The organism is Vandammella animalimorsus, from assembly GCF_002288875.1.
Taxonomy (GTDB): domain Bacteria; phylum Pseudomonadota; class Gammaproteobacteria; order Burkholderiales; family Burkholderiaceae_C; genus Lampropedia; species Lampropedia animalimorsus.
The window spans coordinates 106,678-221,187 of sequence record NZ_NTBH01000006.1; the positions used below are offsets into that span (position 1 = coordinate 106,678).

General features: G+C 65.6%; 91 protein-coding genes and 1 tRNA gene (1 of these 92 only partly in view). 45 read left to right on the forward strand and 47 right to left on the reverse strand.

All coding sequences use genetic code 11. The features are described from left to right. Window positions 1-70 carry the final stretch of a Com family DNA-binding transcriptional regulator gene (locus CLI93_RS09980; protein ID WP_095995818.1) on the forward strand. It extends 146 nt beyond the left edge of the window, so 70 of the gene's 216 nt are visible here — the last part of the coding sequence; the start codon falls outside the window, past its left edge; it ends in the stop codon at window positions 68-70. Beyond that, a complete protein-coding gene (locus CLI93_RS09985) occupies window positions 36-872 on the forward strand; it encodes a DNA adenine methylase (protein ID WP_095995808.1) in 837 nt (278 codons plus the stop codon). The genes CLI93_RS09980 and CLI93_RS09985 overlap by 35 nt, the downstream gene beginning before the upstream one ends. Here the strand turns inward: CLI93_RS09985 and CLI93_RS09990 are convergent. Both CLI93_RS09990 and coaBC read right to left on the reverse strand, forming a co-directional pair. Continuing rightward, the gene (locus CLI93_RS09990) at window positions 862-2,373 is read right to left on the reverse strand and encodes an MFS transporter (protein ID WP_172425545.1); all 1,512 of its coding nucleotides are present in this window, start codon (window positions 2,371-2,373) and stop codon (window positions 862-864) included. The genes CLI93_RS09985 and CLI93_RS09990 overlap by 11 nt on opposite strands. A gap of 160 nt (window positions 2,374-2,533) precedes the next feature. After that, complete coding sequence (coaBC, locus tag CLI93_RS09995; RefSeq protein WP_095542357.1) at window positions 2,534-3,808, reverse strand: bifunctional phosphopantothenoylcysteine decarboxylase/phosphopantothenate--cysteine ligase CoaBC; 1,275 nt, start codon at window positions 3,806-3,808, stop codon at window positions 2,534-2,536. Window positions 3,809-3,905: 97 nt separating this feature from the next. On the opposite strand from coaBC, the gene dnaQ reads away from it, so the two are divergent. After that, window positions 3,906-4,628 carry a DNA polymerase III subunit epsilon gene (dnaQ, locus tag CLI93_RS10000; RefSeq protein WP_095542425.1) on the forward strand — a complete coding sequence of 241 codons (723 nt, stop codon included), beginning with the start codon at window positions 3,906-3,908 and terminating at the stop codon, window positions 4,626-4,628. A 30-nt stretch (window positions 4,629-4,658) separates the two neighbouring features. On the opposite strand, the gene ppsR is transcribed toward dnaQ, so the two are convergent. Beyond that, window positions 4,659-5,483, reverse strand: a complete 825-nt coding sequence (gene ppsR, locus CLI93_RS10005; RefSeq protein ID WP_095538448.1) for a posphoenolpyruvate synthetase regulatory kinase/phosphorylase PpsR — start codon at window positions 5,481-5,483, stop codon at window positions 4,659-4,661. 160 nt (window positions 5,484-5,643) lie between these two features. Then, window positions 5,644-7,320 (reverse strand): long-chain-fatty-acid--CoA ligase, encoded by a 1,677-nt coding sequence (locus CLI93_RS10010; protein ID WP_095542358.1) that lies wholly within the window; start codon window positions 7,318-7,320, stop codon window positions 5,644-5,646. A 174-nt stretch (window positions 7,321-7,494) separates the two neighbouring features. Here CLI93_RS10010 and CLI93_RS10015 point away from each other — a divergent pair, with 174 nt between their 5' ends. Next, window positions 7,495-8,016: a phosphatidylglycerophosphatase A family protein gene (locus tag CLI93_RS10015; protein ID WP_172424266.1), complete on the forward strand. Its 522-nt coding sequence runs from the start codon at window positions 7,495-7,497 to the stop codon at window positions 8,014-8,016. A 27-nt stretch (window positions 8,017-8,043) separates the two neighbouring features. Further along, window positions 8,044-8,532, forward strand: coding sequence for a CinA family protein (locus tag CLI93_RS10020; RefSeq protein WP_095542360.1), 489 nt, complete (start codon window positions 8,044-8,046; stop codon window positions 8,530-8,532). 280 nt (window positions 8,533-8,812) lie between these two features. Here the strand turns inward: CLI93_RS10020 and CLI93_RS10025 are convergent, their stop codons facing one another. From CLI93_RS10025 to hisB, 10 genes are all read right to left on the reverse strand, one after another. Then, a complete protein-coding gene (locus tag CLI93_RS10025) occupies window positions 8,813-9,910 on the reverse strand; it encodes an NAD(P)-dependent alcohol dehydrogenase (RefSeq protein WP_095542361.1) in 1,098 nt (365 codons plus the stop codon). Window positions 9,911-10,072: 162 nt separating this feature from the next. After that, window positions 10,073-10,615, reverse strand: coding sequence for an NAD(P)H-dependent oxidoreductase (locus CLI93_RS10030; RefSeq protein ID WP_095542362.1), 543 nt, complete (start codon window positions 10,613-10,615; stop codon window positions 10,073-10,075). Window positions 10,616-10,684: 69 nt separating this feature from the next. After that, a complete protein-coding gene (locus tag CLI93_RS10035; RefSeq protein ID WP_095542363.1) occupies window positions 10,685-11,053 on the reverse strand; it encodes a phosphoribosyl-ATP diphosphatase in 369 nt (122 codons plus the stop codon). A 6-nt stretch (window positions 11,054-11,059) separates the two neighbouring features. Continuing rightward, window positions 11,060-11,515 (reverse strand): phosphoribosyl-AMP cyclohydrolase, encoded by a 456-nt coding sequence (gene hisI, locus CLI93_RS10040; protein WP_095542364.1) that lies wholly within the window; start codon window positions 11,513-11,515, stop codon window positions 11,060-11,062. Continuing rightward, window positions 11,512-11,862: an avidin-fold protein gene (locus tag CLI93_RS10045; RefSeq protein ID WP_095542365.1), complete on the reverse strand. Its 351-nt coding sequence runs from the start codon at window positions 11,860-11,862 to the stop codon at window positions 11,512-11,514. Before CLI93_RS10045 ends, hisI begins: the two co-directional genes overlap by 4 nt. Window positions 11,863-12,128: 266 nt before the next feature. Next, window positions 12,129-12,929, reverse strand: coding sequence for an imidazole glycerol phosphate synthase subunit HisF (hisF, locus tag CLI93_RS10050; protein ID WP_095538440.1), 801 nt, complete (start codon window positions 12,927-12,929; stop codon window positions 12,129-12,131). A gap of 43 nt (window positions 12,930-12,972) precedes the next feature. Then, window positions 12,973-13,734 (reverse strand): 1-(5-phosphoribosyl)-5-[(5-phosphoribosylamino)methylideneamino]imidazole-4-carboxamide isomerase, encoded by a 762-nt coding sequence (gene hisA / locus CLI93_RS10055; RefSeq protein WP_095542366.1) that lies wholly within the window; start codon window positions 13,732-13,734, stop codon window positions 12,973-12,975. Window positions 13,735-13,812: 78 nt separating this feature from the next. Then, window positions 13,813-14,478 carry an imidazole glycerol phosphate synthase subunit HisH gene (gene hisH, locus CLI93_RS10060; RefSeq protein WP_095542367.1) on the reverse strand — a complete coding sequence of 222 codons (666 nt, stop codon included), beginning with the start codon at window positions 14,476-14,478 and terminating at the stop codon, window positions 13,813-13,815. A gap of 75 nt (window positions 14,479-14,553) precedes the next feature. Continuing rightward, window positions 14,554-16,170: a hypothetical protein gene (locus CLI93_RS10065; protein ID WP_095542368.1), complete on the reverse strand. Its 1,617-nt coding sequence runs from the start codon at window positions 16,168-16,170 to the stop codon at window positions 14,554-14,556. Window positions 16,171-16,233: 63 nt separating this feature from the next. After that, window positions 16,234-16,866 (reverse strand): imidazoleglycerol-phosphate dehydratase HisB, encoded by a 633-nt coding sequence (gene hisB / locus CLI93_RS10070; protein ID WP_095542369.1) that lies wholly within the window; start codon window positions 16,864-16,866, stop codon window positions 16,234-16,236. Window positions 16,867-17,347: 481 nt separating this feature from the next. On the opposite strand from hisB, the gene CLI93_RS10075 reads away from it, so the two are divergent. From CLI93_RS10075 to CLI93_RS10090, 4 genes are all read left to right on the forward strand, one after another. After that, a complete protein-coding gene (locus tag CLI93_RS10075) occupies window positions 17,348-19,117 on the forward strand; it encodes a hypothetical protein (RefSeq protein WP_095542370.1) in 1,770 nt (589 codons plus the stop codon). A 71-nt stretch (window positions 19,118-19,188) separates the two neighbouring features. Then, on the forward strand, window positions 19,189-20,988 hold the full coding sequence (locus CLI93_RS10080) for a hypothetical protein (protein ID WP_095542371.1): 1,800 nt from the start codon (window positions 19,189-19,191) through the stop codon (window positions 20,986-20,988). Window positions 20,989-21,064: 76 nt separating this feature from the next. Beyond that, window positions 21,065-22,357, forward strand: coding sequence for a phospholipase A (locus tag CLI93_RS10085; RefSeq protein ID WP_095542372.1), 1,293 nt, complete (start codon window positions 21,065-21,067; stop codon window positions 22,355-22,357). A gap of 219 nt (window positions 22,358-22,576) precedes the next feature. Further along, window positions 22,577-24,457: a hypothetical protein gene (locus tag CLI93_RS10090; protein ID WP_095542373.1), complete on the forward strand. Its 1,881-nt coding sequence runs from the start codon at window positions 22,577-22,579 to the stop codon at window positions 24,455-24,457. A 115-nt stretch (window positions 24,458-24,572) separates the two neighbouring features. On the opposite strand, the gene glmS is transcribed toward CLI93_RS10090, so the two are convergent. Further along, window positions 24,573-26,468: a glutamine--fructose-6-phosphate transaminase (isomerizing) gene (glmS, locus tag CLI93_RS10095; protein ID WP_095542374.1), complete on the reverse strand. Its 1,896-nt coding sequence runs from the start codon at window positions 26,466-26,468 to the stop codon at window positions 24,573-24,575. Window positions 26,469-26,491: 23 nt separating this feature from the next. Between glmS and CLI93_RS15160 the strand changes: the two genes are divergently transcribed. Then, a complete protein-coding gene (locus tag CLI93_RS15160; RefSeq protein ID WP_172424267.1) occupies window positions 26,492-26,650 on the forward strand; it encodes a hypothetical protein in 159 nt (52 codons plus the stop codon). Further along, window positions 26,647-27,240, forward strand: coding sequence for an Lrp/AsnC family transcriptional regulator (locus tag CLI93_RS10100; protein ID WP_238945803.1), 594 nt, complete (start codon window positions 26,647-26,649; stop codon window positions 27,238-27,240). The genes CLI93_RS15160 and CLI93_RS10100 overlap by 4 nt, the downstream gene beginning before the upstream one ends. Here the strand turns inward: CLI93_RS10100 and CLI93_RS10105 are convergent. Continuing rightward, the gene (locus CLI93_RS10105; protein ID WP_095542375.1) at window positions 27,221-27,952 is read right to left on the reverse strand and encodes a helix-turn-helix domain-containing protein; all 732 of its coding nucleotides are present in this window, start codon (window positions 27,950-27,952) and stop codon (window positions 27,221-27,223) included. The two genes, CLI93_RS10100 and CLI93_RS10105, sit on opposite strands and share 20 nt — an antisense overlap. A gap of 210 nt (window positions 27,953-28,162) precedes the next feature. Here CLI93_RS10105 and CLI93_RS10110 point away from each other — a divergent pair, with 210 nt between their 5' ends. The 5 genes from CLI93_RS10110 (at window position 28,163) to creD (ending at window position 34,299) form a co-directional block, all read left to right on the forward strand. Next, complete coding sequence (locus CLI93_RS10110) at window positions 28,163-29,038, forward strand: hypothetical protein (protein ID WP_095542376.1); 876 nt, start codon at window positions 28,163-28,165, stop codon at window positions 29,036-29,038. A 65-nt stretch (window positions 29,039-29,103) separates the two neighbouring features. Then, window positions 29,104-31,107: an MFS transporter gene (locus tag CLI93_RS10115; RefSeq protein WP_095542377.1), complete on the forward strand. Its 2,004-nt coding sequence runs from the start codon at window positions 29,104-29,106 to the stop codon at window positions 31,105-31,107. A 65-nt stretch (window positions 31,108-31,172) separates the two neighbouring features. After that, a complete protein-coding gene (rlmB, locus tag CLI93_RS10120; RefSeq protein WP_095542378.1) occupies window positions 31,173-31,916 on the forward strand; it encodes a 23S rRNA (guanosine(2251)-2'-O)-methyltransferase RlmB in 744 nt (247 codons plus the stop codon). A 293-nt stretch (window positions 31,917-32,209) separates the two neighbouring features. Beyond that, window positions 32,210-32,710 carry a thiol peroxidase gene (gene tpx, locus CLI93_RS10125; protein WP_095542379.1) on the forward strand — a complete coding sequence of 167 codons (501 nt, stop codon included), beginning with the start codon at window positions 32,210-32,212 and terminating at the stop codon, window positions 32,708-32,710. Window positions 32,711-32,895: 185 nt separating this feature from the next. Further along, window positions 32,896-34,299, forward strand: a complete 1,404-nt coding sequence (creD, locus tag CLI93_RS10130) for a cell envelope integrity protein CreD (protein WP_095542380.1) — start codon at window positions 32,896-32,898, stop codon at window positions 34,297-34,299. 157 nt (window positions 34,300-34,456) lie between these two features. Here creD and CLI93_RS14905 read toward each other — a convergent pair whose 3' ends face one another. Continuing rightward, entirely contained in the window at window positions 34,457-35,011 is a 555-nt protein-coding gene (locus tag CLI93_RS14905) for a hypothetical protein (protein ID WP_143326391.1), read from the reverse strand. Window positions 35,012-35,259: 248 nt separating this feature from the next. Here CLI93_RS14905 and CLI93_RS10135 point away from each other — a divergent pair, with 248 nt between their 5' ends. The 3 genes from CLI93_RS10135 (at window position 35,260) to CLI93_RS10145 (ending at window position 40,214) form a co-directional block, all read left to right on the forward strand. Then, window positions 35,260-36,348 (forward strand): PLP-dependent cysteine synthase family protein, encoded by a 1,089-nt coding sequence (locus CLI93_RS10135; protein ID WP_095542381.1) that lies wholly within the window; start codon window positions 35,260-35,262, stop codon window positions 36,346-36,348. Window positions 36,349-36,402: 54 nt separating this feature from the next. Continuing rightward, a complete protein-coding gene (locus tag CLI93_RS10140) occupies window positions 36,403-37,566 on the forward strand; it encodes an iron-containing alcohol dehydrogenase (protein ID WP_095542382.1) in 1,164 nt (387 codons plus the stop codon). A gap of 212 nt (window positions 37,567-37,778) precedes the next feature. Then, a complete protein-coding gene (locus tag CLI93_RS10145; protein ID WP_172424268.1) occupies window positions 37,779-40,214 on the forward strand; it encodes a TonB-dependent siderophore receptor in 2,436 nt (811 codons plus the stop codon). On the opposite strand, the gene CLI93_RS15420 is transcribed toward CLI93_RS10145, so the two are convergent. From CLI93_RS15420 to CLI93_RS15600, 4 genes are read right to left on the reverse strand one after another with little or no spacing between them, the layout of a single operon-like run. After that, window positions 40,202-40,489, reverse strand: coding sequence for a hypothetical protein (locus tag CLI93_RS15420; protein ID WP_238945804.1), 288 nt, complete (start codon window positions 40,487-40,489; stop codon window positions 40,202-40,204). The genes CLI93_RS10145 and CLI93_RS15420 overlap by 13 nt on opposite strands. After that, window positions 40,486-40,824, reverse strand: a complete 339-nt coding sequence (locus CLI93_RS10155) for a BrnA antitoxin family protein (RefSeq protein WP_095542384.1) — start codon at window positions 40,822-40,824, stop codon at window positions 40,486-40,488. The genes CLI93_RS15420 and CLI93_RS10155 overlap by 4 nt, the downstream gene beginning before the upstream one ends. Beyond that, window positions 40,784-41,068: a BrnT family toxin gene (locus CLI93_RS10160; protein WP_095542385.1), complete on the reverse strand. Its 285-nt coding sequence runs from the start codon at window positions 41,066-41,068 to the stop codon at window positions 40,784-40,786. The genes CLI93_RS10155 and CLI93_RS10160 overlap by 41 nt, the downstream gene beginning before the upstream one ends. Further along, window positions 40,998-41,333, reverse strand: a complete 336-nt coding sequence (locus CLI93_RS15600) for a BrnT family toxin (RefSeq protein ID WP_095542386.1) — start codon at window positions 41,331-41,333, stop codon at window positions 40,998-41,000. Before CLI93_RS15600 ends, CLI93_RS10160 begins: the two co-directional genes overlap by 71 nt. Before the next feature lie 63 nt (window positions 41,334-41,396). On the opposite strand from CLI93_RS15600, the gene CLI93_RS10170 reads away from it, so the two are divergent. Further along, on the forward strand, window positions 41,397-42,779 hold the full coding sequence (locus CLI93_RS10170; protein ID WP_238945805.1) for a PepSY-associated TM helix domain-containing protein: 1,383 nt from the start codon (window positions 41,397-41,399) through the stop codon (window positions 42,777-42,779). Window positions 42,780-42,929: 150 nt separating this feature from the next. Here the strand turns inward: CLI93_RS10170 and CLI93_RS10175 are convergent, their stop codons facing one another. Next, the gene (locus tag CLI93_RS10175) at window positions 42,930-44,855 is read right to left on the reverse strand and encodes a reverse transcriptase family protein (protein WP_238945806.1); all 1,926 of its coding nucleotides are present in this window, start codon (window positions 44,853-44,855) and stop codon (window positions 42,930-42,932) included. Window positions 44,856-45,373: 518 nt separating this feature from the next. On the opposite strand from CLI93_RS10175, the gene hemA reads away from it, so the two are divergent. From hemA to uvrA, 5 genes are all read left to right on the forward strand, one after another. Then, window positions 45,374-46,702 carry a glutamyl-tRNA reductase gene (gene hemA, locus CLI93_RS10180; RefSeq protein ID WP_095542387.1) on the forward strand — a complete coding sequence of 443 codons (1,329 nt, stop codon included), beginning with the start codon at window positions 45,374-45,376 and terminating at the stop codon, window positions 46,700-46,702. A gap of 177 nt (window positions 46,703-46,879) precedes the next feature. Beyond that, complete coding sequence (gene prfA / locus CLI93_RS10185; protein ID WP_095542388.1) at window positions 46,880-47,971, forward strand: peptide chain release factor 1; 1,092 nt, start codon at window positions 46,880-46,882, stop codon at window positions 47,969-47,971. Next, window positions 47,968-48,813: a peptide chain release factor N(5)-glutamine methyltransferase gene (gene prmC / locus CLI93_RS10190; RefSeq protein ID WP_095542389.1), complete on the forward strand. Its 846-nt coding sequence runs from the start codon at window positions 47,968-47,970 to the stop codon at window positions 48,811-48,813. Before prfA ends, prmC begins: the two co-directional genes overlap by 4 nt. 492 nt (window positions 48,814-49,305) lie before the next feature. Beyond that, complete coding sequence (locus CLI93_RS14910) at window positions 49,306-49,731, forward strand: hypothetical protein (RefSeq protein ID WP_143326393.1); 426 nt, start codon at window positions 49,306-49,308, stop codon at window positions 49,729-49,731. Window positions 49,732-49,865: 134 nt separating this feature from the next. Then, the gene (gene uvrA, locus CLI93_RS10200) at window positions 49,866-55,841 is read left to right on the forward strand and encodes an excinuclease ABC subunit UvrA (protein ID WP_095542391.1); all 5,976 of its coding nucleotides are present in this window, start codon (window positions 49,866-49,868) and stop codon (window positions 55,839-55,841) included. A 339-nt stretch (window positions 55,842-56,180) separates the two neighbouring features. Here the strand turns inward: uvrA and CLI93_RS10205 are convergent, their stop codons facing one another. From CLI93_RS10205 to CLI93_RS10215, 3 genes are read right to left on the reverse strand one after another with little or no spacing between them, the layout of a single operon-like run. Continuing rightward, window positions 56,181-56,981 carry an SDR family NAD(P)-dependent oxidoreductase gene (locus CLI93_RS10205; RefSeq protein ID WP_238946623.1) on the reverse strand — a complete coding sequence of 267 codons (801 nt, stop codon included), beginning with the start codon at window positions 56,979-56,981 and terminating at the stop codon, window positions 56,181-56,183. Between the two features lie 4 nt (window positions 56,982-56,985). Next, window positions 56,986-58,500, reverse strand: coding sequence for a tripartite tricarboxylate transporter permease (locus CLI93_RS10210; RefSeq protein ID WP_095542393.1), 1,515 nt, complete (start codon window positions 58,498-58,500; stop codon window positions 56,986-56,988). An 18-nt stretch (window positions 58,501-58,518) separates the two neighbouring features. Then, window positions 58,519-59,010, reverse strand: a complete 492-nt coding sequence (locus CLI93_RS10215; RefSeq protein WP_095542394.1) for a tripartite tricarboxylate transporter TctB family protein — start codon at window positions 59,008-59,010, stop codon at window positions 58,519-58,521. Between the two features lie 456 nt (window positions 59,011-59,466). Between CLI93_RS10215 and CLI93_RS10220 the strand changes: the two genes are divergently transcribed. Next, a complete protein-coding gene (locus CLI93_RS10220; protein WP_095542395.1) occupies window positions 59,467-60,162 on the forward strand; it encodes a Bax inhibitor-1 family protein in 696 nt (231 codons plus the stop codon). A 132-nt stretch (window positions 60,163-60,294) separates the two neighbouring features. Here the strand turns inward: CLI93_RS10220 and CLI93_RS10225 are convergent, their stop codons facing one another. Beyond that, a complete protein-coding gene (locus tag CLI93_RS10225; RefSeq protein WP_095542396.1) occupies window positions 60,295-60,813 on the reverse strand; it encodes an FKBP-type peptidyl-prolyl cis-trans isomerase in 519 nt (172 codons plus the stop codon). Between the two features lie 113 nt (window positions 60,814-60,926). Between CLI93_RS10225 and CLI93_RS10230 the strand changes: the two genes are divergently transcribed. Together CLI93_RS10230 and CLI93_RS10235 are read left to right on the forward strand one after the other, a co-directional pair. Further along, a complete protein-coding gene (locus tag CLI93_RS10230; protein ID WP_095542429.1) occupies window positions 60,927-62,087 on the forward strand; it encodes a JmjC domain-containing protein in 1,161 nt (386 codons plus the stop codon). Window positions 62,088-62,286: 199 nt separating this feature from the next. Then, window positions 62,287-62,856 carry a hypothetical protein gene (locus tag CLI93_RS10235; protein ID WP_095542397.1) on the forward strand — a complete coding sequence of 190 codons (570 nt, stop codon included), beginning with the start codon at window positions 62,287-62,289 and terminating at the stop codon, window positions 62,854-62,856. Between the two features lie 69 nt (window positions 62,857-62,925). Here the strand turns inward: CLI93_RS10235 and CLI93_RS10240 are convergent, their stop codons facing one another. Continuing rightward, entirely contained in the window at window positions 62,926-63,870 is a 945-nt protein-coding gene (locus CLI93_RS10240; protein ID WP_095542398.1) for a YbhB/YbcL family Raf kinase inhibitor-like protein, read from the reverse strand. 159 nt (window positions 63,871-64,029) lie between these two features. On the opposite strand from CLI93_RS10240, the gene CLI93_RS10245 reads away from it, so the two are divergent. From CLI93_RS10245 to CLI93_RS10255, 3 genes are all read left to right on the forward strand, one after another. Next, window positions 64,030-64,509: a hypothetical protein gene (locus CLI93_RS10245; protein ID WP_238944909.1), complete on the forward strand. Its 480-nt coding sequence runs from the start codon at window positions 64,030-64,032 to the stop codon at window positions 64,507-64,509. Between the two features lie 122 nt (window positions 64,510-64,631). Then, a complete protein-coding gene (locus CLI93_RS10250) occupies window positions 64,632-64,904 on the forward strand; it encodes a type II toxin-antitoxin system TacA family antitoxin (protein WP_095542399.1) in 273 nt (90 codons plus the stop codon). After that, window positions 64,901-65,395, forward strand: coding sequence for a GNAT family N-acetyltransferase (locus CLI93_RS10255; protein WP_095542400.1), 495 nt, complete (start codon window positions 64,901-64,903; stop codon window positions 65,393-65,395). Before CLI93_RS10250 ends, CLI93_RS10255 begins: the two co-directional genes overlap by 4 nt. A 27-nt stretch (window positions 65,396-65,422) precedes the next feature. Here the strand turns inward: CLI93_RS10255 and CLI93_RS10260 are convergent, their stop codons facing one another. The 7 genes from CLI93_RS10260 to greA all read right to left on the reverse strand — a co-directional run bounded on the left by CLI93_RS10260 (window position 65,423) and on the right by greA (window position 71,022). Beyond that, a complete protein-coding gene (locus CLI93_RS10260) occupies window positions 65,423-66,301 on the reverse strand; it encodes an MBL fold metallo-hydrolase (RefSeq protein ID WP_238945807.1) in 879 nt (292 codons plus the stop codon). A 17-nt stretch (window positions 66,302-66,318) separates the two neighbouring features. After that, window positions 66,319-67,458, reverse strand: coding sequence for an outer membrane protein assembly factor BamC (gene bamC / locus CLI93_RS10265; protein ID WP_095542401.1), 1,140 nt, complete (start codon window positions 67,456-67,458; stop codon window positions 66,319-66,321). A gap of 68 nt (window positions 67,459-67,526) precedes the next feature. Beyond that, window positions 67,527-68,429 (reverse strand): 4-hydroxy-tetrahydrodipicolinate synthase, encoded by a 903-nt coding sequence (gene dapA / locus CLI93_RS10270; RefSeq protein WP_095542402.1) that lies wholly within the window; start codon window positions 68,427-68,429, stop codon window positions 67,527-67,529. Between the two features lie 115 nt (window positions 68,430-68,544). Continuing rightward, window positions 68,545-68,727, reverse strand: coding sequence for a hypothetical protein (locus CLI93_RS10275; RefSeq protein ID WP_095542403.1), 183 nt, complete (start codon window positions 68,725-68,727; stop codon window positions 68,545-68,547). Then, the gene (locus CLI93_RS10280; protein ID WP_238945808.1) at window positions 68,727-69,998 is read right to left on the reverse strand and encodes an MFS transporter; all 1,272 of its coding nucleotides are present in this window, start codon (window positions 69,996-69,998) and stop codon (window positions 68,727-68,729) included. The genes CLI93_RS10275 and CLI93_RS10280 overlap by 1 nt, the downstream gene beginning before the upstream one ends. A gap of 56 nt (window positions 69,999-70,054) precedes the next feature. Next, the gene (locus tag CLI93_RS10285) at window positions 70,055-70,504 is read right to left on the reverse strand and encodes a DUF4149 domain-containing protein (protein ID WP_095542405.1); all 450 of its coding nucleotides are present in this window, start codon (window positions 70,502-70,504) and stop codon (window positions 70,055-70,057) included. A 38-nt stretch (window positions 70,505-70,542) separates the two neighbouring features. Next, window positions 70,543-71,022, reverse strand: coding sequence for a transcription elongation factor GreA (greA, locus tag CLI93_RS10290; RefSeq protein WP_095538998.1), 480 nt, complete (start codon window positions 71,020-71,022; stop codon window positions 70,543-70,545). Between the two features lie 285 nt (window positions 71,023-71,307). Here greA and CLI93_RS10295 point away from each other — a divergent pair, with 285 nt between their 5' ends. The 10 genes from CLI93_RS10295 to CLI93_RS10340 all read left to right on the forward strand — a co-directional run bounded on the left by CLI93_RS10295 (window position 71,308) and on the right by CLI93_RS10340 (window position 82,650). Further along, window positions 71,308-73,104, forward strand: a complete 1,797-nt coding sequence (locus tag CLI93_RS10295) for an AMP-binding protein (RefSeq protein ID WP_095995810.1) — start codon at window positions 71,308-71,310, stop codon at window positions 73,102-73,104. A gap of 92 nt (window positions 73,105-73,196) precedes the next feature. After that, window positions 73,197-74,780, forward strand: a complete 1,584-nt coding sequence (locus CLI93_RS10300; protein ID WP_095995811.1) for a TolC family protein — start codon at window positions 73,197-73,199, stop codon at window positions 74,778-74,780. A gap of 86 nt (window positions 74,781-74,866) precedes the next feature. Continuing rightward, complete coding sequence (locus CLI93_RS10305; RefSeq protein ID WP_095538378.1) at window positions 74,867-75,226, forward strand: hypothetical protein; 360 nt, start codon at window positions 74,867-74,869, stop codon at window positions 75,224-75,226. A 110-nt stretch (window positions 75,227-75,336) separates the two neighbouring features. Continuing rightward, the gene (locus tag CLI93_RS10310; RefSeq protein WP_095538377.1) at window positions 75,337-75,525 is read left to right on the forward strand and encodes a Trm112 family protein; all 189 of its coding nucleotides are present in this window, start codon (window positions 75,337-75,339) and stop codon (window positions 75,523-75,525) included. Beyond that, window positions 75,522-76,352 (forward strand): 3-deoxy-manno-octulosonate cytidylyltransferase, encoded by an 831-nt coding sequence (gene kdsB, locus CLI93_RS10315; RefSeq protein WP_095542408.1) that lies wholly within the window; start codon window positions 75,522-75,524, stop codon window positions 76,350-76,352. The genes CLI93_RS10310 and kdsB overlap by 4 nt, the downstream gene beginning before the upstream one ends. A 538-nt stretch (window positions 76,353-76,890) precedes the next feature. Next, a complete protein-coding gene (locus tag CLI93_RS10320) occupies window positions 76,891-78,564 on the forward strand; it encodes a DEAD/DEAH box helicase (RefSeq protein WP_095542409.1) in 1,674 nt (557 codons plus the stop codon). 467 nt (window positions 78,565-79,031) lie between these two features. Further along, on the forward strand, window positions 79,032-79,397 hold the full coding sequence (locus CLI93_RS10325) for a DUF3649 domain-containing protein (protein WP_095542410.1): 366 nt from the start codon (window positions 79,032-79,034) through the stop codon (window positions 79,395-79,397). 116 nt (window positions 79,398-79,513) lie between these two features. Then, the gene (locus CLI93_RS10330; protein ID WP_238945810.1) at window positions 79,514-81,148 is read left to right on the forward strand and encodes a PepSY-associated TM helix domain-containing protein; all 1,635 of its coding nucleotides are present in this window, start codon (window positions 79,514-79,516) and stop codon (window positions 81,146-81,148) included. Continuing rightward, a complete protein-coding gene (locus CLI93_RS10335) occupies window positions 81,145-81,429 on the forward strand; it encodes a DUF3325 domain-containing protein (protein WP_095542412.1) in 285 nt (94 codons plus the stop codon). Before CLI93_RS10330 ends, CLI93_RS10335 begins: the two co-directional genes overlap by 4 nt. 42 nt (window positions 81,430-81,471) lie before the next feature. Further along, window positions 81,472-82,650, forward strand: coding sequence for a YncE family protein (locus tag CLI93_RS10340; RefSeq protein ID WP_095542413.1), 1,179 nt, complete (start codon window positions 81,472-81,474; stop codon window positions 82,648-82,650). A 159-nt stretch (window positions 82,651-82,809) separates the two neighbouring features. Here the strand turns inward: CLI93_RS10340 and CLI93_RS10345 are convergent, their stop codons facing one another. Beyond that, window positions 82,810-84,774 carry a site-specific recombinase gene (locus tag CLI93_RS10345; protein ID WP_095542414.1) on the reverse strand — a complete coding sequence of 655 codons (1,965 nt, stop codon included), beginning with the start codon at window positions 84,772-84,774 and terminating at the stop codon, window positions 82,810-82,812. A 203-nt stretch (window positions 84,775-84,977) separates the two neighbouring features. Then, window positions 84,978-87,266, reverse strand: a complete 2,289-nt coding sequence (locus CLI93_RS10350) for an arginine/lysine/ornithine decarboxylase (RefSeq protein WP_095542415.1) — start codon at window positions 87,264-87,266, stop codon at window positions 84,978-84,980. 224 nt (window positions 87,267-87,490) lie between these two features. Between CLI93_RS10350 and CLI93_RS10355 the strand changes: the two genes are divergently transcribed. The 4 genes from CLI93_RS10355 to CLI93_RS10370 all read left to right on the forward strand — a co-directional run bounded on the left by CLI93_RS10355 (window position 87,491) and on the right by CLI93_RS10370 (window position 91,037). Beyond that, a complete protein-coding gene (locus CLI93_RS10355; RefSeq protein ID WP_095542431.1) occupies window positions 87,491-89,704 on the forward strand; it encodes an excinuclease ABC subunit UvrC in 2,214 nt (737 codons plus the stop codon). Between the two features lie 111 nt (window positions 89,705-89,815). Further along, on the forward strand, window positions 89,816-90,385 hold the full coding sequence (pgsA, locus tag CLI93_RS10360; protein WP_095542416.1) for a CDP-diacylglycerol--glycerol-3-phosphate 3-phosphatidyltransferase: 570 nt from the start codon (window positions 89,816-89,818) through the stop codon (window positions 90,383-90,385). 290 nt (window positions 90,386-90,675) lie between these two features. Next, window positions 90,676-90,948 carry an HU family DNA-binding protein gene (locus tag CLI93_RS10365; protein ID WP_095538367.1) on the forward strand — a complete coding sequence of 91 codons (273 nt, stop codon included), beginning with the start codon at window positions 90,676-90,678 and terminating at the stop codon, window positions 90,946-90,948. 13 nt (window positions 90,949-90,961) lie between these two features. Further along, window positions 90,962-91,037, forward strand: a tRNA-Val gene (locus CLI93_RS10370). Here the strand turns inward: CLI93_RS10370 and CLI93_RS14915 are convergent. From CLI93_RS14915 to CLI93_RS10405, 11 genes are all read right to left on the reverse strand, one after another. Next, window positions 91,008-91,484 (reverse strand): hypothetical protein, encoded by a 477-nt coding sequence (locus tag CLI93_RS14915; protein WP_143326394.1) that lies wholly within the window; start codon window positions 91,482-91,484, stop codon window positions 91,008-91,010. The two genes, CLI93_RS10370 and CLI93_RS14915, sit on opposite strands and share 30 nt — an antisense overlap. Before the next feature lie 5 nt (window positions 91,485-91,489). Then, window positions 91,490-91,966 (reverse strand): hypothetical protein, encoded by a 477-nt coding sequence (locus tag CLI93_RS14920; protein WP_143326395.1) that lies wholly within the window; start codon window positions 91,964-91,966, stop codon window positions 91,490-91,492. Between the two features lie 16 nt (window positions 91,967-91,982). Further along, entirely contained in the window at window positions 91,983-92,474 is a 492-nt protein-coding gene (locus tag CLI93_RS14925; RefSeq protein ID WP_143327003.1) for a hypothetical protein, read from the reverse strand. Then, complete coding sequence (locus tag CLI93_RS15555; RefSeq protein WP_095542417.1) at window positions 92,446-93,900, reverse strand: RHS repeat domain-containing protein; 1,455 nt, start codon at window positions 93,898-93,900, stop codon at window positions 92,446-92,448. The genes CLI93_RS14925 and CLI93_RS15555 overlap by 29 nt, the downstream gene beginning before the upstream one ends. Window positions 93,901-93,914: 14 nt before the next feature. Continuing rightward, the gene (locus tag CLI93_RS14930) at window positions 93,915-94,448 is read right to left on the reverse strand and encodes a hypothetical protein (protein ID WP_143326397.1); all 534 of its coding nucleotides are present in this window, start codon (window positions 94,446-94,448) and stop codon (window positions 93,915-93,917) included. Between the two features lie 2 nt (window positions 94,449-94,450). Continuing rightward, on the reverse strand, window positions 94,451-95,479 hold the full coding sequence (locus CLI93_RS10380) for an RHS repeat domain-containing protein (RefSeq protein WP_172425546.1): 1,029 nt from the start codon (window positions 95,477-95,479) through the stop codon (window positions 94,451-94,453). A 463-nt stretch (window positions 95,480-95,942) separates the two neighbouring features. Then, a complete protein-coding gene (locus CLI93_RS10385) occupies window positions 95,943-100,379 on the reverse strand; it encodes an RHS repeat-associated core domain-containing protein (RefSeq protein ID WP_172425547.1) in 4,437 nt (1,478 codons plus the stop codon). 178 nt (window positions 100,380-100,557) lie between these two features. Next, the gene (locus tag CLI93_RS15165; protein ID WP_172424355.1) at window positions 100,558-104,742 is read right to left on the reverse strand and encodes an Ig-like domain-containing protein; all 4,185 of its coding nucleotides are present in this window, start codon (window positions 104,740-104,742) and stop codon (window positions 100,558-100,560) included. Window positions 104,743-104,818: 76 nt separating this feature from the next. Beyond that, complete coding sequence (locus CLI93_RS10395) at window positions 104,819-108,532, reverse strand: hypothetical protein (RefSeq protein WP_143327004.1); 3,714 nt, start codon at window positions 108,530-108,532, stop codon at window positions 104,819-104,821. A 211-nt stretch (window positions 108,533-108,743) separates the two neighbouring features. Then, on the reverse strand, window positions 108,744-109,508 hold the full coding sequence (locus tag CLI93_RS10400) for a rhodanese-like domain-containing protein (protein WP_143327005.1): 765 nt from the start codon (window positions 109,506-109,508) through the stop codon (window positions 108,744-108,746). Window positions 109,509-109,784: 276 nt separating this feature from the next. Next, window positions 109,785-114,365, reverse strand: a complete 4,581-nt coding sequence (locus tag CLI93_RS10405; protein ID WP_095995814.1) for a choice-of-anchor U domain-containing protein — start codon at window positions 114,363-114,365, stop codon at window positions 109,785-109,787. Between the last annotated feature and the right edge of the window lie 145 nt (window positions 114,366-114,510).

Sequence of the window (114,510 nt, forward strand, 5' to 3'; positions counted from 1 at the left end):
CTGCGAGCGTCCAACCATCCCAAGAAAGGACGCATATGGCGACGTTAAAAAATCCATCCACAACTCCTGATGCCGAGCGCGTTGCGCGCTCTGTGTTGCGGTATTTCGGGGGTAAGTGGGCGATTGCCCCCTGGGTGATCGCCCACCTGCCCGCGCATCGCATTTACGTGGAGCCATTCGGGGGCGCTGCCGGCGTGCTGCTGCGCAAGCCGCGCTCGCGCATTGAGGTCTACAACGACCTCGATGAGGAGATCGTTGGGCTGTTCAGGGTGCTGCAAGACCCTCGGCAATGCCAGCGCCTGATCCGCCTGCTGCGGCGCACGCCCTATGCACGCTGCGAGTTCGAGCGCGCGTTTGTGTCCAGCAGCGACCCGCTGATTCGGGCGCAGCGCGCCATCGTGCGGGCCTACCAGTCGTTCCACCACGAGGCCCTGTTCAACCCGCGCAAGACCACGTTTGCTGACGCGCGCCACCGCAGTGGCAATCACTGCAAGGCGCACGAGTGGGCCAGCTACCCGCGCCACCTGGTGCAGGTCTGCCGCAGGCTGCAGGGCGTGGTCATCGAGCGGCGTGATGCGCTGGAGGTGATCCGGGCGCAAGACACGGCGGAGACGCTGTTTTTTGTGGACCCGCCCTACCTGCCCAGCACGCGCAGCAAGGCCGGCTATCGGCACGAGATGGACGAGGCGCAGCACGTGCAGCTGCTCGAGCGCCTGCGCACCATCCAGGGCCGAGCTGTCGTGGCGGGCTACCCCAGCGAGCTCTATGACGACCTGCTCAGCAGCTGGCAGCGCGTGCAGCGCCCGCACCGCGCCGCCGGCAGTGCCAGGGCACGCACCGAGGTGCTGTGGATCAGCCCAGTCAAGCGGTAATGGTCAGTGTCCGACACACCTGTCGGACACCTCCAAAAGCGCTTGGATTCGGGCGCAAACAGAGCGTCAATGCGTCCATCGCAATAAACCATGGAGATGTGTGATGCCCCGCAAGCCCAAACCAGCGCAGGCAAATTTGACAAAGCCCAGATACGTGCTCACAACCAATGGGCCTGTGCTTAAGCGCCCTGGTCGCAACATGACGATGCGGCAGATGCGGGACTGGGCCATTGCCAACGCGATCGCGGAGGTGGATCTGCAGCAACTGGCCAGGCAGCAAGCTGCCGCCTGAGGCGTATTCGCCGCCAAAAACAAACCGGCCCAAGCGGCCGGTTTCGTTCGTCGTGACTGTGGCAGTTGCGCACAATGTAATTTTGTTGCACCTACTGCAACTCGACGCAGCGCCATTTATCGCGCACATCCCCGCGCATTTATCGCGCGCCGCTTCAGCATTGACCAGATTCTGGGCGCTGATGGCACTCATGCCCAGCAGCGCAACGATGACCAACAGCGCCGTGCCGGAGAACTGCCGCGAGGCAATGGCCAGCAAGCACAGCGCCGCCAGCGCGCCTGCCGCCATGGCCACTGGGCGCGTGCCCAGGCGCATGGCCAGGCTGGCTGTGCCCAGCGAGCCCAGGATGGCGCCGATGTTGAGCGTGAACATCATCTGCAGCGCGCCATTGAATGGCATGTCGAACTCGCGCATCAGCTGCGTCAGCCAGACGGTGATGCCGTACCAGGTGAGCAAATCGGCCAACGTGGCCAAAGTTCCCAGCGCCAGCACTGCCAAGCTGGCCCCGCCCAGAATGCGGCGCCAGGGTTGGGCTTGGGCTGGCTGCTGTGTCGGCTGCTGCGCGCCCCCGGCCTGCGGCGTGGGCTGCAGGCGCTCGGCCCGCGCCAGCAAAGGCACGAGCGCCAACAGCACCAGCAAGCCCAGTGCGCCGCCGGCCAGGAACAGCGGACGCCAACCCCAGTGGGCGACGATGGGCATGGCCGCCAGCGAGGCGGCCATGCCGCCCAACGCAATGCCCGACATGACGATGCTGATCGTCAAGGCGCTGTGCTTCGGCAAACTGTGCGCGCGCGCCAGCGCCAGACCGGCAGGCAGCACCACGCCCAGGCCCAGGCCGGCCAGCAAGCGCAGCGCCCCCAGTTGCCAAGCATTGCCGGCCCAGGCCGCCAGGGCCGTGGTCAGCGTAAAGCCGATGAAGCCCAGTGTGATGATGCGCCTCTGGCCCAGCGCCTGGTTCAGGCGGCCGGCGCACACGCCGCCCAGCAGCATACCCACGAACACCATGCTGCCAACTTGCCCGGCCAGGGCCTTGTCCATGCCCATGGACGCATCGGCCAGCAGCGCGGGGATGGCATTGCTGTAAATCAGCAGATCAAAGCCCTCCACCATCATGATGGCGCAGCACAGCGCCACGATCCACCAGCGGGTCGCCGGGCTACCGGGCTCCAGGCCTGGCACAACTTGCGCCCGCGTCGTCAAAATCTCCATGTCAAAAACCATTCATCACAAAAAAGGCGCAAGGCTTTGCCAGCGAAAAGCCTGTGCGTCCGGGAAAGTCCGCGTGCTTCAAAAAACAGCTGTCTTTGCAAGCCGGGACGTTGCATTCATCGTGGTGTGCTGGCCGTGGCCGAGCGCCTGCCCATGCCATTCAATTCACTGGATGGCCCGGCAGGCGGCGAGCAATTTCCTGCACCAACTGCCGCGCCAGCACGCGCTTGCTGGCTGTCGGCAGGCGCTGGTGGCCGTGTTCGTCGAACAGGGTGATAGTGTTGTCGTCCTGACCAAAAGTATTGGGGCCAATGTTGCCCACCAGCAGGGGCACGCCCTTGCGCTGGCGCTTGGCGCTGGCGTGGGCCAGCAGGTCTTCGCTCTCGGCGGCAAAGCCCACGCAGTACAACAGGCCCTGGCGCGCGCGGTCGCTGCGCGCGATGCTGGCGAGGATGTCCGGGTTCTCGGTGAACTGCAGCGCCGGCATGGCGCCATCGGCGCGCTTCTTGATCTTCTGCTCGGCCACCTCGGCAGGCCGCCAATCGGCCACAGCCGCCGTGGCGATGAACACATCGGCCGTTTGCGCCTGGGCAGTGGCGGCATCGAGCATTTGCCGCGCCGATTGCACGTCGATGCGCGAGACGCCATGGGGCGTCTGAAGCGCCACCGGGCCGCTGACCAGCGTCACCTGCGCGCCGGCCTCCCAAGCGGCCTGGGCGATGGCGTAGCCCATCTTGCCGCTGGAGCGGTTGGTCAGGCCGCGCACCGGATCAATGGCCTCAAAAGTTGGCCCAGCCGTAACCAGCACGCGCCGGCCTGCCAGCGCCTTGGGGGTGAAATGGGCCGCAAGCTCCTGCAGCAGCTGCCAAGGCTCCAGCATCCGGCCGTCGCCGTACTCACCGCAGGCCTGCTCGCCATGGCCCACGCCCAGCAGCAGTGCGCCATCCTGGGCGATCTGCGCCAAGTTGCGCTGGGTGCTGGGGTGCAGCCACATCTCTCGGTTCATCGCCGGGGCCACCAGCAGCGGCACCCGCTCGATCGGGCGCGCCAGGCACATCAGGCTGAGCAATTCATCGGCGCGGCCCTGCGCCAGGCGGGCGATGAAATCGGCGCTGCACGGCGCCAGCAGCATGGCATCGGCTTCGCGGCTGAGGTTGATGTGCGCCATGTTGTTGGGCTGGCGCGCATCCCACTGCGAGCAATACACCGCCCGGCCCGAGAGTGCCTGCATGGTCACGGGGGTGATGAACTCACAGGCGGCCTCGGTCATGACCACCTGCACGCTGGCCCCGGCTTTGATGAGCAAGCGGCACAACTCGGCGGCCTTGTAGCAAGCCACCCCGCCCGTCAGGCCCAGGAGCAGGTGTTTGCCGTGCAGCGGCAATTCGTGCGTCGGCGCGGCAGGGTCGGGCAAGGCTGGAGCAGCTGTGGTCATGGCAAGGCAGATGAGAGAAATGGCACAAGCGCCGCATTTTGCCGCCGATGGGACGGCAGATGGTGCTACGCTGGCGGTTTTTGCCGCGATTGTGCCTATGCGTCAAATCATCATGGACACCGAAACCACCGGCCTGTCGGTGGCCGAGGGCGACCGGGTCATCGAACTGGCCTGCGTGGAACTGCAAAACCGCCAGCTCACCGGGCGGCATCTGCACTATTACTTCAAGGTCGATCGCGACAGCCACCCCGATGCGCTGCGCGTGCACGGCATCACGCGCGAATTCCTCAGCGACAAGCCGCGCTTTGACGAATGCGTCGAGCAGTTCCTGGACTTCGTGCGAGATGCGGAAATCATCATCCACAACGCTGCGTTTGACGTGGGCTTTCTGGACAACGAGCTCAAACTGCTGGGCAGGCCTGCGCTGAGCACTTACGTCAGCGCCATCACCGACAGCCTGCTGCTGGCGCGCGAAGCCTTCCCCGGCAAGCGCAATTCGCTCGATGCGCTGTGCGACCGCTTCGAGATCGACAAATCCAACCGCACGCTGCACGGCGCGCTGCTCGATTCGGAGCTGCTGGCCCAGGTTTACCTGCACCTCACGCGCGGGCAGAACGCGCTGCTGACCGAGGACGCCGTGCAAGAGCAGGACAGCCCGGAGCAAGACAACCAGGTGCGCGTGGATTTCAGCCAGTTGCAGCTGTTGGTGCTCAACGCCAGCGAGCGCGAGCTGGCCGAGCACGAGGCCGTGCTGCAAGGCATCGACAAGGACAGCGACGGCAAGACTGTGTGGCGCCAAGCCCAAGCGCCCGCGCCTTGAGGCTTTCTTGCCAGCGCAGCGCCGCGGGCATCAGCGCCCGGCCAGGCGCTCGGGCATCAGCTCCTGCAGGATGGTCGTGGAGATTTCCTCGATGGATTTGGTCGTGGTCGAAAGCCAGGCCACGCCGGCGCGGCGCATCATGCTCTCGGCCTCGCTGACTTCCATGCGGCAATTGGCCAGGCTGGCATAGCGCGAGCCTGGGCGGCGCTCGTTGCGGATCTCGCTCAGGCGCTCGGGCTGGATGGTCAGGCCAAAGAGCTTCTTCTTCAGCGGCACCAGCGCCGGCGGCAGTTGCTGGCGCTCGAAATCCTCCGGGATCAGCGGGTAGTTGGCCACCTTCAGCCCGTACTGCATGGCCAGGTACAGGCTGGTGGGCGTTTTGCCGCTGCGGCTGACGCCCACCAGGATCACGTCAGCGCTTTGCAAGTCCATGTTGGACTGGCCATCGTCGTGCGCCAGCGTGTAGTTGATGGCCTCCATGCGGTCGGAGTATTCCTTGCTCTTGCTGATGTCGGTAAAGCGCCCTACGCGGTGGTGCGACTTGGCGCCCAGCTCATCTTCGAGCGGCTGCACGAAGCTGCCGAACATGTCCATCACCATGCCCTTGCAGTGCTGCGCGAACACCGCCTGCACGTCGGGGTTGACCAGCGTCGTGAAGACGATGGGCTTTTTGTTCTCCAACTCCAGGCTGTGGTTGATCTGCCGGATGGCCTGGTGGGCCTTGTCCACCGTATCGACGAACGGCAGGCGCTGCTTGCGCACATTCAGGTCGAACTGCGCCAGGATGGCATTGCCAAAGGCCTCGGCAGTAATGCCTGTGCCATCGGAGACGAAATAAGCAGTGCGGTTGGGCATGGTCACGCGTGCAAGTCACAAAGACACAAAGAAAGCGCGATCATAGAGCGTGTTATGCACTTTGCGCCCCCGCGCAAAGTGCATAACACGCTCTAGTTGCGCCGCACACCACGCCCGGCGACTGAGCCATCGCCGCTCCGGGCAGCGCTGGCGGCGACTGTCAATCACGCAGCTCGCGGCGCAGGATCTTGCCCACCGGGGTCTTGGGCAAAGAATCGCGGAACTCCACGTGCTTGGGGCGCTTGTAGTTGGTGAGGTTGTGCTTGGCGTAGTCGCGCACAGCCTCCTCGCTCAGGCCCGGCTCGCGCTTGACGATGACCAGCTTGATGGCCTCGCCGGTCTTCTCGTCCGGCACGCCAACCACGGCGCACTCGAGCACGCCGGGCATCATGGCGATCACGTCCTCGACCTCGTTGGGGAAGACGTTGAAGCCGCTGACCAGCACCATGTCCTTCTTGCGATCGACGATGCGCACATAGCCCTGCTCGTTCATGACGCCGATGTCGCCAGAGCGAAAGAACCCATCGGCAGTCATGACCTTGGCGGTTTCATCCGGGCGCTGCCAATAGCCCTGCATGACCTGCGGGCCCTTGATGGCGATCTCGCCGGGCGTGCCCAGCGGCACTTCGTTGCCCTCGTCGTCCAGGCACTTGATCTCGGTGCTGGGCAGCGGCAGGCCGATGGTGCCGTTGAACTCGCGGTTCGTCACCGGGTTGCAGGTGGCGCAGGGGCTGGTCTCCGACAGGCCATAGCCCTCGCAGATCGGGCTGCCGGTCTTCTCCAGCCAGAGCTTGGCCACCGCGCCCTGCACAGCCATGCCGCCGCCCAGGGACATCTTCAGATTGCTCCAGTCCACGGTGTTGAAGTTCGGGTGGTGCAACAGGCCATTGAACAAGGTGTTGACGGCCGGGAAGGAATGGAAAGTGTGCTTGGCCAGCTCCTTGAGCACGCTGTCCAGATCGCGCGGGTTGGGCAGCAGGATGTTCTTCGAGCCGTTGCGCAGGCCCAGCATCATGTTCACCGTGAAGGCGAAGATGTGGTAGAGCGGCAGCGCGCACACCAAGGTGGGTTGCTGCTCCTTGGGGATCAGCCCCATGACCGGCTCGTTCCAGACGGCCGATTGCAGAATGTTGGCGATGATGTTGCGGTGCGTGAGCACGGCGCCCTTGCTCACACCAGTGGTGCCGCCGGTGTACTGCAGCACGGCGATGTCGCTGGACTGCACGGCCACCGGCGCCAGCGTGCGGCCCTGACCAATTCTCAACGCCTCGTTGAAGCGCACCGCACCGGGCAAATCGAAAGCCGGCACCAGCTTTTTGACGTTGCGCACCACGTAATTGACCAGCGCACCCTTGAGCAGGCCCAGGTTGTCGCCCATGCTGGTGAGCACGATGTGCTTGACGGGCGTCTTGGCCAGACACTGCTGCAGGGTCTGCGCGAAGTTTTCGATGATGACAATGGCCGTCGCGCCCGAGTCATTGAGCTGATGCTCCAGCTCGCGCGCCGTGTACAGCGGGTTGACGTTGACCAGCACCAGCCCGGCGCGCAGCACGCCGATCACTGCCACCGGGTACTGCACCACGTTGGGCATCATCACCGCCACGCGGTCGCCCTTTTTCAGCCCCAGTCCCTGCAAGTAGGCGGCAAAGGCCGCGCTCTGGGCGTCGATCTCGCCAAAGCTGAACTCCTTGCCCATGTAGCTGTAGCAGGCCTTGTCGCGAAAGGCCTGCATGCTCTCGTCGATGAGTTGGTTGAGCGACTGATACTGATCCGGGTCGATTTCGGCGGGTACGCCAGGGGGGTAGGCATCCAACCAAGGGCGCTGCTGCTGGTTCATTGCTGTGACTCCTTTCATCATTGTTGTGGCTGCGCTCCCTGCGCCCTGCGCCGCAAGGCGGGGAAACACGGCAAATCATAGCCAGAGGGCCATGCCTGCATGGAGCACCAACAGTCCGGGCAGCATTTGCCGCTACCATCGGTGGCCCATGCGTTTGCGATCCAAAGTATTGTCATGTCTTCCACGTCCCGCACCACCTCCGTGTTTCCCCTTGGCGACAAGCTGAGCGCACGCCTGGCGCGCGCCATTGCGCTGGGCCTGGGCTGCGGGCGCATCCCCGTCTCGCCGGGCACCATGGGCACGCTGGCAGCCTGGTTGAGTTATGCGCTGCTGCTCGCGCGCGCGCCCGATGCCCTGCTGGCCTGGTTCTTCGTGGCGGCCCTGCTGATCGGCTGGTGGGCCTGCGAGCGCACCGCCCGCATGCTCGGCAGCGAGGACCCAGGCTGCATCGTCTGGGACGAAATCCTGGCCTTCTGGCTGGTGCTCTGGGTGCTGGGCCCCAGCAGCTTCTGGCTGCAACTGCTGGCCTTCGGGCTGTTTCGCTTCTTCGACATCGTCAAGCCCCAGCCCGTGCGCTGGGCCGATCGCGCATTCAAGGGCCACGGCTGGCGCGGCGCCTGGGGCATTCTGTGGGACGACCTGGTCGCCGCCTTCTGCACCCTGCTGTTGCTGGCGCTGGGCGTGCACTGGTTTTGACCCCTGACCCAAGCCCGATACACCACCATGAGCGCCACCGACGACCCCATCTGGCACGCACAACTGCAGGCCCTGGCCGAGCACCTGCTGCGCAGCGGCCGCATGCTGGTCACAGCCGAGAGCTGCACCGGTGGCCTGCTGGCCGCGGCCTGTACCGAGCTGCCAGGCTCCAGCCGCTGGTTCGAGCGCGGCCTGGTGACCTACTCCAACGTCGCCAAGCAGCAACTGTTGGGCGTGCCCGCAGCCTTGATCGAGCGCGAAGGCGCAGTCAGCCAGGCCGTCGCCCTGGCCATGGCGCACGGCGCGCTGGCCCATACCCCGGCGCAGCTGAGCGTGGCCATCACCGGCATTGCCGGCCCCGATGGCGGCAGCCCCGCCAAGCCCGTGGGCACAGTCTGGTTCGCCTGGGGCAACGGCCAGACCTTGCAGGCCCAGCGCTGCCAGTTCGAAGGCGACCGCACCGCCATCCGCCAGGCCGCCATGCGCCACGCCCTGGCGCGGCTGCTGGAGTTCTGAGAGCCTGTTCAAAATCTTTGCACGGCGGTCAAGAGAGCGGATTTGGGCGCTCTGCTTCGTTGCAAAGCCTCGCCATAGCCCCAGCTATGGCTGCGTTTTGCGCCTTGCAGCCCACCCCAAACCGCTTCTTGCCCACTCGCGCCGAGATTTTGAACAGGCTCTGAAAGCCCGCGCAAAAGCACAGGTTCACGCCACGCCTGCCATGCAAAAAGGGCCCGCATCGGGCCCTTTGCTGGTTGTGCGCCGCGCGCCGCAAAGCGCGCGTCCAAACTTGCTGACGTCAGGGTTTGATGGCGATCTTCAGCACGCCGTCGCGCTGGTGCATGAACAGATCGTAAGCCTCGGCGATGTCTTCGAGCTTGCGCGTGTGCGTCACCAGCGGGCTGAGATCCACGCGGCCCGATTCGATCACCGCCATCAGGCGGCGCATGCGTTCCTTGCCGCCAGGGCACAGTGCGGTGTTGATCTTGTGGTCGCCCAGACCGGCGCCGAATGGCCCCAGCGGAATGCGCAGGTCTTCGGAGTACACGCCCAGGCTGGAGAGCGTGCCGCCGGGCTTGAGCATGCGCAGCGCCTGCTCGAAGGTGGTTTGCAGGCCCAGCGCCTCGATGGCCGAATCCACGCCGCGCCCGCCGGTGAGCTTGAGCACCTCGTCCACCACGTCGAGCTTGCGGAAGTTCAGCGTCACGTCCGCGCCCATGCGCTTGGCCACGGCCAGGCGCTCGTCGTTGCCGTCGATGGCGATGATGGTCGTGGCGCCCTTCAGGCGCGCGCCAGCGGTGGCGCACAGGCCAATGGGGCCCTGGGCGATCACGGCCACGGTATCGCCAATGCGGATGTTGGCGTTTTCGGCGCCAACGAAGCCGGTGGACATGATGTCCGGGCACATCAGCACCTGCTCGTCGCTCAGGCCGTCGGGCACGGGCGCGAGGTTGCCCTCGGCATCGGGCACCAGCACGTATTCGGCTTGGGTGCCGTCGATCAAATTGCCAAAGCGCCAGCCGGCGGTGAGCTTGTAGCCGTGGCAGCCGCAGCGGCCGCTGGCTGCAAGATAGCTGCCATCCTGCGAGGGCACGCCATCCTGCGCGGCGTAGGAGTTGAAGTTCGGGCAGATGGCGCCGGCAATGACGCGCTGGCCTTCGCGGTAGCCCTTGACGGCGCTGCCGAGCTTTTCGATCACGCCCACCGGCTCATGGCCAACGGTCAGGCCCTTCTCGACCGGGTATTCGCCCTTGAGGATGTGCACATCCGTGCCGCAGATGGTGGTGGTCGTGATGCGGATCAGGGCATCGTTGGGGCCCACGTCCGGGATGGGTTTGTCGACCACTTCGATGCGCCCGGGCTCGACGAACACGGCGGCTTTCATCATGGCTGGCATGGCATGACCTTTCTGTCAAAAAAACAAGGCAACACGGGCCGCGCCACGGCAGCGCGGCCCGCCAGAGGAAAGGTTCATTATGGGCAGCCGCAGGCTGCGCCAGGGTAGATGCCGAGTGCCAGGCCAGGCCCTTCTTGACAGGCGCTCAGCAAACCTGCGCGCTCATGCCAGCCATTGCTGCACGGCCTGCTGCAGCTCCTCGCGCGTGGCCTCATTGGGCTGGCCCTCGGGGAAGCGCTCGTAGAAACCGCCCAGACTGCAGGTGACGACCCGGGATGCGCCTTGCCAGGGCAGCAGCTTGGCCAGATGGGCCAGGTTGCTGGCGCCGCCGTTGGCGCCGCCCGAGGTGCTCAGCAGCAGCACCTGCCTGCCCTCGAACATCTTGTTGGGCTGATGGCGGGCGTAGCGCGAAGTCCAGTCCAGCAGATTCTTGAACGCCGCCGGCACGGAGCCATTGTGCTCTGGGCAGGCAATGGCCAGCGCCTCGTGCGCGGCCAGCAGCGCATAGAAGGCCTGGGCCGGCTCGGGGTAGCCTTGTTCGCGCTCGCGGTCCAGGCTCAGCAGGGGCAGCTCGTAGTCGCGCATGCTTTGGCGCTCGATGGGCTGCTGGCCCTGGGCCTGCAGCAATTGCTGCACGGCATCGAGCACCTTGTCGTGAATGGATTGGGAGCTGTTGCTGGCGTTGAAGAGCAGGATGGATGCCATGTGAGTTGCTTCCTTGGAAAAAGTCAATGGGGCGCAGGCGCACTGCTTCGGCCCTGTTTCAACGCTGTTTCAGCCCTGCGCGCGGGCGGCCTTCTCGGCCAGGCCGCTGAGGCCTTCGCGCCGCGCCAGCTCGCGCAATACGTCGCTGGCGTCCAGATCGAAGTGCGCCAGCGCCACCAGGGTGTGGAACCACAGGTCGGCCACTTCATAGACCAGCGCCTGCTGCGGCTTGGCGCCGCTGGCCACGTCCTTGGCGGCCATGACGACCTCGGCGGCCTCCTCGCCGATTTTTTTCAAAAAGGCGTCGGGCGCCTTGCCCTCGGCCAGCAGGCGCGCGACGTAGCTGCGCTCGGGGTCGCCGCCGCGCTGGGGTTTGCGCGATTGGAAAACTTCGGCCAGATGGGCCAACAAAGCGTCTGCGGATGGGGTGTCGGTCATGGCGGCTCAGGGCTTGTAGATGCGCTGCGGGTCTTTCAACACGGGCTCAGCAGCCTGCCATTGCGGGCTGGGCGAGGCGGGGTTTTCCAGCCGTTGGTAAAAGCAGCTGTGGCGCCCGGTGTGGCAGGCGATGGAGGGCTGGTGGCCGTGCTGGGTGATGGTCAGCAAGATGACGTCGTTGTCGCAGTCGGTGCGGATGGCGTGCACGGTCTGAAAGTGGCCCGACTCCTCGCCCTTGTGCCAGAGCTTGCCGCGCGAGCGGCTGTAGTAAACAGCCTGGCCTTTTTGCGCCGTCTGGCGCAGGGCCTCGCGGTTCATCCAGGCGACCATGAGGATGTCGCCCGTGTCTTTTTCCTGGGCGATGGCGGGGATCAGGCCGTTGGCGTCCCAGGCGATGGCGTCCAGCCAGGCGTCGTCGCTGGCGGGGGCTTCTGGGGCGTCCGCAGGGGGGACTTCGCTCATTGGCTGACCTCTTCAATCATGGATTGGCCGCTGCTGCCGTCGCCGCTGAGCCATTGCCATTGCTCGTGAAAGCGCAAGCGGCCATCGGGCAGGCGCTCGGGGGTGGACAGGCATTGACCGAGCATGAACTGGCCTGCGCTGTTGAGGTGGTGGTAGCGCATGTCCAGGCGGCCATCGGGCAGCATGCGCGCCATGAGCTGGCCGCAGCGCACCTGCCCGCCCTCGTAGTGGGCGGTGACGATGTCGCCCTGCTGGCGGTAGTGAAAGCGGGTTTGCTCGTCCACTTCGCCATTGGGCGTGTTGCTGACGGAGCGAAAGGTTTTGCCATCAAGGCTGTAGGGAGGCATGGGGATCTCGCGGTATGTTGGATTTTGGGGATTTAGAGCCTGTGATGCACTTTGCTCTCCCTTGGGGCCAGCGCGGGGGGGGGGGGGCGGCGAAAAGTGCATCACACGCTCTAACAGGTTGCTGAAATACTGAATTGGCAGGCTGAAAAACTCCAGACTTGCTGCCTCAAGCCATCGTAAGTCATTGATTTATGGTTGACGAAGGGGCGTTGAGAGCATCATGTTGGATGTTTTTCGCCCACCGTCGGCACTATTTCAGCAGCCTGCTAAAGCCGCACGGGGATGCCGCGCGCGGCCATGTGGCGTTTGGCCTGCTCGATGGTGTAGGTGCCGAAGTGGAAGATGCTGGCGGCCAGCACGGCGTCGGCGCCGCCGGCGGTGATGCCCTCGGCCAGATGTTCGAGCGTGCCCACGCCGCCGCTGGCGATGACGGGCACGGGCACGGCGTCGGCCACGGCGCGGGTGAGTTCGAGGTCGAAGCCGCTTTGCGTGCCGTCGCGGTCCATGCTGGTGAGCAGGATTTCGCCCGCGCCGCGCCGGGCCATCTCACGCGCCCAGGCCAGTGCGTCCAGGCCAGTGTCCTTGCGGCCGCCGTGGCTGTAGACGTTCCAGCCCGGCCCCAGCGGCTGGCCGTCTGCGCCCAGGGCCTGCTCAGCCTCGGCGCTGCGGCGCTTGGCGTCGATGGCCACGACGATGCATTGCGCGCCGTATTTGTCCGAGGCCTGGTCGATGACTTCGGGCGTGGCGATGGCCGCGGAGTTGAAGCTGACCTTGTCGGCCCCGGCGCCCAGCAGGCGGCGCACGTCGGCCACGCTGCGCACGCCGCCGCCCACGGTCAGCGGGATGAAGACCTGCGAGGCCACGGCCTCGATGATGGGCAGGATCAGGTCGCGCCCATCGCTGGTGGCGGTGATGTCGAGAAAGGTCAGTTCGTCGGCGCCTTGCTCGTTGTAGCGCGCGGCGATCTCCACGGGATCGCCCGCGTCGCGCAACTCGACGAAGTTCACGCCCTTGACGACGCGCCCGCCGGTCACGTCCAGGCAGGGGATGATGCGTTTGGCCAGCATGGCTGGGCTCCTGTCAGTTCAATGTGCTCGGCCTGAATCGACCTTACTCGGCCGAGTCGCCCTCGCCGTCTTCGAATTCGTCCACGCGCGCCTGGGCGCTGGCGAAGTCCAGATCCCCGGTGTAGATGGCGCGGCCGCAGATCACGCCTTCGATGCCTTCGTCCTGCACCTGCAACAGCCGCTCGATGTCGTCCATGCCCTTGAGACCGCCGCTGGCGATGATGGGGATGTCCACCGCCTGGGCCAGGCGCACGGTGGCGTCGATGTTGATGCCGCTGAGCATGCCGTCGCGGCCAATGTCGGTGTAGATGATGGACTCCACGCCGTAGTCCTCGAACTTGCGCGCCAGTTCGATCACGTCCACGCCGGTGACCTTGCTCCAGCCATCGGTGGCGACTTTGCCATCCTTGGCGTCCAGCCCGACGATGATGTGGCCGCCGAAGGCGCTGCAGGCATCGCGCAAGAAGCCGGGGTTCTTCACCGCCGCCGTGCCGATGATGACGTACTGGATGCCACTGTCGATGTACTGCTCGATGGTGTCCAGATCGCGGATGCCGCCGCCCAGCTGCACCGGCACCTGGCCGTCCACTTCCTTGAGGATGGCCTTGATGGCCGCCAGGTTCTTGGGCTTGCCGGCAAAGGCGCCGTTGAGGTCCACCAGGTGCAGGCGGCGCGCACCCGCGTCCAGCCAGCGCTGGGCCACGAGCTGCGGCTGCTCGCCAAAGGTGGTCGATTGGTCCATGTCGCCCTGCACAAGGCGCACGCAATGCCCGTCTTTGAGGTCAATGGCTGGAATCAACAGCATGGCAGATCAGAAAAAAAAGCGATGTGTGCGTCTGGCGCACGGGGTTGAAGGAAGGGAAAGGGAAGGGAAAAGGGCTGCTCACGGCTGCCAGTGCAGAAAGTTGCGGTACAGGGCAATGCCTTGGTCCGCGCTTTTCTCCGGGTGGAACTGGGTGGCAAACAGGTTCTCGCGTGCAATGGCCGCGGTGAACCAGCCGCCGTAGTCGGCCTGGCCAGCGCAGTGCTCGGGCTGCTGCAGCTGGGCATGGTAGCTGTGCACGAAGTAGTACCAGCTGCCATCGGCAATGCCGGCCCACATCGGGTGCTCGGCGTGGTCTTGTGGGCGGTACACGCGATTCCAGCCCATTTGCGGGATCTTGAAGCGGCTGCCATCGGGCTGGCGTTGCCCATCCAGGGCAAAGCGCCGCACGCGCCCGGGCAGCAGGCCCAGCGCCGGCGTGCCGCCACCCTCATCGCTGTGCTCCAGCAGCATTTGCATGCCCACGCAGACGCCAAACAGCGGCTTGCTGCGCGCGGCCTGCAACACGGCTTCATACAGGCCCGACTCGTGCAGCTGGCGCATGCAGTCGGCCATGGCGCCCTGCCCTGGCAGGACGATGCGCGCAGCCTGCGCGACCACGGCTGGATCGCGCGTGAGCACGACGCGCCAATCGGTGTCGGCCGCGGCATGGCAGGCCGCCTGCCAGACCGAGCGCAGGTTGCCGCTGCCGTAATCGACGACGGCCAAGGTGTGGCTGGGTTTCATGGTGCTCGAAACAAGGGTGTTGTCGCGCCTGGCAGGCGCCGGGCCATGGCCGACGCAAGCAGAAGCTGAGAGAAATTACTGACTGTAGGTCGTGCCATTGATGGTGATGTGCTGCTCGCCCTCGCCCCAGAAGAAGAACAGGCTGCGCGTGCTCTGGCCGTCGGGGTAGCGGCGCTCCAGGGTGTAGCCGTCCAGGCGGTACTGCACCGGGCGCTCGTCGCTGCGGTCGGCGGCGACGTTGGCGCTGAAGGTGCCGCTGTTCATCGCCGTGGTACCGCCGCGCATGCTGGAGCTGCTGCCCAGCGTGCCGTCGCGCTTGAAGTACAGCGTGTCCTTGAAGGCGTAGCCGCTGGTGTAGATGTTGCCGTGGTAGCTGGAGGCGGTGTAGGCGCCGTGCAGGCGCTGATCGGCGCGGGCCGGGCGCGCCGGTGTGCCCGGCGCATCCTCCCAAGTATCGACCTTCTCCAGCTGGTACTGCCCGCGCTGCTTGCGCCAGCGCCGCCACTTCCCCGGCTCGTTGGCGCGCGAGGCGCGCACGTCCAGATCGGCCGGGGGCACGCGCAATCCGGCGTAGGCCCAGCCGTCCTTGAGCAGCAACAGGTGCTCCTCCTCCAGGCGCATGCCCAGGCTGTCGTTGACGAACTCGGCGCTGTGCAGGATGGCCTCGATCTGGCCAGGCTGCACGCCCTGCCCGGGCGGGGTGACCCATTTGAAGCGCCGCGCCTCGGCCTGAGCGGCCTCCTCCTCGCTGGGCGAGGGCGAGGCGCTGGGGCCGACGTGGCGGCAGGTCGTGCCCTCGCCCTCGTCCAGATCCTCGCCCCGGATGTAGGCCCGGCCCTGGCGGTCCTTGAAGTACACCGACACCATTTGCACCTGGCCGCGGTATTCGAAATTCAGCAGGTGGATTTTCTCGTCGATGTTCACCGTGCCCTTGTCCGGGTGGTAGCTGAAGCGGCCCGTCTTCAGGCGGCTCATGCTGCTGCGCAGCTCTTTGTTCGGGTACAGATCCAGCGTTACCTCGTAGGGGTGGCGGCCGTTTTCCACCTGGCAGAGGTATTGGCCAAAGGTGAACGCGCCGCCGATGGTGGCGCCGTCGGCGGCCAGGCCGGCGTAGCTGCGCTCCCGTGTGTGCTCTGGTTTGTGCTCGGGCTTGGTGGGGCTGACAGGTTCGGCAGGGGATGCAGGCGGCGCGGCCAGGCTGGCTGCCCCGCCCTGGCTGCTGGGCTGGCCCTCAGCCAATGCGGCGGCCAGCACCTGCGCGCCTTGCTGGCCATGCTGGGCCAACAAGGCCTCGGACTGCTCGCTGACCAGAAAGACCAGCCTGGCCCGCCCATCGTCCAGCGGCAGGGCCGTGTACGTGGCCACCAGCGCCCGGCCCTGGGCGTCGATGCGGTGCGTGGTGCTCCACAGCGGCGCCTTGTGCTGCAGCGCCTCGCGCGCGGCGATCTTGCCGTAGCCTTGCGAGAGCTGCTCGGCCATGGCCTGCGTCCACTGCTGGGGCGTCTGCCCCTGCATGGGCAGCGGATCGAGCGCCACGACCATGAAAATGCGCCCCTCCAGCCCGGCCGGGCTGTAGCTGACGATGCCCGGCTGCTGAGCCTGGCGGCTCCAGCCCGCGGGCAAATCCCATGCCGCCAGGCCGGGGCAGGCGCAGCCGGCCAGCCAGGCAAGAAGAAGCAGGCGTTTGTTCATGGCTGGAGCCACAGACTGCGCGGCTGCGCCTTCACGCCAGCTTGACCAGGCCGCAGGCGGCCATCACAGCACCCCCTTGGTCGAGGGCATGATGCCGGCCATGCGCGCATCGCGCTCGACAGCCTGGCGCAGCGCCCGGCCGAAGGCTTTGAAGGCCGTCTCGGCCTGGTGGTGGGCGTTGATGCCCTTGAGGTTGTCCACGTGCAGCGTGGCCTGCGCGTGGTTGGCAAAGCCCTGGAAGAATTCACAGGCCAGCTGGGTGTCGAACTGGCCGATCATCGCGCTGGTGAAGGGGATATGGAAGAACAGCCCCGGGCGGCCGGAGAGGTCAATCACCACGCGGCTGAGCGCCTCGTCCAGCGGCACATAGGCGTGGCCATAGCGGCGCAGGCCTTTTTTGTCGCCCACGGCCAGCGCCAGCGCCTGGCCCAGCGCAATGCCCACGTCCTCGACCGTGTGGTGGCCGTCGATGTGCAGATCGCCCTCGCAATGCACGTCCAGATCCATCATGCCGTGGCGGGCCACCTGATCGAGCATGTGATCGAAAAAGCCAATGCCAGTACGCAAATTGGACACGCCCCGGCCATCGAGGTTGATGCGTACGTGGATGCGGGTCTCCGCCGTGTTGCGATTGACTTCGGCAATGCGATCGCCAGGATCGCTGGTTTGCGTGGGGACGAGAGCGGAGGAAGTCATGCCTAGGGCCTGTTCACAAGGAGATCGCGTTGGGGCCGGGGCATTGTAAGAGCATCGCGCCAGCCTGCCAGCGAGTCCAGGCCCACTGCGGGCAAACCCCAGTCATGCAAGCTTTGTGCAAGCATTGACAACTCTTGTTACGCATGATTGCGTCAGCTTGCATTCCTTTTCGCCATGCGCTCAACCTCAGCCCCAGCGCCGCAATGGCGCTCCGCTATCATTGCGCCCCGACAACAACCTGCAACAACCACCAAGCCAAGCAAAAGACCATTGCCAAAGGCTTTGGGGCCGCGCCACTTGCGTTCCTGGCCCAGCCATGCCCCGGGCGCCGCACCCCATCTCCAATGCCCCTAGAGCGTGTTATGCAGCAGCGCCCGCCATCACATGTCAATCATTGCCCGGTAGCCACGCACCTGGGTCACGGCCTCTGCCCCATCAGCCAACACATAACACATACATGCCACTTTCCACTGGAGGAATCATGAAAAAAACCACCCTGGCCATCGCCTTGGCCGTTGCCCTGGGCGCCTGCTCCAAGAATGAGGACAGCCCAGAGGTCGGCAAGCAGCAGGCCCAGCCCGCCGCCCCTGCCAAGGCCGACATCCCGCTGGCCTTCGCCCCCAGCACCACCGCCTTTGTGGCCGGCACCATGGAGCCCGCGCCGCAGGCCTACCTCGACACCATCGGCGCCATGGCGCCGCAATTCAAGGCCGGCGTGCTGCAAAGCCTGGAGCGCGCCCGCCAGGCGCTGGCCCAGGAGGAGCAAAACGAGCAGACCGCGCGCGTCAATGCCGTGATGGGCTTGCTCAAGGAGCGCCTGCAGCAGCCCGACACCCTGGCCAGCCTGGGCATGAGCATGAAGAGCCTGGGGGCCATCTATGAAATCGGCGGCGCGCCGGTGCTGCGCATGGAGCTGCAGGATGCGGACAAGTTCAGGGCCTTCATCGCCGATGTGGAAACCCGCCTCGGCCAGAAGATGGAGACCGGCGAGCTCAACGGCCAGGCCTACTGGTTCATGCCGCTGGGCGCGCAAGCAGCCCAGCCCGCCCAAGCCGCTGACGCCCAGGCGGCCAGCGCCCAGCCGCTGGATCGCGCGCGCCTGGTGGCAGCCATCGTCGGCAAGCACCTGGTGCTGGCCCTCGATCCGCAGCACAGCGCCGCGCCGCTGGCCCAGCTGCTGGGCCTGGAGCGCCCGGCCCAGTCCGTGCTGCAGGCCGGCACCTTGACCGAGCTGCAGAAAGCCTATGGCTACAAGCCCTATGGCGGCAACATGCTGGTGGACACGCGCCGCGTGCTGGCGCTGCTCACCGAGGGCCAATCCATTTACCCGCCGCCGGCGAACTGGAGCGAGGCCTGCCGCAGCGAGTTTGGCGCGCTGGCGGCCAAGGCGCCGCGCCTGGTGGTCGGCGCCACCGAGGTCGATGGCAAGAAAGTGGGCGTGGCCGGCACGCTGGAGCTGGACAAGCCCCTGGCTGGCGAGCTGCAAAAAATCAGCGCCCCCGTGCCGGGCCTGGGCAGCGCCAAGAAGGGCGTGGAATTCGGCTTTGGCGTGAAGATCGATCAGCTGGCCGGCTTCCTGCAGGCCCAGGCCAATGCCGTGCAGACCGCCCCCTACCAGTGCGAGCACCTGCAGCAGCTCAACGAAGGCATGGCCAGCCTCAACCAGAGCATGGCCGGGCTGTATGCGGCCTCGGGCTGGCTGACCGGCGCGCGCCTGGTGCTCAACGACATCAACATCGAACAGCAGCTCGTGCGCGGCATGCTGGTCGTGGCCTCGCCCAACCCCATGTCGCTGCTGGGCATGGCCCAGGGCATGATGCCTGAGCTGGCCCAGCTGGGCCTGGAGCCCAACGGCGCAGCCAAGCAACTGCAATCGCCAATGACGGCCATGGTCAATGGCGGCCAGGATCCGGTCTGGCTGGCCATGACCGACAAGACCCTGGGCCTGGGCATCGGCGCCGATGTCAAGGGCGATCTGGAAGGCGCCCTCAAGGCCAGCGCGCTCTCGCCCGAGCCGCTGCTGTACTACCGCGTCGATGGCGAAACCTATGCCAAGAGCCTGGGCAAGTTCAATGAGCAAATGCTCAACAGCCTGGAGGCCAACTCCAGCGGGGCACAGCAGGCCAACGACATCATGGCGCCGATGATGCAAAGTGTTGCGCAGATCTATCAGTCCATCGACTACGCCTCAGTGCGCTACCACTTCTCCGAGCGCGGCCTGGAGCTGGACCAGATCATCACCTTCAAATAAACACGCGGCCACGGCCCTGCGGCTGCCCCCTGACCGCAGGGCCCATTTCCCTTTTTTTGGAGACTTCCCCCATGAAACGACTCGCCCTCAGCGCCGCCCTGGCTTTGGCGCTGGCCGGTTGCGCCAGCATCGGCGGCCCCGGCAGCAAGAACATCCCGCTGGCTTACGCGCCAGCCGACACCGCCTTTGCCTTTGGCTCGCTCGAGCGCGCGCCCAAGGGCTACGAGGAACTCAACCGCCGCTGGTTCGAAGTACTGCGCGCGCACATCGCCCCCAGCCTGGAACGCGCCCTGCAGGTGCTGGCCGAGTCGGACGCCGACCCGGCCAAACTGAAGACCGCCAAGGCGCTGCTGGGCCTGATGCAGGAAAAACTCAACGCCCCCGGCGGCTTTGAAAGCCTGGGCATCGACGTCAATGCGCTGCTGGCGCTGTACGAAGTGCAGGCCATGCCCGTGCTGCGCATCGAGCTGGCCGATGCCGACAAATTCAAGGCTTTCATCGCCGAGGCCGAGGCCCGCGCGGGCGAAAAGCTCTCCAGCGCCGAGGTGGACGGCCAGCCCTACTGGTATCTGCAGCCCGAGACCGAGGCCGACGCCTACCTCAAGCCCCGCCTGGTGGCTGCGGTGCAAGGCAAGCACTTGGTGCTGACCATCGACCTGCAGCGCCCCGAGGCGCCGCTGGCGCAGCTGCTGGGCGTGCACAAGCCGGCGCAATCGCTCATCGGCGCGGGCACCATGCAGGCCATCAACAAGCAGTACGAATACCTGCCCGGCGGCGTCACCGGCTTTGTCGATGCGCAGCGCCTGGTGGAGTTGCTGAGCGGAGCCAAGGCTGCTGGTGCCGGAACGGCCAGCGCCGCAGCGCAGCCCACCTGGCTGAGCGACAGCCTGCTGAACTACTTTGGCGTGCGCCTGGATGCCAGCTGTCAGAGCGAGCTGCAGGCCGCCGTCAGCAAGACCCCGCGTCTGGTCGGCGGCGCCAAGGTGCTCAGCGACAAGCAGGCGCACTACCACATGCTGCTGGAGATGGACGCAGAGCTGGCCAAGGACTTCAGCGCCCTGCCCGCCCCAGTGCCCGGCCTGGGCACGGTGCGCGGCAATTACACGTTCGGCGTCAGCGCCAACCCCAGCGCCGTGGCCAACCTGCTGCAAAAACAGGCCCAGTCCATCCAGGCCTCGCCCTACCGCTGCCAATACCTGGCGCCATTGAATGAGCTGGCGGCAGACGCCAGCGCCATCATCGCCATGCTGCACGCGGGCTCCAGCTGGGGCCATGGCTTCCGGGTCGATTTCAGCGACCTGAGCCTGCTGATGCAAAGTGCCGACATGCTGCAGGAGACGACGGACATGGGCAAGCTGGGCGGCACCTTGCTGCTGGCCAGCGCCAACCCCAGCGCCATGTTGGGCATGCTGCAAGGCTTCATGCCCGAGCTGGGTCGGGTCGGCCTGCAGCCCGGCGGCCCGGCCAAGCAGTTGCCCGACGAGCTCATCGAAGACCTGGGCATGGGCAACTCCCTGTGGGCCATGGTGGGCCAGCGCGCCATCGGCCTGGCCCTGGGCGATGAGAACAAGGCCACGCTCGAAACCCTGATGCAGGCCCCCACGCCCGCCGTGCCGCCCTTCATGGTCATCGGCGCATCGGGCACGTTCTACAGCCAGCTGCTGCAAGCCTTCTCCGAGGAGGACTTGCAGGACTTGGCCGCCTGGGACTGGGAGGCGGCCTACTATCACATCACCTGGCCGCTGATGGGCGCGCTGCGCAGCATCTATGCGGAAGTGGACTACCTCGAATCGCAATGGCTGATGACCGAGCGCGGCATGGAGTTCACCTACCAGCTCGATTTGCTCGGCGGTCAGGACGTGAAAAGGTAAGCTCCCCACCGCCCTGCATCCGACCCACGCTTGCCCAGGCCCTGCCTGGGCAAGTGCGTTTTCATCTGCCAATCCCATGCTCCTGCATCGCCCACCCCGCCCCCTGCCCTGGGCCTTGGCCGCCGGCCTGGGCCTGTCGCTCAGCGCCCCGGCCACGGCACAACAGCCGGCGCAGGCCGCGCCGCCCGCGGCCACCCTCACCGTGCACCACTGGCAGCAGTGCGACCAGCTTCGCCACAGCGATGCCGCGCGCCTGGCCTGCTACGACCAATGGGCTGCGCAGCAGCGCCAGCCCGGGCTGGCCACAGCGCCTGCCGCGCCCGAAAAATCCGCCGCCAGCGCCGCCACGGCAACGGCCACGGCAGTAACGGCGGCAACGGCCCACGGCGACAGCACCCATGCCACCGCCCAGCCTCAGGCCAGCGGCATCGGCCTGCGCGCGCCAGCCAGCGCCGATGCGGTGGCGCTGCAGCCGCCGGCCACCGTCGTCGTCAGCGCCAACGATGGCTGCCGCAATCCCGCCTTTGGGCGCACAGCGCGCATGTGGGAGCTGGACGCCGACACCGATTGCGGCAACTTCCGCTTTCGTGGCTATCGGCCGCTGACCATTGGCATCGCCATCGGCGACGCCGTCAATCGCCAGCCGCATTCGCCCGCCCATGCCGACACGCCGCCAGCGCGCCAGCCCTACCAACACCACGAAGCGCAGCTGCAACTGTCGGTGCGCACCAAGCTCGCCAGCCACCTGCTCACGCGCGGCCATCCCACCAAGCGCGATTCGCTGTGGTTCGGCTACACGCTCAACGCCCAGTGGCAGGCCTTCAACGGCCAGATCTCGCGCCCGTTTCGCAACACCGACCACGAGCCCGAGTTGATTTACATCTACCCGCTGCTGTGGCAACTGCCCGGCGGCGCGCAGCTCAGCTACGCCGGCCTGGGGCTGAACCACCAATCCAACGGCCAGAGCGACCCGCTCTCGCGCAGCTGGAACCGCTACTACGCCATGTTCGGCATGGAGCTGGACCCCCACTGGACGCTGCAGGCCCGGCTCTGGCAGCGCCTGGAGGAAAAGCCTGGCCAGGATGACAACCCCGGCATCAGCCGCCGCATCGGCCGCGCCGAGCTGCTCTCGACCTGGGAGCTCAGCCAGCGAAACACCCTGGCGCTGACGCTGCGCCACCCGCTGCGCGGACAAAACGGCGGCTCGGCGCGGCTGGAGTGGTACCGCACGCTGGGCGAAGGCTTCATGGGCGGCAAAAGCAACCTGCGCCTGCGCACCAGCCTGTTTCACGGCTATGGCGACAGCCTGATCGACTACAACCTCAAGCGCACCACGCTCTCGATCGGCCTGAGCCTGTTGGATTTCTGAACGCCTGCTGAAAGTCTCGTCGGTGCAAGCGGGCCAGAAGCGATTTGAAATGGCTGCAAGGCGCCGCTTTGCACGCATTGCATAGCCACCACAGCCCGGCTCTCTAGGGCGATGCTTTGCAACGCCGCAGGCCGCCCAGATTGGCTTCATTGCCCGCTGTGCGGGGATTTTGAACAGGCCCGAAAAGCTTTTCCATCACCACCCCTCGGAGGACTTCCCATGCCAGCTTGCCACCTTCGCCCCAGCCTGCGCCGCCCGCGCCTGCTCTTCAGCGCCCTGGCCGCCAGTGCCCTGGCGCTGTTGAGCGCCTGCAGCAGCGTGCGCACCGAACACCCGCTGCAATACGCGCCGCAGCACAGCCTGTACGCCGTGGCCAACCTCGAGCCCCCGCCCGAGGCCGCGCAGGCCTTCGATGCGCAGCTGCTGCGCCCGCTGCAACCCATGTGGGACAGCCTGCTGCAGCTGCTGACCGAAGACCCGGAAACCACCGAATCGCCCCGCGCACAGCGCATGCTGCAATGGCTGCGCGAGGTGGACCGCACCGCCAAGGAGCAAGGCCTCAAAGGTTTTGGCCTGGCCCCCGATGCCTTGTTCGCCCTGTACGAAGTGCAGCTGCGCCCAGTGCTGCGCCTCAGCTTGCATGACGTACCGCGCGCCCGCGCGCAGATCGAACAGCTACTGGCCGCGCTGGAGCTCACCCCGCAAGAACATCAACTCGGTCAGCACGCCAGCTACTGGGCCATCCCGCTGTCCGGCCAGTTGCAGTCCGAGCGGCCGCTGCCGCCCCTGCCGTTGCCCGCCGGGCAGGAGCAAGCCCAGGCTGTGCAGCAGGCCCTGCAAGAACTGCAGCCCCAGCTGCTGCTGGGGCTGATCGGCCAGCACCTGGTACTGGCCATCGAGCCCGGCAACGGCCCAGCCCTGCCTGCGGCCCAGCTGCTCGGGCTGGAAAAGCCTGCGCAAAACCTCTACCAGGCCAAGACCCTGCACGAAGTCAACCAGCGCCACGGCTTCTTGCCCTACGGCATCACCGCCTGGATGGCCAGCGAGCGGCTGCTGCCGCTGTTCGGCCTGGGCAGCGATGCCCAGCTGGCGCAGCAGCGCCGCATCACCACGCTGCCGCCCAGCTGCGCCGCCGACGCCGCCGCGCTGGCCGCCAAACTGCCCGAGCTGGCCAGCGGCATCACCCACTGGGACGCCAAACGCAAGGAGCGGCGCAGCACCGTGGTGCTGGAGCAGGCCCTGCGCCAGGGCCTGGCCGCCCTGCCCGGCCAACTGCCCCAGCCCCAAACTGGCCAGAGCGCCGTCAAACCGCTGCTCGAAATCGGCCTGAGCCTGCGGCTGGACAAGCTCGCCAGCTGGCTGCAGCAACAGTCCAGCACCCTGGCCGCCCACCGCAGCGACTGCCTGGCGCTGCAGCCGCTGCAACAACTGGCGCGCCAACCCGATCTGCCCCGCGCCCTGGCCCCGCTGTACGCCATCGGCCCCAATATCCATGGCTTTTACGCCATGCTCACAGGCATGGACTTTGAAAGCATGCTGCGCCAGGACCCATCACAGCCCCAGCCTCAACCCCAGCCAGAGATCGAAGTGGCCATGCTGTTTCTCAGCGACAACCCGCAGGCCTTGCACTCCTACGCCAGCCTGATCGACAAAGAGCTGGCCCGCCAGCCCCTGCAAGCGGGCGCCGAGCCGCGCCCACTGCCGCCAGGCGCGTTCAGCGCAGCGCCCCATCTGCCCGCCTGGCTGGGCCTGGGCCAGGGCGGCGTTGGCCTGGCCGTGGGCCCAAGCGCGCTGCCCGCGCTCAAGCAACTGATGCAGCAACCGGCCCAGTCACTGGGCACGCTGCTCCAGCTGCGCTACTACGGCAGCCTGCTGGGCGATGGCCTGCTGCGCATCTCGCAGCAGGGATACGAGGAATATCTGCACAAAGCCCAGGAGCAACTGCCCGAGCGCGCAATCGACATCGACGCAAGCCAGCAATGGGCCACGCCCATCTTCAACAGCATGGCCGAGTTCTTGCGCAACCTGCACACCATCGAAAGCCGCCTGGGCGTCGGCCCGCTGGGCCTGGATCACTACAGCAGCCTGCAACTGCGATAAACCGCCAGCCAACCAGACGCCACAAGGCGCTGCTTGCCATCCTCCAGGGTGGCAGCAGCGCCTTGTTTTTGCAGGCTCTTGTGTTCCTTGCGCTGGCGTGCAATCGCCAATGTGCTTACTCCACCGTCACGCTCTTGGCCAGGTTGCGCGGTTTGTCCACGTCGGTGCCGCGGCCCAGGGCGGTGTGGTAGGCCAGCAGCTGCAGCGGGATGACGTGCACGATGGGGCTGAGCCGGCCGTAGTGTCCGGGCATGCGGATGACGTGGATGCCTTCGCTGCTGTCGATGTGGGTGCTGGCGTCGGCCAGCACATACAGCACGCCGCCACGGGCGCGCACTTCCTGCATGTTGCTCTTGAGCTTTTCCAGCAGCTCATCATTGGGGGCCACCACCACCACGGGCATGGCGCTGGTCACCAGCGCCAGCGGGCCGTGCTTGAGCTCGCCGGCCGGGTAGCCCTCGGCGTGGATGTAGCTGATCTCCTTGAGCTTGAGCGCGCCTTCCAGGGCGATTGGGTAGTGCTTGCCGCGCCCGAGGAACAGCGCGTTGTCCATGCGCGTGAAGGCGTGCGCCCAGCTGATGATCTGCGGCTCCAGCGCCAGCACGGCCCGCACGGCGGCCGGGATGTGGCGCAGCTGCTGCAGCTCGGCGGCCAGCTCGGCCTCGTCCATCACGCCCTTGACCTGCGCCAGCGTCAGCGCCAGCAGGTACAGGCCGGCCAGCTGAGTGGTGAAGGCCTTGGTGGAGGCCACGCCGATCTCCACCCCGGCGCGGGTGATGTAGGCCAGGCTGCATTCGCGCACCATGGTGCTGGTGCCCACGTTGCAGATGGTCAGCGTGTGCGGCTGGCCCAGCGACTTGGCGTGGCGCAGCGCGGCCAGGGTGTCGGCGGTCTCGCCCGACTGGCTGATGACCACCACCAGCGCGCGCGGGTTGGGCACCGAGTTGCGGTAGCGGTATTCGCTGGCGATTTCCACCTGCACGGGGATGCGCGCCATGGCCTCGATCCAGTATTTGGCCACCAGCGCGCTGTAATAGCTGGTGCCGCAGGCCAGGATGAGCAGCGAGTCGATCTCCTTGAAGACGCTTGCGGCGCCATCGCCAAACAGCTCCGGGCCGATGGAGAGCACGTCCGTGAGGGTGTCGGCCAGCGCACGCGGCTGCTCGAAGATTTCCTTTTGCATGTAGTGCTGGTAAGGCCCCAACTCGGCGGCGGCGGCGAAGGCCTGCACGGTCTGCACCGGGCGCTGCGCCGCATCCAGCGGGCGGCCCTGGGCGTCGGTGATCCAGTAGCGCCCGGCCTGCAGATCCACCAGATCGCCTTCTTCCAGGTACACGATCTGGTCGCTCACGCCCGAGAGCGCCATGGCATCGCTGGCCAGAAAGTGCGCGGCCGGCTGGCCGGGCACGATGCCCAGCACCAGCGGCGAGCCCGCGCGCGCGCCCACCAGGCGCTGCGGTTCGTCGCGGTGCATCACCGCCAGCGCATAGGCGCCCTGCAGCTGCGCCACGGCCTGGCGCAGCGCCTCGAACAGGTCACCCTCATACAGGCTGTCGATCAGGTGCGCCACGACCTCGGTGTCGGTGTCGCTGCCGAAGCGGTAGCCCTTGGCCTCCAGCGCACGGCGCAGCGCCTCGTAGTTCTCGATGATGCCGTTGTGCACCAGCGCCACGCGCGCGGCCGCCTGCGGCACGGCCGCCGGGTCGATCTGCGGGCCGAAACTGAAGTGCGGATGGGCGTTGTCCATCGACGGCGCGCCGTGCGTGGCCCAGCGCGTGTGGGCAATACCTGTGCCGGCCCGCAGGCCCTGCTCGGCCACCTGGGCCTGCAACTGCGCCACCCGCGCCGTGCTGCGGCTGCGCTCGATGCCCTGCGCCGAATCGGGCGCAAAGCTGGCGCGATGCACAGCCAGGCCGCAGGAGTCATAGCCCCGGTATTCCAGGCGCTGCAACCCCTGCAGCAACACAGGCACCACATCCTGCTGCGATACCCCGCCGACGATTCCACACATACGCAACTCTCCCTGTGATTTGGATGCAGACCTTGCTCAAGAATCTGCGCAACGCGCCCCGTCCCCCGCAGCGGCGGTCGGCCAGGGCCACACATGGGCGGGATGCTAGCCAAGGCGAAAAGAAATTTGCTTTTGTTTTTGATCTATTTTTCAAGCAAAATTTCATGAATGTGATTTCATGAAATTTGATTTCAGTCAAAGCTTAAAGATGAAGAAAAACATCGACGGAATCGACCTGCAATTGTTGGAGCTACTGCAACGCGATGCCTCAATCAGCCAACAGGTTCTGGCCGAGCGCGTGGGCATCTCGCCTGCCACCTGCCTGCGGCGCGTGCAGCGCCTGCGCGAGGCGGGCATTCTGGCGGCCCAGGTGGCGCTGGTGGATCCATGGGCGCTGGCGCGCGCCAGCGGCCAGCCGCCGGGGCTGTGCTGCATCGTCGAACTCAGCCTGGATCGGCAGGACGCCCAGGCGCTGGCGGCCTTCGAGCAGCTGCTGCTGCAACACCCCGAGGTGCAGCAATGCTGGCGCGTGAGCGCCGGGCCGGATTTCATCCTGGTGGTGCACACCCTGGACATGCAGCACTATCAAGCGCTGGCGCACGCGCTGTTCACACAGCAGGCCAATGTGCGCAACGTCAAGGCCTATTTCGCCACCGCGCAGCCCAAACGCGGCACGGCCATCCCGCTGCCGGGGCGCGCAGCGCCAGCAGCGTCAGAGTCAGCGCCGGCATCAGCGCAAAGGCCGCAACCACTCAGCGGCGCAAGGCCTTGAAGGCCGAATACTCCCAGCGGCGCAGCGCCAGGATCATGGTGTAGCCCTCGCGCTCGCCGGGCGGCACTTTCTGGTCGCTCAGGTGCTGCTGGGAGAAATCTTGCCCCAGGCGCTGCATGCGCTCGAGCAGGGCGGGCGCGGCCGCGCGGCTGATGCTGCCATGCACCAGGAACAGTCCTTCGTCCTCGTGCGCAAAAGCCCCGCCCAAGTAATCCAGCGCCACATGCTCGCGGAAGAACTGCATCACCGGGCCATTGGGCCGCCACTTGAAAGTCTTGGCCAGCTTGAGGCGGTAGCGGTTCATGGGCCGCAGTTCCAGGATGCCCAGCCGATCGAGCTGCGCCAGGTATTTGACGCACTCGGCCTCGCTGAGGTGGTAGGCGGCCACCATCTGCTCGACCGACCACAGGCTCATGGCATTGACGGCCACCAGCAGCAGCTTCTTGTCTGCCACCACGGCGCGCTCCTGCTCCACGCTCAACTGCGCCAGCTCGGGCTGCTGATCGACCACGCGCCGCGCCAGCTCGGCAAAGTCCGTGCCCAGCGCACGGCAGATGGCGTCGATGCGCGACAGCGGCATCTCGCCGCGCGAGAGCATGCGCTTGACACTGGACTCGGCCATCTCCAGCGCCTGGGCCAGATCGGCGTAGGTCATGCGGTTGGCCTTGAGTTCCTGCTTGATGACGCTCACCAGGTCCTGGGTGGTGCTCATGGGCTTGCTCCTCCTCTCATGTGCTGCGGCTGGCCTGTCGATCGGGGTTGCCAGCGGCAAAAGGTATCAATAAAAGATACTTTAAGGCATTGAATATGCAATTCAAAGCAAATAACGGCACTTTTTTGCCATCCGGTTTCGATACTTCGCGGCGCAGGGTGCATGTCACCCCATCCATTCATGACCTGTCGATTGTTTTGGAGCCACGCCATGCCCGCCAAGAAATCCTTTGTGCTTGCCGCATCCTTTTCCCCCTCGTTTGCCATGGTCGATGGCAGCCATTACACGGCCCGGGCGCGCTCGGCGCAGCAGCTGGCGCGCTGGGCCTTGCTGGCCTTTGCCGCACTGCTGGCGCTGCTGGCGGCGCTGCTGCCGCCGGTGCAGCAACTGGCGCACTACCACGATTTTGCCGATCAGCGCGGCCTGCTGGGCCTGCCCAACGCCATGGACGTGCTGACCAATCTGTGCTTTCTGGCCGCCGCCATTGTCATCGCCCGGGCCATGCGGCAGTACCGCCGCGCCATGCAGCGCGCCCATGTGCGCAGCATGCCGCTGTGGTGGCACCTGTGCGGCCTGGCGGCGCTGGGCTTTGCCGCCACCGCGCTGGGCTCGGGCATTTACCACCTGCAGCCCAACGATGCCGGCGTGCTGTGGGATCGCCTGGCCATGGGCATCGTGTTTGCCGCCATCGTCGGCCTGGCGGTGCGCCAGATCGCCTGCGACGCCAGCGCGCTGTTGGCCACGGCGCTGACCTTTGCCGCCAGCTGCGCCAGTCTGGCCGTCTGGCATGCCACGGGCAATTTCACGCCCTGGAGCGTGCTGCAAGGCGGCGGCATGGTGCTGCTGCTGGCCATTGGTCTGGGCACTCGCCTGGGGCTGCCGCGCAGCGCAGGCATGCCCGCGCTGGGCCTGCTGGCCATCATCGGCTGGTATCTGCTGTGCAAGGTGTGCGAGCTGGGCGATCACGCGCTGTTCGAGGCCAGCGCCGGGCTGATCTCGGGCCACAGCCTCAAGCATGTGTTTGCCGCCGCAGCAGGCTGGCCGATTGCCCGCATGCTGTATAACGCCACTCCCATGCGCCGTTGAGAGCTCGTCCACAGTTTCTGAGTCATGCCTGCTGCCCCCTTGCAATCTCCCCCACCTGACGCCGCATGAGCCAACACCGCCCTACCCACCCCATCAAGGCCGATGAGGTCAACCAATTCAAGCTGCTGGGCCAGCGGCGCTTTGCGCCGTTTTTCTGGACGCAATTCATCGGCGCCGCCAACGACAACCTGTTCAAGTTCGCCTTCACCGTGCTGGTGACGTACCAGCTGCAGGTGGCCTGGCTCGACCCGCAAATGGCCGGGCTGGTGATCGGCGCAGTATTCATCCTGCCCTATCTGCTGTTTTCGGCCACGGCCGGGCAGCTGGCCGACAAGTACGCCCATGCGCTGCTGATTCGCCGCCTGAAGCTGCTGGAGATTGCCATCATGCTGGTGGCCGCGCTGGCCTTCTGGTTCGAGGCCGTGGCCGTGCTGCTGGCCTGCGTGTTCGCCATGGGCCTGCAATCGACGCTGTTCGGCCCGGTCAAGTACGCCTACCTGCCCCAGCACCTGAACGCGGCCGAGCTCACCGGCGGCAACGGCATGGTGGAGATGGGCACCTTCGTCTCCATCGTGTTGGGCAGCCTGGCCGGCGGCATGCTCATCGACCTGGGCGAGCCCGGGCGCAAGTACGTGGCGCTGGCCAGCCTGGCGCTGGCCGTGCTGGGCTGGGCCAGCAGCCGCGCCATCCCGCTGGCCGCGCCCACCGACCCGGCGCTGCGCATCGACTGGAACCCCGTGCGCGAGACCTGGCAGAACCTGCGCCTGGCCCACGCCCAGGCCGTGGTGTTCCGCTCCGTGCTGGGCATCAGCTGGATGTGGTTCGTCGGCTCAGTGCTGATGAGCCAGTTTCCCGTCATTGCCAAAGAGGTGCTGCACGGCAACGCCCAGGTGGCCTCGCTGCTGTTGACGGTGTTTGCGCTGGGCATCGGCATCGGCTCGCTGCTGTGCGAGGCGCTCTCGCGCAAACAGGTCGAGATCGGCCTGGTGCCCGTAGGCGCCATCAGCATGAGCGTATTTCTGCTCGATCTGTACTTCGCCACCCGCAGCCTGCCGGCGCCGGCCCAGTTGTTGGAGGTGTCGCAGTTCCTGGGCGCGGCGGCCAACTGGCGCGTGCTCATCGACCTGCTGCTGCTGTGCCTGTTCACCGGGCTGTACAGCGTGCCCATGTACGCACTGGTGCAAATGCGCTCACAGCCCACGCACCGCGCGCGCATCATCGCCGCCAACAACATCCTCAACGCGCTGTTCATGATCGCCAGCGCCGTGCTCACCGCCGCGCTGCTGCAGCTGGGGCTGACGATGCCGCAAATCTTTCTGGCGCTGGCCATTGGCAATGCCATCGTCGCGGCCTACATCTTCCTGCTGGTGCCCGAGTACCTGCTGCGCTTCATGGCCTGGGTGCTCACCCACCTGATCTACCGCTTTCGCATCCAGGGGCGCGAGCACATCCCCAGCGAAGGCCCGGCCGTGCTGGCCTGCAACCACGTCAGCTTCGTCGATGCCATCTTGCTGCTGGCCGCCAGCCCGCGCCCAATCTATTTCATCATGGACGAGCGCATCTTCCGCAACCGCCTGCTGGGGCTGATTTTCCGCTTCGCCAAGGCCATCCCCATCGCCGCGCAGCGCGACAACCCGCAGGCCTTTGAGGCCGCTTTCGAGCGCGCCGCCCAGGTGCTGCGCGAGGGCGACCTGCTGGGCATCTTCCCTGAAGGGGCCATCACCCGCGACGGCCAGCTGCAGCGCTTCAGGCGCGGCATCCACAAAATCACGGACGATGCCCGCGCCCAGGGCCTGGACGTGCCCATCATCCCCATGGCGCTGTCCAACCTGTGGGGCTCGTTCTTCTCGCGCATCGAAGTGCGAGGCGGCCAGAACGTGGCCATGGTGCGGCCGCTGCGGCGTGGCTGGCTCAACCGCGTGGGCCTGCACGTGGGCCCGGCCATGGACAGCGCCAGCGCCACACCCGAGCTGCTGCAGGCGCGTGTGCAGCAGCTGCTCGACCAGGCCCAACCCGCCGGCAAGAGCGGGCACAGCGCCGCGCCAGACCTGGGCACAGGCGCGGGATAATCGCCCGCTTTGGCGAGCCCGCCCCACTGCCAGCCCTTTGCAGCTCTGTGCTGCCCCAATCTGCCATGTCCGAGCCCAAAAAAGTCCTGTTCGGCTTTCACGCCATCACCGTGCGCCTGAAGACCGCGCCCGATTCCATCATCGAGGTGCTGATCGACCCCAGCCGCCGCGATGCGCGCATGCGCCAGTTCATCGCCCGCGCCAAAGAAGCGGGCGTGCGCCTGATCGAAGCCGATGCGCTGCGCATCGCCCGCCTGGCCGGCAGCCACGGCCACCAGGGCGTGGCCGCGCGCGTGCAGGCCCTGGCGCCGGCGCGCGGCCTGGATGAGCTGCTCGACGCATTGGCCGAGCCGCCGCTGCTGCTGGTGCTCGACGGCGTGACCGACCCGCACAACCTGGGCGCCTGCCTGCGCGTGGCCGATGGCGCTGGCGCCCATGCCGTCATCGCCCCAAAGGACCACGCCGCCGGCATCAACGCCACCGTCGCCAAGGTCGCCAGCGGCGCGGCCGAGACCATGCCCTACTTCATGGTCACCAACCTGGCGCGCACCCTGGGCGAGCTCAAGGAGCGCGGCATCTGGGTGCTGGGCACCAGCGACGACGCGCCGCAATCGCTCTACCAGCAAGAGCTCACCGGCCCCACGGCCCTGGTGCTGGGCGCCGAAGGCCCAGGCATGCGCCAGCTCACGCGCAAAACCTGCGACGCGCTGCTGCACATCCCCATGCAGGGCGCGGTGGAAAGCCTGAACGTCTCGGTGGCCAGCGCCGTGTGCCTGTACGAAGCGCGCCGCCAGCGCCTGCTCAGGTGAGAGGTTCTGAGAGCCTGTTCAAAATCTTTGCACGGCGGTCACGAGAGCGGATTTGGGCGCTCTGCCGCGCCCGCAAAGCCTCGCCATAGCCCCAGCTATGGCTGCGTTTTGCGCCTTGCAGCCCACCCCAAACCGCTTCTTGCCCACTCGCGCCGTGATTTTGAACAGGCTCTGACAGCGCCAAGCGCCCGCACGGCCCTGGTGCGACAATGCACGGGCTTTGCCCCTCACCCCCACGCCCTGGCACAGCCAAGGCGGTTTCACCCAGCCCCTCTTCTTTTTTGGAGACCCTCATGACCCAAGTCACCCTCAAAGGCAACCCCGTCGAACTCAAGGGCAGCCTGCCCGCCCCCGGCCAGCATGCCCCGGCCTTTTCGCTGGTCGGCAAGGACCTGGCCGAGCGCAGCCTGGCCGACTTCAAAGGCCAGCGCAAAGTGCTCAACATCTTCCCCAGCATCGACACCCCGACCTGCGCGCAATCGGTGCGCAGCTTCAACGAAGAGGCCAGCGCCCTGCCCAACACCGTCGTGCTGTGCATCTCGGCCGATCTGCCCTTTGCCCAGTCGCGCTTTTGCGGCGCAGAAGGCCTGGACAAGGTCGTCATGCTCTCCACCCTGCGCGGCCGCGCCTTCCATGAAGACTACGGCGTGGCCATCGCCAGCGGCCCGCTGGCCGGCCTGACCGCGCGCGCCGTGGTGGTGCTCGACGAAAACGACCGCGTGCTGCACAGCCAACTGGTGGGCGAGATCGCCAACGAGCCCGACTACGCCGCCGCCAAGGCCGCGCTGCAATAAGGCCCCAAGCGCCAGCTCGCACCCCACAGCCACCGCCTTGCCGGTGGCTTTTTTTCGCCCTGGTGATGGGCGCAGCGGGGGGATTCTGGCGACAGGCGCGGCCACTTCATCTTCGCTTCACCTGGATTTCTCAAGCGCTGAGCACACTTGCAGCCACTGTACTCATCAACAAGAAAGGCCCTCTCATGCAATACCGGCTCGCAACCAAGATATTCATCATCGGCGCCCTGGTCATCGTGCTGCAAATGGCACTGATGATGATCTACGGCCAAGTCCAGGATCGCCAGCGCCTGCACCGCAGCGTGCAAAACGACATCGCCCAATCGGCCGCTGGCGCGCAAACCCTGATCGGCCCGGTGCTGCTGATCGAATACCAGGAGGAATTCGAGGAACAGGTGCACGACGCCCAAACCGGCCAGACCAGCACCCAGCTGCGCCAGCGGCAGCAACGCCACTTGCTGCCCGCGCAGCAGCTGGACTGGCAAGGCCAGGCCGAGGTACAAACCCGCCATCGCGGCATCTACCACGCCAACCTGTTCCAGTCGAGCTGGAAGCTCAACGGCCAGTTCACGCTGCCAGCCTGGCTGGGCCAGCAGCCCCAGGGCCGCATCCTCTCGGCCCAGGCCTATCTGGTGCTGGGCGTGAGCGACCAGCGCGGCATCACCAACAACCCGTTGCTGCACATCGACGGGCGCGAACTGCCCTTTCAGGTCGGCAGCCGCGAGGTGCTGGCCACCCCCGCCATCCACGCCAATCTGGGCGAGCTGGACCTGAGCCAAGCGCACAGCCTGCCCTTCACGCTCGCGTTGCAGCTGATGGGCTCGCAGCACCTGTCCATCGCGCCCACGGCCGAGCTGACCAATGTGCACCTGCAATCGAGCTGGCCGCACCCGAGCTTCCAGGGGCGCTTTCTGCCCAACACGCGCGAAGTGCGCAGCGACGGCTACAGCGCCAGCTGGCAGATCTCGCACCTGGCGCGCGACTTCGAGCAAACCCTCAAGGCCGGCAAGGCGGTCGCCAGCACATCGGGCCGCTATGGCCATGACAGCGCCGCGCAGGCCGAAGTGCTGGGCGTGAGCTTCATCGACCCAGTCAACATCTACGTACAGGCCGAGCGCGCCGTCAAATACGGCCTGCTGTTCATCGTGCTGACCTTTGCCGCCTTCTTCCTGATCGAAACCACGCGGCGCATCGCCATCCACCCGCTGCAATACCTGCTGGTCGGGCTGGCGCTGTCGATCTTCTTCCTGCTGCTGGTGGCGCTGTCCGAGCACCTGCCGTTCTGGCTCTCCTACGGCATTGCTGCGCTGGCCTGCGTGAGCCTGATCACGCTGTACCTGGGCGCAGTGCTGCGCAACCGCCTGCACGGCCTGGCCTTTGGCGCCGGCATCACCGCGCTGTACGGCATCCTCTACGGCATCCTGCGCTCCGAGGACAACGCCCTGCTGATGGGCAGCGTGCTGCTGTTCGTCGCACTGGCCGCGCTGATGCTGGGCACACGCCACATCGACTGGTACAGCCTGATTGGCCAAGGCAAGGCCAGCGCGAACCCAGCGCCATCCAGCAGCAAAGTGAACGCGCAGAACTGATTCCATCGCCGTACCCCAACAGCAGTGCGCAACACCTCTGCGCAGGCCCTGGCAAGCCAGGGCCTGCGCGCATCAATAACAGGCAAATCAAGTGCCAATGCGAGAAAATCCCATCTATTCAGCCCCATTCCAGAATCTTATTTATTCGCCTTTCTTATCAGCCACCAATATTTTTGGCTTGGGATGGACTTTCAGCATAGCCAGATGCAACGAGACCCAGCGCCCTGAGATATCTGGTTTGATATTCCACTTTCGTCACACGACTCTTTTTTATATCAATCAAGCCATCATAAAAATTACCCAAAGGATCAATCCCCTTCATCTCAATCCACTTAGAACTGCAACCAACAACAATGCCAGCATAAAAAGAATACGCAGACTCCCGCTCCAGATGAATCCCCACAATAGCACCTCTATCAATAAAATAGTCATACAAATTGTCGATGACACCAAACTCTCTTTTACAACCCATCAAATCATTAGAAAAATCATCGCCAAGAGAGCCAAAGAAAGCGCGCATCATTTTGATTGAAGAGCAGTCAAACTTCAGCGACTTGACATACTTTCTTGCAATAAAACACATCCCATCCACATACAACTCATCAGTGATCTCCGACCCGCATAAAAAACCATCAACTACACCAAAGCGGACGATATTCACATAGGAAATACCTTTGCGCCGCACAACTTTACATACATTACTCAAAAACATAACAAAAACTCATTCAAAAAAACCAATCGAGAAAGTCAGCAAAATAACCCTTCGGGGCTTTAATCATGATCGGAGAAGTACGGCAACCGACGTGACCCAAGCATTTTTATGCAAATCTAGTTGCATTTCAGAATTCCCATGTTTTTCAGTGACTTTACAGGCCTGCAGGCTTTCGCGCGCCATGAGTGGCCTATGGCCGCGCTTTGCATGGCCGCACAGGCCGGGCGCCGTCAATAGAATCGGCCCCCATGCCACAACACACATCGCCCCCCTCCCCCACGGCAGCCAGCCACAGCGCCTGGCTGCACCAGGCCATCGACCGCATCGAGGCCGATTACCAGCGCAGCGCCGACACGCACCTGATCCCGCTGCCGCTGCCGCGCTTTGCCCAGGTCGGCATTGATCTGTATCTCAAGGACGAATCCACCCACCCCACCGGCAGCCTCAAGCACCGACTGGCGCGTTCGCTGTTTCTGTACGCGCTGTGCAATGGCTGGATCGGCCCGCAATCGACCATCGTCGAAGCCTCCAGCGGCTCCACCGCCGTCAGCGAAGCGTATTTCGCGCGGCTGCTGGGCCTGCCCTTTGTGGCCGTGATGCCGCGCAGCACTTCGCCCGAGAAGATCGCCCTGATCGAGTTCTACGGTGGGCGCTGCCATTTCGTGCAACAAGCCAGCGAGGTGTATGACGCGGCGCGGCAGATCGCCGCCGACACCGGCGGCCACTACATGGATCAGTTCACCTACGCCGAGCGCGCCACCGACTGGCGCGGCAACAACAACATCGCGCAAAGCATGTTCACGCAGATGCAGCGCGAGCGCCACCCCATCCCGCGCTGGATCGTCGTAGGCGCGGGCACCGGCGGCACCAGCGCCACCATTGGCCGCTACGTGCGCTACCAGCGCTACGCCACCGAGCTGTGCGTGGCCGACCCGGAAGGCTCGGTCTTTGCCGATTACCACCGCTGCGGCGATGCCGGCCTGAGCGCGCCAGGCTCGCGCATCGAAGGCATTGGCCGCCCGCGCGTGGAGCCCAGCTTCGTGCGCACGCTGGTGGACCGCATGGAAGTGGTCAGCGATGCGCAATCCATTGCCGCCATGCACGCGCTGTCGCAGCTGCTGGGGCGGCGCGTGGGCCCGTCCACCGGCACCAACTTCGTGGCCATGCTGCGCCTGGCCCAGCACATGCAGGCCCAGGGCGAGCAAGGCTCCATCCTCTCGCTGCTGTGCGATGCCGGCGAGCGCTACCTGCCCACCTACTACAACCCACAGTGGCTGGCCGGCCACATCCAGACCTGCGAGGCCAGCGCGCGCCAGATTCAAGAGCTGCTCGTCTAGAGCGTGTTATGCACTTCGCGCGCCCCGCAACAACAAGCATCAGGAGACGCCCACATGGCTTTCATCAACTACGTCACGCAAATTCAGTTCGACTTTGGCGCCATCGCCCTGCTGGCCAGCGAGTGCCAGCGCATCGGCATCACCCGTCCGCTGCTGGTCAGCGATGCCGGCGTCAAGGCCGCTGGCATCCTCGACCGCGTATTGGCCCAGCTCAAGGGCATGGACTGCGCCGTGTTCGACGCCACGCCGCCCAACCCCACCGAGGCGGCCGTGCGCGCTGCCGCGCAACGCTACCGCCAGCAGCGCTGCGACGGGCTGATTGCCGTGGGCGGCGGCTCCTCCATCGACTGCGCCAAAGGCGTGGCCATTGCCGCCACGCACGATGGGCCGCTGACGCGCTACGCCACCATCGAAGGCGGATCGCCGCGCATCAGCGAAGCCGTTGCGCCGCTGATTGCCATCCCCACCACCAGCGGCACCGGCAGCGAAGTGGCGCGCGGCGCCATCCTCATCGTTGACGATGGACGCAAGCTCGGCTTCCACTCCTGGCACCTGGTGCCGCGTGCGGCCATTTGCGACCCCGAGCTGACGCTGGGCCTGCCCCCTGGGCTGACCGCGGCCACCGGCATGGACGCCATCGCCCATTGCATGGAAACCTTCATGGCAGCCGCCTTCAACCCGCCGGCCGACGGCATCGCGCTCGATGGCCTGGCGCGCGGCTGGGCCCACATCGCCCAGGCCACACAGCACGGGCAGGATCGCCAAGCGCGCCTGAACCTCATGGCCGCCAGCATGCAAGGCGCCATGGCCTTTCAGAAGGGCCTGGGCTGCGTGCACTCGCTCAGCCACAGCCTGGGCGGCATCAATCCGCAACTGCACCACGGCACGCTCAATGCCATCTTCCTGCCAGCGGTGCTGCGTTTCAACGCCCAGGCCCACAGCGTGCAGCAGGAGCAGCGCATGCAGCGCATGGCCCAGGCCATGGGCCTGGCCCTGCCCGAGCAGGCCAGCGCCGCACAGGCCGCTGCGCAACTGGCCCAGGCCGTGCAGGCGCGCAACCAAGAGCTGGGCATGCCCAGCGGGCTGGCCGCCATGGGCGTCAGGCAGGGCGACTTCGCACTGATCATCGAGCGCGCCCTGCGCGACCACTGCCACGCCACCAACCCCATCGAAGCCAGCGAGCAGGACTACCGGCAGATGCTGGAAGAGTCCATGTAAGCGCCGTTGGTCAGCCAGGGCCGCCCAACGCACGACGGCCCAAGGGCCTGCCCAGCCGCGCCACGAAAAAAATTTTTCTCCATCCATGAGGGATTTGCCGCGCTGCGGTGTTGTATCTCATGGTGGCCCACAGCGCCGCCTTGATGCACGGCCTGCCTGCCGCCCCCTGCGGCATGGCGCGCCGCACCCCAACCCTTTTGATGGAGACTTGCATGCCCCAACCCGCCATCCCCCGTCTAGCCCGCTGCCCACTGGCTGCAGCCGCCGCGCTCTGTCTGGCCGCCTTGCCCCTGCATGGGCATACACAGACGCCAGCGCAAGCGCCCAAGCCCGGCCAAAGCGCGGCGCGCACCTACCAGCTGCCAGCCCAGCCCCTGGCCCAAAGCCTGGCCGCGCTGGCCGCCCAGGCCGGGCTGCAACTGGTGGCCGACCCGGCCCGCATCGGCCAGCGTGCAGCCCCAGCCCTTGCGCCCACGGCCGATTTGCCGCAGGCGCTGCGCACGTTGTTGGCCGGCACCGGCCTGCAAGGCCGCGTGCAGGGGCAGACGCTGGTCATCTCCCCGGCCCCTGCACAAGCTGCCGCCGCCGCAAGCAGCGCGGGCGATGCCCAGACCCTGCCTGCGGTCACCGTGCAGGCCGCGCCCGAAACCGCCACTGGCCCCGTGCTGGGCTACGCCGCGCGCCGCAGCGCCACAGCCACCAAGACAGACACGCCGCTGGTGGAAACGCCGCAATCGGTCAGCGTGATCGGCGCCGAGGAGATCGAGGCCAAGGGCATGCGCGAGGTGCTGGACACGCTGACCTATACGCCGGGGGTTTTGCCTCGCATGTGGGGCCACGATGGCCGGGACTATGAATTCATGATGCTGCGCGGCTTTGCCGACATCGAGGCCCAGAACTTCCTCGACGGCCTGGCGCAAATGAGCTTCGTGGACGTTGCATCGCCTACCGAGGTCTATGGCATGGAGCGCATCGAGGTGCTGCGCGGCCCGGCCTCGGCCACCTTCGGGCGGGCCGACGTGGGCGGCATCGTCCACCGCGTCAGCAAGCGGCCCACGCTGGACGAGCCGGTGCGCGAGGTGCAGGCGCAACTGGGCAATTACCGGCACCGGCAACTGGCCTTCGACTACGGCGGCAAGCTGGGCGAGCAGGTTGCCTACCGCCTGGTGGGGCTGGCGCGCCAGGGCCGCACGCAAGACCGCTACCCCACCGGCGAGTGGGACACGACCAAACGCCAGTACTTCGCCCCCTCGCTGCTGTGGCAGCCCTCGGCCGCCACCCGCCTGACGCTGCTGGCCGCCGTGCTGCGCCACAACGCCAGCGACGACGTGGGCTACCAGGCCGACGGCAACGGCCAGCCCACGCAGGTGCGCGAAGGCGACCCGCGCTACAGCCGCATCAAGTACAACAACTGGTCGCTGGGCTATGAGCTGCGCCACGACTTCAATGCCCAATGGGGCCTGCGACAGAACTTCCGTTACGCCAAACGCAATACGGACAAGCGCCACATGTACTCCTCACTGGAAGATGATGGCCGCACATTCACGCGCACGGCCGAGCGCAACGAAGGCAACCTGAGGCAAACCTCTTTGGACACCTATGTGGAAGGGCGCTTCCAGACCGGCGCGGCGCGGCACCAACTGATTGCGGGCCTGGACTTCACCCAAGCGCGTGGTTTTGAAACACAAAAAAGCACGCCAGCCCCTGATCTGGATCTCTACAACCCGGTGTACCACCCCATCACGCCGCCCGGCGTGGTGACCGAATCCTTTGGCCCGAACAAGCTGCGCATACTGGGCCTGTATGTACAAGACCAGATGCGCATGGGCGAGCAGTGGCTGCTGACGCTTTCGGGCCGGCACGACACGGGCAAGGTGCAAGACGCCTCCAGCGCGCGCGGCGGGCAAAACAAAAGCCGCACCGACAAAGCCTTTACCGGCCGCGCCGCGCTCACCTGGCTGGCCCCTGGCGGCTGGGCGCCTTATGTGAGCTACGGCACCTCCTTCCTGCCCGCCTTTGACGCATTCGATTCGCTGGAAGCCAAGCCCACCACCGGCAAGCAATGGGAGCTGGGCGTCAAATACCAGCCCCCCGGGCGCAGCCTGCTGCTCGCCGCCGCCGTGTACGACCTGCGCAAGCGCAACATCACCGTGACCAACCCCATCACCAACCGCGATGAGCAGGTGGGCGCCATGCGCTCGCGCGGGCTGGAGCTGGAGGCCAAGGGCCGCCCCCTGCCTGCCTTGCCCGGCCTGCATGTCACCGCTGCCTACACCTACAGCGACGTCAAAGGGGTGAGCGGCGACACCTGGCGCGTGGAGGCGGGCAAGACGGCCATCCAGGTGCCCAAGCACATGGCCTCGCTGTGGCTGGACTACCGCTTTGCCGAAGGCAGCCTGCGCGGCCTGAACCTGGGCCTGGGCGCACGCCACGTGGGCCGCCGTTGGGACGATGCGGCCAACACCCGCGCGCAACCGGGCTACACGCTGGTGGACGCCAGCCTGCGCTACGACCTGGGCGCCAACTGGCGCCTGGCGCTGAACGTGAACAACCTGTTCAACAAGAAGTACTTCGCCAGCAACGCCTTCGATGGCTGGTGGCGCGGCGAGCAGCGCAGCGCGACGATCACAGCCACCTACCGCTGGTAAGCCGCGCGCTGGCGGCAGGCGCCCTGCCCGCTTGCATGCCGGGCAGGCAGCCTGCGAGGTGCCTGCGAGGTGCCTGCGAGGTTGCAGGCCGCGCCGCCGTGGCGGCGCGGCGCGGGCGGGGCATCGGGCACGCGCTCCAGCACGGCCAGAAAGTCCTCGCGCCGCCCCTGCGCCGCCTCGGCGCGCGGGTGCTCCAGCGTCAGCCAACTGGCCAGCTTCTCCGCCGTGGCGCTGGCAATGAACTGGTTGACGGAAATGCCATCGCGCGCGGTCATGGGGTGCCCCCGTGCATTTGCTGCTGTGCCTTGTGCGCTTGCACGTAGGAACGCAAAACCGCATTGATGCGGGACTGGTAGCGCGCCCCCCCGTGCTTGAAAAAGTCCAGCACATCGGCATCGATGCGCAGCGTGATTTGCTTCTTGTTGCCCGGCAAGGTCGCTGCCGCTTTCAGCCAAACGGCATCGGGCAGATGGGGTGCATCCGTGTAGTCGATGTGATCTTCCGGCATCCCTGCAATGGCATCCATCCGCGCTTTTTGCTCGGCGCTTGGCTGCGGCATGTGGGACAGGTCAAGGGTTTGCTTCACGATATTGCTTTGCTTCTTTGCCATTTGCTTTCCTCGCAGAGATGAGACGAATGGTCTTGCCATCGTCCCGAACGGTATAGACCACATACAACAGCGCAGACCAGAACAGGCCAATCGTTGCCCAGCGGTCTTCGCCGTAGTCTTGGGGCCTGTTTGCGCCATTGCAGGAGTCGCGAAGGAATGAAAAACCGCACCGATCAAGGCGCACGTTGCAGGGCGTATGTCGATACGCCCAAGACGGGCAACGCCGAGCGGAGTGGTTTTTCATGCCTTCCCAAAGGGTTGGAGCCTGCAGGGGCCGCCCACGGCGTTGGCAATCCTCGCAAAGCATCCAGCCTTGCTGCGGTTGCCGCCTTGTGCTCGGCCCCTGCGGGCTCCAACGCGATCTCCTTCAATGGCGCAAACAGGCCCCGCGAGCCATCGTAGGTTTCGATGCGGCCAGGATCGCCAAAAACAAACTTGGCATCCTCGAAATAGATGCCGTGTTTTTTGAAGTTGATCGCCGCTTTGTCGGCATCCCATTCGAATTCCATTGCGCTAATTTACTCCTTTTTGTAGTTACGTTGCGTATCTACATGTTGTGACTGCAATTTGCCATGCCCCCGCCGCACACCCAAGCCCGCCCCAAGCCATCCCGCCTGCTGCGCCCGGCCTTGCTCAAGCTGCACCGATGGGCGGGCCTGGCCTTGGCCGCCTTTCTGGTGCTCACCGGCCTGACCGGGGCCGTAATGGCCTGGACGGACGAGCTGGACGCACTGCTGAACCCGCACATGCTGCGCACGCCCGGCACGCCGGCGCAGGATGCGGCGCAGTTGCTGGCGCTGGCCGCGCAGTTGGAGGCCGCGCAGCCGCAGTGGCGCGTGACCAGCCTGCCGCTGGCGCTGGAGCCGGGGCAGGCGGCCATGCTGCGCGTGGCGGCCAAACCGAATGCGGATGCGAATGCGGATTCGGGCACGAGCGCGGACGCGGGCACAGGCACGAACGCAGCACTGGGCTTTGACCAGTTGTTCGTGCACCCGGCGAGTGGTCAGATCCTGGGCCAGCGGCAATGGGGCCAGTGGCGCGGCGGCTCATTGGCGCAGGCGCGGCAAGACTTGCTGCCTTTCATCTACAAGCTGCACTACAGCCTGCACCTGCCCGGCGTGTGGGGCGCCTGGCTGCTGGGCGGCGTGGCCTTGCTGTGGGCACTGGACTGCCTGTGGGCGCTGGCGCTGGCCTTCCCCAGCCGCAAGGCCTGGCGCAAGTCCTTCGCGTTTCGCTGGGGCGCGGGCGGGCACAAGCTGACGTTCGATCTGCACCGCTCGGGCAGCGTGTGGCTGTGGCCGCTGCTTCTGGTGCTGGCCATCACCGGCGTGGGCCTGAATCTGCGCACGGAAGTCATGCAGCCGCTGGTGGCGTGGTTTTCACCCGTGCCGCCCGAGCCTTGGGCGGGCCGCCAGCCCTTGTCCCCAGGGCAAGCGGCCATCGGGCGCGAGCGCGCGCTGCAATTGGCGCTGGCCCAGGCGCGCCAGTTGGGCTGGCTGGGCGATGCGCCCGTCGCGCCCGTTACGCCCCCATCGAGCATCAACACCGCTGCCGCTTCAGCGCACGCCACGACCGGCCGCGCCGCCGCCAAGGCGCTGGGCTTGCAGCCCTGGCGGCTGTACGACTGGCAGGACGAAGACGGGCTGTACGCCGTGGCCTTTGCCGCGCCGGGGCGCGAGCCTTACGGCCCGACGCTCGGGCCGCACTGGGTGTATCTGGATTCGGCCACCGGCGCGCCCGTGGCCACGCGCAGCGCAGCGCGCCGCAGCGCGGGCGAGGTGTTCATGGCGGCGCAGTACCCGCTGCACTCGGGCCGCATCCTGGGCTGGCCGGGCCGCGCGCTGGTCAGCCTGCTGGGGCTGGCAGTGGCCGTCATCAGCGTGACGGGGGTGATGATCTGGCTGCGCAAGCGCCGCGCCGGGCTCGCCAAAGGCCGATCCGCTGGGGCTTGTTGAGATGGAGTGTTGCGACGGTGTTTTCGGTCAAAAAACCGCAACTGCTGCGTTGAAAGCGCTTGCACAGTGCCCCAGGCCTTGCGCGCGTTTTCGCCTTGCATTGGCGACTTTGACATCGGAAAAAAACCGCTTCGCAAGCCCAATCCCCCCCTAAAACGGCACCAGCAATGACGCCAACAACAGGGGCAGGAACAGCCACCAGCTACTGCGGTGCCGCAGGTGATAGGCCAGGTGGATGAGCAGGCCCACCAGCAGCAGCGAGGGTTTGCGCAACATGAACAGCAGCACCAGCAGGGCCAGGGATTGCTCCAGCAGCATGCGCGGGTTGCGCTGGCTGGCGTGCTGCGCCTCTTCGGGCGGCTGCTGGGGTTCAAGCGCGCCCTGGCGCTGCGGCTGCGCGGCCGTGGGCAAAGCGGCCTGGGCTTGCTGGCGGCGCTGCGCCTGGCGTTGTGCTTCGGTGGGTTCAAGCACAGGCGCTGGCGGCTGGGCCGGCTGCCACCAATGCGCCCAGGGGGCCTGGCCCTGGGCGCTGGCGCGGCGAAAGGCGCTGCGCCCCCGGCCAGTTTGCGAGGCGTTGGCGGCGCTCTCCAATTGCAATATCTGTTGAGGTTCTGGCGATGGCTGCGGTTGCGCCGGAGCCTGGGCTGCGGCGCGCAGGGCCTGTACGCGCTGCAGCCAGGGCTGGCCGCGCTGCGGATCGACCATGTGCAGAAAGTGGGCGTAGCCCAGCAGCGCGTCGAGCACGTTGTCGTTGCCGTTCCAGGATTTGCCTTGCGGCCCGTCTTTTTCGACCTGAAAGACGGTGGCGCGAAAACGCTTGAAGGTGCTGCGATCAATCGAGGGCTTGGCGTTGACGACCAAGCCAGTGACTTGCTGACGCCGGGCGCTGCGCATGACATGCAGCTTGTCCGGGTGCAGGGTAAAGCCCTCATCGGCGATGATCTGGCGCGCGCGCCACAGCAGCTTGCCCACCAGATGCTGGGCCGGCGCATCGGCCGAGAAGCTCAGGTCGTCGGCATAACGGGTGTAGGCAAAGCCGAGCTTGGCGGCCATGCCATGCAGGCGGCGATCCAGCCGGCGGCAGAGGATGTTGGTCAGCGCCGGGCTGCTGGGCGCGCCCTGCGGCAAGTGACGCGCGCCGGTGGCGATGTGGTAGGTCTGGCCGTCGAGCTGCACGGCCTGCGTGGGGCGCTGGGTGCACAGCAGGCCCATGATGCTGGCCAGTTGCTCGCTGTAGCCCAGCGCGCGGAACACGCCCTTGATGCGCGGGTAGGCAATGGAGGGGAAGAAGTCCTGCAAATCCAGGTTGATGACCACGGCCTTGCCCACGTGCGGCTGGGCGTTGCTGCAGATGGAGCGCCCAGGGCGAAAGCCGTGCGCCGCATCGTGCACCGGCACTTTGCTGAGGATGTTGTCCAGCAGCCAGTACTGCAGGCGCTTGAGGCGCGGCATGGGCGCAGAGATGCGGCGCAGGCCGCCGCTTTTCTTGGGCAAGTCAAAACTGCGGTAGTGGCTGACGCGGGCCACGGCGCGGTCGTAGGCGAGAAAACGCAGCTCGGCCACCGAGACGCCCATGAGCTGAGCCAGCTGCTGCGGGTTGGCCGGCTGCGGCAATTGCCAGCGCGCCAAGCGCTCGGGTTGGTTGTCGCTGTGTTGCAGGCCACCGGAGACGCCCTGCCCCAGATACAGCACGCTGTGCTGGCGGCGTTCGTGCCAGCTGCGGGCGCGCTCGTAACGGGCCTGGGCGCGGGCCTGGCGCGTGGCCTCGCGACGCTGGCGCGCAGCCTGAAGGCGCTGGCGGCGCATCAGGCGCAGCGCCTGCTGCGGATCGTCCCCGCCAGCGCTCAGGCGGGCGGCCATGGCGGCCAGCGCCTGGCTGAGCTGCGCTTCGCGCTGCACCAGCTCGGCTGGGGGCTCAGGCGGGGGTTGGTCGCTGGGCCAAAAGCCCAGGCGTTGCATGTCCTGCAGGATCACTGTCTGCTTGCTGCTGGCTTGGGTGCGCTCTCGCTCTATCAGCTGCGCGCGCGTGAGCTGCTCAGGGGGCAGGTTGGCGGAGTCGTCGGTGGTGCGGGTCATGGTGTTTCAGAGCCTGTGACGATGCCGCACGCAGTCAGAAAAAACCAAGAGCTGGGCCTGTAAAGGGGGGCGTACGGGCGTTCTCATCGAAGAAGCCTTCGGACTTGCGCGCTCCACTCGACGCCGATGGGCTACCCTCCGCTGTTTGACTTCAAGGAAGTCAAACGGCAAAAGCGGCGGGTAGCGCCATCGGCACAGTGAAGAGTGCGCCAGTGACGCATGACAGAGCAAACAACGCGGATGGCGATCCACCACCCAGGATGCAAGAGCCTTGCCCGTACGCCCGGCACCATTCTAGGCGCCTGAATCCGCAGAGGCTCTCGACGCTGCGATGGCAGCAGCCTTTTTTGACCATGTTCTCGCCCACGGCACAGGCGCAAAGCCAAGCCCCCAGATCGGGGGCAACGATGGTCAAACAGCGCTTGCGGGCGGCAAGGCTGCAGATTCCCGATGGCGCTGCTCAGGCAAGCCCCATCGGGCCCTGCAAGTTTTTGTGACAATTTTTATAATGCGCGGTTATGGCCGTCTGGACGCTTGGGATCAACCACCACACAGCCCCGCTGGATTTGCGGGGCCGCTTTGCCTATGCGCTGGAGCAAATTGGCCCGGCGCTGCATGGACTGCGCCAGTCGCTGCTGCAAGGCCATGGTCCGCAGCCGGTGGAGTCGGCCATTCTCTCGACCTGCAACCGCACCGAGATCTACTGCGCCGCGCCCAGCGCCCTGCCCCAGCCCGAGCGGCTGGCGCTGCAGCAGGCCACGCTGGATTGGCTGGCGCGCAGCGGCGGCCTGACCGCGCAGGATCTGGCCCAGTACGCCTACACGCACGACCAGGATCTGGCCGCCCGTCATGCCTTCCGCGTCGCCAGCGGATTGGACTCCATGGTGCTGGGCGAGGCGCAAATCCTGGGCCAGATGAAGAGCGCCGTGCGCGCGGCCGAGCAAGCTGGCGCGCTGGGCAGCACGTTGCACCAGCTGTTTCAGCGCAGCTTTGCCGTGGCCAAGGAGGTGCGCAGCAGCACCGCCATCGGCGCGCACTCCATCAGCATGGCCGCGGCTGCCGTGCGCCTGGCCGGCCAACTGTTTGAGGACTTTGCCCGCCTGAAGGTGCTGTTCATTGGCGCGGGCGAAATGATCGAGCTGGCCAGTACGCACTTTGCCGCCCAGCGCCCGCACAGCATCGTGATCGCCAACCGCACGCTCGAGCGCGGCGAAAAGCTGGCTGCGCGCCTGGGCGCGCAGACGCTGCGCATCGGCGAGCTGCCCGAGCGCCTGCACGAATTCGACATTATCGTCTCCTGCACCGCCAGCAGCGTGCCCATCATCGGCCTGGGCGCGGTCGAGCGCGCGCTCAAGCGCCGCCGCAACAGCCCCATGTTCATGGTCGATCTGGCCGTGCCGCGCGACATCGAACCCGAAGTGCAGGCCCAGGACAACGTTTACCTCTACACCGTGGACGACCTGGCCAGCGTGGTGCAAAGCGGCAGGGCCCAGCGCGAGGCCGCCGTGGCCCAGGCCGAGGCCATCATCGACAGCGGCGTGCAGCACTTTGCCCGCTGGCTGGAGATGCGCAGCAGCCAAAGCGCCGTGGTGCCGCTGATCCAGCAGCTGCAGCAGCAGGCCCAGAGCTGGAACGCCCAGGAAGTGGCGCGCGCGCGCAAGATGCTGGCGCGCGGCGAGGACCTGGACGCCGTGTTGCAGGCGCTGGCGCACAACCTGAGCAAGAAAATGCTGCACGGCGCCGTCAGCGAATTGCGCAACGGCCACGGCGACGCGGACGAGCGCCAACAGACCGCGCACATGGTCTCGCGCCTGTTCCTGCGCGGCGAGACGCCGCGCCAGCATTAGCGCCGGCCAGCCAGAGCCACGCCAGCACGCCTGGCACGGCAGGGGCGCGGCCTCCACACCCACGCTGCCCTTGCCTTCCCCCCGCCAGCCACCGGCGCCATGCCGCGCCCCGCAGGCGCCCCCCCGCGCCATCGTCCCGGCCCGATCACCCACTTTCCCCACCTTCCTGCCCGGCCCATGCAAGCCCACCTCCGCCCCCAGCTCGAACGCTACGTGCAACGCCTTGCGGAGCTGGATTTCCTGCTCTCGCGCGAAGACATCCTGGCCGACATGCAGCAATACCGCCGCATCGCCAGCGAGCACGCCGAGGTCACGCAGATCGCCAGCCGCTACAGCCGCTACCAGGCCCACGCCGCCGACCTGCAGACTGCGCAGGAGCTGCTGCAGGACGCGCACAGCGACGCCGACACCCTGGCGCTGGCGCAGGAGGAAATCGCCCACGCCACGCAGCAGATGCAGCAGCTGGAGGCCGAGCTGCAGCGCCTGCTGCTGCCGCGCGACCCGGACGACGCGCGCAATGCCTTCCTGGAAATCCGCGCCGGCACCGGCGGCGACGAATCGGCGCTGTTCGCCGGCGACCTGCTGCGCATGTACACGCGCTATGCCGACAGCCAGGGCTGGAAGTGCGAGCTCATCAGCGCCAGCGACAGCGAGCTGGGCGGCTACAAGGAAGCCGTGCTGCGCATCGAGGGTGAGCGCGTCTATGGGCGGCTGCGCTTCGAATCGGGCGGGCACCGCGTGCAGCGCATCCCCGCCACCGAAACCCAGGGCCGCATCCACACCAGCGCCTGCACCGTGGCCGTGCTACCCGAGCCGGACGAGGCCGTGGCCGTGCAGCTCAACCCGGCCGAGTTGCGCATCGACACCTTCCGCGCCAGCGGCGCCGGCGGCCAGCACGTCAACAAAACCGACTCGGCCGTGCGCATCACCCACATCCCCACCGGCATGGTGGCCGAATGCCAGGACGACCGCAGCCAGCACCGCAACAAGGCCAAGGCCTTGCAGGTGCTGGCCGCGCGCCTGCAGGAGCAGGAGCGCAGCGCCCAGGCCGCCAAGGACGCCGCGCTGCGCAAGGGCCTGATCGGCAGCGGCGACCGCTCCGATCGCATCCGCACCTACAACTTCCCGCAGGGCCGCCTGACCGACCACCGCATCGGGCTGACACTCTACAAACTGCCCAGCATCATCGAAGGCGACCTGCAGGAGGTGCTGGACGCATTGCAGGCCGCGCGCGAAGCCGAGCTGCTGGCCCAGCTGCAACCCGAATGAGCGCCCCTGCCACCATCGCCCAGGCCCTGCAACAGGCCGCCGCGCAAGGCCTGGCGCGGCTGGACGCCCAGCTGCTGCTGCTGCACGCGCTGGGGCGCGAGGCCAGCCAGCGCGCCTGGCTGCTGGCCCACGACGATCAGCCGCTGGATGCCGCCCAGGCTGCGCATTGGGCGCAGCTGCTGCAGGCCCGCGCCGACGGCGTGCCGCTGGCCTACCTGACCGGCCAGCGCGAATTCTTCGGCCTGCCGCTGCACATCACCCCGGCCGTGCTCGACCCGCGCCCGGACACCGAAACCCTGGTCGAATGGGCGGTGCAGCTGCTGCCCCAGCAGGGCCAGCCGCGCCTGCTGGATCTGGGCACGGGCAGCGGCGCCATTGCGCTGGCACTCAAAAGCCAGCGCCCCGATGCCCAGGTCTGGGCCTGCGAGCAAAGCCTGGCCGCGCTGCAGGTCGCCCAGGACAACGCCCGGCGCCTGGGCCTGGCGCTGCACTGGCTGCACGGCCACTGGCTGGAGCCAGCCCGCCAGGCCGGCCTGGGCGATTGGGACATGATCGTCAGCAACCCGCCCTACATCGCCGAGCACGACCCGCACCTGCCCGCGCTGCGCCACGAGCCGCGCCAGGCGCTGACCAGCGGCGCCGACGGGCTGGACGACATCCGCCACATCATCGCCCACGCCCTGCCCACGCTGGCGCCCGGCGGCTGGCTGCTGCTGGAGCACGGCTGGCAGCAGCACCAGCAAGTCGCCCAGCTGCTGGCCCAGGCAGGCTATGGGGAGGTGGCCCACCGCCAAGACCTGGCTGGCCACATCCGCTGCACCGGCGCACGCCGCCTACGCTAGAGCCTGTTATGCACCGCAAATGCGCACGGCGCTGCCATGCGCGCAGAGCTCCCATAATGACGGCCCGTCTGGCTTGGCACGAGCGCACTCTCCTGCCGCCGCATCAGCAAAGCCATTCTTGCCACTGCCTCTTGGCTTTGCTCGACTTGGAGCACCGCACCGATGATCCGCACCATCCGTACTGATTGGGCACTGGGTGCCGCGCTGACTCTGCTGGGCTGCACTGCAGCCCAAGCCCCCGGTCCCGCCCCTGCGCCAACACCCCAGCCTGCACGGGCCGTACCAGTCAAAGAGCTGGCCCCTTGCAACCCGCATCAAACCCAAGCCGCGTACATCCAGGCCTGCATGCCCCAAGCTGGGGACAAGGTTGATGCCGCAACACGCAAGGCCACAGTCCAAGCCTTGCATGCCCCTTTGGCGCGCCTTGGCTTGCAGCGCCACACATTGGTTTGGAAGGCCTGGTATGCAGACGCCGCGCAGTCTGAGCCCGCCGTGCACACGCACACCCAGTTCGAGCCCGGCCCGCGTGAGCGCGTCTACAAAGCCGGCCCTGATGGCCTGGAGCTTCTTCACATTCGCCTCGATGCAGACACGGTATGGAAAAAGACCCAGGATGGCGTCTGGAGGCAAGAGCCACTGCCCAGGCCCGCGCCCAGCGCGGCGTATCTGGCCCAGCACGCCATCTTGGCGGTGCAGCGCAGCACCAGCCGCACCGGCGCGCCGATACTGACGGTGCACAGCAAGAGCGAGTTCGGCCAGCTTCAGTTGGAGCAGCGTCTGAGCATCGACACCCAGCGCGGCTTGCTGCTGCACATTGACCAAACCATCCCAGGCTTTTCCAGGCAGACTTTCGAGTTCGACTGGGATACAGCGTTTGAATCCATCACGCCCTCGCTGAAGGAGCTTGAAAACCATTGAAGCCCTGGCACACAAGGCCAATCCATCCACAACCACTTCGCCGAAACTTTGCCCAGCATCTGGCAGAACGCCCGCGATTTCCATTCCAAATTCGCCCTGCCCAGGCCCGCGCACGCCCCTGGCACGCCCCACGTATGCCCCGCTCCGACGCCCCCTCCTCCGACACCCCAAAAACCAGCCCAGCCAGCCCAGCGGCTGCGCAGCCACAGGCCATCCGCATCCGTGGCGCGCGCCAGCACAATTTGCAGAATCTGGATGTGGACATCGCCCCCGGCACGCTGACGGTGGTCACCGGCCCCAGCGGCAGCGGCAAGTCCTCGCTGGTGTTCGACACGCTCTACGCCGAGGGCCAGCGCCGCTATGTGGAGACGTTCTCGGCCTACGCGCGGCAATTCCTCGACCGCATGGACAAGCCCGCGGTGGACCGCATCGAGGGCGTGCCGCCAGCCATCGCCATCGACCAGACCAACCCGGTGCGCAACAGCCGCTCCACCGTGGGCACGATGACCGAGCTTAACGACCACCTGAAGCTGCTGTTTGCGCGCACGGCCCAGCTCTATGACCGGCAGACGGCCCTGCCGGTGCGCCACGACACGCCGCAGAGCGTGTACGCGGCCTTGCAGGCGCGTTTCGGCAAGGAGAGCGGCAAGGGGGATGGCAAAGAGGATGGCCAGGCCGCAGGCGATCCGCGCCTGGTGGTGACCTTTGCCGTGGAGCTGCCCGCCGACACCAGCGAGGAGCAAATGCAGCAGTGGCTGGCCGCCAGCGGCTACACCAAGGTGCAGGCCCAGCGGCTGGTGCAGGTGGAGCAGGCCGCCGTCACTGCAAGCAAGGGCAAGGCGGCGAAGAAAACGGGCAAGTCCGTCAAAGCAAGCCCCGCCCCGGCGCAGCGCAAGGTGCTGGATGTGGTGGCCGATCGCTTTCGCCTCTCGCGCGCCGATCCAGCGCGGGTGGTCGAGGCGCTGGAGACAGCCTTCCAGCGCGGCCACGGGCGGCTGGCGGTGTATGTGCTGCCCGAGGCTGAGGCCGAGGGCGAGGCCGCAGCGCCCGAAGTGCTGCACTTCTCCCAAGGCCTGCACTGCCCCGAGAGCCAGTTGCGCTATCAGGAGCCCTCGCCGTCGATGTTCTCCTTCAACTCCCCGGCCGGGGCCTGCGAGGCCTGCCGGGGCTTTGGCCGCGTGATCGGCGTGGACTGGGGCCTGGTGATCCCCGATGAGCGCTTGAGCTTGCGCCAGGGCGCCATCAAGGCCATCCAAACCCCGGCCTGGAAGGAGATTCAGGACGATTTGCTGCGCCACGCCGAGAGCTGGAGCATCCCGCGCGACACGCCCTGGCGGGACTTGACGCCCGAGCAGCGGCACTGGGTGCTGCACGGCGCGCCGGACTGGAACGGCAAATGGACGCAGAAGTGGTACGGCATCGCGCGCTTTTTCGAATACCTGGAGAGCAAGGCCTACAAGATGCACATTCGCGTGCTGCTGTCCAAATACCGCAGCTACACCACCTGCCCGGCCTGCGCAGGCGCGCGGCTGAAGACGCAAAGCCTGCTCTGGCGCGTGGGCACCAAGGCGGCGGCGGATGCGGCCTTGCCCGCTGCGCAGCGCTTCATGCCCGCAGGCGTGGGCTGGAGCCGCGCGCAATTGGAGGCCCTGCCCGGCCTGTGCCTGCACGATTTGATGCAGTTGCCGCTGGCGCGGCTGGCGCACTTCATGGCCACGCTGGCGCCGCCCGAAGATGACGACGGCGCCCAGGCCCAGGCCACGCGCATGCTGCTGGCAGAAATCAACGCGCGGCTGCGCTTTCTCAACGAGGTCGGCATTGGCTACCTGACGCTGGACCGGCAAAGCCGCACCCTGAGCGGCGGCGAAGTACAGCGCATCAACCTGACGACGGCGCTGGGCACTTCGCTGGTCAACACCTTGTTCGTGCTCGACGAGCCCAGCATCGGCCTGCACCCGCGCGACATGCAGCGCATCAACCAGGCCATGCTGCGCCTGCGCGATGCGGGCAACACGCTGGTGGTGGTGGAGCACGACCCGGCCGTGATGCTGGCGGCCGACCGCATCATCGACATGGGGCCGCGCCCAGGCAGCGGCGGCGGGCGCATCGTGTTCGACGGCACGCCCGCCGCGCTGCGCCAGGCCGACACGCTCACCGGCCAATACCTGGGCGGTCGGCTGCGCATCGACAGCCCGGCGCGCCGCGTCGTGCAGCCGGGCACGCCGCGTTTGCTGCTGCAGGGCGCGCGCGCCAACAACCTGCAAGGCATGGATGTGGAGTTCCCCTTGCAACGCATGGTGTGCGTGACGGGCGTGTCCGGCTCGGGCAAGTCCACGCTGATCCAGGACGTGCTGGCCCCGGCGCTGCTGCGCGCCTTTGGCAAGGCCAGCGAAGCGCCCGGCGCGCACGATGCGCTGCTGGGGGCCGACCACCTGGCCGATGCGGTGTTCGTCGATCAATCGCCCATCGGCAAGACGGCGCGCTCCAACCCGGCCAGCTACGTGGGCGCGTGGGATGCGATCCGCAAGCTCTTTGCCGATGCGCCGCTGGCGCGCCAGCGCGGCTACACGGCGGCCAAGTTCAGCTTCAACAGCGGCGACGGGCGCTGCCCGGTGTGCGGCGGCAGCGGTTTTGAGCATGTGGAGATGCAATTTCTCTCCGACGTCTATCTGCGCTGCCAGGAATGCAACGGCAGCCGCTACCGCCCCGAGGTGCTGGAGGTGCAGATCGAGCGCGGCGGCCAGGCGCTGAACGTGGCCGACGTGCTGGCGCTGACGGTGGACGAGGCGCTGGCCTGCTTCGCCACCGATCGCGAGGTGCTGCGCGCCCTGCAACCGCTGGCCGACGTGGGGCTGGAATACCTGCGCCTGGGCCAGAGCGTGCCCACGCTCAGCGGCGGCGAGGCCCAGCGCCTCAAGCTCGCCGGGCACCTGGCCGAAGCCGCCCAGCAAGCCAGCAAAAGCCGCCAGCCGCTGGCGCGCAAGGGCGTGTTGTTTCTGTTCGATGAACCCACCACCGGCCTGCATTTCGACGACATCGCCAAGCTCATGCGCGCGCTGCGCAAGCTGCTCGATGCCGGGCACTCGCTGATCCTGATCGAGCACAACCTGGACGTGATGCGCGCGGCCGACTGGATCATCGACCTGGGCCCCGAAGCCGGCGAAGCTGGCGGGCGCATCGTGGCGCAAGGCACGCCAGAAGAAGTGGCCCGGCACCCCGATTCGCTGACTGGCGCTGCGCTGCGCGAGTACGAGCAAGTATTGGGCCAGCCGCCCGCAGCCCACGCCACCCACGCCGCGCAGGGCCTGCACGTGGCTGAGCCGCAGGCCGTGTACGGCGCAAAAACGGCTGCGGCCCGGCATCCGGCCACGATCGACATCGTCCACGCCCGCGAGCACAACCTGAAAAACCTCAGCGTCTCCATCCCGCGCGGGCGCTTCAACGTCATCACCGGCGTGTCCGGCTCGGGCAAATCCACGCTGGCCTTCGACATCCTGTTTGGCGAGGGCCAGCGCCGCTATCTGGAATCGCTCAACGCCTACGCGCGCTCCATCGTGCAGCCGGCCAGCCGCCCGGATGTGGACGCCGTGCACGGCATCCCGCCCACGGTGGCGATCGAGCAGCGGCTCTCGCGCGGCGGGCGCAAATCCACCGTTGGCACGGCCACCGAGGTCTGGCACTACCTGCGCCTGCTGTACGTCAAGCTGGGCGTGCAGCACTGCGTGCACGACGGCGCGGCGGTGCAGCCGCAATCGCTGGACGCCATCGCCGCCCATGTGCTGCGCCAGCACCGCGGCCAGCACATCGGCCTGCTGGCACCGCTGGTGGTGGGCCGCAAGGGCATTTACACCGAGATCGCCGAATGGGCGCGGCTGCGCGGCCACACGCATTTGCGCGTCGATGGCGCGTTTGTGCCCACCGCGCCCTTCCCCAAGCTGGACCGCTACAAGGAACACCACATCGAGCTGCCCGTGTGCAGCCTGGATGTCACGCCCGCCAACGAGGCGCTGCTGCGCGAGCAACTGGCGCTGGCGCTGCAACACGGCAAGGGCGTGGTGCAGGTGCTCAGCGGCATCGGCCAACCAGATGGCCCCGGCGGCCTGGCCGCCGCGCTGGCAGCCGACCCCAGCGGCCAGGGCACGCGTGGCCTGGGCCAGATCGAAAGCTATTCCACGCTGCGCGCCTGCCCGCAATGCCATACCTCGTACCCCGAGCTGGACCCGCGCCTGTTCTCCTACAACAGCGCGCACGGCTGGTGCCCCGACTGCGTGGGCACGGGCCTGGCGCTGACGCGCGAGCAGCGCCAGGCGCTGGACGACTCCGCCCCGCAGGACGAGCGCGGGCGCGAGCGCAGCTTTGACGAGCCAGACGTGGAAGGCCTGGACGACGCTGCCTGCCCCGCCTGCCAGGGCACGCGCCTGAACGCCACCGCCCGCGCCGTGCGCTTTCACGGCATGGCCATTACCGACCTGGCGCAGCGGACGGTCAGCGAGCTGCGCGCCTGGGTGCAAAGCCTGCAAGCGGGCAGCGCCGCCGACGCACTCAGCCCCCGCGAGGCCGAAATCGCCCGCGACCTGCTGCCCGAGATCCGCTCCCGGCTGGAGTTTCTGGAGCAAGTCGGCCTGGGCTATCTCACGCTGGATCGCGGCGCGCCCACGCTCAGCGGCGGCGAGGCCCAGCGCATCCGCCTGGCCGCGCAACTGGGCAGCAACCTGCAAGGCGTGTGCTACGTGCTGGACGAGCCCACCATCGGCCTGCACGCGCGCGACAACCGCATCCTGCTGGGCGCGCTGCAGGCCCTGAGCGACAAGGGCAACACCCTGGTGGTGGTCGAGCACGATGAGGACACCATCCGCAGCGCCGACCACCTCATCGACATCGGCCCCGGCGCGGGCGTGCGCGGCGGCAGCATCGTCGCCCAGGGGCGGCCCGAGGCCGTGGCGCAGCACCCCGATTCGCTCACCGGCCGCTACCTGCGCCAGGCCATGCGCCACCCGTTTCGCCCGCGCCGCGCCGTGGGCGCGGACAGCCCCGCGCTGCGCCTGCAAGGCGCCAGCCTGCACAACCTGCAAGGCGTCAACGCCTGGGTGCCGCTGGGGCGGCTGGTGGCGATCACTGGCGTATCCGGCTCGGGCAAATCCACGCTGGCGCGCGAAGTGCTGCTGGCCAACGTGGCGCGCCTGGTCGGCCAGCAGGCCAGCAAGGCCGGGCGCGAAGCCCTGCGCGAGCGCGGCGCAGCCGGGCAGTTGCAACACCTGCGCAGCCTGCAAGGCTTCGAGGGCATCGACCGCGTGCTCGAAGTCGATCAAACCCCCATCGGCAAGACGCCGCGCTCCTGCCCGGCCACCTACATCGGCTTTTGGGACACGGTGCGCAAGCTCTTTGCCGACACGCTCGAAGCCAAGGCGCGCGGCTACAGCGTCAGCCGCTTCTCCTTCAACACCGGCGAGGGCCGCTGCCCGGCCTGCGAAGGCCAGGGCATGCGCACCATCGAAATGAGCTTTCTGCCCGATGTGAAAGTGCCCTGCGAGCTCTGCCACGGCGCGCGCTTCAACCCCGAAACCCTGGCCGTGACCTGGCGCGGCAAGCACATCGGCCAGGTGCTGCAAATGGAGGTGGACGAGGCCATCGGCTTCTTCGCCAGCATGCCCGCCATCGCCCATCCGCTGCAACTGCTGCAAGACGTGGGCCTGGGCTACCTCACCCTGGGCCAGCCCAGCCCCACCTTGAGCGGCGGCGAAGCCCAGCGCATCAAGCTCGTCACTGAGCTGGCCAAGGTGCGCGACGACATCACCCGCCGCGGCAACAAGGCCCCGCACACCCTGTACGTGCTGGACGAGCCCACCGTCGGCCTGCACATGGCCGACGTGGAAAAGCTCATCGGCGTGCTGCACCGCCTGGTCGATGGCGGGCACAGCGTGGTCGTCATTGAGCACGATCTGGATCTGATTGCCGAGGCCGACTGGATCATCGACCTGGGCCCCGAAGGCGGCCAGGCCGGCGGCCAGATCGTCGCCGCAGGCACGCCCGAGGACGTGGCCGCCCAAGGCAGCCCGACTGGCCAGGCCCTGGCCCCGGTGCTGCAACGGCCAGGCGCAGAGCTGAAGTAGTGAGGGGCAAAGGGCCTGTGCTGCCCAGCCCTGCCAGAGCGGCTCGGCAGGCAGCAGGCATGGCATGCGCCGATTGAAGGGCGCGGCGGCGGATGAGGAGGTTCAGCTCAAGCTGGGCCCCATCAGCCCAAGGCGGACTTGTTAGAGCCTGTTCAAAAACACGGCGCGAGTGGGCAAGAAGCGGTTTGGGGTGGCTGCAAGGCGCAAAACGCAGCCATAGCTGGGGCTATGGCGAGGCTTTGCGGGCGCAGCAGAGCGCCCAAATCCGCTCGCTCTCTTGACCGCCGTGCAAAGATTTTGAACAGGCTCTTACAGGCCACAAAGAATCGGGCCAGGCCTTCAGCCTGCGCCCTCTTCAGCCACTTCACGGATGTCGGCAATGGGTTGCTGGCCGAAATCGGGGCGCTGCAGGTAGGCCAGGATGCGGCGCGCCGTGTCCTCGGCGCTGCTGAGCTGGCCCTGGCTTTTCAGCGCGGCAAAGCGCGGCAGATCGGGGAAGTCCTGCGCGGCGGCGCTGCGCAGGTGGGTTTGCATGTCGGTGTCGATCACGCCCGGCGCCAGGGCGCAGACCTGCGCGCCCTGCGGCGTGGCGGCCTCTTCCAGCGCCAGGCAGCGGGTGAAGTGGTCCAGCCCGGCCTTGGCGGCGCAGTACGGGGCTTGCGAGGCCATGGGGCGGCGCCCCAGGCCGGAGGAGATGTTGAGGATTTTGCGCTGCCCGGCCCAGCCCTGGGTGGCGGCCAGGAAGGCTGCGCTCAGCAGCATGGGCGCCTCCAGCCCGACGCGCAGCGCCTGCGCCATGGCCGCCGGCTGGCTGCGCCGCAGCGGTGCAATGGGCGGGATCACGCCAGCGTTGTTGATGAGCGTGGCCACGCCAAAAGCCCCCGCCGGTTGGCTGCGCAGCCAATCCTGCAGGCGCTGCGCGGCCTGCTGCGGCTCGCCCAGATCGATGGCCCATTGCTCCAGCCTGGCGCCAGCGCGCTGGGCCTCGGCAACCAGGCCGGCATGGGGCTGGCGCGCCATGGTCAACAGGGTCTGGCCGGGCTGTAGCAGTTGCCGCGCCATGGCCAGGCCCAGGCCGCGCGAGGCGCCGGTGAGGATCGTCAGCGCAGCGGGCTGGGCGGCGGGCATAGCGTTCGGCATTGCATCAATCTTCGACGAAGGCCTCCTCGCGCTTGCTGCGGATCGAGGGCAGCAGCACGATGATCAGCAGCAGTGCAGCTGCAATCAGCAGGCCTGCGGAGATCGGGCGCGTGACCAGCACGGACCAGTCGCCGCGCGAGAGCAGCAGCGCGCGGCGCAGGTACTCCTCCATCATCGGCCCGAGGATGAAGCCCAGCAGCAGCGGCGCGGGCTCGACCGCGAGCTTGTGGAACAAATAACCGACGAAGCCGAAGATGCCCACCATCCAGATGTCGAACACGTTGTTGTTGGTGGTGTACACGCCCAGCGCGCAGAACAGCACGATGGAGGGAAACAGCCAGTTGTAGGGCACGGTCAGCAGCTTGATCCAGACGCCGATCATTGGCAGGTTCAGGATGATGAGCATGGCGTTGCCGATCCACATCGAGGCGATCAGGCCCCAGAACAGCTCGGGGTTGCTGGTCATGACCTCGGGGCCGGGCTGGATGTTGTGGATGGTCATGGCGCCAACCATCAGCGCCATCACGGCATTGGGCGGGATGCCCAGCGTCAGCAGCGGGATGAACGAAGCCTGCGAGCCGGCGTTGTTGGCCGACTCAGGCGCTGCCACGCCGCGGATGTTGCCCTGGCCAAAGGGCACCTCGCCAGGCTTGAGCTTGGTTTTCTTCTCCAGCGTGTAGGACGCGAAGGACGACAGCAGCGCGCCGCCGCCGGGCAGAATGCCCAGCATGGAGCCCAGCATGGTGCCGCGCAGGATGGCCGGCAGCATCAGCTTGAAGTCCTCGGCCGTGGGCATCAGGCCGCGCACCTTGGTGGTGATGATGTTGCGGTTCTCTGGCGGGCGCGAGAGGTTGGCGATGATTTCGCCATAGCCGAACACGCCCATGGCGATGACCACGAAGTCGATGCCGTCGGTCAGCTCAGGGATGCCCAACGAATAACGGGCCACGCCGGAGTTGATGTCGGTGCCGATCATGCCCAGCAGCAGGCCCAGCACGATCATGGCGATGGCCTTGAGCAGCGAGCCCGAGGCCAGCACCACAGCACCAATCAGGCCCAGCACCATCAGCGAGAAGTACTCGGCTGGACCGAACATGAAGGCCACCTTGGTCAGCGGCACGGCAAAGGCCGCAATCCACAGCGTGCCAAAGCAGCCGGCGATGAACGAGCCGATGCCGGCGGCTGCCAGCGCCGGGCCGGCTCGGCCCTTCTTGGCCATCTGGTAGCCGTCGATCACGGTCACCACGGCCGCCGATTCACCGGGCAGGTTGACGAGAATGGCCGTGGTCGAGCCGCCGTACTGCGCGCCGTAGTAAATGCCCGCCAGCATGATCAGCGCCGAGACGGGCTCCAGCCCATACGTGATGGGCAGCAGCATGGCAATCGTCGGCACCGGGCCCAGGCCGGGCAGCACGCCGATCAAGGTGCCCATCAGGCAGCCGATGAAGGCGTACAGCAGGTTCTGGGCGGTGAAGGCGACGCTGAAGCCCAGCGCCAGGTGGTCAATCATTTCAGTCATGCATGCACTCCCGCTGGCTCAACCGATGAAGCTGGGCCATACGGGCAGCACCAGCCCCAGGCCTTTGATGAATACAAAGTAGCTGCCCGCCGCCAGCACCGTCGCCAGGATCAGGCTGGTCTTGAATGACGGCTGGTGCGCCGCGCGGCTGGCGATGATGGTCAGCACGTAGATTGCCACCATCAGCCCGAACGAGGGAAAGCCCAGCTTGGGCAGGCCCACCAGGAAAATGCCGAACGCAAAGTTTGCCGCCAGCACGTAAAACAGCGGCTTCCAGGCCCAGCGCCCCACCGGATCGCCATCGGGCGGGCCGTTGCGGCGCAGCACGGAATTGAGCATGATCAGCGCCCCCAGGGCCGCAAGCAAAATGCCCAGCATCAGCGGAAAATAGCCTGGCCCCATGCGCGCAGCCGTGCCAATCGAGTAGGACTTGGCGCCCACTGCGAACGTCACGCCGATGATGGAAAACATCAGGCCCGAGAAAAAGTCTTTCTGGCTTTTGATCAGCACTCCAGATCTCCTTGAACACACTTTCGTGGTGAGTCGGGTTGCAATGGCCACATTGCGAGGGCGGTATTGTGCCTACTTCGAGCCAGCCTGCACTCCAGATCAGCCCCAATTTGTCACAATTGATCGAGCATTGGCAACAAACACACAAGCCGCCAAAGCGGGGCGAGCGCCTGCCGGGCCAGACGTTTGCGCAGCGCGATGAGCAGCCAGCCCCCTGCCACTGTCCTCGCCCATCAATCACTTTAGGCAAACACCCATCAAAACCGCCAAAAACAGCGGCAATGCCTGCAAAAAGCATTCGATCTGCGGGGAAATGCGCTGTCAGAGCGCCCAGCAGCCAGGGCTGCCGCTAGAATCCGCCGCAATCTGCTCGCACCGCCCGCGCACCCCTTGCGCGCCAGCGGATTGTCGCAGCCCACGTTCCATCCCTTGCAGCTTGACAGAAAGGTCATCCGCATGAATCCCTCCTTCAATTCCTACAACGGCAGCGCCCACTACCAGGCGGCCACGCAACAGCGCAACCGCGTCATGCGCAACACCTATTGGCTGCTGGCACTGTCGATGATCCCGACGGTTCTGGGTGCCTACGTTGGCCTGGCCACCAATATGACGGCGGCGCTCTCGGGCGGCCTGGGCGCGATCGTGTTCCTGGCAGGCGCGTTCGGCTTCATGTTCGCCATCGAGAAAACCAAGAACTCAGGCCTGGGCGTGGTGCTGCTGCTGGCCTTTACCTTCTTCATGGGCCTGATGCTCTCGCGCCTGCTGGGCGTGGTGCTGGGCATGAGCAATGGCTCGCAACTGGTGATGACCGCCTTTGCCGGCACCGCAGGCGTGTTCGCCACCATGGCCACTGTGGCCAGCACGACCAAGCGCAGCTTCGACGGCGCAGGCAAGTGGCTGTTCGTCGGCGCCATCGTGCTGCTGATCTCCGGCCTGCTGAACATCTTCGTGTTCCAGTCCACCGCGCTGTATGCCGCCACCTCCACCGTGGCCATCGTGCTGTTCAGCTTCTGGCTGCTGTATGACCTCAAGCGCATCGTCGATGGCGGCGAGGTCAACTACATCTCGGCCACGCTGTCGCTGTACCTGAGCCTCTACAACATCTTCCAAAGCCTGCTGGGCCTGCTGGGCATCTTCGGCGGCGAGGATTGATGCCTGCCAGCAAAGCAGTCTGCTGAAACGACAATGCCAGCGCCCCGCAAGGGCCGCTGGCATTTTTTCGCGCCACTGCCGCGCACCCCAAAAACGTGCATGCAAGCGCGGCACGCCCATGGATGCAATATGTCAGTGCAGCAAGGGCGGCTCCTGCGGGGCGATGCGGAAAAAGCCCGTGCCGGCCGATTGCAGGCGCTGCTCATCGGCAGTGCTGGGCCGCACGCTGTGCACCTTCAGCGCCAGCTGCAACGCAATGCCCGCCAGCGGGTGGTTGCCATCGAGCACGACGTGCTCCGGGTACAGCTCGGTCACGGTCAACAGCGCATCGGCCGGGGCATCCGATTGCGCGCCCGGCGGCAGGGCGCTGCCTTCGAGCACCATGCCCTCCTCCAACTCGGCCGGGAACAGCGCGCGCGCTTCCAGATACACCAGGGCTTCGTCGTAGTCGCCAAAGGCGTGCTCGGGCTCCAGATACAGATTCAGCGCTGCGCCGGCGCGTTGGCCCAGCAAAGCCTGCTCGATGCTGGGCAGCAGATCCTGCCCGCCCACATAGAATTCGACCGGCTCGCTCAGCTCGTCCAGCACTTCGCCCAGGCTGTCCTTGAGCGTCCAGGTCAGCGCCACTACGGTGTTGTTCATGATTTCCATGGCGGGCGATTGTCGCAGCTTTGCCGCCCTTGCCTGTCAGACCTTCCTGAAAGCCTGTTCAAGATCTTGCAGGGATTTTGAACCGCTTCCCCAGTCTCTTTGCCATGTCCCCGATTGCTCTTGATACCCCTCTGGCCCTGCTTGGCGGCCTGACGCCAGCGCGCTTCATGCGCAGCCACTGGCAGCGCAAGCCGCTGCTGATCCGCCAGGCCATCACCTCCTTCACGCCCCCGGTCGATGCCCAGCGGCTGTTCGCCCTGGCCGCCAGCGAGGCCGTGCAGTCGCGTCTGATCACACAGACCGCGCGCGGCTGGGCCCTGCGCCACGGCCCCTTCAGCCGGCGCCAGCTGCCGCCGCAATCGCGTCCGGGCTGGACGTTGCTGGTGCAAGGCGTGGATCTGCACGACGCGCAAGCCCACGCGCTGCAGCAGCAGTTCGCTTTCATCCCGCAGGCCCGACTGGACGACCTGATGATCAGCTACGCCAGTGACGGCGGCGGCGTCGGCCCCCATTTCGACAGCTACGACGTCTTTTTGCTGCAAGCACAAGGGCGGCGGCGCTGGCGCATCGGCAAGCAAAAGGACTTGCGCTTGCAACAAGGCGTGCCACTGCGCCTGCTGGAGCATTTCGAGGCCGAGCAGGAATGGCTGCTCGAACCCGGCGACATGCTGTACTTGCCGCCGCGCTACGCCCACGATGGCATTGCCGAAGGCCCTGGCTGCATGACCTACTCGATCGGCTTTCGCTCACCAGGCCGCCGTGAGCTGGCCGCCACCTTGCTCGAACGCCTGGCCGAACCCGACTGGGATGAGGACACGCCCGCCAGCAGCAACGCCCACGCCGCCGTGCTCTACCGTGATGCAGGGCAACCGGCCACGGCCCAACCCGGCGCCATTCCGCCAGCCATGCAGCAATTTGCGCGTGACGCCATGCTACGACGCTTGCAGCAGCCCCATGCCATCGAGCAATTGCTGGGCGAATACCTCAGCGAACCGCACCCCAGCGTGGTCTTTGAAGGCGACGACGCCCCGCTGCCGCCGGCCCAGGGGCAGGCCGGCATCGCCCTCGGGCGCAAGAGCCGCATGCTCTACGACGAGCGCTTTCTCTACGTCAACGGCGAGAGCTGGCGCATCGGCGGGCGCGACGCCGCGCTGCTGCGTCAACTGGCCGACACGCGCTGGCTGGCGCAGGCGCAATACCAACGCCTCAGCCCTGGCGCCCAGGGCGTGCTGCAGGAATGGGCCGAACAGGGCTGGCTGTTCTTCATGCCTTGAGCGTGCCAAGCGCCTGTGCTCAACGTCGTCAATGGCGCACGGCCCAGTTTGGGATGGCTGCAAGGCGCAAATTTGCAGGCGCAGCACACCGGCCCAGGCATGGGGATGAGCGCGGCGCAAGGATTTTGAGCACAGGCCTCAGGCCCTGGGCGATACTTGCCCTCAAGAGCAGCATCACGCAGAAAGAGGGGAGCAAGCCATGCAACACGAGCAACACCACCGCGCAGCAGCGCCAGCCCAGGCCACCAACGCCAACGCCGATGCCGCCACCCCAGCCAGCGCCCCCCACACCGAGCGTTACGCCATCAACGGCATTGCGCAATGGCAGCAAACGCTGGAGAAATTCCTGCGCACGGCCGAGCAGCAGGCCTGCCCGCGCATCATCTGCTGCAGCCCGGACTTCTCCGGCTGGCCGCTGTCCAGCGCCCCGCTGCTGGACGCACTGCAGGACTGGCTGCGCCCACAGCGCCAACTGATCCTGATCGCCAACCAATTCGACACGTTGATCCGCCAGCAACCGCGCTTCGTGGCCTGGCGCACCCGCTGGGATACGGTGGTGCAAGGGCGCAAAGTGGCGCGCCAATTCACGCGCGAAACCCCCAGCTTTGCGCTGGCGGGCAGGCAAAGCATCTGGTTGAGCAACCCCGACTTCTTCACCGGCATCTACGGCAATGATCCGGCCCTGGCCCAGCAAGTGGGCGAGCAGGCTCAGGAATGGCTGGAAAACCGCAGCAGCATCGGCTTTGCCAGCAGGACTTTGGGGCTGTAAGACTAGGGGATATGCACTTTGCGCTCTCGCTGAGGCGCAAAGTGCATAACGCGCTCTAAATAAAAATGCTCAATGCGGACGCCTGCGCAGCCAAGATGCACTCAGGCTGGCCAAGGCCAATCCCAGCAGCAACACGCTCCATTGCCCCAGAGTGGGCACCGGCGTGGCACCAGCAGGCACAGACGCCTGGCCTGGCTGGACGCCGTTTCGGGTAGCCGCCGGCCCTTCTCCCGCAATGTTGCTCGCGGTCACAGCAAAGTCATAAGCCGTCCCATTGATCAAACCTGTCACGGTACAGGTCCGCGCCGTAATGCCGGTGCAGCCAGGATAAGCCGCACCATCCACTGACACCGTATAGGTATAGCTGCTGGGGTGACCCGTGATCGGCACTGCCCAAGACAGCACAACCTGGCCATCGCCAGGCGCTGCCTGCAGGTTTTGCGGCATGCCAGGCAGGCTTGGCGGCGTCCAGGGCTGGCTGCTGTTGCGCGCCCGCTTGCCCTGCAAAGACGCCTGCTGGTTGGCTGGCACCGCAGCCAGGTCAGAGCTGGAGGGCTCGCCGCTGCCAACGGCCGTCGTCAGCGCGTATACCTTGAATACATAGGTGTGTTCCGCATTCGTCGGCGGGCAGGGACCACCATAGCCAGGCGTGCCAAATTCGTTCTGGGCGCTGCTGCTGTTGTAGTTGCTTGCAGCGTCATGGGGCAGGGTCATGCTGCTTTGCGCCGCCTGTACGGGAATGTCCCACACCTTCCAGTGCAGCCATGGAAAGGTTTGGTCGCGCATCTCGATGGCCAGGCGCTGCGTTCCAGCGGGAATGCCCGTGATCTCCAGCGGAGGCGACCAGTTGCTGCCATTGCACTGACCAGGGAGGTTGTATGTGAACGGATCTGGAATGACGGTGCCAGCAGCAAAGGCTGGCGAAGTCACCTCCAGCTGCGCGTGCACGCTGGCACAGCTCAGCAAGGCTGCGCCTGCGATCAGGCGCTTGCAAGAAAAAGACAAAGCGATCATCGGTTCTCCTGGAGATGGAAATGGAAAAGATTAATTTGCTCAATGATTTGCCAAGTGAATGCGAAAGGCGTTTGAACTTTGAGCAAAATGAATTTTAACTAGATAATTTTTCTAGTATTACTTAAATTTGCTTTTACAGCTCTCGCTAACATCGATTCGATGAAGAGCGATGACAAGCGTCAGTCGGAAGAAGCGCAGGCCTTTGCACAAAGGCTGCGTCAGGCATTGGAAGAGGCGGGAATTCCCGCCTCTCCTACTGTGGTCGCTCACGAATTCAATTTGCGCTATTGGGGGCGCAGCATCTCCGTGCATGCCGCGCGCAACTGGTTGATGGGTATTTCCCTGCCCCGGCAGGACAAGCTGCGCGTTCTCGCGGCTTGGCTGCGCGTCACCCCCGAGGCCCTGCTGCTGGGGGCCGAGCCAGCGCTTTTGCCCATGCAGCGCACAGCGCGCATGCCTGCAAAGGCTGCCGTTGGCTATGAACTCGGCCTGGCCGATCAGCGCATGCTTCAGACCTATCTGCGCCTCTCTCGGGAAAGCCAGCACACGGTGCAAAACGTCGTTGCCGCCTGCGAAGCCCTGGATATGGCCCGCGCCGGCACAGGCGCGCTTTGCGCATCCAAAACCAGCAAGGCATGAGGCCGTTGTGAACAGCCCTTTGGCGTTCGCGCTGAGCGCACAGGGCAGCGCTTCGCATTGACAATAGCTACACACCGAATCACAATCCGTGTGGCTATTGTGTATGCAAAAGAGGGGAAACCATGCGTGACGCCGCCATCAATCTGCGAGCCCTGCCCGAACAGCGCGACTTGATCGATCACGCGGCCCGGCTGCTGGGCAAGAATCGTTCGGACTTCATGCTCGAAGCGGCCTGCGAACGCGCCCAGGCCGTTGTCCTGGATCAGGTGTTCTTCAGCCTGGATGACGAGCAGTTCCAGCAGTTCACTGACATGCTCGACGCGCCGCCCGAGCCCAATCCCGGGCTGGAGCGCCTCATGGCAGTCCAGGCACCTTGGCGCACAGACCAGACATGAGCATGGCATTGAGCGCACCGCAACCCCTTGCGGCGCACCACATCCTGGGTGAATTTGCCTGCGGCGAGGACAGCCTGGATGCATGGCTCAAACGCAGGGCACTGGCCAATCATTTGAGCGGTGCAAGCCGCTGCTTTGTCGTCACCGATCCGCACGAGCGCGTTTGCGGCTACTACGCCATGGCCGCAGGTGCGGTCTCGCATCAGGCAGCCACCAGTAGCGTGCGTCGCAACATGCCCGACCCGGTGCCCGTGATGGTGCTGGCCAGACTGGCCGTTGACCTGCGTGCCCAGGGTCTGCAGCTCGGCGCTGCGCTGCTGCAGGATGCCGTGCAAAGGGCCATGGTCGTGTCGCAAAACGCGGGCGTGCGCGCCCTGCTCGTCCATGCGCTGCACGAGCGCGCCAAGCAGTTCTATCTGCATTACGGCTTTCGGCAATCGCCCCAGCACCCAATGACGCTGATGCTGCGCTTGCATTTCGCCAAGGCGTGACGCGCCCTGCTCGCCCGGAGGCCGCCCTCAAACCTGCGCACCGGCGGGCTCGGCATGGATGCTGGCGGCAGCTTCTTGCTGCGCGCCGCCCGCGTCCAGCTCAATCCAATCGCAGCCCTGCTCCTGGGTGGCGATGTGCAGGGCCACTGGGTGCTCGCCCACGGCCTGGCGCATCCATTGCAGCGTGCGCTGTGGGCAGTTGTTTTGCTGGCTCAGGTGGCCTGCGACCACGTGGCGCAGGCCAGCGTGCAGCACCTGGGCCAACAGCTGCGCGGCCGCAGCGTTGGAGAGGTGGCCGCGCGGCCCGGCGATGCGGCGCTTGAGGAAGGGCGGGTAGCGCGATTGCTGCAGCAGCTCGGGCTCGTGATTGAATTCCAGCAGCAGGGCCTGGCAATGCGCGGCATGGGCCAGCGCATGGGGTGTGACGTGGCCCAGGTCGGTCAGCAGGGCCAGGCGCGCCTGGCCTTGGCGGATGCACAGCTGCAGCGGTTCGCGCGCATCGTGCGGCACGGTAAAGGGCGTGGCCTGCATCGCGCCCCAGGCAATGGGCTGACCATCGCAGGCCACGCGCCACAGGCCGCCGGCATCGGGGCACCCCGCGCCCTGCCAGGTGCCATAGCTGGACCAGATCGGAATGCCCAGGCTGCGCGCCAGCTCAAAGCTGGGGCCAACATGGTCGGAGTGTTCGTGGGTGACGAAAATGGCCCGGATGTCACGCAGCTGCAAGCCGTCACCTTGCAAGCGGGCGGCAAGCTGACGCTGCGTCAGCCCGCAGTCGATCAGCACGGTCATGGGCGCGCCCTGGCCATCGCAGCCTTGCACCAGCGTGGCATTGGCGGCGCTGCCGCTGGCCAGACTGCGAAAGCGCAGCGGCCGACGCGGGCTGGGCAATGGCGATGGCGACAAGGCTGACGCCGACAAGGTCAACGCAGGTCTTCGTGCAGCAATTGCAGGATGCGCCCAGCCTCGGCCGCGGCCATGGCGGCACCGGCTTCGCTTTGCACAATGGCGTGCGAGCGCTGGCCCTGGCCTTGCACCAGGATGCGGTAGCGCACAGGCGCCGGGACGCTGGACGATTGGCCCAGCATGCGGCCAAAGAAGCCAGGCTTGTCGCGCCGCGCCTCGGGCGAGATGTAGCGCACGAAGTACAGGCCTTGGGAGCGGTCGCGGTCTTCGACGGTGAAGCCGGTGCGGTCCAGCGCCGCGCCGACGCGGCGCCAGGCGCGCTCGAAGTCGTCGTCCAGCTGCAGGGCCGGCACGCCGCCGAGCTCGACCAGGCTTGCGCCACCGGCGCTGCCAGCGGTGACGCCGCCCTCTTGCTGGCTTTGCTGGGCAATGGCCTGCGATTGCTCCTCGCTCACGCCCAGCTGCACCATCAGGCGGCGCAGGAATTCGGTCTCCAGCTCTGGATCGGAGGGGCGCGGCTGCCACATGGTGCGCTCCTGCGAACGGTCGGTGAATTCCTCGACCATGCCACGGTGCGTGATGTAGATGTCCGTGCCGCCGTCGTCGCGGCGCTCCATGCGGGTGCGGAACTTGTCGCGCTCGCCGGTTGAATACAGCGAGTCCAGCACTTTGCCCAGGGTGTTGCGGATGAAGTCCTGCGGCAGCTTGGCGCGGTTTTCGGCCCAGTCGGTTTCCATGATGCCCAGCGCCGGCTGGTCCATGGTCAGCACGAAGCCGTTGTCCACCCAGAACTGGCGCACCGGCTCCCACAGCGCATCGGGCGTGCGCGGCACGCTCAGCCAGCGCACATTGCCATCGCGGTGGATGCGCACGTCGGCCACGCTGTCGCCGGCGACACGCTCGCCCTGCCCCTGGCGCACCTGGGAGGCCAGCAGCGCATTGGCCGACACAGGGCCGCCAGGCACGGCATAACGCGTATCGGTGGACAGCTGGGTCAGATCGGGCGGCACTTCCAGCGAGGTGCCGCGCTTGGCGCTCTTGTAATCGATCTTGTCGCCCTGCAGCGAAGAGCAAGCCGACAGCAGCAAGGCCACGGCGGCCAGACTGAGCGAGGCGGCCTGCAGAGGCCGGGGGGTCGAAGCGGTCGAACGGGTCATGCGAGTCATGCCAGCAATGGGTTCAGGAAGGGAAAGAGGCGGCAGCAACGCCGCCACGCGAGGGCCACTCAAAGCAGCTGCGCAGCGCGCAGGGCCTCTTGCACAGTGGGCTGCAGGGCCTGGCTCAGTTCGGTCATGGGCAGGCGCAGCGTCGGGCCGCACAGGCCCAGGCGGTGCATGGCCCACTTGACGGGGATGGGGTTGGCCTCCAGGAACAACGCCTTGTGCAGCGGCAGCAGCTGGCGCTGCAGCGCATTGGCCTGCTGCACGTCGCCGGCCAGCGCGGCCTTGCACAGGCGGCTCATCAGCGCAGGGGCGACGTTGGCCGTCACGCTGATGTTGCCATGGCCGCCGCACAGCATCAGCGCCACAGCGGTGAGGTCATCGCCGGAGAACACGGCAAAGCCTTCGGGCACATCGCGGATCAGCCATTGCGCCCGGGCCAGATCGCCGGTGGCTTCCTTGATGCCGACGATGCTGGGGATTTGCGCCAGGCGCAGCACGGTCTCATGCTGCAGATCGGCCACCGAGCGCCCTGGCACGTTGTAGAGGAACATGGGCAGCTCAGGCGTGGCCTCGGCAATGGCGCGGAAATGCTGGTACTGCCCCTCTTGCGTAGGCTTGTTGTAGTAGGGCACGACCTGCAGCTGACTGTGCGCGCCGACCTGCTGCGCATAGCGCGCCAGCGAGATGGCCTCGGCCGTGGAGTTGGCGCCGCAGCCGGCCATGATGGGCACGCGCCCGGCCGCATGCTCGACCGCTACGCGGATGACCTCGTGGTGCTCATCGAAAGTCAGCGTCGGCGACTCGCCTGTGGTGCCCACAACACCGATGCAGTCCGTGCCCTGTTCGATGTGCCAATCGATCAGCTTGCGCAGGCCGGGGTAATCGACGCTGCCATCCTCGTTCAGAGGCGTGATCAGGGCCACGATGCTGCCCGTCAAGAGCACGGATGGGGAAGAAGAAGCCATAGGTCAATTGCTTGTTGGGAGGCGCGCAAAAAAAGAAAGCGCGATTCTAGAGCGTGATGGTAGAAGGTGATGGGCGCCGCCGCCTGCCTGGATCAGCGCCTTGGTAACGACCTGTTCAGAAGCAGGCCCACAGTTGCTCGGCCAAATACACCATCAGCCCAGGGCGGGCATACAGCCAGAACGCCAGGGCCAGCAATGCAAGCAGGCCTGCCAGGGCCAGTAAGTGGGAAAGCCGGGGTTTGCGCATGGGCTCTGCTGCGAAGGTTTCAAAAGTCTTGACGGCCGGGCCCTGGGGCATCACGCCCCTGCTGGCGCCGCTTGCAAAGGGCGCGCCACGGGGCGCTCATCGACGACCAGATTGATCAGCCCGGCGACCACGCCCAGGGCGATGGCAATATACCAAACGATGTCGTAGCTGCCAGTGCGGTCATACAGGTAACCGCCCAGCCACACGCCCATGAAGCTGCCCACCTGATGGCTGAAGAACACCACGCCGCCCAGCATGGACAGGTGTCGCACGCCGAAGATCTGCGCCACCGTGGCGTTCGTGGGCGGCACCGTCGAGAGCCACAGCAGCCCCATGACGGCCGAGAACAGATACACGCTGGCACTGCTCAGCGGCGCCAGCAAAAACACGCTGATGACCACCGAGCGCGCGAAATAAATAAAGGCCAGGATGTGCCGCCTGGGCATGCTTTGCCCCAGCCAGCCCGACAGGTAGGAGCCAAAGACATTGAACAGTCCAATCAGCGCCAGCGAATACGTGGCCACATGCACCGGCATGGACAAATCCTTCAGATAGCTGGGCATGTGCACGCCGATGAACACCACCTGAAAGCCGCAGACGAAATACCCCAGCGTCAGCAGCTGAAAGCTGCGCAGCGACAGCGCCTCGCGCAGGGCCTGGGCCACGGTTTGCGGCTCGCCCTGGGCCGCGGGCACAAGCGCCGGCTGGGCTGGCCCACGGCGGCGAAAACCCGGCTCGCGCAGGCCCAGGGCCAACGGCGCAATCCCCAGCACGGCCACGGCCAGCACCAGCAGGGCCTGTTGCCAGCCCAGTTGCGTGATCAGCCAGCCCTCCAGCGGCAGCATCAGAAACTGGCCGAAGGAGCCGGCCGCAGCCGTCACCCCCATGGCCCAGGAGCGCTTTTCCATCGGGATCTGCCGCCCGATGACGCCATACACCACGGCGTAGGTGGTGCAGGCCTGCGCCAAGCCCAGCAACATGCCGGCAAACAGCGCGAACATCCAGGGGGTGCTGGCATAGGCCATGCCCAGCAGCCCGGCCGCGTAGCACCCGGCGCCGGCCAGCAGCACGCGCAAAGCGCCCAGGCGATCGGCCACCATGCCGATGAAGATGCCAAAAAAGCCCCAGGCCAGGTTTTGAATTGCCAGGGCGTTGGAGAAGTCCTGCCGCAACCAACCCATGTCCGTGACGATGGGCAACTGCCACAGGCCAAAACCGTGGCGCACGCCCATGGACAGCGTCACCACCAGCGCGCCGCACAGCAGCACCTGCTGCATGGGCAGACGGGCTGGAGAGGAAAGTGAATTCAGGCTCGACGACATGGCGCTGCGGTTTTGGTTTCAGTCCAGTGCTTTCATCCCTGCAAGACGCTGCCGCATTAGCGGCGCCCGCCCAGGCGCCACAGCAGCACGGCCGCGCACAGCCATTGCAGTACGTACAAGGCCGTGGCCAGGTTGTGCCACAACGCCAGGTTCTCGCGTGCGACGATGCGCGGCGCAATGCCGAACTCCACCAGCAGCGCCAGCACCACACCGGCCAGGGCCCAACCCGTCCAGGCCAGCGGCGCGGGCGCTGCTGCAGCGCTTGCCGTCGCGCCATCACCGCCCCGTGCGGGCTTGAGCAAGAACACCAGCAGCATGCCGCAGGCCACCGACAGCCAAGTCATGGCCGTGAACAGCTTGGCCGCCACCTGCCCAGCCTGGGCTGCGGGCAGGTTGGCAAACAGCAGCGGCACGCTGAGAAAGCCCACCACCGACAGCCCGCCCCACCACAGGGCGGCGGCCATCACCGGCAGGCGCTGCAGCAGCACATGGCGCAATGTGGACATGGGACTCCTCCTTGAGGCGGTGTGGCCGGGCCACTCATTCACTGATAGTGCACGGCGACGATTTCGTAGCTTTTCTCGCCGCCTGGGGCATTGACCACGGCCACTTCGCCCTCGGACTTGCCGATCAGCGCGCGGGCAATGGGGCTGGAGACATTGAGCAGGCCCTGCTTGATGTCGGCCTCGTCCTCGCCCACGATCTGGTAGCGCACACGCTCGCCGCTGTCCTCGTCCTCCAGCTCGACGGTGGCGCCAAACACCACTCGCCCGCCAGCATCCAGCGCGCTGGGGTCGATGACCTGGGCAGCGGCCAGCTTGCCTTCGATGTCCTTGATGCGCCCCTCGATGAAGCCTTGGCGATCCTTGGCGGCGTCGTACTCGGCGTTCTCGCTCAGATCGCCTTGCGCGCGCGCCTCGGCAATGGCGTTGATGACCGCCGGGCGGTCCACCGTCTTGAGCTGGTGCAGCTCCGCCTTGAGCAGTTCAGCGCCGCGCTTGGTGATGGGAAGGGTCGTCGTCATTGGGCAGTTCTCTTTCCAAAAAAATGCACCGCCGGATGTTGCCATCCAGCGGTGTCGTATTCCATCGCAAAAAAATGCGCCCACTCTCTGTGCTTTGGGCGGTGGCGGCGATTGTAACGGCTTGGCCGCGAGCCGGGCGCAAACCGCCATCGGACTGGCCCATCGACGCACAAGGGCGGCGCACCAAGGCGGCAAATGGGCGACAGCCCGCCCGGGCGCAGCTGCCAGCAAGGCCGCAGAACTCCCGCACAATCGCCCCTTTGCGTGAAATAGAAGGAGACACATATGCCCGCACCCCCTCCCCCCGCCACCATCTACAGCGCTTTACAAGACGTTGCCCAGCGCATGCCCGAGCGCCCGGCGCTGACTTTCGTGCGCGACGGCAGCGAGCAAGAGCAGGCGCGCGTCGTGTCCTACCGCGAGTTGCTCGCCGGCATCACCCAGGCGGCCAACCTGTTCGTGCAATGCGGCGGGGTGGGCGTTGGCGTGGCCTATCTGCTGCCCTCGGTGGTGGAGACGCACTTCGTGCTCTGGGGCGCGGAGACCGCCGGCTACGCCGTGCCGCTCAACCCCTTTTTGACCGAGGAGCAGATCGAGGAGCTGGTGCGCGGCAGCGGCGCGCGCATTCTGGTCACCGTCGGCGCGCTGGCGCCCGATGTCTGGCAGAAAAGCCTGCACGTGCAGCGCCGCATTCCCGGCCTGCAACTGCTGTGCCTGGGCCCGGCAGGCCCGATGGACGAGGCCGCAGAGGGCGCAGTCATCCAGGACCTGGGCGCGGCGCTGGCGCAGCAGCCCGGCGAGCAGCTGCAGTTCACCCCCGTGGCCGATGCCCAGCAGCCCATTGCCTATTTCCACACCGGCGGCACCACCGGCCTGCCCAAGCTGGTGGCCCACACCCATGAAAACCAGCTCAGCGCCGCGCGCGGCGGCGCCGAGCTGCTGGACGTGCGCCCGCAGGACTGCATCACCAACGGCATGCCGCTGTTTCACGTCGGCGGCAGCATCGCCTGCAGCCTGGCCTTCTTCCTGCGCGGCGCCAACGTGCTGATGCTCTCGCCGCTGGGCTTTCGCAACCCGGCCATGGTGCAGAACATCTGGCGCATGGTCGAGCGCTACCAGGTCACGGTGCTGGGGGCCGTGCCCACGGCCATGGCCTCGGTGCTGGCCGTGCCCGTCGATGCGCGCATCGACACGCTGCGCTGCGGCGTCACCGGCGCAGCGCTGTGCCCGGCGGCGGTCTCGCAGCGCTTTGCGCAGGTCACCGGCAAGCCCATCTATGAATTGCTGGGCATGACCGAGACCGGCGGCGTCACCGCCTCGGACGACGCCCGCGTGCCGCCCACGGCCGGCTCCGTGGGCCGGGCCATCGCCGGCAGCCAGATCCGGGTGCGCCAGCGCCTGACCGACGGGCGCCTGGGCGAGGACTGCGCGCCCGGCGAGGTGGGCGTGCTGTTCGTCACCGGGCCCAACGTCTCGCCCGGCTACCGCGACCCCGACCAGAACGCTGGCGTATTCGAGGAAGGCGGGCTCAACACCGGCGACCTGGCCTACCTGGACGAGCAGGGCCGGCTGTTCATCGCCGGGCGCAGCAAGGACTTGATCATCCGCAGCGGCCACAACATCGATCCGGCCATGATCGAGCAGGCCTTCACCAACCACCCGGCCGTGGAAGCGGCCGCCGCCGTTGGCCAGCCCGACCGCTACGCCGGCGAGCTGCCGGTGGTCTTCCTGGTGCTGCGCGAGCCACAGACCGACCTGGCCGCCCTGCAGGAATACGCCCAGCAGCACATCGCCGAGCGCCCGGCCTGGCCCAAGGCCCTGTACGTGCTCGACGCCCTGCCCGTGACCGCCGTGGGCAAGCCCTACAAGCCCGCGCTGCGGGCCGAGGCCGCCGTGCGCCTGCTGGAGCCAGCGCTGCGTGAGCTCAGCGGCGATGGCCAATTGCAAGTGCAGGCCAGCGAAGGCGGCAAGCGCGGCCTGGACGTGCGGGTGCGCCTGAGCCAGCCCTCGCCGCAGGCGCAGCAAGCCATCCGCGAAGAGCTCGACGGCTACGCCTTCGCCTGGACGCTGGATGAGGGCTGAGCTGGGCTGACCTGAGGGCTGAGGGCTGAGGGCGGCACATGCAGCGTGTACGATGCCGCACCCAATGCCCGCCCCTTTTTGACCGCATGCGTATGCCCTCACCCCTCCCCCTTCTTCACCGCCGACAGCCGCGCCGGCTGGTCGTCTGCGCCCTGGCTGCGGCGCTGTTGGGCGCTGTCCCCAGCCTGCAGGCCCAAAGCCTGCTGGAGATGGTGCAACAGGCCAGCGGCTACGACGCCCAGTGGCGCGCCGCGCTGGCGCACAAACAGGCTGCCGAGCGCCGCAGCGACCAGGCCCGTGCCGCATTGCTGCCCCAGGTCGGCGTGGGCGCGGAGCTGGCGCGCAGCCACACCCGGGTGCAGCCTTTGGGGCTGCGCCATGACGGCACAACGCGCACCGTCGCGCTGCAGGCCGCCCAGCCCCTGTACCGCCCGGCCGATCGGCTGACGCTGGCACAAAGCAAGCTGGCCATCGAGGACGCAGCCCACCAGCTCGACGCCAGCGCGCAAGACCTGATCGTGCGCGTCGCCCAAGCCTATTTCGACGTGCTGGCCGCGCAAGACACCCTGGCCGTGGTGCGCGCGCAAAAAGCCGCCGTGCAAGAGCAGCTCGCCGCCGCGCAGCGCAACTTCGACGTGGGCAACGCCACCATCACCGACACCCGCGAGGCCCAGGCCCGCTTCGACCTGATCCGCGCACAGGAAATCGCCGCCGAGAACAGCCTGCAGGTGCGTCGCCTGGCGCTGGACCAGACTGTGGGCCAGCCCGGCACGCGCCCCTGGCCGCTGAAACTGCCGGCCAATCTGCTGGCCGCGCTCGCCCCCATTGGCAACGCGGCCAGCCACACGCCCGATGGCAAAGCCAGCAGCGAAGCCAGCCTTGAATCCGACGCCGCCACTGGCACTGCCTCCGACCAACCCGGCAAGGCCATGCCAGCCGCCGGCCTGCAAGACTGGGTGGCCCGCGCCGAGCAATACCAGCCGCAGATCCGCCGCGCGCGCCTGGCGCTGGAGCAAGCCCGGCTGGAGACCGACAAGGCCAAGACCGGCCACCTGCCCACCGTCAACCTCAGCGCGCGCCTGGCCCAGGTACACAACCCCAATGGCACGCCAGCGGCCCCCCACCCCGGCACGCGCAACCAGCAGGCCAGCATTGGCGTGGCGCTGAACATGCCGCTGTTTGCCGGCTTTGCCGTGCAAAACCGCGTCAAGGAGACCCTGGCGCTGCAAGAACAGGCCCGCGCCCAGCTCGACCAGGCCCAGCGCCAGACCGTGCAGGCCACGCGCGAGGCCTTCTTCGGCCTGCAATCGGGCCTGAGCCAGGTGCAGGCGCTGCAGGCGGCCGAGGCCTCCAGCCTCAGCGCCCTGGAGGCCAACCAACTGGGCTACCAGGTCGGCGTGCGCATCAACATCGACGTGCTCAACGCCCAGAGCCAGCTCTACCAGACCCGGCGCGAGCTGGCCCAGGCGCGCTACGGCGTGCTGATGGCGCAGCTGCGTCTGGCGCAAGCCAGCGGCACGCTGGGGTTGGATACTGTGCGCCGCATCAACGCCCTGCTGGCACCCCCGGCAGATGCACCCGCTGCAGCGCCCCAGCCTGCAGGAAACGCCACCCCCGATGCCAGCAGCAAAGCCCCGCCCGCTGCCGCGCCACGCCGCGCGGCTGTTGCGCACTGAAACACTTGCCTGGGCACAGCGCCCCAGGCACTGGCGTCGGCGCATTACCATTGCGCTTCGTTCATCCCGTCACGAAAGGAGATCGCATGTCCCTGATCCGCACCTTGGCCTCGGCCTGCTCCATCAGCGCCTGCCTGTTGCTCGCCAGCGCACCGGCCCACGTAGCCGCCCAGTCCGCAGGCATTGCCGTCTGTGACGACGGCAGCCAGGATCGCCAAGCCTGCCGCCGCGAATTCGGCGCCGCCCGCCAGAAGGCGCCGCAAGACCCGAACGAGGACTTCAGCAACAACGCTCTGCAACGCTGCATGGCCCACAAGGATCTGGACGCCCGCCAGGCCTGCGAAGAGCGCGTGCGCGGTCAGCATGCCGAGCACCAGGGCAGCGTGCTCGGCGGCGGTATGCTGTATGAGCATCGCGCCACGCGCGTCGGCCCGGCGCAGCAGTAAGCGCCTGTTCTTGGAAGCGATTCCAAGAACCTGTTCAAAGGCACGCCCGCAAGGGCGTGCCTTGCATTTCGCCCCGCCATCCCCGACCCCATCCCGTCCCCGAAACCCGCATGGATTCCAAACTTCTCGAACTGCTGGTCTGCCCCGTTACCAAGGGCCCGCTGCGCCTGGATCGCGAACGCAACGAACTGATCTCACGCAGCGCGCGCCTGGCCTACCCCATCCGCGACGGCATCCCCATCCTGCTGGAAAACGAAGCCCGCCCGCTCAGCGATGATGAGCTGGCCGCAGCCGCATGAACAGCATCCCCGCCGCACCGCGCCCGACCACTGCGGCCTTCACCGTGCTGATCCCGGCGCGCATGGCCAGCAACCGCCTGCCCGACAAGCCGCTGGCCGACATCGGCGGCCTGCCCATGGTGGTGCGCGTGGCTCTGCAGGCCAGGCAAAGCCAGGCCCAGGCCGTGATCGTCGCCGCCGATGACCCCCGCATCGCCCAGGCCTGCGCCGCGCACGGCATCGACTGCCTGCCCACCCGCCGCGACCACGCCAGTGGCAGCGACCGCCTGGCCGAGGCCGTGCAGGCCCTGCAGCTGCCCGACGAGGCGCTGGTCGTCAACGTGCAAGGCGATGAGCCCTTCATCCCGCCCGCGCTGATCGACGCCGTGGCCCAGACCCTGGCCCAGTCTGGCCCAGACACCGTGATGGGCACGGCCGCGCACGCCATCGACAACGTGCAGGACTTTCTCAATCCCAACGTCGTCAAACTGGTGCTGGACGCGCGCGGACGCGCGCAGTATTTCAGCCGCGCCCCCATCCCGCACTATCGCGACGCGCGGCAGGCCCATTGGTGGGCCGATGCCAACCAGCCCCACAGCCCCGATGCACGGCTGCACGCACCGCTGCGCCACATCGGCATCTACAGCTATCGCGCCGGCTTTCTCAAAGCCTTCCCGCAGCTGCCGCCGGCCCCCACGGAACAGACCGAGGCGCTGGAGCAGCTGCGCGCGCTCTGGCATGGCCACGCCATTGCCGTACATCTGGCCGAGCAGGCCCCGCCCCCCGGCGTGGATACCCCTGAAGACCTGGAGCGCGCCCGGCGCCACGCCGCAACCAAAGAGCACTGAGCCGCTGTTCAAAATCTCGGCGCGGCCAACGAATAACCCTGCACGGCCCTGGGCCGTATCAGCTTCCTGCAGGCTCAAGGCCTGCCCACGCGCATAATGCGCGGCTTCGCCCGGCGCGATCAACCAATCGCTGATTGCACCAGGCCATCGCATCTTTCTATCTCGGAACCTGTTCCAGATCTCGGCGCGAGCAGGGATTTTGAACAGGCTCTATTGGGTTGGCACCGCAGCGGCAGCGCACACACTGCCGCCTGCCCTGCACTTTTGCACTTCTCTTGCAGACCAAGCCGCCTGCGCGCGCAATCTGCAAGCTCGCCAGAAACAGCCCCCTGACCTGCCCCGCCGCCTGTTGTGCAGCCCTGTGCTGCCATGGCAACGCGGCAGTGTCTGCGTCGTCGGATGGAGAGGTTTTTTCACCCCATCCGCGTGCCTGCACGCCTGTTTGATTTTTTGCAACAGGTTCAAGCCCGCAATCCCAATCGGGCTTGCGTTCGGCATCGGCTGTTTTACCCCAGGCCTTTCCAAGGCCGCTCGACCCATGTCCTCCTCCTATTCTTTGCCCAGCGCCTCTGCGCAGCCCGAGGCCCACACTGCGGCCACCCCGACACCAGCACCCCCTGCTGCTGACAGCCTCAATCCATTCGCCCAGCTGGGCCTGGACGATGCGCTGGTACAGGCTGTCGCCCAAATGGGCTACACCAGCCCCACGCCTGTGCAACAGCGCGCCATCCCGCTGGCGCTGCCGCGCGCGCCGCAGGCTGGCAGCCCCTTCACCGATTTGATGGTCTCCAGCCAGACCGGCAGCGGCAAGACCGCCGCCTTCTTGCTGCCGGTGCTGCACACCCTGATCCAGGCCCACGCCGCACGCAAGGCCGCCGCCCAGGCTGCCTTCGATGCACAAGTCGCCCAGGCCCTGGCCCAGGGCCTGCCGCCGCCCAAGAAACCCAAGCGCAAAAACCCGCTGCAGCGCCGCTTCGAGCCCGTGCACCCCGGCGCGCTGGTGCTGTGCCCCACGCGCGAGCTGGCCATGCAGGTGGCGCGCGAAGCCATTGCGCTGTTGCAGTTCTGCCGTGGCGTGCGCATCGCCAGCGTCATCGGCGGCCTGCCCTACCCCAAGCAAATCGCCCAGCTGCAAAACGCCGACTTGGTCGTGGCCACGCCAGGCCGCCTGTTGGATTTGCAGCGCAGCGGCCAGCTGCTGCTCGATCAGGTGCAATTCCTGGTCGTCGATGAGGCCGACCGCATGCTCGACCTGGGCTTTGCCGAAGACCTCGAAGCCATCCACCGCCTGACAGAACAGCGCCAGCAAACCATGATGTTCAGCGCCACCTTCGCGCCGCGCATCCAGCAGCTGGGCATGCGCGTCATGCACGACGGCGGCCAGCATGTGCAGCGTCTGGAAATCGCCACCGCGCAGCAAAAGCACGTCAACATTGCGCAAAAACTCTTCTGGGCCGACGACGATGCGCACAAGCGCGCCTTGCTTGACACTTGGCTGCGTGACCCGCAGATCGAGCAGGCCATCGTCTTTGCCAGCACCCAGCTCGAATGTGACGCATTGGCCGAGGATCTACAGCAGGCCGGCTTCAGCGCCGTGGCGCTGCACGGCGCGCTGCACCAAGGCCTGCGCAACCGACGCCTGGCAGCGTTGCGCGACGGGCGCGTGCAAATCCTCGTGGCCACCGACGTGGCCGCGCGCGGCATCGACGTGCCAGGCATCAGCCACGTCTTCAACTACGGCCTGCCCATGAAGGCCGAGGACTACACACACCGCATCGGCCGCACCGGCCGCGCCGGCCGCAACGGCCTGGCCATCAGCTTCGCGCAATGGCGCGACCGCCGCCGCATCCACGACATCGAGCAGTTCACGCGCCAGCCGTTTGTCGTCGATACCCTGCCCGGGCTGGAACCCAGCCAGCGCTTCCCGGCCTGGAACGCTGCCCCCCAAGGCCGCGGCAAGCCTGGCGGCAAAGGCGGCGCCCCTGGCCGCAGCGCACGCAACGGCCGCCCAGCCCGCCCTGGCAACAGTGGCATGACTGGCAGCGGCTGGGCTGGCCGCAGCGGCAAGCCGCGCACGCACGGCCACGGCCATGCCAGCGCCCAAACGGCACCAGCCCCCCGCCACCGCAGCGAGCGCAGCGGCGCACGCCATGGCTTGGGCAGCGCCAAGCCCAATCAGCGCCACGCTGGCAAAGTGCGGCAACGCGGCTGATGCCTTCGCCTCAGAGCCTGTGATGAACTTTACCCCCGCGAGAGCGCAAAGCCATGACACGCTCCAGGGGGTGCTGAAACCCAGTATTGCGGCGCGGTTTTCGGTCAAAACTGCGCAGCTGCTGCGGCTTTTGCCTCGAAAAATGCGCTTCGCAAACCGAATCTCCACAAGCTGCGGAGGCTGCAATTTGTGCAGGCCTACTCCAACACACGACCAACCGGCCTGAAGGCCGGTTTTTCTTTGCGCTCTTGAGGCTTGCGCGCGCCCATTCATCAATGTGAATCAGTCTTGTTTGCAGTTTTGTTGTCTACAATGACAGCCTTATATGACAGCCTCATGATCTGAGCTGCGCCGCCCTTGAATGGGGCGGCTTTTTGACAGCCTGTTTCACAACCTGCCCTGGGGGGCGAGGTTGCGCGCGCAGGCTTTGAGCTGTACAGGCCTGCCTTTCTCCACTGCCCTGCCCGATGCCCCATCGCGCCAACCCCACGCCTGCGCCCACTGTCGCGGCCCTCGCGTTACGGCCCGCCCGCAGCGCCGCGCAGGCGCTGGCCCGGTGGCGGCGTTGGGCTGGGCTGATGGCGCGCGTTGTCGCTGCCATCATTGGCGGCTATGTGCTGGCAGCTCTGGTGTCCATAGCGGCGGCGGCCCTGCCCATGCCCAAGACTGAGGGCGTGATGACTGGCACGCTGTTGAGCTTTTTGGTCTATGCCTGCGCAGTGGTCTGGGTGTTTGCCGCGCGCTCGGCGCTGCGCGCCTGGGGCGGTCTGCTGGCTGCGGCACTGCCGCTGCTGGCGCTGGCCTGGCTGGTGTGGCAGGGGGCGCAGGCATGAGCGCGCCCGCTGCCGCACGCCCTGGCGCGCCTGCGGCGCCTGACGCATGCACGGCGGCAAGTCAATCCAAGGCCCGCAAAGCCCCAGCTGCCTCGTCTCGCGGGCTGCGGCAAAGCATGTCCGATCTGCACACCTGGGCCGGGCTGCTGGCGGGCTGGGTGCTGTATGCCATGTTCCTCACCGGCACGGTGAGCTATTTCCGCGAGGAGATTTCGCTGTACCTGCGCCCCGAGCTGCAAGCGCCCGGGGTGGCCGGGGCAACTGCCGCGCCCACACCAGGGCAGACGGCGCAACTGGTGCTCGATGCCGTGCTGGCGCGCGCGCCGGATACGCCACAAATTGGCATCACCCTGCCCACAGCGCGCAACCCAGGCGCCTCAGCCTACTGGATGCCTGCGAACGGCCAGCGCGGGGACTGGGGCAATGCGGTGTTCGATGCCCATGGCCAATCGCACTCGCTGCGCCAGACCGAAGGCGGCGACTTCTTCTACGGTTTTCACTTCAACCTGCATTACGTGCCCATTCTGTGGGGCCGCTGGATCACGGGTTTCTGCGCCATGTTCATGCTGGTGGCCATTGTCAGCGGGGTCATCACACACAAGAAAATCTTCGCCGATTTTTTCACCTTCCGTTGGGGCAAGGGCCAGCGCAGCTGGCTGGATGCGCACAACGGCCTGTCGGTGCTGGGCCTGCCCTTTCATTTCATGATCACCTACAGCGGCCTGGTGATGCTGATGACGCTGTACATGCCTTGGGGTGAGCAGCTGGCGCTGAACGAGCAGGAGCGCGCCCAAGCCATGCAGAGCTTCAGCGCCTGGCGCCCGCCCGCACCGCCACAGCCCGATGCCGCCACTGTGCCTACGGTACCGCTGGCGCCCTTGGTGGCCCAGGCGCAGCAGCATTGGGCTGGCCAAGGCCAGGATGAGGACCAGACCCAAGGCCTGGCAGGGCAAGTGCTGGTGAACAACCCCGGCCAGGCCAACGCCCGCATCATCGTCTCGCGCAGCGCAGCCGGGCGCATCTCAGACCACCCGCGCTATCTGGTGTTCGACGGCAGCAATGGGCGATTGCTGGAAAGCCACGACAGCGCCGCCCCAGCCGCGCAAACGCGCGGCGTGCTCTACGGCCTGCACATGGGCCGCTTTGCCGATGGCACGCTGCGCTGGCTGTATTTCCTCACCAGCCTGGCAGGCACGGCCATGGTGGGCAGCGGTCTGGTGCTATGGACCGTCAAGCGCCGCACGCGCCTGCCTGACCCTGCACGGCCACACATCGGCTTTGCCTTGGTGGAGCGGCTGAACATCGCCACCATTGCTGGCCTGAGCGTGGCCATGGCCGGCTTCTTCTGGCTCAACCGCCTGCTGCCGCTGGGGCTGGCGCAGCGCGCCCAGTGGGAAATCCACGGCTTTTTCATCGTCTGGGCGCTGGCGCTGCTCTACGCTTGCCTGCGCCCGACCAAGCGCGCCTGGGTCGAGCTGCTGGCCCTGGCTGCTGCGCTGCTGGCGCTAGTGCCACTGTTGAACGCCTTGCTCACCGAACGCCATCTTCTGCGCAGCCTGATGCAGGCCGATTGGGTTTTTGCCGGTTTCGAGTTCGCGCTGCTGGCCTTCGCTGCATTGCACGCCCAGTTGGCCTGGCGCACGGCGCGTCACCAGCCAAGGGCCCTGGCGCGCAAGCCGGCGCGCCGCCAACCCAGCACTGTGGCAAGCCGCGCCGCAGCAAGCGCTGCGCCCCGGAGTGCCCAAGCATGAATCACGCGCTGATTTTTCTCGCCAGCCTGCTGGGCTTTGCCTGCTTAGCGATGGCCATGCCGCGCCATCAGCTCGAGGCCTTGGGCCATGAGCTGCCCGCCAGTGCCAGCCGCGCCTTGCGCGGCAGTGGCGCGCTGCTGCTCTTGTTGGCGCTGGCGCTGGCCGTGCGCGGCATGGGCTGGGGGCTGGGGCTGGTGAACTACAGCGGCCACAGCGGCATGGCAGCAGGCGTCGTATTCATGGCATTGCTCATTGACCAACGTCTGCGCCCGCCGCGCTGACACCTTCTCTTTGTTTTTCTCCACTACCCAAGGAAACACTCCATGAAACTGTCCCATCGCCTCCTTGCCACCGCCGCTGCGGCCACCCTGGCCGCTACCCTGGCTGGCTGCGCACACCAGGCTCAGGCCCCAGCCACCCAAGCCCAGGCCGCGCAAGCAGGCACAAAGGCCCAGCCCCAAGTCGTGCGCCAGGCCATTGCCCCTGGCCTGTATGAGCTGGCCTACTCGCCCAAATTCAATGCCGTGTTCGTCAACTCCTCGGGCGGCTTTGGCAAAGATGCGCCGGCCTCGCGCCTGCTGCGTCTGGACCCGCAAACCCTGGCCGTGCTGGACGAAATCCCGCTTCAGCGCCGTGGCTTCGGCATGGCGCTGGACGAAGACGCTGGCCGCCTCTACATCGGCAACACCATCGACTCCTCCGTCACCGTCATCGACATCGCCAGCGGCAAAACCTTGGGCGTGGTGCAGCTGGCCAAGAAAGTCCAGGCCCCAGGCCGCGACGGCAAGATGCAAGAGCGCTATGAGCACCGCTTCCGCCAACTGGTGCTGGACAAAGCCAATGGCCGCTTGTTCATGCCCGGCATGGACTCCAAGAACAGCGCCCTGTACGTTGTCGATACGCGCGCGCTGAAGGTGGAAAAAGTCATCCCCGGCATGGGCTTTACCGCCACCGGCATTGCGTTGGATGAGGCTGCGGGCAAGGTCTATGTCTCCAACCAGCAGGGCCAGCTCTTCACCGTTGATGCGCGCACGCTCAAGCTGGAGAAAAAGCACGAGATCGCCCTGGATCAGCCGCTGAACCTGGCCTTCGACGCGAAAAGCAAGCGCCTGTTTGCCGTCGATCAGGGGCTGGATGCCTTCAACCAATCGCGCGAGCGCGCCGGCATCAAAAACTACGTCTCGCGCGGCCGTGGCGACCGCATCGTCGCGCTGGATCCCAAGAACGGCTCGCTGCTGGCCAGTCAGCCCACCAAGGGCAAAGGCCCCGTTGCCTTGCTGGCCGACCCCGAGCGTGGTCGCCTGTGGGTGACCACCCGCGAAGGCGCCAGCGTGGAAGTGTTCCATCTCAAAACCTTCCAGCCGTTGCAGCGCTTTGATCTGCCCTCGCACCCCAACAGCCTGTCGCTGGATGCGCAAACCGGCGCTGTGTACGCCACCATCAAGAACGGCAAGAACGATGCCAAGGGCAGCAACGAAAGCGTGGTGCGCCTGAGCTTCTAAGAGACTTTGAACAGGCTCCAAGAACCTGTTCAAAGCCGCCTACAGCCCAGGCCCTGCGCCTGGGCTGTAGGGCGCACAACACCGGCGCGCGCAAGGCAAACCTGGCGCGCGCCGGCTTGCGTTTGGCCAGCGCGTCGTGGAAACAGGGCTGGCGCGCGCTCAATGCCCGCTATCGGGCGGCTGCTTGCGCTGCGCATCGGCCGGCGCGGCCGGCGGCCACAGCAGCGCCATGGGGCCGGCGCGCAGTTGCCTGAACAAGGCCTGCAGCAGCTTGCCCAGGCTGGGGATTTCCGTATCGCGAGCGCGCAACGCCACGCGCAGCGCCAGGAAGAAGCTCAGCCACAGATTGACCATGCCAATCAGCAGCACATACAACAAGCCCAGCGCAAAGACTTTGGCGCCCAGCTCGGCACCGCTGGCCGCGTAGCTGAGGTTGGCCGACGAGAAGGCAATGTGCCGGATGTCCAGCGGCAGGTGCAGCAAGTGGCCGATGTAGGGCGTCACGCCCAGCAGCACACCGAAGTAGAAATTGCCGTGCAACGCGCCGAAATGCTCGTGCAGGTAATTGGCAAAGCGCTGCTGGCGCGCCGGCCCCAGCCAGCGCAGCGCCGGATGCACCGCCAGGCGCTCGCGCAGCCGCACGTAATCGGCCCGATTGTCGTAATAGCCGGAGATGATGCCGGCGCAAAACAGCCACAGCGCGGCGATGGCCGCATACCACAGCGCAGGCACGGGCTTGAGGGCCTTGAGCTGGTAGGCCACTTCATCGGCCGTGAGCAGGGCCTGGCCTGCATGGCGCTGATACAGCCATGCCACGCCAGCGGCTACGAGCATGGCCAGGCACACATTGCCCAGCACGGCCACGCTTTGTGAGCGGTGCACGCTGATGAGCAGGTCGGCCAGGTGCTTGGGCAGGTTGCGGCTGTTCTGGCCCTGCTGCACGCTCTCAGCAATGCTGGCGGCCGTCATGGCGGGTTGCTTGGTGGCGATGGTAAAGCCCAGCAGGTGCACGATGACAAAGCCAATGCCGTAGTTCAAGCTGATGAGCAGCGTGCTCCAGAACGGCGCGAGCTGCCAGCGGCCGATCTCAATCTTCAGCAGGGCCATCAGGGCAATCAGCACCCCCGCGCCAGCGGCCGAGCGCAGCATGTGCCAATACTCCTGCCCGGTGGTGGTGATGTAGTGCTCGCCATGCTCGCTTTTGCTGCTGCTGATGCTCTTGCTGAGCATGCTGGCGCTGTTGCGCACGAATTCGCGAATGCTGCGCTGCTCCAGCCCGCTGTTGATGATTTGCCCCAATTGCACCAGCCAGGCGCGGGCGCTGCGCTCCGAACGCTCGCTGGTGAGCATGGTGAGAATGCCTTCGAGCCGATCCAGGCTTTGGCCCAGGCGTTCGAGCAAATGGGCCGTGCTCAGCGAAGCGCCGCTTTGGTTGCCCAAGCGGCGCAGGTGGGCGACCTGCTCGCGGCTTTGGTCGAGCATCACATCCAGCTGGGCTGTGTCGGGCAGCTCACGCCCGGCGCGCTCGGCCTCAACCAGGTTCTGCACTTCACGCTGCAGGCTGAGAAAGGCCGAGTCCACCTCCAGCAGGCGCGGGTTCAAACGGATCAGATCCGGGTTGAGGTCTTCGCCCGCCACCCACAGCGCCAGCATTTCCGCCGCGCGCAGCAACTGGTCGCGCACATAGTGCTGGCTGGCTTCGCGTTGCTGCGCGCTGCCCAGCTGCTCGTACAGCCGCAGCCAAAGGCGTGGCGCAATGCTGTTGAGCCAGTCCAGATCGCTGGGGCGAAGCACGGTCTGCAGCACATCTTCGAGCACGTCGGGCTGGCGCGGCGGCGGATTGATGCGGTCGTACAGGCGGCGCCGAAGCTCGCGCCCGAAATCCTGGCGTGAATAAATGCCGGTCTGCACAAAGCCAGTGGCCAGGCGGGAGTGTTGCAACCACTGGTGGAACAGGCTGGCGACATGTTCGTTGATTTCAGGCTGCTCCTGCAGCGCATCAAGAAAGTCGCGCAAGGCGTCGCCTGCCTGCTCGGCATTGCTGCGCAGGTGTTGCACCAGCAGCTGCAGCGCGCTTTGAAAATCGGCACAGCCCGCAAAAGGCGTGAGATCAGGCTGGGACATGGGTGGGCCTTGCAATCACAAGTACAAGTCAAGGGGATTCAAAAAGCGCCCAGGCAAGCGGCCTTCAGGCAGGCCTGCCAGTGGGCGCTAGACAGGGCGCTGAACAGGGCACTGATCTTGCGCGCTGAAATGCGGGCGTTGCATGGGCGCCGCAGCGCGCGTTGAGGGGCGCAGCGCCCGTGAGATGGCGCGCCGCGCAGCCGTCACTCAGCCACGCAATCGGCAAAGAACTGCTTGCTGCCGTCGGGCTGCGTCTGCACGACCAGGCCGTGGATGTCGGTCTCGAAGCCGGGCAGCTGCTGCGCAAATTCGCGCGCGAACTTCAGGTAATCGACGATCTTGCGGTTGAAGACTTCGCCAGGGATGAGCAGCGGAATGCCCGGCGGATACGGCGTGACCAGGCCCACGGTGATGCGGCCTTCGAGCTCGTCGATGACGACGCGCTCGGTCTTGCGGTGCGCAATGTGGGCATAGGCATCGGCCGGGCGCATGGCAGGCTTGAGATCCGACAGATAAATCTCCGTGGTCAGGCGCGCGATGTCGTACTTGGCGTAAAGCTGGTGCACGTGCTGGCACAGATCACGCAGGCCCATGCGCTCGTAGCGGCGGTGCTGGTGGCTGAACTCGGGCATGATGCGCCACAGCGGCTGGTTCTTGTCGTAGTCGTCCTTGAACTGCTGCAGGGCAGTGAGCAGCGTGTTCCAGCGGCCCTTGGTGATGCCGATGGTGAACATGACAAAGAAGCTGTACAGGCCCGTCTTCTCCACCACCACGCCATGCTCGGCCAGGAACTTGGTGACGATGGCGGCGGGGATGCCGGTCTTGTCGAACTTGCCATCCAGGTCCAGCCCCGGCGTGACGATGGTGGCCTTGATCGGATCGAGCATGTTGAAGCCGTCGGCCAGATTGCCAAAGCCGTGCCAGTTGCTCGATGCCTTGCGGCTCTTGCTGCCGTTGCTGCGGATGATCCAGTCGGCCGAGCGGCCCACGCCCTGCTCGGCCAGCGCCTCGGGGCCCCAGACTTTGAACCACCAGTCGTTCTTGCCAAAGTCCTGCTCGACTTTGCGCATGGCGCGGCGGAAGTCCAGCGCTTCCTGCAGGCTCTCCTCCACCAGCGCCTGGCCGCCGGGCAGCTCCATCATCGCGGCGGCCACGTCGCAGCTGGCGATGATGCTGTACTGCGGGCTGGTGCTGGTGTGCATCAGGTAGGCCTCGTTGAACAGCGCGCGGTCGAGCTTTTGCTCCTGCGAATCCTGCACCAGCACGTGGCTGGCCTGGCTGATGCCGGCCAGCAGCTTGTGAATGGATTGGGTGGAATAGACCACGCTGGTCTTGGGGCGCGGGCGCTTGCGGCCCATGGCATGGTAGGTGCCGTAGAAGGGGTTGAAGGCCGCGTGCGGCAGCCAGGCCTCGTCAAAGTGCAGGTTGTCCACATAGCCATCGAGCATTTGCTTGATGGTTTCGGTGTTGTAGAGCACGCCGTCGTAGGTCGATTGCGTCAGCGTCAGCACGCGCGGGCGCACTTTCTTGGCATCCACGCCCTTGAGCAGCGGGTGCGCCTTGATCTTTTTCTGGATGCTGGCCGGCTCGAATTCGCTCTTGGGAATGGGGCCGATGATGCCGTAATGGTTGCGCGTGGGCTTGAGGAACACCGGGATCGCGCCGGTCATGATGATGCTGTGCAGGATGGACTTGTGGCAGTTGCGGTCCACCACCACCACGTCGCCGGGGGCCACCGTGTGGTGCCAGACGATCTTGTTGGACGTGCTGGTGCCATTGGTGACGAAAAAGCAGTGATCGGCATTGAAGATGCGCGCGGCGTTGCGCTCGCTCTCGCCAATGGCGCCGTTGTGGTCCAGCAGCTGGCCCAGCTCCTCCACGGCATTGCACACGTCCGCGCGCAGCATGTTCTCGCCGTAGAACTGGTGGTACATCTGGCCGATGGGGCTTTTCAAAAAGGCCACGCCGCCCGAGTGCCCCGGGCAGTGCCAGGAGTAGGAGCCGTCCTCGGCATAGTCCAGCAGCGCCTTGAAGAACGGCGGCTGGATGCTCTCCAAGTAATTCTTGGCTTCGCGGATGAGGTGGCGCGCGACAAACTCGGGCGTGTCCTCGAACATGTGGATGAAGCCGTGCAGCTCACGAAGGATGTCGTTGGGCAGGTGCTGGCTGGTCTTGGTCTCGCCGTGGATGTAGATGGGCACCTCATCATTGCGGCGGCGCACCTCGCCGATGAAATCGCGCAGCTCAGCAATGACCTCGGCCTCCTCGTCGCCCTCGCTCTCGATCAGCTCCTCATCGTCGATGGACAGCACAAAGGCGCTGGCGCGGCTTTGCTGCTGGGCGAACTGGCGCAGATCGCCATAGCTGGTGGCTCCGACGACCTCGAAGCCCTCTTTCTCAATGGCTTCGGCCAGGGCGCGGATACCCAGGCCCGAGGTGTTATCGGAGCGGTAGTCCTCGTCGATGATGACGATGGGGAAGCGAAATTTCATGAGGCACTCCAGACTGGCTGCGCCAGTTCGAAATGGAAAACGAATCGGGGCACAATGCCCACGGCCAGTGCCGCTGGCCGAGCGAGCCGCGCAGTGTAAAGGAAACCGCAGGAAACGCCCGGCCCATTGCAGCGGCCCACTCATTCATGGCCGTGCGAACCCTCCTGCAGCCCTCCCCGCATGGGCACACACTGGCCTGCCGACGCTCCAATTACCCCAACACGATGGACCAGACACCCGCACCGCCGCCAGACCACCCCCAGGCGGCTGCCGCCCAGCCCACGCGCCAGGCGCTGCTGCGGCAGGCTCAAAGCCTGCCGAGCCTGCCGGGCGTGTACCGTTTCTTCGATGCACGCGAGCAGCTGCTGTACGTGGGCAAGGCCAAAAGCCTGAAAAAGCGCGTCAGCAGCTACTTTCAGAAAGAGCATGGCGGCACGCGCATCGGCCACATGGTGGGGCAGATTGCGAGGCTGCAGACCACCGTGGTGCGCTCCGAGGCCGAGGCCCTGCTGCTGGAAAACAACCTCATCAAGACGCAGCACCCCAAGTACAACATCCTGTTTCGCGATGACAAGAGCTATCCCTATCTGAAAATTTCCGGGCACAGCCAGGCGCGCGGCCAAACGCGCAGCGCGGCTGCGCAAGGCGCGCAGGGGGAGGCAGCGCAACCGCTGCAGGCGCAAGACTTCCCGCGCATCAGCTACTACCGCGGCGGCACGGACCGCCTGCACCACTACTTCGGCCCCTACCCCAATGCCTGGGCCGTCAAGGAAACCATCGAGCTGCTGCAGCGCGTGTTCCTGCTGCGCACCTGCGAGGACACGGTGTTCGCCCACCGCACCCGCCCCTGCCTGTTGCACCAGATCAAGCGCTGTTCGGCGCCCTGCGTGGGCCTGATCAGCGCCCAAGCCTACCAGGCCGACGTGCAACAGGCCCAGGCCCTGCTGCACGGCCAGGCCGATGCGCTGGTGCAACAACTGCAGCAGCGCATGATGCAGCACGCCCAGCAGCTCGAATACGAGCAGGCCGCCGCCGTGCGCGACCGCATCGCCTCGCTCTCGACCGTGCTGCAGCAACAGGCCGTGGAAACCGTGGGCGATGCCGACGTGGACATCATCGCCGTGCAACGCCAGGGCGGCAAAGCCTGCGTCAACCTGGCCATGGTGCGCGGCGGCCGCCACCTGGGCGATCGCGCCTACTTCCCCTCCCAGCTGGAGGCTGCGCTGGCTCTGCACGATGACGCCGATGCCGATGGCGCTGAAACGGCCGACATTGACATGCCGGAGAGCGCCTCAGCCGCCGGCGCAGCCGAGAGCGCCGCACCCCACAATGCAGCCCCAGACACTGCCCCCCCAGCCACGGTCGACGATGCCGCATCAGGCGCCGCTCCAGAAACCAGTGTGGATGCCTTGGCAACGGACAGCGCCGACAGCGCCGAGCAAGCCATCCTCGCGGCCTTCATCGCCCAACACTATCTGAACTACCCGGCCCCAGCGCTGCTGATCACCAGCCACCCGGTCGCGCCGCAGCTACTGGCCCTGCTGCGCCAGCAAGGCCAGCGCACGCTGCGCAACGTGGTGCAGCCACGCGGCCAGCGCAAGGCCTGGCTGGAAATGGCGCAAAAAAATGCCCAGCTGCAACTGGCGCGCCTGCTGGGCGAGGAAGGCTCGCAAAAAGCCCGCACCCGCGCCCTGGCGCAGGCCCTGGGGCTGGCGCTGGACGAAGCCCAGCTCGACGACTGGCGCATCGAATGCTTTGACATCTCGCACACCGCTGGCGAAGCCACGCAGGCCTCCTGCGTCGTCTTCCAGCAGCATCGCATGCAAAGCAGCGCCTACCGGCGCTACCACATCAAGGGCATCACCGGCGGCGATGACTACGCTGCCATGCGCCAGGTGCTCACGCGGCGCTACGGCAAACTCGCCCCGGCCCAGGCTCAGCCACTGGCGGCCGATGCCGACGCGGCCACCAGCGCCGGCACGGCGCGCCTGCCCGACCTGGTGCTCATCGACGGCGGCCGCGGCCAGGTGGCCGCAGCGCGCGCAGTCTTCGAGCAACTGGGCCTGAACCCCAGCCTGCTGGTGGGCGTGGAAAAAGGCGCCGGGCGCAAGGTCGGCCTGGAAGAGCTGGTCTTTGCCGATGACCGCCCCAAGCTCAGCCTGCCGCCCAACAGCGCCGCGCTGATGCTGGTGGCGCAAATCCGCGACGAGGCGCACCGCTTCGCCATCACCGGCATGCGCGCCCAGCGCGCCCGCGTGCGCACCGGCGGCAGCCGCCTGGAAGACATCCCAGGCATCGGCCCCAAGCGCCGCGCTCGCCTGCTGCAACGCTTTGGCGGCGTGCAAGGCGTGGCCCAGGCCAGCGTGGAGGACTTGATGACCGTCGAAGGCATATCCAGCGAGCTGGCGCAAAGCATCTACCACACGCTGCGCGGATAGAGCGGGCCGCCCCAGGGCCTGCAAGCCAAGCGCATGCACCAAAGCCACTGATAATACGCAGCCATTCGATGCCACAGCACTGCTCAAGATCGATTGGCGCGTCCATCCACCATGTCATTGACCCTCCCCACCCTGCTGACCTTGAGCCGGATCGCGGCAATCCCCGGCATCGTGCTGGTGTTCTACCTGCCCACAGGCATCACGCAGGCCAACACCATCGCCGCCGCGCTGTTCGTGCTCTTTGCCCTGACCGATTGGCTAGACGGCTATCTGGCGCGCCGCCTGGGCCAGACATCGGCCTTTGGCGCCTTTCTCGACCCCGTGGCCGACAAGTTCCTGGTCTGCTCCACCGTACTGCTGCTGGTGCACCTGCAGCGCATCGACGTCTTCGTCGCCCTGATCATCATCGGACGCGAGATCGCCATCTCCGCCCTGCGCGAATGGATGGCCCAGATCGGTGCAGCCTCCAGCGTCGCCGTGCATATGCTGGGCAAACTCAAAACCTCGCTGCAAATGCTGGCCATCCCCTTTCTGCTCTACGACGGCCTGCTGCCGCCGGGCTGGCACAGCCGGCTGCCCGGCCAAATCCTGCTGTGGATGGCCGCCGGCCTGACCATCTGGTCCATGGTCTACTACATGCGCAAGGCCTCTTTGGCCATCCGCACCCGCCTGGGGCAGTAGAATCCGCCCCGCAAACCGGGCAGGCCAGCCCATCACACTGCGATGTGGCAGGGTTAATCCCAGGCTGGCGGGCCCGTCCCATGCTTGACACAGAGATAGGGGCATTGCTCTAATCGCCGCTTTCGGCATCCGGCCGGGCAGCGCGGTCACTGCATGGCATGTAAAAGCCACGCGCGTCTGAGAGCCTTTGCCACGCTGCAACCAGTGCACCAGCGTGCAGCGCCACAATCAATCAACGTCCGCCATCCGACCCGGCCCGGCGGTTTTCATTTCATCCAGAGAGGCATACCGTGAACAAAACAGAACTGGTCGAACACATCGCCGCCCAGGCAGACATCTCCAAAGCTGCCGCCGCCCGCGCGCTGGAAGCCACCATCGGCGCCATCAAGACCACCCTGAAAAAAGGCGGCACCGTGTCGGTCATCGGCTTCGGCACCTTCGAAGTCTCCAAGCGCGCCGCCCGCAAAGGCCGCAACCCGCAAACCGGCGAGAGCATCAAGATCAAAGCCGCCAAAGTGCCGAAGTTCCGCGCCGGAAAAGCCCTCAAAGATGCTGTAAAATAAGCGCTTTACGGTGGGGTGCTTAGCTCAGTTGGTAGAGCGGCGCCCTTACAAGGCGTAGGTCAGCGGTTCGACCCCGTTAGCACCCACCAACACCCACCCGATCTCAACAAAAAAGGACTTGGATTTTCTCCAAGTCCTTTTTTTATTGTCCATTCACGTACGTAAAGACCCAAACGCAAAGTCCAACAGTGCCCAAGAAAAATTAAGTCACCCACCCCTAGCCTCCAGCTGCGCGCGGTGTCTATGAGCCCACCCAGGGCATTGACGCGCAGGTCAATGTGGGTTTCTCGGTATTCGCCGTTGGGCTGGCGCACGCTGGGCGCGCTGGCGCTCAGTTGCAGGCCCACTCCCAGCTCGACTTCTGCTACCCAGGGGTTGGCCGTGCCCGACAGGTGCGACTGCGCTTGCGCTGGCAAGGGCAGCAGGGGCGATAGGGCGAGCAGCAGGGCCTGCAGCCAGGGCATAGATCGGCGGCTGGGGGTTGATTTGCGATATTTATGGGACAGCGACATGAATACAAAAATAATATCGAACAAGGCAATTAAAAATTCTTTTTTGATGAAATCTCCACATCACCAACCCCAATCAGGCTTCCATATACATCAAACTCCATAACATCCACAGCAACAAGAAAGTCAATAGCATCTTTTTCTGTAGCCATACGAAGATTGAATATAACAGCCCCAGTTTTATCATCCACAAACCCTCTATAAGCCCCCTTTTCTTTCTCGAAAGATGAAAACACTCTACCTTCCGATCTTATAGAAAAAGAATAAAGACTTTCTTTATTTACACCAAAAATAGCAATAGTCAAATACCCAACATTAGAGCAAGAGTCAGTCCCAGCGATTGGTCGCTGATAATCTGCAACCTCCACTTTAATTTTCGACACCTCCCCTTTATTTACCCCTCCTTCTAAAAAATCAACATAATTCACATAACCAGTTTCACCTATCGAGCAAGAAAACAAATCCGCCTGCAAAAAAAACATTAAAAAACAAACAATCAAATATTTCATACCCTCTCCCAACAAACTATTTCAATGAAAACAAAAGCTCACCAGTCGCTCTTTTTCTTCCGCCAATCGTGAACTCGGATACACCAATTGCAATATTTTTATGCTCTTCAAAGGGCGCTCCAACTCTCAAAGGAAAATTAAAAATCATTGTTCTTTCATCAAGCAGAATTCCTCGGTATGCACCCCCTTTTTTAGCAACCGGGTAGCTAACATCATAAAATTTTGAACGCACATCAAAATTATATAACCTCTTATCAACTTCGGTACTGCGAATCAGTATAGAAATCCCTCCAAAGCAAGGGACTGGAGAAAATAAAGGATTCTCATACTTTGCCACCTCAATTTTTAGATTAGAAGCAACACCCTCTAAGTCGAAATTTTTTTCATCAAAATCCACAAACTCAAACTCACCCACTGGACAAGCCAATAAATCAAGACTTAACACCATAAAAAAAATAAAGAAAAGATTCATTTTCATATCAATCTCCCCTATATCCACATAACTCATGATGACACCCCGTTTCGACTGTATATACGTAGTCTCCACGCTTGCTCTCTTCGTGACCATAGCCAATCCCATGCATTAGTTCATGAAAGATTGTTTTGGCCAGGCATGAGCAATCTCTTGTATAAGCCTTCTCGTAAATTATCATATACGGCTTTCCCTGCACATTGGCCGCACAGGCACTAGGCATGTTTCCGCCCCACTTGAAGTTATAATGACTACTCCCGCATGATATTTCCGTTATGTTTATTTGGTTTTTTAATTTATCGCAGTCTTTTTGGGGGACGCACCCGCCTTCGCATTCGGAGCACTCTTCCTCCAAAACAATTTTAACTCGCTCAACTGCATCATTAATTTTCTTTCGTTGCTCAGGCGTACACTCTTTTTTATTAATCCAATCATATAACCCAGTATTGTCAAAATTTGACACAGGATTAAATCTTGCATAGACATAAAAATTCACCCCCCCATCCAACCCAATCGGATCACTCTGCAAGTACCTGCCCGTACTCGGGTCATAGTCCCGATGGAAGTTGTAGTGCGTGCCCGTTTCCTTGTCGTAGTACTGGCCTGGGAAGCGGATGTTGATCTCGGTGCTGGCGTTGGCTGAGATCGTGGCCTTGCCAAACGCCTCGCTCACTTGCGCCCAGGTTGGGTTGCCGTTTTTGTCCGTGGCAATCTGTGGCGTGCCCAGGTGGTCGCTGTGGATGTAGTGGTAGGTCTTGGCGTTTGTATTGGCGTTGCCGCTGCCGTGGTCGGCCTGCCAGAGGATTTTCGTGCCCCAGGGGCTGTCGGGCTCCCAGCCGTAGCTTTTCTGGGTTTGGCCTTGCTCGTTGATCTCGGCAATCAATCCTTCTTCGGCGTAGATGTACCAGGTGGTGGTTTGCCCGCTGCCCTGGCCGGTGGTTTTGGCAATTCTCCGGCCTTTGGGGTCGTAGTGGTAGCGCGCGATGGTCTGGCCGTTTTGTTCGATGTGCACCAGCCGTTGGGCGGCGTCGTAGTGGTAGCTGGTGGTGCTGGCGTTGGGGGTGCCTGGGCTGCCTGGGTTGTTGGTTTCTCCTTGGGTTTTTTGGGTGATGTGGCCGCTGCTGTTGTATTGGTAGCGGGTGGCCTGTTGCTGCTGGCCCCATTGGGTGAGGCGGTTGCCGCTGGCGTATTGCCAGGGGCCAGGCTGGTGGGCGCTGGCGCTGCGGTTGTGCACGGCGTCGTAGCTGTAGTGTTCGTGGGGCAGGACCAGCTCTTGCAGGCTGAGGCTGGGGCTGGCCTGGATGAGGCGGTCGAGCCGGTCGTAGCGGTAGTCGGTGCTGCCTTGGATGTCAGCGCCTGCCTGTCTTTGGATGTGGGTGATGTTGCTGTCTGGGTCGTATTGGTAGCGCCCGATTTTGTGAAAAACGGAGTTAAATGCAGGAGAAAAGGTACCGGAGAACAACGGACTGGGTACATCTATTTAGCTCCAAAATGCAACTTTAAAATCATAAACTTTAGAGTCATTGAGCAATTACTTGCCCCCCATTCTCCCCCAGGACGCCACAGAATGGCCACATTGTAATTCACGTCGGAATCTAACTCTATATTTAACCCATCATCTTTTGCACGATTTAAGAAACTGTAGAATTTTTCATGCCCCGGGGGACCAAAGGAAAATTCCTCCCACCCAATCAACCCAGACCCATCAAAAACCACCGCCTCATTTGATCTTATTGAAAAATGAATAAATGATTTCGCAGGAATCTCTTTGCAAAAACTTTCCGAATAACCAAACCCAACCCTATAAGCCCCGGATGGGAAATTTTTTATAATCCATTCTTTTTTTTCACTTGGCCTTATGTTTGCAATTTCATATTTCTTCGCCACTCCAATAATTGAAGAGCCAAGATTTACCCATCGCCCATCTCCAGAATTATCCTCTGGCTGCCCAGCAATGAATGCACAACCGCTTAAAAGAATAATACTTACGAGGTAAATAATTTTTTTCACCGTTAATCTCCCGAGTCTGGAAATGGATAGGCGGGCCCTGAAGGGCCATCATCTTGCCCTGGATTAAAAGTTGGTGGAAAGCTTGTAATCCCACAAGATCTAGCAACATAAAAAGCAAAGGAGTTACTATTTCTCCTCCATATCCCATACTCTGAGTCTTGCTCATATGCGCGTGCGGCGGCAACAACACACTCATCGACTTGACAATCTGTGTTCCAGCCACCACATACCGATTGAGCTGGGTTATCGAAGGTCCTAGCTCCTGGCCGACCAATAAAAACCTCCCCTCCTCTTCTGTCGCAATCCCCGCTACCTAGCCCGCAAGGGCCATGCAAAGACGTCGATCCTCTTCCCGTCACTGGCGGACACGTTGGACACTCCGATGGATCGTTGTCTTGGATATCAATAAAACAATGGTATGCAATATTTAATGTTGCAGGTATTGCTCTGCAGCACATTCTTGCCTTCAATCCCAGCTCATCAAAAAAATTAATTGGGCTGTTATTTGTATAAGAAAACATATTAATCCCGCCCCTCAACCCAATCGGATCACTCTGCAAGTACCGTCCCGTACTCGGGTCATAGTCCCGATGGAAGTTGTAGTGCGTGCCCGTTTCCTTGTCGTAGTACTGGCCTGGGAAGCGGATGTTGATCTCGGTGCTGGCGTTGGCTGAGATCGTGGCCTTGCCAAACGCTTCGCTCACCTGCGCCCAGGTCTGGTTGCCGTTTTTGTCCGTGGCGATTTGCGGCGTGCCCAGGTGGTCGCTGTGGATGTAGTGGTAGGTCTTGGTGGCTGCGCTGCCGTGGTCGGCCTGCCAGAGGATTTTCGTGCCCCAGGGGCTGTCGGGCTCCCAGCCGTAGCTTTTCTGGGTTTGGCCTTGCTCGTTGATCTCGGCAATCAGTCCCTCTTCGGCGTAGACATACCAGGTGGTGGTTTGCTGTGCGCCCTGGCCGGTGGTTTTGGCAACTCTCCGGCCTTTGGGGTCGTAGTGGTAGCGCGGTGCTGTCGTCGCGTTAGATGTGCTGAACACATACTTGCTTCCTATTGATTTAAAAGTTAATAATTTCAAATATATTCAACCAAGAATACAAATTACTACCCGTTAATGAATTTATCAATCCAAATATTATCGTCAGCCAAAGATATTTTGTTTGCGATTGAAAAAAAGAAATACTCCACGCAATATTAACTCATTTCAATCAAATTGAATTCTTTATCAAAAATCATGAGAATATTCTGCTCGCCCCAGAAGAAATCTTGATTTTCACTTTTTCTTCCGCAAACAACATAATATTTATCTTTATTCTTTTTATAATAGCAATTGTCAGTTTTCCAGATATTGAAGTTCCTGTTTGAGGCAAATATCTTCACCACTTTATCTTTTAGAATTTTCATGTCTTTTTCGCTAACATCCCTCAAGTCACTATAGCCTTGAGTGCAACTGTATACTCCACAAAGAATTGAGAGCAGCAATATGTTTGGTCTAAAATTTTTCATAATAACTGACCCGCATTTCTGCAATGTATTCCACCACGAGACTCGGCTTGCAAAAGAGCTCTATTTTTTCTACCCTCACATCCCTCCGGCATGCCTCTACAATTTATATTCAGGAGGCAATCAATGTCAGCTTTATATGCTTCGCACTCTCCAGTGTCTACATCTGGCGAGCCCGGCCCTCCCGCACCAGGCTTTAACTCAGGGCATGTGTACTCACAATTTCTTGTGTGCGGAATATGAGCATTCTCATGAGCGCGAACACATTCCTTTAGCATGAGGGATACTGGATCAGTGTCCCCATCATCAAAAATGCAGACAACAATTCTTCCATCACAACAAATCGGCCTGCCATGAATAAAGCCACCTCGCGAATTGAAACCGAGCCACCCTCTAGACTGCGCTTCGCTACAGCATTGACCATCAGTTCTTGGTGTGCAGCATGAACTATCGCTCAAGCCTGAAATATCAAATCGGATCAACGGGGATGCTGACACATAGACAAACCAATTAATCCCACCCCTCAACCCAATCGGATCACTCTGCAAGTACCGTCCCGTACTCGGGTCATAGTCCCGATGGAAGTTGTAATGCGTGCCCGTTTCCTGGTCGTAGTACTGGCCTGGGAAGCGGATGTTGATCTCGGTGCTGGCGTTGGCTGAGATCGTGGCCTTGCCAAACGCCTCGCTCACTTGCGCCCAGGTTGGGTTGCCGTTTTTGTCCGTGGCAATCTGTGGCGTGCCCAGGTGGTCGCTGTGGATGTAGTGGTAGGTCTTGGCGTTGGTGTTGGTGTTGCCGCTGTGGTGATCGGCCTGCCAGAGGATTTTCGTGCCCCAGGGGCTGTCGGGCTCCCAGCCGTAGCTTTTCTGGGTTTGGCCTTGCTCGTTGATTTCGGCTATCAGTCCTTCTTCGGCGTAGATGTACCAGGTGGTGGTTTGCCCGCTGCCCTGGCCGGTGGTTTTGGCGATTCTCCGGCCTTTGGGGTCGTAGTGGTAGCGCGCCAGGGTTTGGCCGTTTTGTTCGATGTGCACCAGCCGCTGGGCGGCGTCGTAGTGGTAGCTGGTGGTGCTGGCGTTGGGGTTGCCTGGGCTGCCTGGATTGCCTGGGGTGTTGGTTCCTCCTTGGGTTTTTTGGGTGATGTGGCCGCTGTGGTTGTATTGGTAGCTGGTGGCCTGTTGCTGCTGGCCCCATTGGGTGAGGCGGTTGCCGCTGGCGTATTGCCAGGGGCCAGGCTGGTGGGCGCTGGCGCTGCGGTTGTGTACGGCGTCGTAGCTGTAGTGTTCGTGGGGCAGGCCCAGCTCTTGCAGGCTGAGACTGGGGCTGGCCTGGATGAGGCGGTCGAGCCGGTCGTAGCGGTAGTCGGTGCTGCCTTGGATGTCGGGCCCTGCCTGTCTTTGGATGTGGGTGATGTTGCTGTCCTGGTCGTATTGGTAGCTCAGCTCCAGCAGGGTTGGGGTGTCGGGGGTGGTTGGATTGGCTGGATTGGCTGGATTGGTTGAGTCTGCGCGGCGGGCGTGAATGCGCTGGTAGCGCCAGAAGCCGTCGTAGTGGTTGTGTCTTGTGATGCCAGGGTATTGGATGGCGCTGGGCTGGTTCCAGGCGTAGCTTTGCCAGGTGATGGCGGCTGGGTTGCCTGGGTTGCCTGGGTTGCCTGGGTTGCCTGGGTTGCCGGGGTTGCCGGGGTTGCTGCCTTGGCTGCCGGGCGGGCTGGCGGTTTTGAGCAGGCCTTGTTCGTAGTGGTAGTGCGCGGTGCTGCCGTCGGGGTAGGTTTGGCTGGTTTTTTGGCCGTCGGCGTTCCAGCTTTGCGCAAGGCTTGCGCTGATGGCGTTGCTGCCTTGGCCGTAGCTGAGGGTTTCTTCGCTGGTGCGCCCCAGGGCGTCGAGTTGGTAGATGGCCGCGCTGATGCGCTGGCCTGCGCCGTTGTGTTGTTCGTAGCCGGTCAGCCGCCCTGCTGCGTCGTAGTGGTAGCGGGTGGTTTGGCTCAGGGTGGCCTGGCCGCTGGGGTGGGTTTTGTTTTCTTGGGTGGTGCGTCCATCGAGGTCGTATTGCCAGGCGCTGGTGTTGCCGTCGGGGTCGGTGCGTTCGATGAGTTGCCCGGCGGCGTCGTAGCGGTAGTGGGTTTGTCCGCCTTCGGGCCGGGTTTCTTGGGTCAGGCGTTTGAGGGCGTCGTAGTGGTATTGGTGTACGTTGCCGCCGGCGTCGGTGACGCGGGTGGTTTGGTCTTGCAGGTTGTATTGGTAGTGGGTGCTGTGCCCGTCCGGGTCGGTGCTGGCGCGCACGCGCCCCAGGCTGTCGTATTCGGTGAGGGTGGTTTTGCCGGCGGCGCTGGTGCTGGCCACGGCCTGGCCGGCGCTGTCGTAGGTGGTGCTGGTGCGCAACTCTTGTCCGGCGCCTGGGCCGCTGGTGGCTTTTTGGGTGGTGACGGTTTTGCGTCCTCTTTGGTCGTATTGGTAGTGGGTTTGCAGGCCGCCGGGGTAGTGGATTTGGATGAGCAGGTCAGCCTCTGCCGTGCCTTTGGCGCCGTAGTGGTAGCTGATGCGGTTGCCTTGGGGGTCGGTTTGGTGGGTGGGGCGGCCTTCTTTGTCGTATTCGGTGCTGCTGCTCAGGCCTTGGGCGCTGGTGGTTTGGATGAGGTCGCCGTATTCGTTGTAGTGGTAGCCGGTGGTGTGGCCCAGGGCGTCGGTTTGGCTTTGGATGCGGCCGTGGCGGTCGTAGCGGGTGCTTTGGCTGTGGCCCAGGGGGTCGGTGCTTTGGGTTTTTTGGCCGCGCGCGTCGTAGGTGTATTGGCGGGTGTGGCCCAGGGCGCTGGTGTGGGCGATGAGTTGGCTGCGGCTGTTGTATTGGTAGCGGCTGGTGCGCCCCAGGGGGTCGGTGCGGGCGATGAGGTTGCCCACGGCGTCGTATTGGTAGCGGGTGACTTGGCCCAGGGCGTCGGTTTGGCTGATGCGGTTGCCGTATTGGTCGTATTGCCAGGCGGTGGTGATGGTTTGGGGGTCGCCGGGCTCGCCGGTGGGGCTGAGTTGGTAGCGGATGGCTTGGCCGTATGGGTCGTATTGCCAGCGGTGCACTTTTTGTTCTGGCGCTCCTGCGGCTTGGGTGTGTTCGATGAGGCGGCCGGCCTGGTCGTATTGCCAGGTGCTGACGATGCCCAGTTCGTTGATGTGGCGGGTTTTTTGTCCTCGGGCGTTGTATTGGCTGCTCTCTCGGCTGCCGTCGGGGTGGATGATTTGGGTGATTTGCCGGTTGTGGTCGTAGTCGTAGCGGGTGCTCAGGCCGCGGGCGTTGGTGACGATGCTGTGGTAGTTGCCGTCCCATTGGCGGCGGTGGGTGGCTTGGCCGTTGAAGCTGCGCGCCAGTTCGAAGCCGGCCAGGTCGTAGGTGATTTGGATGTGGTTGCCCCGGTGGTCGGTCTGGCTGACTTGGTATTGGCGCTTTTCTTTGAGGTATTCGGTGCTGGAGCTGCTGGCGCCGCGGCTGTCGATGAGTTGGGCCACGCGCGCTGCGCCCCAGATGTGGCGCAGTTTGTGCCGCGGGCCGCTGGCGCCGCTGGGGTCGTAGGTTTGGCCGGCGCTGCCTACGGTCAGTTGCGCCGGTGGCGCGGCGACGCTGCTGGCGTAGCGCACGGTGATGGTGTCGCCTTGTTGTTCGCCCAAGGGGTCGATGCGCTGGGTGATTTGGCCGTGGCTGTCGTAGCGGTACTGCCAGGTGTGTCCGGCTACGTCGGTGACTTGGCTCAGGCGGCGTTGTTCGCCCGCTCCGCTCCAGTGGTAGTGCACGCTGCGCCCTGCTCGGTCTTGTACTTGGGTGACCAGGCCGTCTTGCAGGCTGAGGCGGTAGGCCAGCTGGTCCAGGTGGTCGAGGATGCGGATGCTGCTGGCGCTGTCGTAGACAAAGCGCACTTGCACGCCGCTGGGGTTGGCGTAGCCGAGGATGCGCCCTTGGCGGTCGTAGTCGATGGTGTTGCCCAGCCGGTCGCTCCATTGCCAGCCTGGCGCCTGGCCGCTGTAGGGGTTGCTGGTGGTCTTGCGGATGAAGACGGGCGCGTAGCTGTTGGCTTTGGAGATGAATAGTTCGCTGCTGCCGCTTCGCTCGTAGATCAGGCCTGCGCGTTCGATGACGCGGGCGCTGCCGTCCAGCGGGTCGAGTTCGAAGTTCAGCGGCGCCCAGGCAGGGTTGAGCCACCAGCGCCCCTGGCTCCAGCTGCGCGCGATGTCGATGGGCCCGCCCAGGGCATTGACGCGCAGGTCGATGTGCGTTTCTCGGTATTCGCCATTGGGCTGACGCACGCTGGGCGCGCTGGCGCTCAGCTGCAGGCCCACTCCCAGCTCGACTTCTGCTACCCAGGGGGTGGCCGCGCCCGACAGGTGCGGCTGCGCTTGCGCTGGCAAGGGCAGCAGGGGCGATAGGGCTAGCAGCAGGGTCAGAAGCCAGGGCATAGATCGGCGGCTGGGGGCTGCGTGGCAGGGCGCAAGAGGTGCGGGCAAAGGCATGTGGCTCTCCTCTGAAAGCCAGCGCCGCTGGCGCTGGCTGGATTGGAATGAATGTTTGCAATGGGATGAGATGGGATTGCGGTGGGCTTCGTGGGCTTGGTGAATGCTCAACGCCCGCGGAGGCTTAGTAGGCTATTGGTGGCGGGCCGTTGCCTCCTCCGCCGCCGCCGCCGCCGCCACCTCCGCCGCCGCCACCTCCGCCGCCGCCAGGGCCACCGCAGCCGCAAGCCGGGCAATGGGGGGTGCAGCTGGGCGCGAGCGGAATGGGCGATCCGCCTCCCCAACCGCCGCCGCCCCAACCGCCGCCGCCGCCTCCTCCTCCTCCACCGCCGCCGCCTCCGCCAGCGCCAGCACTGGTGCAGCGCGTGCCCACCAGGCGGCTGAAGGTGGCGCTGCTGCTGCCGCCTTCGGTCTCCCCGTTGGCGCATTCCCAGTCAAAGCTGGCCACCAGGTGCCGGGCGTAGTGTGTGCAGCTGCCCGCCTTGGCGCTGAACAGGCTGGCGATGTTTTTCTGCAGCTCGCTGACCCAGCCCTGCTCCAAAGTTCTGCTGAAACCCAGGCTTTTGGGGTGCAGCTTCAGCGCTGTGACGCGGTAGGGGATGACGATGCGGCTCTTGGCCGGCAGGCTTTGGGGGATGTCGGCCAGGAATTCGTAGCGGTAGTACTGGTCGCTTTGCGGCAGCGCAAGGCGCAGGTTGCGCGCTGCGATGAGGCCGTAGTTGGTCAGCGTGAGCTCGCCGCTGTGTTCTTCGCCCACTTGCAGCTCGGGCAGGTTGATGGCCATGGGTTCGAGCAGGACGACGGGCGCTGGCACCTGGGTCTGGTAGGTGGCTTCGAGCACGATGTCGTAGTGGTCGGCGATGGTGGTTTCAGTGACGCTGAATTCGACGCTGACGGTTTGGTAGCTCAGGTGAATGTGCTCGCTGATGGTGATGCCTGGGCGCACGAAGATGCGCCCGGTTTTGTCGGCATGGCGCGGGCCGCTGGCGCGCCAGATGTAGCTGCCTGGCGCAATGCCGTTGAGCTGGGCGCGCCCGCTCTCATCGGTGGTGACGTTGTGGATTTGCGTGGGCACGGCGTCGTTTTGCACGCGGATGCGCGCGCCTGCAACGCCAGCGATGCGCTGGCCTTGCGCATCGGGGGTGTCGGTGAAGAGGTCGCTGACGCTGAAGGCCACGCCGCCTTCGCCGCTTTGCGTGACGGCCACTGCCACGGGGATGCTGCCTTGGCCTTGGTTGTCGGCATCGACGAGGATGCGGTAGTGGTAGATGCCGTCGGCCACGTCCTGCCCAGGGCGTGCGGTAAGTTCGATGGGCACTTGCGCGCCTACGTCCACCACGCCCAGCGCGCTGCTGCTGGCCAAAAAGACCCAGCTGGGCGCGGCCTGGCCTTGCGCATCGACCAGGCGCACGCGCACGTTGTGCGCGGCCGCCAGGCCCCGGTTGCCGATGAGGGTTTGCTCGCTGACGCTTTGGCCCTGGCGCACGCCGGTCTGGATCGACGCGGGTTGGGCGTACAGCGATGGGCGGGCGTCGCTGAGGCGGTAATGGATGGTGAGGCTGCCGCGCGGCTGGTCGCCCGATTCGTTGGCGTAGGCGGTGAGCACGACGCTGCCCCGCTCGCCCGCGCGGCTGCTGCCGGTGAAGCGGATGATGCTGGGCGCGCTGCTGCCGGCGGGCACGTCGATGGGGGCGCCGCCGTCCACGCTGATGCCCGGCGGCAGGCTGCCGCTGGGCTGGCGCGCGGGCTCTGCCACCCAGCGCACGCCACTGGCGCCTGTGCCTGCGCTGGCGCGGGCCATGATGCTGATTTCGCTGGGGATGTCGCGCGCGGCGCTGAGTTCGTACTCTTGCAGGCTGAAGATCAAGCGGTCGATGCTGAACTGGCCTTGGGCGGCAAAGCCCGCTTGCTCTGGGTGTTGCACGGCCACTTCGTAGAGGCCGCTGTCGCTGCTCTGCGGCACGAACTGGTAGCTAAAGGCCCCGGCCGCATCGCTGGACAGTTGGATGCGGCGCTCAAATCCGCCCACCCGCAGCAACAGGCGCAGCGCGGCGTTGGGCACGGGCTGGCCATCGCGGCCTATGGCCTGGCCGCTGATGACGATGGGGGTTTCGCCAAAGGAGCTGGCCGGGCTGATGGATTGCAGCTGCGCGGTGTAGGGCGCCGGCGGCGGCGCAGCCGGGCCTGCGGCCTCCAGCTGCACGGTGCGGGTGGCGCTGGCTTCGCGCCCATTGCTGCTGGTGAGCACGGCGCGCAGGGTGTACTGGCCTGCGGCCAGGCCGCCAATGGCCCACGGCGCGCTGTACGGGGGCTGGGTCAGGGTGGCAATGGGCCGGTCGTTGGCGAACAGGCGAACCTGGGCAATGCCTGCCGCCGCGTTGGCGGTGACGGCTACGGGCACGCTGGCGCCTGCCGCGATGGTCAAGCGTGCGCCTTCGGCCGGTGTGGCAAAGGCGATGCTGGGCGTGGCCAGTTGGTAACGCAGGTTGACGCCAGCACTCAGTGCGCTGCTGCCGCGCGCGTTGCTGGCGCTCGCCTGCAACAGCCAGTCGCCCTCCCCTGCCAAGGCGATGCTGGCGCTAAAGGCCCCATCGGCGGCGGCTCTGACGGGGCTGCCAGCGGCCTGGCCATTGAGGTAGAGCTGCACCTGGCTGCCGGGCGATGCCGTGCCGCTGACCGGCACGTTGGCCTGGGCAACGGTGGCGCCATCCTGCGGGCTGCTGATCTGCGGCGCGGCGGGCTGCGCCAGGGCCAGCGTGAAGGGCAGGTTCAACGTGCTGCTGACGCCATCGGCATCGCTGGCCACGATGCTGAGCTGGTGCGCCCCATCGGGCAGTTGCGCAAAATCAATGAACTGGCTGGCGCTGACGCTGGGCGCGGCAGGGTAGCTGCGCGAGAAGATGGCCACGCCGTTGAGTTGCGCATCGATGCGGACAACGCCCACGGCGCTGCTGGCCTGCACCACCAGCTGGCCTGGCTGGCTCACGGTGGCGTTGGGCAGCAAGGGCTGGCCTGCGAACTGCACATCCATCACAGGCCCTGCCCCGCCCGGCTTGCTCACCGTGACGCGGCGCGTGGCGGTATGGGCCTGGCCCAAGCGGTTCGTGGCTTTGGCGCCGAGGGTGTGGCTGCCATTGGGCACGCCCGCCAGCGGCCAGCGCATTTCGTAGGGGGCGCTGTCCACCACGCCCAGGCGCTGGCCATCGACCAGGAACTCCACACTGCGCACGCCTTCGGGATCCTCGACGGAGACGGCCAGCGTGACGTCGGCATCGAGCACCGCATCGGCCACCGGTTGCAGCCACTGCACCAACGGCCCCTGGGGCACGAAGGCCATGGGCTGGGCCAGGCCAAACTGGCTGATGCGGCCCTGCGCAGTCTGGAACTGCACGAACAGGTGTTTCTCGCCCGCCGCAGGCGAGAGGGTGTAGGCCGCCAGGGTGGGCTGGCCTGTCATGTCCTGCCAAGGCAGGGCATCGAAATCGGCTGCGGCATCGGATTCGCTGATGCGGTAGCGCACGGCCTGCGGGCAATCGAGCCGCAGCTCAATGGCGCGCACCCGCGTGGTGTAGCCCGCACTGGGGGCGATGGTGCAGGCCAACGCAGGCTCTTCACTCAAGGGGTTGGCGTAGTCCACCCCGGCGCTGACGGCATCGCCCTGGCCTGTGGGGTTGCCCACGCCATCGCGCGGGCCGCTGGCATGGCCCCACCAGTTGCCTTGCGCCTGCACCACGGCGCTGGGCTGGGTGTTGCGGATGCCAAAGCTGTGATTGCCCGCGATGGTGGACGCCCCGATGGAGGGGGATGCGCCCTGCTCGGCCAGCAGGCCAATGCCATTGCCCAGCAGGCGCGACTGGCTGATGGTGGCGCTGCCGCTGCCGACCAGGCGCATGCCAACGGTGTTGTGCGAGAGCTCCAGGCGCTGCAGGCTGTAGGGGGCTGCGCCCAGCACCAGGCCAGCGCCGCCCTCGATGTGGCTGGGCAGGCCCTGCGCGCCGCCGGCCCAGCGGATGCCCAGGCCATCAATGCGCAATTGGGCGGCTGGCACGCCTGCATCGACCAACAGGCCCAGCCAATCGCCCGCCTGCGGGCTGCCCGGCTGGGCCTCATCGACAGGGCCAAGGGCGCTGTCGTCTTGCTGCGAGGTCAAGACCACGCCCGCGCCGGTGTGCAAGCGATCGCGCACATGCAAGCCCGCGCCGGGGCCGAATTTGACGATCACTCCATCCTGAATGCTGAGTTGAGCAGCGCCGCTTTGGGCCTGCGCCAAACCGAACAGGGCAAACAGCAGGAACAACTGAAGCGCCACGGCCCGAAACACTGCGCATGCAGCGCGGGGCAGAAGGCGATGGATGCGGGAGCCTGGCATAGGGGCGGCCTCCTTCTTATGGGGTGGTGACCTGAATGGCCGCGCTGGTGGCGGGCACAAAACCGGGCGCGCTGACCGTGACCGTCGTAGCGCCCGGCGCTATGCCCTGGAACGTGGCTGCTTGGGACTGGCCTGCCCCGGCATTCCAGCTCACGCTGGCAGTGACCGTACCTACCGAGGGCACGGCGCTGGTCAAGCTCAGCGTCAAGTCCGCAGCAGGCGTTTGGCTGTCTGGCCAGACAGCGCCGGGCACCTGGGCGCGCGCATACAAATGGCGGCTGGCCCCGGCAGCCAAGGTGGCGGGCACGTTGGTGATGATCAGCCGGGGGGCGATGGTCTCCATCGTCACCACCCCTGGGCCAAAGCCCACGGCCGTGACCTCGATTTGCGTGCTGCCCACGTCCACGCCTGTGACCGGCACGGCCACCTGACTTTGGCCCGCTGGAATCGTCACCGTCTCCGGCACCGTGCAGACCTGCGCGTTCACACAGCGCAGCCTCACCGTCACCGCATCGGCGCCGCTGCTGACGCTGCCGTTGATGAGGCGCTGCACGCGCAACTCTGTCCAAGAGCCGGAGCTGGCATAGCTGCGCATGCCTTTGCCCACCACGACTTTGCTGCCGCTGTAGGGCGTCAATTGCAGGGCTTGCTCTGCCGCCGCCACGGTCTGCACTGCCGATTGCCCGCTGGTGATGCCTGCCACATCGGCCTGCACCCGATAGCTGCCCACCAGGGCCGGCTGAGCAATGTAGGCGCTGCCGCTGCTGTTGTAACCCGCTGCAATCGTCAACTGCGTGATCAGGTTGCCGTCTGTGGCTGCGCTGTAAATGCCGTTGACTACGCCTGCGGGTGTTTGCTCCACCAAATCCAATTGGATGCTCGCTGCCTCGACCAACGAAGCACTGTCCGGCCATACCGCACCGGGCACACGCAAGGAAATGGAGAAGCCATCGCGCACGCTGGAGGTGGTGCGGTTGCCGTCCAGGCTGTGAAACAGCACTTGCGGCAGCACGGTTTCCATCTCCACAGGTGTGGATGCCGTATAGCCCTCGGCCGTGGCCTCGATTTGCGTGCTGCCCACGTCCACGCCTGTGACCGGCACGGCCACCTGACTTTGGCCCGCTGGAATCGTCACCGTCTCCGGCACCGTGCAGACCTGCGCGTTCACACAGCGCAGCCTCACCGTCACCGCATCGGCGCCGCTGCTGACGCTGCCGTTGACGATGCGCTGCACGCTCAAGTCGCTGTCGCTGCCACCGTGGTAGCTGCGCATGCCTTTGCCAACCACCACCTTGCTCCCCCTGTAGGGCTTCAATTGCAGGGCTTGCTGCGCTGCTTCCACGGTTTGCACTGCCGATTGCCCGCTGGCGATGCCCGTCACATCGGCCTGCACCCGATAGCTGCCTGCCAGGGCTGGTTGAGCAATGTAGGCGCTGCCGCTGCTTCTATGGCCCGCTGCAATCGTCAACTGCGTGATCAGGTTGCCGTCTGTGGCTGCGCTGTAAATGCCGTTGACTACGCCTGCGGGTGTTTGCTCCACCAAATCCAATTGGATGCTCGCTGCCTCGACCAACGAAGCACTGTCCGGCCATACCGCACCGGGCACACGCAAGGAAATGGAGAAGCCATCGCGCACGCTGGAGGTGGTGCGGTTGCCGTCCAGGCTGTGAAACAGCACTTGCGGCAGCACGGTTTCCATCTCCACAGGTGTGGATGCCGTATAGCCCTCGGCCGTGGCCTCGATTTGCGTGCTGCCTACGTCCACGCCCGTGACCGGCACCGCCACCTGGCTGTAGCCCGCTGGAATCGTCACCGTCTCGGGCACCGTGCAGACCTGCGCGTTCACACAGCGCAGCCTCACCGTCACCGCATCGGCGCCGCTGCTGACGTTGCCGTTGACGATGCGCTGCACGCTCAAGTCGCTGTCGCTGCCACCGTGGTAGCTGCGCATGCCTTTGCCGGCCACCACCTTGCTGCCCCTATAGGGCTTCAGGCGCAGGGAAGCCCCTTCACGCACCGTCAACTGAACGTTCTTGCCCACTAGGCCGGGGGCCGACAAGGCAATGTTCGTCTGCCCGGCGCTCAACGCCTGGATCGTCAGGGGCTGGGTGGCATAGACCTGCCCTTCGGGCACCAGCAGTTCAGCGGGTGAGACGGAGGCCACGGCAGCCGCGCTGCTGCTGGCTGCGATGGCGATGCCCCCCGGCGGGGCCGCCTTGGACAGCAGCACGCGCAGGGTGCGCTCCAGCCCTTCGTTGGTGGTGATGTCGCCGCTGGGCTCTGCTTGAATCGCAATGGCATCGACCAGCACCGTGCCGCTGGCCGATTGGTAGCCCGCCGCACTGGCGGTGAGCTGGGCTGTGCCCAAGGCCACGCCTTGCAGCGTGAACTGGCCGCTGCTTTGCCCAGCGGCGATGCTGGTGGAGGCAGGCGCCTGTGCCGCCGCCGTGTTGGAGCTGCTCAGGCTGACTTGCAGCCCGCCTGCGGGCGCAGGCTCTGTGGCGTGCAGCAGCACCTCGGTGCTGCCCCCTGGGGCCACGACGATGCTCGCAGGCAGCACCAGCGCCTTGCCACGCACGGTCAGCGTGGCCATGGCATCGGCAAAGCCCTGCGCCCGTGCAGACAAGCGGCTTTGCCCATCGGCCAGGCCAGTGACTTCGAAATGGGCGCTGCGCTGGCCGGCTGGCACTACCACGCTGCTGGGCGCGGCCAGTACGCTGGCATCGGTGTTGAGCAGTTGCACGGTAGCGCCGCCTGCGGGCGCGGGCGAGGGCAGCGACAAGCTCATCGGATAGGGCCGCCCCACGCCCAGCGTGGGCCTGCCGGGCGCCAGCGACAGCGGCGGCAATTGCACGACTTCCACCAGGGTTTCGGCCATGCCCAATTGGGCATGGCTGAGGGTGATGCGGGTGCTGCCCAATGCACCGGCCTGCACCTCGATGTCGCCGCCTGATTGGCCTGCGCCAATCGTGACGCGGCTGGCCGTGGAGGCCACCGAGGGCACGCTGCTGGCCACGTCCAGCACCACGCCTGCGCCGCCAGCCGGTTGTGCCAGGCTGGCGCGCAGCAAGGCCACAACGCCTGGGCTGAGCCGCAGCCGCGCAGGTTCGAGCGACAGCGGCGCCTGGCCCACTTGCACCAGCCCGTCCTGCACCAGATAGGGAATGCCCACCAGCCCCCAGACGACCTGGCCGCGGATGGTGCCCGCCGGCACTGCAATGGCATTGAGCGCATTGCCATGTGCGCGGTTGCCAGCGCCGATTGGCGAAGAGGCCAGATCCATTTGCACGGCGGGGCCGCTGTGGTGGCGCAACTCGGTGTGGCGCAGCACTGGCGAGGCCGATTCGATGGCCACGCCCGCGCCGTATTCGATGACCACGTGCTCCAGCAGGGTGCGGGCATCGTCGGTGCCAGGGCCAAAGCGCCACTGACGCCAGTCGCCCGGCGCTGGCGTGGCGGCATCGGAGGTAATCACAATGGGCGCAGCTGCGGTGCCCACGGCCTGCAAAGCCCCTTTCTTGAGGGTGAAGCTGGCCCCTTGGGCCATGCGCACGGTGACACCAGGCTGGATGCTCAGCAGAGCGTTGTTGTCGAGCACCACATCGCCCTGCAAAAGATAGGGGGACTGGGCCGCCGTCCAGGTCTGATGACTGGTAATGCTGCCGCTGACCACGGTCTGTGCCTGCGCGCTGCTGGCCAGCAGCGTGAACAGCGCGATCCACCACAACATGCATAGCAATGCAACGGCCTGGCTCCACCTGCGCTGCTGCAAGGCTTTGTCATGCCCCCAGGCAGTCATGCGGGCAGCGCGGCAAGGTTCAAAAGACGAGGATGGCGCGAACGTCATGGAGCTTTCCCTTTAATCGCTTGGTGTGGCTGCTGGAGCAAGAGCCTGCTTGTTTGGGTTGGGCAATGGGCGGTATCGCATGCAGCTCCCAACCTCACAAAGCGCCACAAGCGCGCGCCAGAGCGTGCTGGGCGGTCGCGTGGATGGCATGGTTTTGCAAAACTTCGGCCCGATAGGCATCCCAGCCGCCTTGCACCACGTAGATCGGCACCGTGGCGGCAGCAATCGCCTTGGGCGACGGGGCATGGCGCTGCGCGGCATGCAGGGCTTGCAGCACGGCCGAGGCATCGCCCTGTGCAAGAAACACCACGGCAACCTGCGTGGCCTGTTTGCTGGCGCGGCGCTGCAGGCGCTGCTGCAAGCGCAGCAACTGCCCGGCCACCGCCTGTGCGGATGCGCTGGCCTTGGCATCGAGCACCAGCGCAGGCTCCAGGGGCAGGCGCTCTGCTTGCTCGTCTGGCAACGCTGCGCCCAGCGCCAAGTGCCAGTCCATGCCTTGCCCCAGGGCCATGATCCATTGCTGCGCCGTGATGGCTTGCGCCAGGCCACTGCGGTGCTCCAGCCAGGCTGGCGCACCGCCGCGCAGCGCCTTCACCCTCCAGCCCTTGCGCCGCAAGTCCAGGCAAGCCTGGTTGAGTTCGGCCACGTCCAGGCCGCTGCCAACCAGCACCGCCTCGCCCTGCGCCAGAAAAGACTGGTGCGGCAGATCGCGCAAGGGCAAGGCGATGGCACCCTCCAGCGCATCGGCGCGCCAACCATGCGTCCGCACATCGACCAACAGCACAGGCGCGTCCTGTGCCTTTGCCAGCTGCTGGCGCAGCTGGGCAGGAGCGATCCAGCATGGGGCGTTCAGTTTCAACACGCCCTGCTGCCTGGGCCAGGCCATGATCTCGACCTGGCCTTGGAACTCCTGAGCGCGGCATATGGGCTCCCGCCGCATCCCTTCGCCTTCGGCTCGGTGATCCTGTCCGCCGGCTTGGCATGGGCCCACTAGCGCCAAAGCCACGGTAGCGACCAGAAGGCGCACTCCTTTGAGGCAAAGGCCAAGGCCGCCCCTGCTGCAACTTGGGCTTGCGCCTGACCCTGGCATGAAATCCGCGATGCTCATCATGGTGCTGCAGTGAGTGAAAGCCGATCAAGTTCTGCCGCTGCGGCGGCGCTCTGGGCGCCAGCGCCAGCGTGTGAGCAGCGCCATGCCCATTGCAGCCCCCAGCAGCCAAACCACGCCACCGATGGGAATGGGCCTGGCGCCTTGCGGCGGTTGCCCAACGCCAGGCAAAGGCCCGAACTGGATGACTGGGCCGCCAGGATCACGAATGCGGCCGTTGGCTGCAAGGTCGTCATCGCCCAGGCCGCCATCGGTGATGGCGTAACGGATGGCACGGCCCGCAATGTGCAATTGATTGGGTGCGTACCAGACACTGCGCCCCTGCGATCCGGGCGTGGGCCCGTACTTGAGGTAGCCGGTGATGTGCTGCAAATCGGGCCACTCGGTGCTGACCGTCACCGTGCTGCCAGGCTCGCAACCGACCAGCTCGAAATCCAGCACGCCATACGGGAACAGCAGCACTTCAAACAACGGCAGCAACCCCTGCGCACGCCGCAGGGAGGTATTGGCCGGGTTGAAGCGGCACTGTGGCCCGCCGCCGCTGATGGAGACGCTGACAGTGCCCGTGCCAGTGGGCGTGGCGGCGCTGAAGCGGCGCTCGTCCGGAGCCTGGGCGGGTTGGTTTCGCAAGCGCAGCGCTACGCCTTCATGCACCTGCGCCGCACTGGCCAGCACGGCAAATGCACCGGCCTGAGCATTGGCATGCATGGCGGGCGCCGTAGCCACGCCCTGGGCATCGGTCAGCGCCTCGGCCTGCGTCACGTCACCAGCAAAAAACACCGACGGGCCGCTGGCCGGAGCGCTGAAGCGCACCCGATGGCCGGCCACTGGCTGCCCTTGTGCATTGGCGATGCGCACCTGCAGCGGTTGTGCATAGGGGGCGTGCACCGTCGCCGTTTGCCCATCGCCGCCATGCACTGCAAGGGTGTGGACGGGGGCTGCGGGTGCAAGGTTTTCCAACACAAACTGCACGGCGTGCAGCGCCCCGGCTGTGCTGGCGGTTGCGTGGTAGCTGCCTTGCTGCCCATTGGCCGTGAGCGCGGGGGAATGGGCCAGCCCCTGGGCATCGGTCAAAGCGCGCGCCTGCAGCAGGCCGCCAGCAAAGCGGGCCGAAGCGCCGCGCTCTGGCAGGGTGAACAGCACTTCCTGAGCGGCCACTGGCTGGCCATGTCCATTGCGAACGCGCACCTGCAAGGTTTGGGCGAACGTTTGGTGGATGCGAGCACTTTGACCATGGCCGGCCAGCACGTCCAGCGCCAAGGGCTGGGCATCAGCGGCCCGGTTGCTCAGGGAAAAACGTGCGGGCTCCACGCCAGCCATGTCGGGCAATTGCGCCAAGGCCTCAAAACTGCCCGCCGTGGCATTGGCCTGCATCACCGGCGCATGCGCCAGGCCCTGTGCATCGGTGTAGGCCGTGGCTTGCGACCCTGCGCCAACAAAGCGCGCAGACGCGCCGCCATCGGGCAAGACAAAGCGCACCTGCACGCCGGCCACGGGGCGCTGATCGGCATCGGTCACGCGGGCTGCCAGCACTTGCGCAAAGGCCTCGCCCACCAGCGCACTCTGGCCCCAGCCGGCGTGGGCTTCAATGCCGTGGCCTGGCTGTGGCGCGGCAGCGCCATCGGCGGCGGCCAAGCCCAGCCACTGGGCCAGGGCGATTTGCAAGGCCTGCTGCGAGGCCAGACCGTCGAGCACATCGGCCAGCACGAAGGCGGCGGCCAGCTCGGTCAGCGCCTGCTCGGTCTGCCCGGCATCCCAGGCGGTGCGGGCGGCCTGCACGGCCGTGCGGATGTCGGCCAAGGCGGGCTGCTGGCCTGCAGCGCTGAGCAAGTCGTCCACCTGGGCCTGTACCGCCGCCAAATCCACGGTGCGCACCGCAAATTGCCATTGCTGCAATTCCTGCGCCGCCTGGGTGTCGGACAGCGCCGAGTGCAGTACGAATGCTTGCGCTTGCGGCGGCAGCGTGATGCGCGCCACCGTGCGGCTTTGCTGGCCCGCGCCATGGCTGCTGCGCCATGTGGCCTGGTCGGCCTGCGCGCTGCTGGGCGCTGGATCGGCCTGGGCAATGGCCGCGCCGCTGGGCCATGCGGTGCTCAATTGCAACTCGCGCGGCGCATCGCCTCGGTTGTGGATGGTGGTGAGCAGCTCCACTTGAGAGGCTGCCAGCATGGGCTCAACGACGGGCGGCGCCAGGCGCTGCGCCAGCTCCTCGGCCAGCCATTGCGCCAGGGCCAGTTGTGAGGCGGCCTGCCCCAGCAGCTCAAAGCCTGCCGCGTACACCATGCCCAAGCCAGTGTTTGCGCTCAACACAGCGGGCTCTCCGCTGCTGTAGTGGGCCACGGCCTGCCCCCGGCCTTTTTTCAGCGCCCAGGCCGGGCCGCTCAAAGGGATGGAGGCCGGGCCTGTCGCCCCGCCATCGATGCGCAGCGTTTTCGCGCCCTGCAGCGGCGCATCGCTATAGCCGCCCTTCCACAGGCCAGCCAACGTGGCCGAGTGGGCATGGGGCTGGCCATCAAGCACCAGCGTCGCACCGCGCATGGCGGCGGCCTGAGTTTCCGCAATCCATTGCTGCGCCCAATTGGACAGATCGCCATGCAGCCACAGCAGGCTGTAATGGCCCGAGCGCAGCGCCTGGCCGTAGGCTTGGGGCGAAGTCACGATCATCGCCTCCCAGCCCTGCGCGCCAAACAGTTGCTGCACCGTCTGCTGCTGGGCGGCCGGGCAGTTGGCGGCGGCATCCGGGCAAGCGATATAGACCAAAGCGCGCATGCCTTGCTGCAGCGTTTGTTCCGCCAGGAGTGTTTGCGCATCCTCGATTTGCACACGGGCGCTGCTGCTGTTGTCCGAAGGCCGCGGGTCGGTCAGGGCGGCCCCGATCACCGCGTTGAGCAGCAGGTGCTGGGCCTGTGTGGGTAGGACCTCCAGTTCCAGCGTGAGCGTGGCGGTATCACCTGATGCCAGAGCGCCCAGCGTCCATTTGCCCTGCTCCAGGCTGCCGCGGGAAGCCTGCGAGGCGCGGATTGCCACCTGCTCGGGCAAGGCCAGTTGCACGGCGGCATCGCTGACCGTGGCGGGGCCTTGGTTCGACGCCTGGAGTATGACCGTGATTTTTTCGCCCACGCGCACGGCCTGGGCTGAAGTTTTGAGGGTGAGGGCCAGATCGGCCTGCTCACCCACAGTCCCAGGCATTCCCCGGCGCTTGCTGAACGCATAGCCTTGGGCTTGACTGCCTGCTCCGAGCTGGATTCCTGAGATCAAGCCAGGCGCAGCATTGCCCCCTGCATTGCCAGCCAGGCTGTTGCCATCGACCAAGCCGGCCACCTGGGCCACGGCCAGGTTGTAGAGGCCAGGCTGAAGTCCCACGAATTGGAAGCTGCCATCGGCCTCGGTATGGGCTGTGACAGCCACCGCAGCGCCGCTGGCCGTTTGCGTGCCCTGCAAGTGCACGGCCACGGCGCCAATGGACGCTTCACCCTGCTCGCGAATGCCGTTGCCATTGCCGTCCTGGTAGACCTGGCCCGACAGTTGTGCATGCTGCGAAGCGGCAAAACCCAGGCGGTATTCGCCCGGGGTATTGGCATCGAAAAGGTTGATGTAGTGGCGCCACTGCCGGTTGTCGTCACGTTCACGCGAGAGCCAAACGTTTTCGGCTGGCACGATGCGACCGTCCGAGCGCAGCACCGGCCCAATGGGGCGCTGTCCGCGATGGGGATCGGCCACCTTGGCATAGGCCAGGCCTGTGGCCACGGCAGGAAAGCGCAGCGTTGCAGCATCGCTGCCTTGCGTGCTCAAGCGCGCATGCGCGCTTTGATCAACCACTGCCGTATCCACGCCATCGGACTCATACACCCGCAACACGTCGCCATCGCGCGCCAGAAAATCGCGGATCAGGTCGCGCCCGGGCAAATCAACGCGCACATCGCGCACCAGCGTATGCGCATGCACATCACGAATCAAAGAAGTCACCGCACCGCCCAGTGCGTCGGCATGGCTGAAGCGGGCATCGAATTCGACGAATTTGCCCGACAGCGTGGTCTGCATGTTCCAGCGCCCCGTGGCCGTTTCACCGCCAGCGATGTCGCCAAAATCCAGCAACAGGCTCTTGCCTGCTGGTTGGTCGGCCACAAAGCCGCTGAGAATCTCAAAACCAATCAACAGCCCAAGATCGTTTTCGACAATCCTGGGCTGGGCGGTATCAATGCTGGTTTTGTAGGAAGCGCCTGCCCCGACATTGCGGATGCGCACCCCCAGCGTGAAAGGCTCGGGGGGCTCGACCTCTGGAGTGAACGCATCATCGCCATGCACGTCGCGCGGCAGGAAATAATCCAACTGCAGTAGCGGCTGGGGGCGCACGACGATGAATTCGGGCGTGACTTCGACGGTTTCGCTCTTGCCGCCCAGCGTATAGCTGAGCTTGGCCCCCACGTAATAGAGCTTGCCCTCGGGCGTATTGCCGCCTGTGCCTTGCGCGGGAATGATGAGCCAATGAATGTTGGCCGCCTGGCCTTCGTGAATGGTGCCGCCATCCAGGCTCTGAATGCCGCTGACGTGGTCTGTGCGGTAAAAGAACGGAGCCCCAACGGCACTGGGGTCAGAGGTGGCCGTCAATGGATTGTTGTTGGCATCCGGGAACCTCTCAAAACCTCACCTGTACTTTTGATCGAGTAAATTGCTCAGCATGATCACTCCTGGCAGCGCCCTGAAGTTCGACCTGTTTGCCCAAGCCTGTCGAGAGCGCAAGCTTGAAGACTTG

Bases quoted from the DNA above. Each gene is read 5' to 3' on its own strand.
- CLI93_RS09985 (WP_095995808.1), top strand. From the start codon at position 36: ATGGCGACGTTAAAAAATCCATCCACAACTCCTGATGCCGAGCGCGTT.
- CLI93_RS09990 (WP_172425545.1), bottom strand. From the start codon at position 2,373: ATGGAGATTTTGACGACGCGGGCGCAAGTTGTGCCAGGCCTGGAGCCC.
- coaBC (WP_095542357.1), bottom strand. From the start codon at position 3,808: ATGACCACAGCTGCTCCAGCCTTGCCCGACCCTGCCGCGCCGACGCAC.
- dnaQ (WP_095542425.1), top strand. From the start codon at position 3,906: ATGCGTCAAATCATCATGGACACCGAAACCACCGGCCTGTCGGTGGCC.
- ppsR (WP_095538448.1), bottom strand. From the start codon at position 5,483: ATGCCCAACCGCACTGCTTATTTCGTCTCCGATGGCACAGGCATTACT.
- CLI93_RS10010 (WP_095542358.1), bottom strand. From the start codon at position 7,320: ATGAACCAGCAGCAGCGCCCTTGGTTGGATGCCTACCCCCCTGGCGTA.
- CLI93_RS10015 (WP_172424266.1), top strand. From the start codon at position 7,495: ATGTCTTCCACGTCCCGCACCACCTCCGTGTTTCCCCTTGGCGACAAG.
- CLI93_RS10020 (WP_095542360.1), top strand. From the start codon at position 8,044: ATGAGCGCCACCGACGACCCCATCTGGCACGCACAACTGCAGGCCCTG.
- CLI93_RS10025 (WP_095542361.1), bottom strand. From the start codon at position 9,910: ATGCCAGCCATGATGAAAGCCGCCGTGTTCGTCGAGCCCGGGCGCATC.
- CLI93_RS10030 (WP_095542362.1), bottom strand. From the start codon at position 10,615: ATGGCATCCATCCTGCTCTTCAACGCCAGCAACAGCTCCCAATCCATT.
- CLI93_RS10035 (WP_095542363.1), bottom strand. From the start codon at position 11,053: ATGACCGACACCCCATCCGCAGACGCTTTGTTGGCCCATCTGGCCGAA.
- hisI (WP_095542364.1), bottom strand. From the start codon at position 11,515: ATGAGCGAAGTCCCCCCTGCGGACGCCCCAGAAGCCCCCGCCAGCGAC.
- CLI93_RS10045 (WP_095542365.1), bottom strand. From the start codon at position 11,862: ATGCCTCCCTACAGCCTTGATGGCAAAACCTTTCGCTCCGTCAGCAAC.
- hisF (WP_095538440.1), bottom strand. From the start codon at position 12,929: ATGCTGGCCAAACGCATCATCCCCTGCCTGGACGTGACCGGCGGGCGC.
- hisA (WP_095542366.1), bottom strand. From the start codon at position 13,734: ATGCTGTTGATTCCAGCCATTGACCTCAAAGACGGGCATTGCGTGCGC.
- hisH (WP_095542367.1), bottom strand. From the start codon at position 14,478: ATGAAACCCAGCCACACCTTGGCCGTCGTCGATTACGGCAGCGGCAAC.
- CLI93_RS10065 (WP_095542368.1), bottom strand. From the start codon at position 16,170: ATGAACAAACGCCTGCTTCTTCTTGCCTGGCTGGCCGGCTGCGCCTGC.
- hisB (WP_095542369.1), bottom strand. From the start codon at position 16,866: ATGACTTCCTCCGCTCTCGTCCCCACGCAAACCAGCGATCCTGGCGAT.
- CLI93_RS10075 (WP_095542370.1), top strand. From the start codon at position 17,348: ATGAAAAAAACCACCCTGGCCATCGCCTTGGCCGTTGCCCTGGGCGCC.
- CLI93_RS10080 (WP_095542371.1), top strand. From the start codon at position 19,189: ATGAAACGACTCGCCCTCAGCGCCGCCCTGGCTTTGGCGCTGGCCGGT.
- CLI93_RS10085 (WP_095542372.1), top strand. From the start codon at position 21,065: ATGCTCCTGCATCGCCCACCCCGCCCCCTGCCCTGGGCCTTGGCCGCC.
- CLI93_RS10090 (WP_095542373.1), top strand. From the start codon at position 22,577: ATGCCAGCTTGCCACCTTCGCCCCAGCCTGCGCCGCCCGCGCCTGCTC.
- glmS (WP_095542374.1), bottom strand. From the start codon at position 26,468: ATGTGTGGAATCGTCGGCGGGGTATCGCAGCAGGATGTGGTGCCTGTG.
- CLI93_RS15160 (WP_172424267.1), top strand. From the start codon at position 26,492: ATGCAGACCTTGCTCAAGAATCTGCGCAACGCGCCCCGTCCCCCGCAG.
- CLI93_RS10100 (WP_238945803.1), top strand. From the start codon at position 26,647: ATGAAATTTGATTTCAGTCAAAGCTTAAAGATGAAGAAAAACATCGAC.
- CLI93_RS10105 (WP_095542375.1), bottom strand. From the start codon at position 27,952: ATGAGCACCACCCAGGACCTGGTGAGCGTCATCAAGCAGGAACTCAAG.
- CLI93_RS10110 (WP_095542376.1), top strand. From the start codon at position 28,163: ATGCCCGCCAAGAAATCCTTTGTGCTTGCCGCATCCTTTTCCCCCTCG.
- CLI93_RS10115 (WP_095542377.1), top strand. From the start codon at position 29,104: ATGAGCCAACACCGCCCTACCCACCCCATCAAGGCCGATGAGGTCAAC.
- rlmB (WP_095542378.1), top strand. From the start codon at position 31,173: ATGTCCGAGCCCAAAAAAGTCCTGTTCGGCTTTCACGCCATCACCGTG.
- tpx (WP_095542379.1), top strand. From the start codon at position 32,210: ATGACCCAAGTCACCCTCAAAGGCAACCCCGTCGAACTCAAGGGCAGC.
- creD (WP_095542380.1), top strand. From the start codon at position 32,896: ATGCAATACCGGCTCGCAACCAAGATATTCATCATCGGCGCCCTGGTC.
- CLI93_RS14905 (WP_143326391.1), bottom strand. From the start codon at position 35,011: ATGTTTTTGAGTAATGTATGTAAAGTTGTGCGGCGCAAAGGTATTTCC.
- CLI93_RS10135 (WP_095542381.1), top strand. From the start codon at position 35,260: ATGCCACAACACACATCGCCCCCCTCCCCCACGGCAGCCAGCCACAGC.
- CLI93_RS10140 (WP_095542382.1), top strand. From the start codon at position 36,403: ATGGCTTTCATCAACTACGTCACGCAAATTCAGTTCGACTTTGGCGCC.
- CLI93_RS10145 (WP_172424268.1), top strand. From the start codon at position 37,779: ATGCCCCAACCCGCCATCCCCCGTCTAGCCCGCTGCCCACTGGCTGCA.
- CLI93_RS15420 (WP_238945804.1), bottom strand. From the start codon at position 40,489: ATGACCGCGCGCGATGGCATTTCCGTCAACCAGTTCATTGCCAGCGCC.
- CLI93_RS10155 (WP_095542384.1), bottom strand. From the start codon at position 40,824: ATGGCAAAGAAGCAAAGCAATATCGTGAAGCAAACCCTTGACCTGTCC.
- CLI93_RS10160 (WP_095542385.1), bottom strand. From the start codon at position 41,068: ATGAAAAACCACTCCGCTCGGCGTTGCCCGTCTTGGGCGTATCGACAT.
- CLI93_RS15600 (WP_095542386.1), bottom strand. From the start codon at position 41,333: ATGGAATTCGAATGGGATGCCGACAAAGCGGCGATCAACTTCAAAAAA.
- CLI93_RS10170 (WP_238945805.1), top strand. From the start codon at position 41,397: ATGCCCCCGCCGCACACCCAAGCCCGCCCCAAGCCATCCCGCCTGCTG.
- CLI93_RS10175 (WP_238945806.1), bottom strand. From the start codon at position 44,855: ATGACCCGCACCACCGACGACTCCGCCAACCTGCCCCCTGAGCAGCTC.
- hemA (WP_095542387.1), top strand. From the start codon at position 45,374: ATGGCCGTCTGGACGCTTGGGATCAACCACCACACAGCCCCGCTGGAT.
- prfA (WP_095542388.1), top strand. From the start codon at position 46,880: ATGCAAGCCCACCTCCGCCCCCAGCTCGAACGCTACGTGCAACGCCTT.
- prmC (WP_095542389.1), top strand. From the start codon at position 47,968: ATGAGCGCCCCTGCCACCATCGCCCAGGCCCTGCAACAGGCCGCCGCG.
- uvrA (WP_095542391.1), top strand. From the start codon at position 49,866: ATGCCCCGCTCCGACGCCCCCTCCTCCGACACCCCAAAAACCAGCCCA.
- CLI93_RS10205 (WP_238946623.1), bottom strand. From the start codon at position 56,981: ATGCCGAACGCTATGCCCGCCGCCCAGCCCGCTGCGCTGACGATCCTC.
- CLI93_RS10210 (WP_095542393.1), bottom strand. From the start codon at position 58,500: ATGACTGAAATGATTGACCACCTGGCGCTGGGCTTCAGCGTCGCCTTC.
- CLI93_RS10220 (WP_095542395.1), top strand. From the start codon at position 59,467: ATGAATCCCTCCTTCAATTCCTACAACGGCAGCGCCCACTACCAGGCG.
- CLI93_RS10225 (WP_095542396.1), bottom strand. From the start codon at position 60,813: ATGGAAATCATGAACAACACCGTAGTGGCGCTGACCTGGACGCTCAAG.
- CLI93_RS10235 (WP_095542397.1), top strand. From the start codon at position 62,287: ATGCAACACGAGCAACACCACCGCGCAGCAGCGCCAGCCCAGGCCACC.
- CLI93_RS10240 (WP_095542398.1), bottom strand. From the start codon at position 63,870: ATGATCGCTTTGTCTTTTTCTTGCAAGCGCCTGATCGCAGGCGCAGCC.
- CLI93_RS10245 (WP_238944909.1), top strand. From the start codon at position 64,030: ATGAAGAGCGATGACAAGCGTCAGTCGGAAGAAGCGCAGGCCTTTGCA.
- CLI93_RS10250 (WP_095542399.1), top strand. From the start codon at position 64,632: ATGCGTGACGCCGCCATCAATCTGCGAGCCCTGCCCGAACAGCGCGAC.
- CLI93_RS10255 (WP_095542400.1), top strand. From the start codon at position 64,901: ATGAGCATGGCATTGAGCGCACCGCAACCCCTTGCGGCGCACCACATC.
- bamC (WP_095542401.1), bottom strand. From the start codon at position 67,458: ATGACCCGTTCGACCGCTTCGACCCCCCGGCCTCTGCAGGCCGCCTCG.
- dapA (WP_095542402.1), bottom strand. From the start codon at position 68,429: ATGGCTTCTTCTTCCCCATCCGTGCTCTTGACGGGCAGCATCGTGGCC.
- CLI93_RS10275 (WP_095542403.1), bottom strand. From the start codon at position 68,727: ATGCCCCAGGGCCCGGCCGTCAAGACTTTTGAAACCTTCGCAGCAGAG.
- CLI93_RS10280 (WP_238945808.1), bottom strand. From the start codon at position 69,998: ATGTCGTCGAGCCTGAATTCACTTTCCTCTCCAGCCCGTCTGCCCATG.
- CLI93_RS10285 (WP_095542405.1), bottom strand. From the start codon at position 70,504: ATGTCCACATTGCGCCATGTGCTGCTGCAGCGCCTGCCGGTGATGGCC.
- greA (WP_095538998.1), bottom strand. From the start codon at position 71,022: ATGACGACGACCCTTCCCATCACCAAGCGCGGCGCTGAACTGCTCAAG.
- CLI93_RS10295 (WP_095995810.1), top strand. From the start codon at position 71,308: ATGCCCGCACCCCCTCCCCCCGCCACCATCTACAGCGCTTTACAAGAC.
- CLI93_RS10300 (WP_095995811.1), top strand. From the start codon at position 73,197: ATGCCCTCACCCCTCCCCCTTCTTCACCGCCGACAGCCGCGCCGGCTG.
- CLI93_RS10305 (WP_095538378.1), top strand. From the start codon at position 74,867: ATGTCCCTGATCCGCACCTTGGCCTCGGCCTGCTCCATCAGCGCCTGC.
- CLI93_RS10310 (WP_095538377.1), top strand. From the start codon at position 75,337: ATGGATTCCAAACTTCTCGAACTGCTGGTCTGCCCCGTTACCAAGGGC.
- kdsB (WP_095542408.1), top strand. From the start codon at position 75,522: ATGAACAGCATCCCCGCCGCACCGCGCCCGACCACTGCGGCCTTCACC.
- CLI93_RS10320 (WP_095542409.1), top strand. From the start codon at position 76,891: ATGTCCTCCTCCTATTCTTTGCCCAGCGCCTCTGCGCAGCCCGAGGCC.
- CLI93_RS10325 (WP_095542410.1), top strand. From the start codon at position 79,032: ATGCCCCATCGCGCCAACCCCACGCCTGCGCCCACTGTCGCGGCCCTC.
- CLI93_RS10330 (WP_238945810.1), top strand. From the start codon at position 79,514: ATGTCCGATCTGCACACCTGGGCCGGGCTGCTGGCGGGCTGGGTGCTG.
- CLI93_RS10335 (WP_095542412.1), top strand. From the start codon at position 81,145: ATGAATCACGCGCTGATTTTTCTCGCCAGCCTGCTGGGCTTTGCCTGC.
- CLI93_RS10340 (WP_095542413.1), top strand. From the start codon at position 81,472: ATGAAACTGTCCCATCGCCTCCTTGCCACCGCCGCTGCGGCCACCCTG.
- CLI93_RS10345 (WP_095542414.1), bottom strand. From the start codon at position 84,774: ATGTCCCAGCCTGATCTCACGCCTTTTGCGGGCTGTGCCGATTTTCAA.
- CLI93_RS10350 (WP_095542415.1), bottom strand. From the start codon at position 87,266: ATGAAATTTCGCTTCCCCATCGTCATCATCGACGAGGACTACCGCTCC.
- CLI93_RS10355 (WP_095542431.1), top strand. From the start codon at position 87,491: ATGGACCAGACACCCGCACCGCCGCCAGACCACCCCCAGGCGGCTGCC.
- pgsA (WP_095542416.1), top strand. From the start codon at position 89,816: ATGTCATTGACCCTCCCCACCCTGCTGACCTTGAGCCGGATCGCGGCA.
- CLI93_RS14920 (WP_143326395.1), bottom strand. From the start codon at position 91,966: ATGAAATATTTGATTGTTTGTTTTTTAATGTTTTTTTTGCAGGCGGAT.
- CLI93_RS14925 (WP_143327003.1), bottom strand. From the start codon at position 92,474: ATGAGTTATGTGGATATAGGGGAGATTGATATGAAAATGAATCTTTTC.
- CLI93_RS10385 (WP_172425547.1), bottom strand. From the start codon at position 100,379: ATGCCCTGGCTTCTGACCCTGCTGCTAGCCCTATCGCCCCTGCTGCCC.
- CLI93_RS10395 (WP_143327004.1), bottom strand. From the start codon at position 108,532: ATGTTGTGGTGGATCGCGCTGTTCACGCTGCTGGCCAGCAGCGCGCAG.